Source organism: Sphingomonas arabinosi, from assembly GCF_036663715.1.
Classification (GTDB): Bacteria; Pseudomonadota; Alphaproteobacteria; order Sphingomonadales; family Sphingomonadaceae; genus Sphingomonas.
The window spans coordinates 227,984-310,158 of the sequence record NZ_JAXOJN010000005.1; the positions used below are offsets into that span (position 1 = coordinate 227,984).

Here is an 82,175-nt window from a genome sequence, read left to right on the forward strand (position 1 = left end):
GATGGTCGACAATGGGCTCGGCATCACGATGCTGCCCGAAATGGCGATCAAGGCGGGGATCCTGGACAACACCAATATCACCGCGCGACCGCTCGATGAAAAGAACGCGGTGCGGCGGATCGCGCTGGTGTGGCGCCGTGCGAGCCCGAGGGAGAAGGATTTCCGGCTGATGGCGAAGGCACTGGCGGACGTGCAGTAAGCGGGGTTCTTCGACGCCATGCCGCGCCTTCTCGCTTTCTGTGTCTTCTGCGCCCCTCCCTGAAAGGGAGGGGTTGGGGGTGGGTCGGCTTCCATAGGTCTAGACGGTCGCGACACGAGCAGGCCTACCCACCCCCCGCCCCTCCCTTTCAGGGATGGGAGCCTGTTTCGCTTTAGGCCCGACCTGTTTGGCTTTGAACGTCAAAGCGTGTTGCGTCATCACCTCGGCCCGAGATTGGCACGGGTGCGCAACCAACTCGGGCCTCGATCGTATGTTTCGCAGTTCCCGCTGGAGATCGAACGATGTCGAAGCCCCTTCCACTGCTGCTGATGACCAGCGCGCTGGCGCTCGCCGCGTGCAGCGGCAAATCGAAGGACGACGTGGCAAGTGCCTCGACCACGCCCCCGGATTCTGCGCTGGCGGTGCCGAACGGTCCGCCTGCGGTCGCCAACCCCACCGTCGGCGGCGTGCCGATGATGGCGACCCGCACGATCGTCGACAACGCATCCGCCGCGCCGAACCTGTCGACGCTGGTAGCTGCGGTGAATGCCGCGGGGCTGGCCCCCACCCTATCGGGTCCCGGCCCATTCACGGTGTTTGCACCCACTAACGATGCCTTCGGGCGGCTCGCGCCGGGTATGGTCGACACGTTGCTCAAGCCCGAGAACAAGGCCTCGCTGACGAAGGTACTGACATATCACGTCGTGCCCGGCACCATCACAGCCGAGGATCTGCGCCAGCGCATCGCGGCCGGCGGCGGTACCGCGACGTTGACCACCGTCGAGGGCGACCCGATCACTGCGACGCTCGTGGGCGCCGTGATCGCGCTGACCGACGTCAACGGCAACAAGAGTTACGTCGAGACCGCGGATGTTCGTCAGTCGAACGGCGTCGTGCATGTCGTCAACGGCGTGATCGTCCCCAAACTGAGCTGATCGACGTATGGAAAGGCTCGGTTCATCGTGCCTATGCTACGGCCTATCAGCGAAATCGTTGAGATCGGCCGAAATCTACCCAAGTTCCATCGTTCGAGTTTCATTCGTCCCTTTCACAATCTCTGGAGTTGCAGATGACTGTTAAGACAAACCTTATGATTGCCGCAGCATCGAGCCTGCTTCTCGCGACCGGTGCCACGGCTCAGACCGCCGCGCCTACCGCACCGCCGACGGCTGTTCCCGCTGCGCCGCAGACGACGGCCCCGACCACCGCGACCGCGCCTGGCGTAGCGACTGCCCCGCAGGCGGCCGGTGCACCGGCTGCATCGACGGCCGCCGCGACGACGACGATCGCGGCCGCGCTGCCGACCTTGCAGAACCGTGCGACGCTCGCGAAGCTGGTGACCGCGGCCAAGTTGCAGACGACGCTCGCAGGGCCGGGGCCGTACACGCTGTTCGCGCCCAGCGACGAGGCGTTCACGCGACTTCCGGCTGGCGCACTCGACACGCTGCAGAAGCCTGAGTCGGCGCCGACGCTGGCGAAGATCATCAAGTATCACGTCGTGGCGGGCGCACTGACCGCGGATCAGCTTAAGGCGCAGATCACTGCTGGCGGAGGCAAGGCAACGCTGACCACGCTCGCAGGGCAGCCGCTCATCGCGTCGCTCGGCCCGAACGGGAACATCGAGCTGACCGATACGGCGGGCATCAAGGCCTATGTCGATACGGCGGACATCAAGGAGACGAACGGTGTCGTTCATCTCACCAACGGCATGAGCGTTCCGAAGCTCGACTAAAGGATTACGGGCCGCGGTTCCTTCGGGAAGCGCGGCCCGCATGTTGTTTCCCCGCGAAGGCGGGGATCCAGTCTGGGCTCCCGCGTTCGCGGGAGAACAAGTATTGGTTCAGCCCCTCGACGTATCCCACCGAGCAGCAGCGGCGTGATCGCCATCGCGCGCTTCAACCCAGCTAGCTTCGACACCGCGCGTTTCGCGCTTCCAGAATGGCGCATCCGTTTTCAACCGGTCGATCAAATACGCGCAGGCCTCCAGCGCCGCGCCACGGTGTGCCGCGGTCGCCGCGACGAACACGATCCGCTCGCTAGGATACATCGGCCCGACCCGATGCACGATGATCGCGGCGCTCAAAGACCATCGTTCGACCGCACCCTCCGCAACCTTGAGCAACGCAGCCTCGGTAGCGCCGGGATAATGTTCGAGTTCGAGCGTGCCCACCCCGTCGTCCGCGCGAACCAGCCCCGTGAAGGTCGCAACCGCACCCGCTCCTGCCGCCTCCGCGCGGGTCATTTCGGCACCGATATCGATCGGCGACTGCTGGACGGAGATATGGATCATCCGCCGGTCACCGGGGGGAAGATCGCAATCTCGCGCGCCGTCCCGATCGGCGTATCGAGCGGGACGAAATCCTGATCGACCGCCGCGCGCAACCGCGAGCGGTTCTCGAATGCTTCCGCATGCGGCGGACTCGTTTCGGCCAGCCAGTCGACCAAATCCGCCACCGTCACGACGCTAGCGGGAGGCTCGACCGATTCCTCGCCCGTGCCGATTCTCTCCCGCACCCAGGCGAAATACACCATCCGTATCGTCATCTTCAGTCCATGTGCTTCAGGCCGACGCGGAGGTAATCCCATCCGGTCAGCAAGGTCAGGACGGCGGCACCCCACAAGGCGACGATGCCGACGGTATGAACCCAGACCATGTCGGGCACCGCGCCGCCGAGGATGATCCCGCCGAGCGACACGAGTTGCAGCGTCGTCTTCCACTTCGCCAGCTGCGACACGGGCACGGAGACCTGCACCTGCGCCAGGAACTCGCGCAGCCCCGACACCGCGATCTCGCGCAGCAGGATCACCAACGCGGCGATGACGTGGACACCGGGAATATCGCGCGTGCCGACCAGGATCAGGATCACCGCGGCGACCATGATCTTGTCCGCGATCGGATCGAGGAAGATGCCCAGCCGCGACACCGCGCCGCTCGACCGCGCGAGATAGCCGTCGAAGTAATCGGTGATGCCCATCAGGCAATACAGCACGAAGGCGATGCCATAGCCTGCCTCCCAGTCGGGCCACCACAGGAACCAGACCAGCAGGGGCACCGCGACGATCCGCGACAATGTCAGGAGGTTAGGCAAGCTCAGCACCCACCACCTCTATACCGGTCGGTCGCGGGGCGAAACCGGTTTAAACGTTGGCGTCGGCAGGGTGCTGGGCTAAGGGTTTGCCATATCTTCGCAACGATCAGGGCTATTTCCCGTCATGCTCAATGCCCTTGGGTTGCTGAAGCAACGTCGCTTCCTACCCCTGTTCACGACGCAATTTCTCGGTGCGTTCAACGATAACCTGTTCAAGACCTCGATGGTCCTGTTCGCCACCTATGCCGTCTTCAACGATCCGAAGATGGAGGCGAACTTCAACGCGTTGGCGACGGGACTCGGCATCCTTCCGTTCTTCCTGCTGTCCGCGCTCGCGGGGCAATTGGCGGACAGCCACGACAAGGCGCGGATCATCCGGATCGTGAAGACGGTCGAGATCGGCATCATGCTGCTCGGCGCGACCGGGCTTATGGTGGCGCGCGCCGGGCATCCGTCGCTGGGGATCGGGCTGATGCTCGGCGCTGTGCTGTGTCTCGGCGTGCATTCGACGTTCTTCGGACCGATAAAGTACGCGATCCTGCCGCAGCATCTGAAACCATGCGACGTGCTCGGCGGCACCGGGCTGGTCGAGGCGGGGACGTATCTCGCGATCCTGCTCGGCACGGTGACAGCGGGCTGGATCCCGATCGAGGGTGCCGCCGCCAGCGTGCTGATCGTCGCTGTGATCGGCTGGTTCTCCGGCCGTCAGGTGCCCCCCGCACCACGCGAGGGGCCCCCGCTGAAGCTCGACTACAACCCGTTCACCGCGTCGTGGCGATTGATCAGCGCGACGCTGCACATCCCGCGCCTGTTCCTGGCGATCGTCGCGATCAGCTTCTTCTGGACGATCGGCGCGGTGCTGATCATCGTCTTCCCGCCACTGGTGAAGAACGTGCTGACCGCCGACGAACGCGTGGCCAGCTTCGTGATCGCGGTGTTCTCGGTCGGCGTGGCGATCGGATCGGTGGTCATCAACACGATGCTGAAGGGCCGGATTTCCGCGAAATTCTCGCCGGCTTCGGTGGTCGCGATGGGCGGGTTCGTCGTGCTGTTCTCGTTCCTCGCGCGCAACTGGACCGCCGCACCGGCGGGACATTATTATGACTGGGCGGGGTTCATTCGTCAGCCGGGTGCGATCCCCGTACTGGGGACGTTGCTGGCGATCGCAATCACCGGCGGGATGTTCGTGGTGCCGCTCTATGCGTTCCTGACGACGACCGTCGAGAAGGACCAGACCGCGCGCACCGTGGCGGCGAACAACGTCGTCAATTCGGGTGCGATGACGATCGGCTCGATCCTCGTCATCGGCATTACCGCAATGGGGGTATCGCCGGAGGACATGCTGTTCCTCGTGGCGGCGATGTGCCTCGTCTCGGCGTGGCTGGCCCAGAAGCTGCACCGGGCTTGCGACGACGATGTCGGCGGCTGCGTGCCAACGCTGAGGGGGTAGCCTCGCACCTAAACCCGTTCGCCCCGAGCGAAGTCGAAGGGTGAGTAGCAAAAGCAGGTGCTTCGACTGCGCTCAGCACGAACGGAAAAAAGGGGCCGCAGGCCTCAGAAAATGAAGCTGTAGAAGCAGGTGAAGAACGCGGCGAAGCTGAGGAGAAACAGCTTGATGTCGTGATCGTCGTCCACGGCCCGAGCGGTCACTGGCGGCGGCAAGGACCGGCGCAGCGGATGGCGAGCGGCTTCGTTGGTGAGCACTAGGCGTCTGGTCATGGTGCAAACGTTAACGCCGCGTTTACCTATTCGACCAGAACCAAAAGTCGCTGAGCAGGCGACGTCCGGCAATGGGACACAAATAGGCTACCTGTAACGGTTCGCCGAGCCTCCGCCGAACCACTGTCCTTGCGCAGGAACCGCGTATAAGCTGCGGTCATCGCCCGCGATTCTGCGGTGCCAGAGGACCCTGACAATCCAGCAGATCGGCGCGCTTCCCTATGTGATCGACGAATCCGGCCATGCGAAAGTGATGCTGATCACCTCGCGCGATACCGGGCGCTGGGTGATCCCCAAGGGCAATCCGATCGTCGGGCTCGCCAGCCACGAGGCCGCTGCTCAGGAGGCGTATGAGGAGGCCGGCATCCGCGGCATTCCCTGCCCTTCGCCGGTCGGGCAGTTCGCCTATCGCAAGCGCCGCCGCACCGGCCGGTACCGCGACATGATCGTGACGGTGTTTCCGCTCGCGTTCGTTGAGCAGTTGGACGACTGGCCCGAGCGGCATCAGCGCGACACACGCTGGTTTACGCTTGATCGCGCCGCAGACGCTGTCAATGAGCCCGGCCTGAAGGCGCTGATCGCTGCTTTCCGCGAGCCGCCGATCCCGGCGTCGTTCGCGCAACGTATCTTACCCGTCGTACGCACGAGTGCGAAAAGGAGAATTCCGATGCTGGGCTGGTTCCAGTCGCTGATGCCGAAGCAGGGACGGTTCTTCGAACTGTTCGACGCGCATGCCGCGACCCTGGTCGCCGGCGCCGATGCGCTCGCACGGCTGCTCCACGGCGAAGGCTCGATCGAAGGTCAGATCGCCGAGATCGTCAAGCGCGAGCACGAGGCCGACGATATCACGCGCGAGGTCCTCCAGGACGTCCGCCGCGTGTTCGTGACGCCGTTCGACCGCAGCGCGATCACCGACCTGATCGGCGTGATGGACGATGCGATCGACCAGATGAACGGCACCGCCAACGCGATCGCGCTGTACGAGGTGACCGAGTTCTCGGCCGAGATGCGCGACATGGCCGGCATCATCGTGGAGGCTGCACGGATCACCGCGGAGGCGATTCCGCTGCTCCGTTCGCTCGGTACCAATTCGGGCCGGCTGCACGACCTGACCGCGCGCCTGATCCAGATCGAGGGGCATGCCGACGACATCCACGACACCGGCCTTCGCGCGTTGTTCCAGGCGTCGAAGATCAGCGCGGACCCGATGACCTTCATCATCAACCGTGAAATCTACAGCAGCCTCGAGAAGATCGTCGACCGCTTCGAGGATGTGGCGAACGAGATCCAGGGGCTGGTCATCGACCATGCTTGATGTCTCGCTTGAGTCCGCGACCTCCGACGGCGCTCCCCCCCGGCGAAGGCCGGGGCCCAATTGGGGGACGGAAATAACCGAGCGCCGCGCGCCGTTACTGCGACCTCTCCACTTGGGCCCCGGCCTTCGCCTGGGTGGTGCCTATGGGCGGGCGACCGCACTTGCTCCCCTCCCTGGAAGGGAGGGGTTGGGGGTGGGTCGGCCCCAGATAGAGCGCGACACCCGCCCCAAACCAACCCAACCCCTGCCCCTCCCTTCCAGGGAGGGGAGCCCGACAGCCTCCGGAGCGGCGGCATGATCCTTTCCCTACCGCTCCTCATCGGCCTAATCGGCATAGCGTTGCTGTTCGACTTCCTGAACGGCCTCCACGACGCGGCAAACTCGATCGCCACCGTCGTCTCCACGCGCGTCCTGAAGCCCCAATACGCCGTGCTCTGGGCCGCGTTCTTCAACTTCATCGCGTTTGCGGTGTTCGGGCTCCACGTCGCGCAGACCGTTGGCACCGGGATCGTCCAGGCGAACGTCATCGACGCACAGGTGATCTTCGCCGCGCTGATGGGTGCGATCGCGTGGAACGTCATCACCTGGGTGCTCGGCATCCCGTCGAGCAGCAGCCATGCGCTGATCGGCGGGCTACTTGGCGCGGGCATAGCCAAGATCGGCTTCGGCGCGATCGTCTGGAGCGGCGTGATCAAGACCGTCGTCGCGATCTTCGCCTCGCCCGCGATCGGCCTGATGCTCGCGCTGGTACTGGTCCTCGCGGTCGCCTGGACCAGCTTAAAGCTGACCCCGCTCGGCGTCGACAAGCGCTTCCGCAAACTCCAGCTGATCTCCGCCGCGCTCTACTCGCTCGGACACGGCGGCAACGACGCGCAGAAGACGATGGGGATCATCGCCGTTCTGCTTTATTCGCAAGGCCTGCTCGGCGGCGAATTCCATGTTCCGCTCTGGGTCGTGCTGTCCTGTCAGGCGGCAATGGCGCTCGGCACGTTGTCGGGCGGCTGGCGGATCGTCCACACGATGGGCTCGAAGATCACGCGCCTCACCCCGGCACAAGGCTTCTGCGCGGAGACCGGCGGCGCGATCACGCTGTTCGCCGCCACCTTCTGGGGCATACCGGTGTCGTCGACGCATACCATCACCGGCTCGATCGTCGGCGTCGGCGCCGCGCGGCGCCTGTCCGCGGTCCGCTGGAACGTCGCCAGCAACATCGTCGTCGCCTGGACGCTTACCCTGCCCGCAGCGGGACTGATCGGTGCAGGCACGTATCTGCTCGTCGGACTGTTCGTCTAACCCACGAAACCCTCAAGGCTGCCCGCCGCCGTCTCCGTCATATCGACGGAGCGGCGGCGTTCTTGCTCGTCCGTACGCCGCTCCACCCCGGTTGCAACGTCCCGCTTACTTCGGGCCTTCGCCGCGCAACGGCGCGACCGCATCCTTGCCGAACTTCATGATCATCTCGCCGATCTCGCGCGCCTGGCTCATGCTGCGCTGGCTTTGCTCGCGCAGGTAATCGCCCTGGATCTTCATCACCTGCGTGAGGTCCTTCGCGCTGGCCGCCTCGCGCATCGCCGCGAACGCCTCGCGCGCATTCTCTTCGGCCTGGTCGATCATCGCCTTGCCGATCGTCGCGCCGCCCTCGGCGATCTTGCCACCGGACTCCTTCATCGCCTCGCCCGCGCGCCGCGCCGGATCGACGACCTTCTCGGAGAACGCATCGCGCGCCTTCTCTGCATTCTCGCGCATCGTGTCCGCGGCGCCCTTGGCCGCGTCTGCCGCGCGGTCGGTTGCCGCCTTGCTCGCATTCGCGCCGTCATCGACCGCCTGTTTGAAGTCGTCCGCCATCGTCTCGCTCCTGTGTTGCGTTGCCCTTTGGTCGAAGTTTCAACCGGTATGCTCCGCTTTGGTTGCGCCCGCCAGCTTGCACCCAGCCGCTTTAGTCTCGATAGGTCGCGCGGGTTTTACGGGGAACGTCCATGCGCATCACGATGATCGGTTCTGGCTATGTCGGCCTGGTATCCGGCGCCTGTTTCTCGGATTTCGGGCACGACGTGATCTGCGTCGACAAGGACCAGTCGAAGATCGACGCGCTGCATGCCGGCCGCATGCCGATCTTCGAGCCCGGTCTCGATCAGCTCGTCGCGTCCAACGTCGCCGCAGGCCGGCTGACCTTCACCACCGATCTCGCCAGCGCAGTCGCCGGCGCCGATGCGATCTTCATCGCGGTCGGTACGCCGTCGAGGCGCGGCGACGGCCATGCCGATCTCAGCTATGTGTTTGCCGCAACCGAGGAAATCGCCGCCGCCGTCACTGGCCCGACCGTCGTCGTGACCAAGTCGACCGTCCCCGTCGGCACCGGCGACCGCGTCGAGGCGATCCTCCGAGAGAAGCGCCCGGACGTCGACGTCGCGGTCGTCTCCAACCCCGAATTCCTGCGCGAAGGCGCCGCGATCGGCGACTTCAAGCGCCCCGACCGGATCGTCATCGGCACCGAGGACGACCGCGCCAAGCAGGTGATGCGCGACGTCTATCGTCCGCTTTACCTCAACGAATCGCCGATCCTGTTCGTAAGCCGCCGCACGTCGGAGCTGATCAAATACGCGGCGAACGCGTTCCTCGCGACCAAGATCACCTTCATCAACGAGATCGCCGACCTGTGCGAAGCGGTCGGCGCCGACGTGCAGGACGTGTCGCGCGGGATCGGGCTCGACAACCGGATCGGCAAGAAATTCCTCCATGCCGGGCCCGGTTACGGCGGCTCGTGCTTCCCCAAGGACACGCTCGCCCTGCTGAAGACCGCCGAGGATTACCAGACGCCGGTCCACATCGTCGAAGCCGTCGTGAAGGTGAACGACAGCCGCAAGCGCGCGATGGGGCGCAAAGTCCTGCACGCGCTCGGCGACAACCCACGCGGCAAGACGGTCGCGATGCTCGGCCTGACGTTCAAGCCTAACACCGACGACATGCGCGACGCCCCCAGCCTCGCGATCGCGACCGCGCTCGCCGACGCAGGCGTGACGGTCCGCACGCACGATCCCGAAGGCATGGCACCGGCCAAGGCGATGATGCCCGACCTCGTCTATTGCACCGACGCCTACGACGCCGCAGAGGGCGCCGACGCGGTCGTGATCGTGACCGAATGGGATGCGTACCGCGCGCTCGACCTCGCGCGATTGAAGCGCGTGATGGCCGGGCCGGTGATGGTCGACCTGCGCAACGTCTACCAGCGCACCGACGTCGAACAGGCCGGGTTCGCCTATACGGCGGTCGGTCGGTGAGTGTGCCGAGCAACATATTCCAGTCACTGGACCTTTTGCGCATTCTCACTATATACCGAACGGTATGAATAGGCTTTGCACGCTCACCGCCCCCAAGGGCCGCCCCCGCGAGTTCGATCTCGACGAAGCGCTCGCGGGTGCGTTGCGCGTGTTCTGGCGCAACGGCTACGAAGGCGCGTCGATGGCCGAACTGACCGCGGAGATGGGGATCACCAAGCCCAGCCTGTACGCGGCGTTCGGTAACAAGGAGGCGCTGTTCCACAAGGCGCTCGACCTCTACGAGCGCGAAAAGCTGGCCTACATGACCTCCGCACTCGATGCACCGACCGCGCGCGCCGTAGCGGAAAGGCTGCTGCGCGGGGCTCTCCAGATGCAGATGAGCACCTGCGATCCCAAGGGATGCCTCAGCGTCATCAGCAGCGTCGCGTGCAGCGCCGAAGCCGAGCCCATCAAGGCCGAGGTCGCCAAGCGCCGCGCGTCGTCCGAAGCCGCGTTGATGAAGCGCTTCGACGAGGCCAAGGCCGCGGGCGAGTTCCCCGATGGTCTCGAGTCGCACGCACTGATGCGGTATCTGTTCGCCATCATGCAGGGCCTGTCGATCCAGGCCGGCTCGGGCGCGACCTGCACCGAGCTCAATCAGCTCGTCGAGACCAGCCTGTCGGTATGGCCGACCAAGTAAATCCCTTGGCACTGCCAACATAAAAGTCACGCTTCGTTACGGTCGCGATAAAAAATACCGGCCGGTACAAAAGTCTGTTGACTAGATGAACCCCAGGTTTATATACCGACTGGTATCGAAGCTTCCTCCTACTTCGGAGGGGGCAACCGGGGACACAAACCCATGACCACGGTTCAAACCTAACACCGGATGGCTTCGGCCTACCGGACTCTCGAAAATTCAAGCGGGCAAGCGCGGCACGAGGATGTGCCGGCAACGACCGCGCACGCCTTGCGACCAGCTGACGTCGGTGGACCGTCCACCGACGAAGGCCAGCGCTTGCCCAATAATCAAAGGGGGACAATCCCATGGCTTATCTCGACCTCGACAACATGTTCGCTTCGCCCGTTACCAGCCGCACCCAATCGGTAACGGCTGCTGCCCCGGCCGGCTTTTCCGCGCTCGAATGGAGCGTCATCGCTCTTGCCAAGCGTGACACGTTGCGCAGCCTGTCCGGCCCCAGCCGCATGTCGCGGGCGATGGGCAGCCTGTTCGGGCTCAGCACCGCATCGCGGCTCGCCGACCCCCGGCTCGAAGCGTTGCGGCGGATGGCGGTGTACGCCTGGCGCCGCGGCTTCGCGTTGCCGATGGCCGAGATCCAGAACTTCCTCGCCGCCGGCTTTGCCGAGGCTCAGATCGAAACGCTCGTCGAGAGCGTGACCGGCATGCGCGTCGGCGCCCAGCAGAAGCGGAGCATTGCAGCGTGAACCAACTTACCACGATCACGGCCGCGAACGACGCCGACCTCGCGTCGTCGCCGCCCACGGACCGTCATCGACGGCCGGCATGGCAGCGCGGCGCGATGGTGCTCGTGCCGATCGCGCTGCTTGGTGCGGTAGGCGTGAAGATGTTCGATCATCCCGACGCGGCGATGGCGGCGCCACCGCCCGCCTCGGTCACGGTCGCGTCGCCGCTGGTGCGGCAGGTCAGCGAGTGGGACGATTATGTCGGCCGCTTCGCACCGAGCCGTACGGTAGAGATCCGTCCGCGCGTTGCCGGCGAAGTCACGGGCATCCACTTCCGCGACGGCGAGATCGTCAGCAAGGGCCAGTTGCTCTTCACGATCGATTCCAGGCCGTTCGCCGCTGCGCTTGCCGAAGCGCATGCCAACGTCGCGAGCGCGAGGAGCGCCTTGTCGCTCGCCCGTACGGATCTTGGCCGTGCGCAACGGCTGGTCGCCGATGAAGCGGTCTCGGCAGGCGAAGTCGATGCCCTTCGCGGCCGCCTGGAGGCTGCGCAAGCATCACTCGCCGCGGCACAGGCCCGCGAACGCGCCCGTGCGCTCGATGTCGGTTTCACCCAGGTTCGCGCACCGATCGGCGGTCGCATCTCCGATCGCCGCGTCGATGCGGGCAACCAGGTCGCGGGCGGCGAAGGCACCGGCGGCACCGTGCTGACGACGATCAACGCGCTCGATCCGATCTACTTCACATTCGACGGGTCGGAGGCGCTCTACCTCAAGACGCAGCGCGCCCGGCAGCCGGGTGCGGCCCCTGCGGCGGTCGAGATCCAGTTGCAGGACGAGACCGAGCATCGCTGGAAGGGCAAGCTCGACTTCACCGACAACGGGCTCGACCAGCGTTCGGGCACGATCCGCGGCCGCGCGGTGCTCGCCAACCCGGGGTATTTCCTGACGCCGGGCATGTTCGGCAACATGCGCCTCGCGAGTGCGGGGACGCGGCAGGCTCTGCTGGTGCCCGACGATGCGGTGCAGACCGATCAGGCGCGGAAGGTCCTGCTGACCATCGATGCGAAGAACGTCGTGAGCCAGAAGCCGGTCGAGCTTGGGCCGGTAGTCGATGGCCTGCGGATCGTGCGCTCGGGGATCGGACCGAACGACCGGGTCATCATCCAGGGCACGCAGATGGCGATGCCAGGTGCGACGGTCGCGCCGAAGGCCGGCCGGATCTTGGTTGCCTCGGGTGCGACAGCGCCGGCGTCCGTCCAGCCCATCTCGGGTGAAGCCACCCTCGCGCAATAGGCGTCCACCCCGGCGAAGGCCGGGGCCCAAATGGGATAGCGTTTCGACTTCATCACTGCGGTTCGCCCAATTGGGCCCCGGCCTCCGCCGGGGTGGTGTTGGTGCGCGTCCGTCGCTCTTCTTTCGAGGACACAAACCATGCGCTTCTCGCGCTTCTTCATCACCCGGCCGATCTTCGCGGGCGTGATCGCGGTGATCATCACGATCGTCGGCGCGATCGCCTATATGACGCTGCCGGTGTCGCAATATCCCGACATCGTCCCCCCCACCGTCACCGTCAGCGCGACCTATCCCGGCGCCTCCGCCGAGACGGTCGCAGAGACAGTCGCCGCGCCGATCGAGCAGGAGATCAACGGCGTCGACAACATGCTGTACCAGTCGTCGCAATCGACCGGCGACGGCAAGGTCACGATCACCGTCACCTTCAAGATCGGCACCGACCTCGACGCAGCCCAGGTGCTCGTCCAGAACCGCGTCGCGGTTGCCGTCCCGCGCCTTCCCGAGGATGTCCAGCGTCTCGGCGTGGTGACGCGGAAGACGTCGCCCGACTTCCTGATGGTGGTGAACCTCGTCTCGCCCGACAACTCGCTCGATCGCGGCTACATCTCCAACTACGCGCTGACTCAGGTCCGCGATCGCCTCAGCCGCATCGACGGCGTCGGCGACGTGCAGCTGTTCGGTGCGCGCGATTATTCGATGCGCGTCTGGATCGACCCCGGTCGCGCCGCCGCGCTCGACCTCACCGCCGGCGAGATCGTCGCCGCCCTGCGCGCGCAGAACGTCCAGGTCGCTGCCGGCACGCTCGGCCAGCCGCCCTACGGCAAGGGCAACAGCGCGTTCCAGCTCAACGTCGAGACGCAGGGCCGCCTGACCGATCCCAAGCAGTTCGCCGACGTCGTCATCCGCACCGACGCGCAAGGCCGCCAGGTCCGCGTCTCGGACGTCGCTCGCGTCGAGCTCGGCGCGCAGGATTACGGCGCCAACACATATCTCAGCGGCAAGCCCACGGTCATCGCCGCGGTCTTCCAGCGTCCCGGCTCCAACGCGCTCGGCGCGGCACAGGCCGTCACCGCCGAGATGGAGTCAATGTCGAAGCGCTTCCCCAAGGGCCTCGAATACAAGGTCATCTACAACCCGACCGAGTTCATCGCGCAGTCGATCGACGCGGTGAAGCACACCCTGTTCGAGGCGATGATCCTCGTGGTGCTCGTCATTCTCGTCTTCCTGCAGAAATGGCGCGCGGCGATCATCCCGATCGTGGCGATCCCGGTCTCGCTGATCGGCACCTTCGCGGTGCTGGCGGCAGCGGGCTATTCGCTCAACAACCTCTCGCTGTTCGGCCTCGTCCTCGCGATCGGCATCGTCGTCGATGACGCGATCGTCGTGGTCGAGAATGTCGAGCGCAACCTCGAACACGGGCTCTCCCCATTGGAGGCGGCGCGCACGTCGATGGACGAAGTGTCGGGTGCGCTGGTCGCGATCGTGCTCGTGCTCTGCGCGGTGTTCATCCCGACCGTGTTCCTCACCGGTCTGTCCGGCGCGTTCTACCGCCAGTTCGCGGTGACGATCTCGACCGCGACGATCATCTCGCTCCTCATTTCGCTGACGCTGTCGCCGGCGCTCGCCGCGATGCTGCTCAAGCCGACCGCGCCTGCGGACTCCGGCAACCGCGTGACCCGCACGCTGCGACGCGCCGGCGATGCCTTCAACCGCGGGTTCGAGCGGATGAGCGACAGCTATGCCCGCCTCACCGCGCGCCTGGTCACCGCGCCGCGCCGGATGATGGTCGCCTATGCCGCACTGATCGCGGTCACGGTCGGCGTGTTCATGGTCACCCCGTCGGGCTTCGTCCCCGCGCAGGATCAGGGCTATTTCCTGACCGTCATCCAGCTTCCGCCCGGCTCGTCGGTCGAGCGCACCGATGCCGTCATGCAGAAGGTCGCGAAACGCATCCTGCCGCTCGCCGGCGTCAAGGGCGCGGTCATGCTGGCCGGTTTCGATGGCCCGTCGCAGACGCTCGCCCCCAACTCGGCCGCCGCCTACATCCCGCTGAAGAGCTTCGAGGAACGCAAGAAGCTCGGCGTCACGCTCGCGAGCATCATGGCGGAATCGCAGAAGGCGACCGGCGACATCACCGAAGCGCGCCTGCTGATCGTCCCGCCGCCCCTGATCCAGGGCATCGGCTCGGCCGGCGGCTATCGCCTGATGGTGCAGGACCAGGGCGGCCACGGTTACGCCGACCTCGGCAAGACGAGCTACGCGCTGATCGGCCAGGCGAACCAGACCAAGGGTCTCGCCCAGGTCTACACGTTCTTCGACACCGCCACGCCGCGCATCTTCGCCGATGTCGACCGCGCCAAGGCCAACCTCCTCGGCGTCCCCCCAGAGCGCGTTTTCGAGGCGTTGCAGGTCTATCTCGGCTCGGCGTTCGTCAACGACTTCAACCTGCTGGGGCGCACGTTCCGCGTCACAGCCCAGGCCGACGCGCCGTTCCGCAACACCACCGCGGACATCGCCAACCTCAAGACGCGCTCCGACTCGGGCCAGATGGTCCCGGTCGGCTCGGTCTCGACGTTCAAGGACAAGACCGGCCCGTACCGCGTCGTCCGCTACAACCTCTTCCCCGCGGTCGAGGTCGATGGCGACACCGCCAAGGGCTATTCGTCCGGCCAGTCGCTGGTCGCGATGGAGAAGCTCGCCGATGCGTCGCTCCCGGCAGGCTACGCGCATGAATGGACCGGCATCGCCTACCAGCAGAAAGCAGCCGGCAGCACCGCCGCGCTCGTCTTCGGCATGGCGGTGGTGTTCGTCTTCCTCGTGCTCGCCGCGCAATATGAGAGCCTGACGTTGCCGCTCGCGATCATCCTGATCGTGCCGATGTGCCTTTTGGCCGCGATGACCGGCGTGAACCTGCGGGGCATGGACAACAACGTCCTCACGCAGATCGGCCTGGTCGTGCTGATTGCCTTGGCCGCGAAGAACGCGATCCTCGTGGTCGAGTTCGCCAAGCAGGCCGAGGAACAGGACGGCCTCACCCCGGTCGAGGCCGCGGTGCGCGCCGCGAAGGACCGGTTGCGGCCGATCCTGATGACGAGCTTCGCGTTCATTCTCGGCGCAGTGCCGCTGGTGATCGCGACCGGTGCCGGTGCGGAACTCCGCCAGGCGCTCGGCACCGCGGTGTTCTTCGGGATGATCGGCGTGACCGGGTTCGGACTGCTTTTCACCCCCACCTTCTATGTCGTCGCACGGGCGCTGGCGCTGCGGTTCGAACGCCGCCGGCCTGCCCCCGCCGCGACCCTTCAGCCAGCCGAATAGGACCAGCATCATGAAGTCCGCCCTCCTCGCGAGCCTCTCGGCGCTGACGCTCGCCGCGTGCGCCGCCGGCCCCGACTATGTCGCGCCGATCACCCCACCCAAGGCAGCGGCAGCGTTCGTCACCGCCAACGCAGCCACCGTCACGACAGCGCCGGATAACGACTGGTGGCGGATGTATCGCGACCCGGTCCTCGACGGCCTCGTCGTGGACGCACTCGCGGCAAACACTGATCTCCGCGTCGCTGTCGCCCGTCTCGACAGCGCCCGCGCCTCGCTGCGCGGCGCCAAGACCGACCGCGAACCGCAGGTGAACGCCGGCGCGAGCGGCAATTACTCCCGCACGTCGCAACTCCAGAACCTCCCCGGTTTCGACCGCCAGCGCGCCACCTATGACGTCGGCCTCGACGTCAGCTACGAGGTCGATCTCGCCGGCCGAGTCCGCCGCAACGTCGAAGCCGCCCGCGGTGACGTCGGTGCGGCACAGGCCGATGCGGACGCCGTCCGCGTCTCGATCGTCGCCGCCACCACGCGCGCCTATGTCGACGCGGCCTCGTCCGCCGAACGCCTCGCAGTCGCCAGGCGGATCGTCGACCTGCTCGACAAGTCGAACACGCTGACCGGCAAGCGCGTCGACGCCGGTCGTGCCGCCCGCCTCGATCAGGTCCGGATCGCGGCCCTGCGTGATCAGCGCGCCGCCAACATCCCGCAGATCGAAGCCGAGCGCCAAACGGCACTGTTCCGCTTGGCCACGCTCACCGGCCGCACCCCGCAGGACCTGCCCGCCACGGCCGGCGCTCGCACTACGACGCCGCGCCTCGACCAACCGATCCCGATCGGTGACGGCGCCACGCTGCTCGCCCGCCGCCCCGACGTTCACGCCGCCGAACGCCGGCTGGCCGCGGCGACCGCCCGGATCGGCGTCCAGACCTCGCAGCTGTACCCGCAGATCTCGCTCGGCGGTTCGATCGGCTCGACCGCGCTCAGCGTCGGTGACATCTTCACCGGCGGCCCGATCCGCTGGCTGCTCGGCCCCCTCCTAAACTGGTCGCTCAACCAGTCCGCCGCCCGCGCGCGCATCGCCGGCGCCGAGGCGGACACCCGCGGTGCACTCGCCAATTTCGACGGCAGCGTCCTCACCGCGCTCGAAGAAACCGAAACCGCGCTGTCCAACTACGCCCGCGAACTCGATCGCCGCACGCAGTTGCAGTCCGCGCACGACAACGCCGCCACCGCCGCCCGCATCACCCGCGCCCGCCAACGCGAAGGCCAGATCGACTTCCTCGACGTCCTCGACGCCGAACGGACGCTGGCGGACACCGACACCGACCTCGCCGCCGCCGACGCGCGCATCGCGGGTGCGCAAGTCGACCTGTTCCGTGCGCTTGGCGGTGGCTGGCAGGCGCCAAGTCGCCCTGCCGCATGAGGTAGCTACGTCCAGACCCGATGCGTTAACTAACTTGATACTGTATGAAGCGATTAAAGCAGATCAAGTCTGACGACGAACGGACCGCGATATGACCGACGACAGCGAGCAGACGGATACGAACGCCGCAGCGTGGCGTGATCGGGCCACGTATCACGAGGATCGGGCTGCGCAGGAACGGGTACTTGCCGTTTCAGCGCGCTCGGACGCGGCCTATATCGCGCATCGGGTATTGGGCGAACGCCATCTTCAACTCGCGGCGACGGCCGGACTGGTCGCGGGAATGCCGGATGCCGAACCATCGCAAAGCTCGTCGCTCGAACAGGCCGGCGAACTGATCCGCAAGAGTTACGGCGACATCGAATAGTGGCCCATCCGACCGGGGAATGTCAGGCGATGTCGGCCTTGCCGAGATTGATCTCGTCGTAGAGCGCGAGCAACGCGGTCACTTCCTCGACCACGGTCTCCTGCTCGGCACGCCAGCGCGCGGTGGCATCGTGCGACGGCACGCCGTCCTGACCATCATGCAGGGTAAACCCTTGATCGATCAGCCAGATCGCGTCGCTCGCCCGCGACCGTTGCCGTCGCAGGTGATAGACCCATTGCTCGATGATCCCCGAAGGTACCAGTCTATCCAGATCGCCCATGACGCCGCGGTACGGCAACGCCGACGCCAATACCAGCCTCTGGAAACTTTGCCGAAACACCGGCACGTCGGGGCGGATATCGACGCCAACCATATCGTGAAATCCAGCGGCGCTATCGTCGGCGCAGCATTGTAGTGAAGGGTTTCCGCCTCCTTCCGTGATCGAACGCTGACCTGAATTGGGATGCGACGGGGGGCCGACTGCGGCTAGAAGCCATCGCATGACGCTTCCCGACCCCCACCCCGACGCCGAAACCGCGCAAGCCCTCTGGATCGGCACCTATGCCGGCGGCGGCGGTGCGGGCGTCTATCCGCTAAGCGCGACCGGCATGCTTGGCGAGGCCGACGCCGACGCCGACGCACGCAACGCATCGTTCGGTACATATTCGTCGCGGTTCGACCTCCATTACCTGGTCGACGAGCAGGACGACGGCGCACTCGGCGTGCATCGTCGCACGGACTCGGGTTGGGTTCGGCTGGCACATGTCACGGTTGACGGAGCCGCCCCATGTCACGTCGCGCTGGACCGCACCCAGTCCTGCATCGCGACCGCGAACTACGCGAGCGGCAGCGTCTCGCTGTTCCGCTTGGACCCTGTGAGCGGACTGCCGATCGGCCAGCCGATGGTGCACGCCAATGACGGCGGCGGCCCCGATCCCGAACGCCAGCAATCGCCGCACGCGCACTGGGTCGGCTTCGGACTCGACAACCGGTTCCTGTATGTCGCGGATCTGGGGACCGACGAGGTACTCGCCTTTGCGGTCGATACGGAACGGGGTGCGTTCGGCGAACCACACACCGCGTTCAAGGCCGCTCCCGGATCGGGACCGCGCCACCTGCTGTTCCACGCGAGGCATCCGCAATCGGCGTATCTGGCCTGCGAACTCGCCAGCACACTCGTCGCGCTGGACGTCGACGGCGCCGATCTGAAGCGTCGTGCGTCACTATCGACCCTGCCCGCGGACTGGCACGGCGCGAACATCCTCGCGCATATCGGCGCCAACGCCGCGGGCGATCGCCTGTACGTCTCCAACCGCGGCCACGACAGCATCGCCGTGTTCGCTCTCGACGACGGCGGCGACCCGACCCTCCTCCAGCATATCGCCAGCGGAGGCGCATCGCCGCGCTTCTTTATAATCTTGGAAGAGGAACATCGGATGATCGTCGTCCACGAACGCGATCAGCGCGTGACGATGCTCGATATCCTGCCCGATGGGACGCTCGCCCCGACCGATTTCGCGGTGCACGTACCCGGCGCCGCGTTCGCCTTCGTCGCCTAGCTCACGCTGGCGATCGGCAGCGTGAGCTGGAGCCGATCAATCCGCCGCGATCGGTCCTTGTGGAGGGCTGGCACGCCGCGTGAACCAGACGATGATCACCATCGCGAGGCACAACCAAGCCGAGATACGGAACAGGTCGGTCGACGCCAGCAGATACGCCTGCGCCACCATCTGCCGCGTGATCGCGCCCGCCGCCTGCACGTCGGTCAGCCCCATCCGCGTCAGCGCACCCTGCGCCATCTGGTAGGGCGAACCGGTACCGATCGCCTCCGACAACCGGCTCTGGTGCAGCGTCTCGCGACGATCCCAGGCGGTCGTGATGATCGACGCCGCGAAGCTGCCCGAGGTGATGCGCGCGAAGTTCGAGATGCCCGTCGCCGAGGGCAGTCGCTCGGCCGGGATACGGTCGAGCGAGATCGTCAGCATCGCGAGGAAGAACGTGCTCATCGCGATCCCCTGCACCATCAACGGCAACATCAGGTCGTAGAAGCTCGCCCCCGTCGTGTAGCCCGAGCGCAGGTAATAGGAGTAGCCGAACGACGCGAACGCCACGGTGGCGAGGATACGCGCGTCGATCTTGCCGCTCAGCCGCGCCACGAACGGCGTCAGGATCACTGCCACTGCGCCCGACGGTGCGGCGACCAGCCCCGCCCAGGTCGCGGTATAGCCGAGCTGCGTCTGCAACCACAGCGGCAGCAACAGCGTGTTGGCGAAGAACACCGCATAGCCGAGACAGAACGCGATCGTCCCGATCGTGAAGTTGCGGCTCTTGAACAGCGACAGGTTCACCGCGGGGTTGGCGTCGGTCAGCTCCCAGATGATCCAGCCGACAAAGCCGATCGCGGCGACGACCGCGGCGATGACGATCCGGTCGGCGGCGAACCAGTCGTCGTTCTTGCCGAGATCGAGCACGATCTGCAGCGCACCGACCCACACCACCAGCAGGATCAGCCCGACCTGGTCGATCGGCAATTTCCGCGTCGGCGTGTCGCGCTTGCCGAGCTTGTTCCAGCACACGAACGCGCAAAACATCCCGAACGGCACGTTGATCAGGAAAATCCAGCTCCAATGGTAATTGTCGGAGATATAGCCGCCGAGGATCGGCCCCATGATCGGCGCGACCAGAGTCGTCATCGACCAGATGCCGAGCGCAGTGGAGCGTTTATGGACGGGGAAGATTGCGATCAGCAGCGCCTGGCTGCCCGGAATCATCGGCCCCGACACCGCGCCCTGGAGGATGCGGAAGCCGATCAGCGACGGCAGGTCCCATGCGATCCCGCAGAGGAACGATGCGATCGTGAACAGGAAGACGGACACGCAGAACGTCCGCACCACGCCGAACCGGCCCATCAGCCACCCGGTCAGCGGCACCGCGACACCGTTGGCGACGGCGAACGCGGTCACGATCCAAGTGGAGTTGTCACTGGAAACGCCGAGATTGCCCGCGATGGTGGGGAGCGAGACGTTGGCGATCGTGGTGTCGAGCACCTGCATGAACGTGCCGAGCGCAAGCGCGAATGCGGTTAGCGCGAGCGAGCCGCCTACCAGGGGAGCGGGACCGGCGCCGGAGGGGGCTGCCATCAGGTTGCACTCCTCTGAGAGAGAATGACCCTCCCAAAGCCACCACCCCGGCGAAGGCCGGGGCCCAATTGGGGAACGTTGCTGACGAAAGACGGCACGCCGTTACGACCACCTTTCCAATTGGGCCCCGGCCTCCGCCGGGGAGGTGCGGTATGCATGTAGGCGGTCAGCAAAAAGCTAGTTTCCCCGCGAAGGCGGGAGCCCAGTCTGGGCTCCCGCCTTCGCGGGAGAACAAGAAGGGGCATGCCGAATTCAGTCAGGCACGCCACACCCTCTTTGCTCACCACACCCCAATCGCGCGCAATCATCACCGGTTAGCCGCAATGATCTGGCGGATCTTCGCATCGACCGCAGCATCCCCCTGCCCGGTCGCCAGCCCCTTATACGCCGCCGCCGCCGGCCGACCGACCATCGTCCCAGACTTGTCCGCCGTATCGACGATCGCGTTCACCGACAGCCCGACGCGCAACGGGTTCCGCCGCAGCTCACCCTTGTCGAGCGCGATCCGAACCGGCACGCGCTGGGTGATCTTGATCCAGTTGCCGCTGGCGTTCTGCGGCGGCAACAGCGCGAACGCATTGCCGCTACCCGCGCCGAGCCCGACGATACGCCCGTGATAGACCAGGTCATCGCCATACATATCGGCCGTCACCGTGGCCGCCTGCCCGATCCGCAGATCGCGCAACTGCGTCTCGCGGAAGTTCGCGTCGACCCACACCCGGTCGAGCGGCACCACCGCCATCAGCGGCATCCCCGCCGAAACCTGCTGCCCGAGCTGCACGGTCCGCTGCGCCACCACGCCGTCGATCGGCGCAACGACGTGCATGTGGCTCCGCGTGATCGCCGCACGACGATACGCCGCGATCGCCGCCAGCACCGCCGGGTTGTTCGAAACCGTGGTGCCGACCACGCCGTTGCGCGACTGCGCCTGTTGGCTGCGCGCGAGTTGCAGCGTCGCGCTCGCGACCTTCACCTGATCCGCGGCATGGCTCAGTTCCTCGCCAGAGATCGCACCTTCCGCCGCCGCCCCGCGACGACGCGCGAGATCGTTCCGCGCGCGCGCCAGTTCGGCCTCCGCCTGCACGACCGCGGCTCCGGTTTCGTTCACCTTCGAGAAGTCCGACCGCGTCGCACGTACGGCGCGCGCCAACTCAGCTTCCGCCGAGGCGAGGCCGACATCGGCGGTCGCGGCGTCTAGGTCGATCAGCGGCTGCCCCGCCTTCACCACCTGCGTATTGTCGGCATGGATCGCCGTCACCTGCCCCGGATCGCGCGCGGTGATCGCAACCACGTCGCCCGCGACATAGGCGTCGTCGGTCTCCTGCTCGGGTGCGGCGAGCAGGAAGTGGAACACCGCCCACACGATCGCGCCGATCACGACGACGACGCCCAGGATCGTGAGCGCGCGCTTGCGTGCACGCGGGTTGCCGGCCGGAGCAGCGGCGGGCGCCGGCGTTTGCGTATCGGTCATCGCGTCATCCCCTGAAAATCGTAACCACCACCCAGCGCCAGCACGAGCTGCACACGCTGTTGCGCGGCATCGGCGGCTAGGTCGGCATCGGCCTGTTCGGCGGCCAGCGTGCGGACGTCGTTGTCGACCAGATCGAGCCGGCTATCGAGACCGCTCGACACGCGGATCGCGTTCAGCCGCCCGGTCTCGGCATAGCCGCGCACCACCTCGCGCTGTCGCTGCCGATCCGCGTCGAGCGCCCCGATCCGCGCGACTGCATCGCCCGCCTCGCGCACCGCGCCGATCACCCGGTCGTTGTAATCCGCGGTCGCCAGATCGAGCAGGGCGGTCGCACCCGCCAGATCCGCCTTCAACCGGCCATTGTCGAAGACCGGCAGGTGGACCGCCGGCCCGACGCCGACCGTGCCCGCATCGAGCGAGAACAGATTGCCCAGCCCGACCGCCTGGAAGCCGGCAAGCGTCGCCAGATTGACGTTCGGATAGAACGCCTTCCGCGCGACCTGACGCCCAGCCGCCGCAGCCTCGATCCGCGCCTGAGCCGCCGCGATATCGGCACGTCTAGCAAGCAGGTCGGCAGGGACGGTCTTCGGCAACGGCAACGCCGCATCGAGCCGCAACGCCGTCGCGCCGATCGTCGCCGGATAATCCGCGCCGCGCCCCGCGAGCGCCGCCAGCGCATTCTTCGCCAGCACCTGCGCCGCCTGCGCGCGCAGCAACGCCTGTCGCGCCTGCGCCAGCAGAGTCGTCGCGGCCTGCGCGTCGAGCTTGCTCGCCAGGTTGTTGCGAATACGCACGTTCACCAGCCGCAGCGAATTCTGCCGCGTGGCGATCGTCCGCTGCGCGATACCCGCCTGCGCCTCGGCACGTTCGAGGTCGATATAGGTCTGCACCACCGCCCCCGACAGCGCCATCCGCGCCGCCGCCACGTCGAGCGAAGCCGCGCGCACCGACGCCCGCGCACCCTCGATGGCCGCTTTCTGGCGCCCGAACAGATCGAGGTTCCAGTTGAGGTTTGCCGCGGTCGACCCGACGAACCGCGTCGTCCCGGCATAGGGCGGCGGGATCGTGTAGCGACCGCTCAATCGCGCGAGCTGCTCCTGCGCGTCGAGCGTCACGTCCGGGCCATTGTCCGCGCGGCGCGTCGACAGCACCGCCTGCGCCTGCGCGACCCGTGCCAGCGCCGCATCGAGCGACGGGCTGCCCGCCACCGAATCGCGTACCAGCCGATCGAGCTGAGGATCGCCGAACGAGCGCCACCAGTCGGCGGCGATCACCGGCGCCGCGTCCGGAGCCAGCCCGAGAGCCGTAGCCGATACCGGCTCTACGACCGTCTTCGACTCCGGGATCGCGCACCCCGCCAGCAACCCCGCCACCGTGATCGAGGCAAGGGTAAAGCCCGTCTTCATGCTCGTCGTCCTTCGGTCAGAGCATCGTCCAGCGTCGTGCGGAGTTTCTGCATCAGTTCGATCAGCGTCTCGATCTCGGCCCGGTCCCAGCCCGTCAGCAGGGTATTCCAGTATTCGATGATCCTGTCGCGACACCGGATCGCGACCGCCTCGCCGTCGGGCGTCAGTTCGAGATTGAGCACCCGCCGATCGTCGCTCGCCCGCGACCGCGTGACCCACCCGTTCTGCTCCATCGCATCGACCAGCCGCGTGGTCGCTCCCTTGTCGTGCGACAGATCGCGCGCGAGGTCGGCACACGTCGCCGCGCGGCCCGCCATCATCGACATGAGCGCGGACCACTGCGTGCCCGACAAGCCTTCCGCGACGAAGACCGGCTCGATCAGGCTCTGCCCGATCTGATGGATCCGCCGCGCGAGGTAGCCGAGCGAACAGTCCGGGCCGAACCCTGTCTTGGTATAAAACGCCATTTCGTTGCCTTGGCAACCATTGCCCAGGCAGTCAATTGCACGTTTTGCATGCTGAGGTGACGAAGACGCGCAGTCCCGGGACGCTCCCCCACACCCTCCGTCATCCTGACGAAAGTCAGGACCCAGGGTAACCAAGGGCCGCCCTTCACGGCTCTGGATCTTTACCTTCGTCAGGATGACGGCGGGGCAACCCACGAATTCACGCAGGCTCGCCCGAGGATACGAAAAAGGGCCACCCGCACGAGCGGATGACCCTTTCGGCATTCCAACGATCGGGAACGTCCCCGCTCAGAAGCGGATCGTTATCGACCCCTTGTACGCCTGGTTCGAGACGTCCTTGCGCTCGACGGTGGTGTCCGCACCGACCGAGATGTCGACGCTGTCGCCGACCAGAGTCAGCCCGGCGCTGATCTCGCCCCAGTTCTTGTCCTGCCCGGCGAGCGCGAACAACGCATTCGGGCCGATCCCGCCGACGAAGTTCGCACCGAACACGCCCGGCGTCGACTGGAAGTCGTGGACGTAGTTCGCCGCGGCATATGGCCGGATCGACGCGCCGCCGCTGAGCGTGAGCCCGGCGCGACCCTGCAGGCTGTCGAAGCTGTTGCGATCGACGAACAGGGCCGGTCCGCCGCCATTCTCGATCGACTTGCCGAAGCCGATATGGCTGGCGCGCATCGACACGCGCGGGCCGACCTTGAGCATCGACAGGTCGAACGCCTTGCCGAGCCCGACCTCGCTGACGACGGTCAACGCATTGTCCGTGCCGCGCAGGCGATAGCTGGTGCCGACGAAGCCGATATTGCGATCGGTCTTCGCGACGAACGCACCCGCGCTGAATTGCGTATCGAGGATGATCCCCGATGCGGTCTCCAGCTTGCCGTACAGCGTGCCCTGGAACAGTTCGCCCGTGGCGCGCTGCGCGATCCCGGCGGTGGTGCCGTCGGTGTTGGTGTACGAGAACGAGAAGCCGATCACGCCACCCTCGCCCGCCTGCTTCTCCAGGCCGGCAGCCGCGAAATAACCATCGAACTTGTCACGCCCACCAAACGGGTTCGTCCCCGGCATCGACCGGCTCTTGCCGTCGATATACCCGCCCGCGATAAAGCCGCTCATGTCGTCGGGCAGACGCCCCGGCTGCAACACGGTGCCGCTCGAGTCGCTCATCATATCCTGCCCGCCCGGCAAGTCGCTTGCCATCAGCGAGGCGACCTGGACCGGCTTGCCGATCAGCGCGAGCGTGCCGCCGAGCGTGCCACGCGTATCGATCTGCGCGATGCGATCGCGGTAGAAGCGCGACATCGTGTCGATCGACGCGATGCCGAGGCTCGACTTGAGCGTTTCGGCGCGCGGGGCGAGGCCCTCCAGCGTCGAGCGGATCGTTGCCGCATCCTGCAGGTCGAGCGAGCCGTAAACGTTGCTCAACGCCGCATAGTTCGAGCGGTTCTGGTCGAGCAGGCCGGCATAGGCGGACTGCACCGGCGTTCCCGCAACGACGTTGCGATACTGCCCCGCGAGGATCCGCACCTGAACCGCGTTGGCGCTATAGACATAGCTCGGCGTCAGGATCGCGCTGAGCGGCGTCGCGGCGGCGAACGAGCCGGAGATCCCACCCTGCGCGGTGACGATCGTATAGAGGTCGTTGTACCGGATCGTCTGGCCGGCGACCGGCGCGAAGCCCACCCGACCGCCAAGGTTGGCGATGCCGTTGGTCGCCACGCCCGTCGCGTTGAACGTCGTCGCGGCAAAGGCAAGCTTGTCGGACGTGCCGTTCGGCCCGAGGTCGATCAACAGGTTGGTGCCCGAGGCGAGCACGCCGTTGCCGCCGATCGTCATCGTGCCGATCGTTCCCGTCGTGCCGGGCGCGATCATCCCCGCGACGCTGGTGAAGAACGGCGTGTTGATACGGCCCGATCCGGTCAGCAGCCCGGCCAGCATGAAGTAATCACCCGGCGTCGAGATGACGCCGTCGTTCTGGACGGTGCCCGTGACCTGGTTGATGGTCATCAGGCTGGTGAGCGACCCTGCCGACGTCACCGCGAGCTTCGCCGTGCTGCCCGCGACGGTGAACTTGTCGACCGTCACCGCCGAGCCGAGCGTGGTCGTGCCCGCCGCCGACAGCGTGACGTCGTAATAGCGTGCGCTACGCTGGGTCGTGCGATCGGGATCGATGTTGTTCGGCACGAAGTTGGTCGCACCCGGCAGGCCGTTGGCGAGCGACGGCGACAGCACCGCCAACGCCGACGCATCGCCGACCGCCGCGATCGTCCCCGCCTGGGCGACGTCCTCTGCGCCTGCCAACATAGCCGTGCTGGCCTTGCCCGAATGCGCGACGGTTTCGAGGATCAGGCCCTCGCCAACCGCACCCGGCGCGGCGACCTTGGTGACGACGGCGGCTGCCGCAGGGGTATCGACGGTCGTCGTTACCGGAACGCCGTTGATCGACTGGACGCCCGTCTTGACGTCGACGCACTCGCTCTGGAAACAGACCTGCCCGAACTTGTTGCCGTCCCCGGCGATGCCGGCGCCGGTCGTCGTGGGCATGCCGTTCACCAGCTGGCCGTCGACGATGATCTGGTAGTTCGGGTCGAGCGCGGTGGTCCAGTGCGACGCATCGGTCCACAGCCCGTCGCCGGCCTTGGCCTGCGCGTAACGATACGGGTTGTTCGCGGCGATATAGTCAGAGAACAGGTACAGCGGCTGGTAGAAGCTCGCCGTGCCATAGGCGCTGAACGGCTGTGCGCCATAGAAGCGGTTGCCGCCCGAAAGGACGCCGATCACGACCTGCTTGGCAAAGGTGCGATCGAGGATCAGCGGACCACCCGAATCGCCGCCTGCGGTCGTACCTTCGTTCGGGAGCGCGTTGTCCTTGAACAGGTTGAAGTCGTACGGGCTCGCCGCTGCGGTACCGCGACGGGGATCGTCGAAATCGAGCTGATACAGGTTCTGCGGAAGGCCGTCGGTCGATCCGAACAGGAAGGCGTCGCGGTCGTCGAACGAGCCGAGAATGCCGATCGTGTTCTCGGCGATGCGGCGGCGGTAATCGATTCCGTTGGTATCGCCGGTCAGCGTCCCGCCCTGCCCGTTGCGGCCATAGCCGGTGAGCGTCACGTGATAGCCGGTGCCGGTCGTCTCGCTGATCGCAGCCGGAGCCGGCAATGCCGACAGCAGCAACGCCCAGGTCGGCACGTTCGCGGCGGGCGTATCCAGCGTCGCGATCGCGACGTCGGCCTGGATGAAGTTCTGCGCCAATCCGAGCTTCAGCGAGTCGGCGTTATAGACGACCTGGTTGACGTTATAGAGGAAATTGGCGGTGTTGGTCTTGTACTGCTGCGTGTTGACCGCACCCGTCGCGGTGGTCGGCAGGAACCAGTCGAGCAGGGCCGGACGATTATTCTGCGCGAACCCGAACGCGATCGGAATACCGCCGCCCTGTGCGCCGTATTCCCATGGGTTCTGCGCACCGGTGCCGGCGCTGTTCTCGTTCACGCAATGCGCGGCGAAGATCACCGTACGCGGATTGATCAGCGTTCCCGTGCACAGGCCGATGCTGCCGCCACCCGACGACACCGTCATCTGGCCGACGCCATTGACTCCGCCCGCAACGTCTTGCGCACTGGTCGGCGTTCCCGGCGCCGAGATCACGATGTTCGGTTCGGAGACGACATCGACGGGGTTCAGCGAACTCCCATACGCGATCGATTCGGCGCGAGGCAGGCGGTCCTGCGCGGCGGCGATGGACGGCAGCGCCGCTGCGACAAGCAATGCCGTCGAAGTCAGCAGGGCTGCGCGTGCGTGACCCGAACCGGAACGTGCGCCGCGCAAGCGCGAGGTGGCGATAGTCGTCAACATTGATCCCCTTGTTCGCGCCGCCTGCTTTGGGACGTACGCCGATCGCAAGAGGGTATGCAGGCCATTTAGCGAACGCAATCAATGACTACGCAGGAATTACTTCGCTGTAACATTCTGTCATAATTGTTGCAAAATTGTCACCGAGCGGCTCTCGGGCGTCAGTGCCATGCTCCCCGGCCATCATCGCCAGAACCATGACGACGGCCAAAACTCATGCGTCGCGTGGTGACCCATCGGGCAGTTCGTCGAGGCAATGCGCCAACAAGGCCGCGGTAAGATAGCGCTGCTGTTCGTCGGCAATTGCCAACGCGCGTTCGATGGCGGCGCGCAGCAGATCGATATCGTCATTCTCGGTCGGCATGGCCCCTGTTCGGCGCTACCACGACCCCCCGCAATAAGTCAGGTTATGGCAAACCATCCTGATACATGTTGGCTTTGGACGCCAGATTTCGACTGGAGCGCTACGGTAAAGTACGCGTATATTGAGGCATGGCAATCGATCCAGAATCGGCACGCACTGCCGAGAACCTTCTGAAGGTCCGCGGCATGCGCGGCGACATCTTCCCGAGCGAAATATTCGACGAGCATGCCTGGAACATGATGCTTCGGCTGTACGTCGTCGAGGCTCGCGACGAACAAGTGTCGGCGACCGACCTGATAACGCTGACCGAGACGCCGCCGGCCGTAGGGCAGCGCTGGCTCGCGCACCTCGTCGCGGATGCGCAGATCGAGCCCTATGCCGATGACGGTGCGATCTCGCTGACGCGCCCCGCGGTCGATCGCCTGAATGCGTTCCTGCGACGCGCGGCCGGCGTGCATCGGAGCGACGATCCGGCCTGACGCGTCCGTCTCCGCGGTTCTTCATATGCGCGGTTCACCCGGGGGCGCCTGACAAGGTTTGCGAGTTTACGGAATAACGGCCTGCGGCATCACCGCGCCCTTCCCCGATCCACTCACCCTTGCTAAGGCCCTCCCGGTAACAGCATTTTTGCTCGGTCCCCGACGCGCCCGCGTGGCCTATAAGGCTGCTTTCCCCTCGGCGCCCGGCGGCCCGACGCCCACGGGAAGGACCCCTATGACTGCCATTGGCCAGGATACCCTCAAGACCCGCACCAGCCTGTCGACCGGCGGCAAGTCGTACGACTATTACAGCCTTGCCAAGGCGTCCGAACAGCTCGGCGATATCAGCCGCCTGCCGTTCTCGATGAAGGTCCTTCTGGAGAATCTGCTCCGCTTCGAGGACGGCGTGACGGTCACGCGCGAGGATATCCAGGCGATCGTCGACTGGCAGAAGGAGCGCCGCAGCGACCGCGAGATCCAGTATCGCCCCGCGCGCGTACTGATGCAGGACTTCACCGGCGTGCCTTGCGTGGTTGACCTCGCCGCGATGCGCGATGCGATGACCAAGCTCGGCGGCAACCCCGAGAAGATCAACCCGCAGGTCCCCGTCCACCTCGTCATCGATCACTCGGTAATGGTCGACGAATTCGGTACTCCGCAGGCGTTCCACGACAACGTCGACCTCGAATATGAGCGCAACATCGAGCGCTACGAGTTCCTGAAGTGGGGCAGCAAGGCGCTCGACAATTTCCAGGTCGTCCCCCCCGGCACCGGCATCTGTCACCAGGTGAACCTCGAATATATCGGCCAGGCCGTCTGGTCGTCGGCATCGTCCGGTGACCACGGCGACGGCACGATGATCGCGTATCCGGATACGCTGGTCGGTACCGACAGCCACACGACGATGATCAACGGTCTCGGCGTGCTCGGCTGGGGCGTCGGCGGGATCGAGGCCGAAGCCGCGATGCTCGGACAGCCCGTCTCGATGCTGATTCCCGAAGTCGTCGGTTTCAAGCTGACCGGCGCGCTGAACGAGGGCATCACCGCCACCGATCTCGTGCTCACCGTCACGCAGATGCTGCGCGCCAAGGGCGTGGTCGGCCGCTTCGTCGAGTTCTTCGGCCCCGGCCTGTCGTCGATGACGCTCGCCGATCGCGCGACGATCGCCAACATGGCGCCTGAGTATGGCGCGACCTGCGGCTTCTTCCCGATCGACGACAAGACGCTCGATTACATGCGCCTCACCGCACGTTCGGACGAGAATGTCGAGCTGGTTGAGGCCTATGCCAAGGCCAACGGCTTCTGGCGCGACGAGAACGCCGAGGATCCCGTCTTCACCGACACGCTCGAGCTGGACATGGGCACCGTCGTCGCATCGCTCGCAGGCCCGAAGCGCCCGCAGGACCGCGTCAGCCTCAACAAGGTCGACGAGGTGTTCAACAGCGACCTCCACAAGCTGTACCACAAGGAGCAGCCCTCGCGCGTCGCGGTCGAGGGTCGCGAGCATGACATCGGCGACGGCGACGTCGTAATTGCCGCGATCACCAGCTGCACCAACACCTCGAACCCGTCGGTGCTGGTCGCCGCCGGTCTCGTCGCCCGCAAGGCGAATGCACTCGGCCTCAAGTCGAAGCCGTGGGTCAAGACCTCGCTCGCCCCCGGTTCGCAGGTGGTCACCGACTATCTCGACAAGGCCGGTCTCACCGCCGACCTGAACGCGCTCGGCTTCAACCTCGTCGGCTATGGCTGCACCACCTGCATCGGCAACTCGGGACCGCTGGCTCCGGCGATCTCGGCCGCGATCAACGAGAACGACCTCGTCGCCGCGTCGGTGCTCTCGGGCAACCGCAACTTCGAGGGCCGCGTGTCGCCAGACGTCCGCGCCAACTTCCTGGCATCGCCCCCGCTCGTCGTCGCCTATGCGATCAAGGGCACCGTCACGACCGACATGATCGAGACGCCGCTGGGTCAGGGCTCCGACGGTCAGGACGTGTATCTGCGCGACATCTGGCCGACCAACGAGGAAGTCCGCACGACGATGGACGCCAATATCGACGCCGGCATGTTCGGTGCGCGCTATGGCGACGTCTATGCGGGCGATGCGAAGTGGCGCGAGATCGACGTCACCGGCTCGGACACCTACGCATGGCGCGCAGGCTCGACCTACGTCGCCAACCCGCCCTATTTCGAGGGCCTCAGCATGACGCCGTCGCCAGTGCAGGACATCATCGACGCCAAGCCGCTCGCGATCCTCGGCGATTCGATCACCACCGATCACATCTCGCCGGCCGGTTCGATCAAGGCCGACTCGCCTGCTGGCCGCTTCCTGCAGGAGCATCAGGTCAGCAAGGCGGACTTCAACAGCTATGGCGCCCGTCGCGGCAACCATGACGTGATGATGCGCGGCACCTTCGCCAACATCCGCATCAAGAACGAGATGGTCCCCGGCGTCGAAGGCGGCATGTCGAAGTACGACGGCGAAGTCATGGCGATCTACGACGCCGCGATGCGTTTCAAGCAGGACGGCACCCCGCTCGTCATCGTCGCCGGCAAGGAATACGGCACCGGCTCGTCGCGCGACTGGGCGGCGAAGGGCACCAACCTGCTCGGCGTCCGCGCCGTGATCACCGAGAGCTTCGAGCGCATCCACCGCTCGAACCTGGTCGGCATGGGCGTGCTGCCGTTGCAGTTCGCCGAAGGGATCGATCGCAAGACGCTCGGCCTCGACGGCTCGGAGACGTTCACGATCCTCGACGTCGCGAGCATCCGCCCGCGCCAGGATGTGACCGTCAAGATGACCCGCGCCGACGGGTCGAGCGAGACGTTCCAGACCAAGTGCCGGATCGATACCGTCAACGAGCTGGAATACTTCCTCAACGGCGGCATCCTCCACTACGTCCTGCGCAAGCTGGCCGCGTAAGACTTACTGCCGTCATCCCGGAGCGTTCCGGGGTGGCGGTACCGCTCGAAACACCGTCGCCTCGGCTAACACCGAGGGGCGGTTTTTTTGTGCGGGATTATTTGTGCGGGATTAAGAGCCGCGGCAGCCTGCAAACCAGCGCTGCCGGATAAAAAGGCGGGGCGATCGCAAGGACCGCCCCGTAGTTCAGGGAGAGGACCGGGACAGGGGAGACCCGGTCAAGTCGCCGTCCACAGGGGGAGAGGGAGCGGCGACGCACCCTCCTTCGTCCCGATATGTTGCAGTGATGTGTCGAACGCGACGAATGACGAACTTTTCACCAAACGCTGCCCACCTCGTTCTCCCGCGAAAGCCGGAGCCCAGGGTTCCAAGCACCGACACGGCCGTCCCCTGCCGTTATCCTAGACGCCAGCTTTTGCCGGAGGGAAGCGTAAGGGCAAGACCAAGCCTCAGCGTCTTGAAAGCGCCCGTCCCGCCACCGCATCCAGCTTCGCCAATAACGCCGGATCCCGCGCCTCCCGCGCGGTAATGATCGCGCTATCCAGGCACGTATCGATCGGTGAAGCATCCCGCTCCACCGGCAACGCGCGCAGCAACGCCATCACCATCGCCCGCGCCTTGGCTGCATTCGCACCAAGCTGCGCCACGACCTGCGCCACATCGACGCCAGCCTCGTCCTCACGCCAGCAATCGTAATCCGTCACCATGCCGACCAGCGCGTAGGGAAGCTCCGCCTCGCGCGCGAGCTTGGCCTCGGGCATCGCCGTCATCCCGATCACGTCGCAACCCCATTCGCGGTAGAGACGACTTTCCGCGCGCGTCGAGAATTGCGGGCCTTCCATCGCCAGATAGGTCCCACGATCATCCACCTGCGCCCCCGCCTCCCGCGCGGCGTCGACCGCATAGCGCGACAATCGCGGACAAACCGGGTCCGCCATGGATACATGCGCAACCAGGCCAGTGCCGAAGAAGCTCGACGGGCGCCCCTTGGTCCGATCGATGAATTGGTCGACGACAGTGAAACTCCCCGGCGGCCGCTGCTCGACCAGCGACCCAACGGACGACACCGCCAACACGTCCGTCACGCCTAGCCGCTTCAACGCGTCGATATTCGCGCGCGCATTCAACTCCGATGGCGAGATGCGATGCCCCCGCCCATGCCGCGGCAGGAACGCCACCCCGACATGCCCGACCCGCCCGGTATAGATCACATCCGACGGTTCGCCCCAGGGCGTCTCCGCCGTCTGCCAACGCCCATCCTCGATCCCGTCGACCGCGTACAGTCCCGAACCGCCGATGATGCCGATCGTCCAGCCGGTCACTCTGCACCCCTCACTCTGCAAGCGCCCTCGGCCGCGCGTAAACGAAGTAGATCACCAGCCCGAGCAGGTTCCAAAGCCCGAAATACAGCTGCGTCTTCGAGGGCAGGCTGAAGAACAGATACAGGCACCCAAGAATCCCGATCGTACCTACCAACGTCGCAGCCGGAGCGCGGAACGTCCGGATCGCGTCGGGCGCACGACGGCGCATCACCAGCATGCACGCACAGACCGCGACGAACGCCGCAAGCGTGCCAGCGTTGGCCAATGCAGCGATCTCGGCGAGCGGCAACAGGCCTGCGATCACCGCGACGATCGCCGCCGTAATCCACGTGATGCGGACGGGCGCGCCCCGCTTCGAGACCTTGGCGAGGCTCAACGGGAGCAACCCGTCGCGCGCCATCGTGAAGAAGATCCGGCTCTGCCCGAACAGGAACGCGAGCAGCACCGTCGGCAACGCTATCACCGCCGACGCGCCGAGGAACGTAGCGAACCCCGGTCGGCCGATCTCGCGCAGGATCAGCGCGAGCGGCTCTGCACTGCCTGCAAACCGGGTGTAGGACAGCGCCCCCACCGCAGCGACCGCGACCAGGATGTAGATCGCGATGCAGACGACCATCGACCCGACGATACCTATCGCCAGATCGCGTCCCGGGTTCTTCGTTTCCTCCGCCGCGGTCGAGATCGCATCGAAGCCATAAAACGCGAAGAAGATGATTGCCGCCGCAGCCATGACGCCGCGCTCGGCGCCATCGGGCTGGACCGCCTTGGGGAAGCCGTAGGGCATGAACGGATGCAGGTTGGCAGCGTTGAAATACTTAAGCGCGATGAACACGAACACCGCGAGCGCGATCATCTTAACGCCAACCAGCACAGCGTTCAGCGTGGCGCTCTCGCGCGTACCGAACGATAGCACGCCCGCCACGACCGCGATGATGAAGATCGCCGGCACGTTGAGGATGCCGCCAAGTTCGGGGCTGAGCGTCAGCGCCTCCGGAAATCCGAACGCACCGCGCAGCAATGGCGCCGCGTACCCCGACCAGCCGACCGCGACCGTCGACACGACAAGCGAATATTCGAGGATCAGCGACCAGCCGATCACCCACGCGATCAACTCGCCGAGCACCACATAGCTATACGTGTACGCGCTGCCCGAGGCGGGGATCATCGTCGCCATCTCGGCATAGGCGAGCGCCGCGCAGGCACAGATGCCGCCGGCGATGATAAACGAGAGGATAACGGCAGGCCCCGCGAGCCCTGCCCCTACGCCGATCAGCGTGAGAATGCCGGTCCCGACGATCCCACCGACGCCCATCGCGACGAGGTGCGGCCAAGACAAGGTCCGCGCGAGCTGATGCTCGGGCGGCTGCTCGGTGACGATTTTTCGGCGAAACAGACTGGCCACGGATATCCCCTCTTGTTGGCGCGGGGAGTGGCACAGGAGGGGCGGGACGGGCAAGGCCAGCGGCTTTTCCGGCTCTTGCTCCCCTCCCTGAAAGGGAGGGGCTGGGGGTGGGTCGGCTCGCTTATGCCGCCAACGTTCGATGATACGGAACCCGACCCACCCCCGCCCCCTCCCTTTCAGGGAGGGGAGAAAAATCGGTCTGCCTTACCGTGAGTTCGAAGGCGTCTTAAACGGTGAAGCTTTCCCCACACCCGCACGCACCCTTGGCGTTGGGGTTCTGGAAGACGAAGCCGGCGGTGAAGTCGTCCTCGACCCAATCCATTGTCGACCCGATCAGATACAGGATCGACCCGCCATCAACGAACAAGGTCCCCCCCGGCGTATCGATCCGCTCGTCAAACGGCTTCGCCTCGGTGACGTAATCCACAGAGTAAGCCAGCCCCGAACACCCGCGCTTGGGCGTCGACAGCTTCACGCCAATAGCGTCAGCCGGCGCGCACGCCATCAAATCCGCAATCCGCGCATGCGCCGTCGCCGTGAGGTTCAGCGCCGCCGGCCGTGCTCGCAATGTCGTCGCCATCTCTTCTTCCTTCCCCCCTCCCGTAAGCGGGAGGGGCCGGGGGTGGGCTCCCGGCCAGCCACTCAAAACCATCGTTCGCGAGGTGAGCGCGAGCCCACCCCCTGCCCCTCCCGCATGCGGGAGGGGCAAAACTCAGAGCATACCCAGCTCTAACTTCGCCTCGTCCGACATCTTCTGCGGATCCCAGGGCGGATCCCAGACCAGGTTCACTTCCGCGAACCCGACCCCAGGCACCGACCCGACCCGCATCTCGACCTCAGCCGGCATCGACTCCGCGACCGGGCAGTTCGGCGTCGTCAGCGTCATCGCCACCACCGCATGCCCGTCCTCGGTCACCTCGACGCCGTAGATCAGCCCCAGATCATAGATGTTCACCGGCATCTCGGGATCGTAAATCTCCTTCAGCGCATCGATGATCGCATCGTACACCGCGCCACCGGGCTCGCCGGGCGAATCCACCTGCGGCTTCTGGGCGAGAAAACCGGCAAGATAATCCCGCTTACGCTCCGCGTCGGAGTCCGTCTCCATGAGGACGCGCGCCTTGGGCGGCGATGCGACCGCATCCACTTCCTCGATCTCGAACCGATCGCTCATCCAAAAATCCTCGTTACTCGCTCGATACCGCGCACCAGCGCCTCGACGTCCGCCGGCCCGTTATACACGCCGAAGCTCGCGCGGGCCGTCGCCTCGACGCCCAGCGCCTCCATCAGCGGCTGTGCGCAATGATGGCCGGCGCGGATCGCGACGCGCTCTTCGTCCAATATGGTGCCGATGTCGTGCGGATGAACCCCCTCGATCGTGAAGCTCACGATCCCCGCCGAGTCCGCCGGGCCATACAGGCGTACGGAGTTGATCGACGACAACGCTTCACGCGTGGCGGTCACCAGCGCCGTCTCATGCGCGTGGATCGCGCCCAGACCGATGCTCTCAACATACTCGATCGCGGCATGCAGCCCGAGCGCACCGACGATATGCGGCGTCCCCGCCTCGAACCGGCCTGGCGGCGGCGCGTAGGTGGTCTTGGCGAACGACACCTTGTCTATCATCGAACCGCCACCCTGATACGGCGGCATCGCGTCGAGCAGTTCGGGCTTGGCCCAGAGCACACCGATCCCGGTCGGCCCGTAGAGCTTGTGCCCGGAGAACACATAGAAATCGCAGCCGATCGCCTTCACGTCGACCGCGATCCGCGGCACCGACTGGCAGCCGTCGAGCAGGATCTTGGCCCCGACCGAATGCGCGATCTCCGTGGCGCGCTTCGCATCGAGCACCGACCCAAGCACGTTCGAGACATGCCCAAGCGCAACCAGCTTGTGCGCCGGCGTGATCATCCGCTCCATCGCGTCGAGATCGATGCGGTGGTCCGGCGTCAGCGGCAGAACGTCGATCGCAACCCCGAGGCGCTCGGCGATCATTTGCCAAGGCACGATGTTCGAATGATGCTCCAGCATCGACAGCATGATGCGGTCACCCGCCTTCAACTGCTCGCCGGCCCAGCATTGCGCGACCAGATTGATCGCTTCGGTAGCCCCGCGCACGAACACGATCTCATCCGCCGAACCCGCACCGATAAACCGCGCGACGGCTTTCCGCGCGGCCTCATAGGCGACCGTCATGTCCGCCGAACGCTGGTACACGCCGCGGTGCACGGTCGCGTAAGTCTCGCCATAGGCGCGCGTGATCGCGTCGACCACGACCTGCGGCTTCTGCGCGGTGGCGGCGGTATCGAGATACGCCCACCCCTCGGGAATTGCCGGAAAGTCCGACAGACGATCCAACGGGCGTGTTTCGGTCATCAAGGTCATCTTCCCCCCTCCCTGGAAGGGAGGGGTCGGGGGTGGGTCGGCCGCTGAGACTCGGTCACGCCAGCCAACGGGTCAACCCACCCCCAGCCCCTCCCTTCCAGGGAGGGGAGCGCGTTGCGCCCGCTCACAACGCGCGCTCCAGCCACGCATCCGCATCCGCCACGAAAGCCTCTCGCACCGTCTCGTCCGCGATCTGCACGAACGCATCGCCGACGAACGCCCGCGTGAGCAGCGCCTGCGCCTTGGCATGCGGGATCCCGCGGCTCTGCATGTAGAACAGCGCACGCTGATCGAGTTCGCCGACCGTCGCGCCATGCGCGCACTTCACGTCGTCCGCGAAGATCTCCAGTTCGGGCTTCAGGTTCACCGTCGCGGTCCGCTGCAACAGCAGCCCGCGCAACGACTGCACCCCGTCGGTCTTCTGCGCATCGCGCGCCACCTCGACCCGCGCGGCAAGGCTCGCCGTCGACTTGTCCGCCGCGACCGCGCGCCAGATCTGCTTGCTCTGCCCGTTCAGCGCCGCATGCCGCACCGATACCGCGCACTCCTGCCGCTGATCGTTCCGCGTCAGCAACACGCCGCCATATTCGGCGAACGCATCGTCGCCCGAGACGATGATTGCCCCGTCGATCCGCGTGCCCGCATCGCCGGCGCCGAGCACCGTCACGATCAGGCTGGCACCCGCGTGGATGTCCACTTCGTCGCGCAGCGACACGAAGCCATCGCCCTGCAACAACCGCACCGCGCGCGTCAGCTTGGCGCCCTGGCCGAGCGTCATCCGCGTCGACCGGTTCGACCAGCCGGCCCCGACATACGTCTCGACCACCGACGCGCTCGCACCGTCGGCAAGCAGAAGCTCGGCCGGAAGCTGGTTCTCGCCGCCGGTCGCGATGTGGACGACCTGGAGAAGCTCTGCCGCAGCGTTCGCCTCGACCCGGATCGACCAGCCGGTCCCGGTCGTACGGCGCCCGAGCACATGCGCGCCACCATCGACGTGCGCGATCGCGACATGCCGCAGATCGCTCCGAGCCTCGTCGAGCACCCCATCGACGAACACCGCCCGCGCACCCGGCAAATCGAGAAACCACTCGCCAGCATCTGACGCAACGCCGCGTGGCAGTTCAGCCGCCGCCAAAATCGCCGCCGGATCACCCCAGCGCCATGATTCCTCGCGCGTCGAGGGAAGTTCGGCCTTCAAATCCTCCCCGGCACGGGGAGGGGGACCGCGACGCGTAGCGGCGGGGTGGAGGGGGGCTTCCACGGACGCTACGTCCAGTGGAGAACCCCCTCCACCAGCTTCGCTGGTCCCCCTCCCCGTACCGGGGAGGATTTGCGACAGAACGCTCATGCGGCGATCCCCACATAGCCTTCGCTCTCGAGCTGCTGCGCGAGTTCCTTGCCGCCCGAACGAACGATCCGCCCGTCCGCCAGCACATGCACGAAGTCCGGCTCCACGTAATCGAGCAACCGCTGGTAATGCGTGATCAGCAGCACAGCCTTGTCGGGCGCGCGCATGATGCGGTTGATGCCGTCGCCGACGACGCGCAACGCATCGATGTCGAGCCCCGAATCGGTCTCGTCGAGGATCGCGAACTTTGGGTTGACGATGCCCATCTGGACCATCTCGTTGCGCTTCTTCTCGCCGCCCGAAAAGCCGACGTTCACCGGCCGCTTGAGCATGTCGTAGTCCATGCCGAGCAGATCCGCCTGCCCGCGCGCGAGCTTCAGGAACTCGCCCCCCGACAGCGGCTTCTCGTCGCGCGTCGCACGCTGGGCGTTGAGCGCCTCGCGCAGGAACTGGACGTTCGACACGCCGGGGATCTCGACCGGATACTGGAAACCGAGGAACACGCCCGCCGCGGCGCGCTCATGCGCCTCCAGTTCGAGCAGGTCGACGCCGTCGAACGTCACCGAGCCCGCCGTAACCTCATAGCCGGGCCGTCCGCCGAGCACATAGCCCAGCGTCGACTTGCCCGCACCGTTAGGCCCCATGATCGCGTGCACCTCGCCCGCGTTTACGGTCAGGGACAGGCCCTTGAGGATTTCCTTGCCGTCGATCTCGGCGTGGAGGTTTTCAATTTTCAGCATCGAATGTAGCCCAATTCCAAATCTCTAAAATGCGAGGCGCTGACTGTGCCAACCCCACCCTGTCACTCCTGCGAAAGCGGGAATGACGGGGGAAGGGATCACCCCACGGAGCCTTCCAGCGAAATCCCCAGCAGCTTCTGCGCTTCGACCGCGAACTCCATCGGCAGCTGCTGCAACACTTCCCGCGCGAAGCCGTTGACGATCAGCGCCACCGCAGCCTCCGCATCCAGCCCGCGCGACATCGCGTAGAACAGCTGGTCCTCGGAGATTTTCGACGTGGTCGCCTCATGCTCGATCTGCGCGGACGGGTTGCGGACCTCGATATACGGCACGGTATGCGCACCGCACTGGTCGCCGAGCAGCAGGCTGTCGCACTGCGTGAAGTTCCGCACGCCCTCCGCGGTAGGCGCGACGCGCACCAGCCCGCGATACGTGTTGTCCGAACGCCCCGCCGAAATCCCCTTCGACACGATCGTCGAGCGCGTGTTCTTGCCGAGGTGGATCATCTTCGTGCCGGTATCGGCCTGCTGGCGATTGTTCGTCACCGCGACCGAATAGAACTCGCCGACCGAGCCATCGCCGAGCAGCACGCACGAGGGATATTTCCACGTGATCGCGCTGCCGGTCTCGACCTGAGTCCAGCTGACCTTCGAGTTCTTGCCCTGGCACAATGCGCGCTTGGTGACGAAATTGTAGATCCCGCCGACGCCGTTCTCGTCGCCCGGATACCAGTTCTGCACGGTCGAATATTTGATCTCGGCATCGTCGAGCACGACCAGTTCGACCACGGCGGCGTGGAGCTGGTTCTCGTCGCGCATCGGCGCGGTGCAGCCTTCGAGATACGAAACGTACGAACCCTTGTCCGCCACGATCAGCGTGCGCTCAAACTGCCCGGTATTCTCTGCGTTGATGCGGAAGTACGTCGACAGCTCCATCGGGCAGCGCACGCCCTCCGGGATGTAGACGAACGTGCCGTCCGAGAAGACCGCCGAGTTCAGCGTCGCGAAGTAATTGTCACGTTGCGGCACGACCTTGCCGAGCCACTTCCGGACGAGATCGGGATATTCCTTGATCGCCTCGGAGATCGAGCGGAAGATCACGCCCGCGGCCTCCAGCTCCTTGCGGAACGTCGTCGCGACCGAGACGCTGTCGAACACCGCATCGACCGCGACGCGGCGCTTCGGCGTGCCGTCCTCGTTCAGCGGATCCTCGACCACGCCCGCCAGCATCTTCTGCTCGCCGATCGGAATGCCGAGCTTCTCGTAGACGCGCAGAATCTCCGGATCGACCTCGTCAAGCGACCCGAGCTTCGGCTTGGCCTTGGGCTCCGCGTAGTAATAGGCGTCCTGGTAATCGATCGGCGGCACGTTGAGCTTCGACCAGTCGGGCGCCTCCATCGTCTGCCAAAGCGCGAATGCCTTCAGCCGCCAGTCGAGCATCCACTGCGGCTCGCCCTTCTTGGCGGAAATGAAGCGCACCGTGTCTTCCGACAGACCCTTCGGCGCGAATTCCTGTTCGATGTCCGAGGAGAAACCCCACTCGTACGTCTTGTTCGCGGCGGCATACGCCTCTGCGTTCCGGGTAGCCATTATCTGTCCTCGGCCGCAAAGCGGCTCTCTAAAATCTCCGCGTCTCCGCGTCTCCGCGTGAACAAAATTAATTCACGCGGAGACGCGGAGACGCGGAGGAAGGGGTAAAGCGCTGCGCGCAATGTGTTCTTCATGCGGGCACCTGCGAAACAGGGGTTTGCGAGAGGCTGGCGAGCGACACACCGGCGAGCGCACCGCGAACCGCGCCGTTTACCGCGTTCCAGTGCGGCTTCACGCGGCAACTCTGGTCGATGCAGCAATCCTGCGATGCGCCGTCGACGCATGCGGTCAGCGCGATCGGCCCCTCGACCGCTTCGATGATGTCGGCGAGCGAGATCATCGCCGGCGGCCGCGACAGGCGAAACCCGCCGCCGGTCCCGCGCGTGCTCTCGATCAGCCCCGCGGCGGACAGCCGGCTCACCAGCTTCTGCACGGTCGGCAACGGCACGCCGGTCTCCTCGCTGAGCAGCGTCGCGTTCAGCCGCGCGATACCGCCGCAATGACGCGCCGCGGCGCTCATCATCACGACCGCATAGTCGGCTAGGCTGGAAAGACGCATGGTGGCTTCGAAGTCCAATCGGACCGATATGATCCGATTGATCAAATGGGCCTTGTGCAGTGCATCGTCAACCCGCAGGGCCGTGCTAACGACTCGCAACTGGAGGCGGGTTTTCTGTATCGCGCACGACCCGAAAGCTTGACTTCCCCCCTCCCTGGAAGGGAGGGGTCGGGGGTGGGTCGGCTGCTGATGCGAGGGCACGCTAACCAACGGACCAACCCACCCCAGCCCCTCGCTTCCAGGGAGGGGAGCAAGGATGAGCAATGGCCTTCTACCACCCGATCCTGTTCCGCCTCGACGCCGAGCGCGCGCATAGCCTGACCATCGCTGCGCTTGCCGCATGGGGGAAGGCCGGCACGCCCCTAGCCCCGAACGTACCGCGCCTCGCAACCACGGTAGCGGGGATCGCCTTCCCCAACCCCGTCGGCCTAGCAGCAGGCGTCGACAAAGACGGGAGCGCGATCGACGGCTTCTTCGGGCTCGGGCTCGGCAGCGTCGAGATCGGCACGCTCACCCCGCTCGCGCAGCCGGGCAACCCGAAGCCCCGCATCTTCCGCCTCCCCGAAGACCGCGCCGTCATCAACCGCCTGGGCTTCAACAACGGCGGCCTCGATGGCGCGCTTCCCCGTGCCCAGAGCGCAAAGCGCAACGGCATCCTCGGCATCAACGTCGGCGCGAACAAGGACACGACCGACCGCACCGCCGACTATGTCCACGGCGTCACCCGCGCCGCGCCGCACGCCGACTACATCACGATCAACATCAGCTCCCCCAACACCCCCGGCCTGCGCGACCTCCAGCACGGCGCAGCGCTCCGCGATCTGCTCGCCGCCTGCACCGCAGCCAAGGGCAACACGCCGATCTTCCTCAAGGTCGCGCCCGATCTCGACCCCGCCGACATCGACGACATCGCCCGAGCAGCCCTCGACAACCGCATCGACGCGCTGATCGTCAACAACACGACGATCTCCCGCCCCGGCCTGCGCTCGGCCAGCGCCAAGGAAACCGGCGGCCTCTCCGGAGCCCCCCTCGCCCCCCTGGCCCGCCAACGCCTCACCGACTTCCGCAAGGCCACCGGCGCAGCAATCCCGCTGATCTCCGTCGGCGGCATCGACAGCGGCGCCGAAGCCTATGCCCGCCTCCGCGCCGGCGCGAGCCTCGTCCAGCTGTACACCGCTTTGGTGTACGAAGGCCCCGGCCTCCCCGCCCGCATCCTCCGCGAACTGGACGCGCTGCTCAAGCGCGACGGGTTTGCGAAGGTCCCCGACGCGGTGGGGGTCGACGCCCGCTGATCCTCCCCCGCCAGGGGGAGGTGGCGCCGAAGGCGACGGAGGGGGAGGACACGGAACCGCGGTCATCACTTACCGCCCCCTCCGACTGGCAAGCGCCAGCCACCTCCCCCTGGCGGGGGAGGATCGCGAGTTCGGACGGCGAGACGACTTGCCTCATACCCGAACCGCACTAGGCTTGCGCTCGATGAAGACCTCCCTCCTCGCGCTCGCCCTCCTAGTCCCCGCCGCCACCGTAGAGGCGCGCCAACCTGCCCCAGCCAAAGACCAAGGCATGGTCAGCGCCGCCGACCCCCGCGCAGCCGCAGCCGGCGTCGAGATCCTCCGCGCCGGCGGCAGCGCCACCGACGCCGCGATCGCCACGATGCTCGCGCTCAACGTCGTCGAACCACAAAGCTCCGGCATCGGCGGCGGCAGCTTCTGGGTCTCCCACGCCGCCGGCGGCGCACTCAGCACGATCGACGCGCGCGAAGAGGCTCCAGCCGCCGCCGACGCACGCTGGTTCTACGCCCCCGACGGCACGCCGCTAAGCCACAGGGACGCGGTTCCCGGCGGCCGCAGCGTCGGCATCCCCGGCGCACTGCGCGGCATGGCGCTCGCACACCGCGCCTCGGGGAAACTTCCCTGGGCGCAGCTCTTCGCCCCCGCGATCCGGCTCGCCACCAACGGCTTCCAGGCCACCCCCCGCCTCGTCAACGGCATGAAGTCCTACGGCGACCACGTCACGCCCGAGACCCGCGCGCTCTTCTCCGCCCCCGACGGCTCGCCGGTCGCGATCGGCGCGACGATCAGCAACCCGCGGCAAGCTGCCCTCCTCCAGCGCATCGCCACCCAAGGCCCCGACAGCTTCTACGTCGGCCCCCAGGCGCAAAAGATCGTCACCGCGGTCAACACCGCCGCGCGCAATCCGTCGAAGATGACGCTCGGCGACCTCGCCAGCTACGACGCCAAGAACCGCCCGCCGGTCTGCGTCAAATACCGCGTCTACCGCGTCTGCGGCATGGGCCCGCCCTCGTCCGGCGGGGTCACCGTGCTGATGATCCTGAAGCAGCTCGAACGCTTCGACATGGCAAAGCTCGGCAAGGACAGCGCGCAGGCTTGGCACCTGTTCGCCGAATCCTCGCGACTCGCCTATGCCGATCGCGACTTCTACGTCGGCGATCCCGATTTCGTCCGCGTGCCGGTGCAAGGCATGCTCGATACCAAGTATCTCGCGTCGCGCTCGACACTGATCTCTCCCACCACCACGATGGCGACCGTCGCACCAGGCACGCCCCCAGGCGCCCCCGCCCGCACCCGCGCACCGGTCAGCGAAGTCGCCGGCACGACCGACATCGCAACGGCCGACGCGCGCGGTAACGTCGTCCAGGTGACCACCACCGTCGAGGGCTATTTCGGCTCCGGCATCACGGTCGACGGCACCGTCCTCAACAACCAGCTCACCGACTTCGACATCGTGCCCGAGAAGGACGGCGCGCTCGTCGCCAACCGCGTCGAGGGCGGCAAGCGTCCGCGCAGCTCGATGTCGCCGACGATCGTCTATGGCCCCGACGGCAAGGTCCGCCTCGCAGTCGGCGCGGCGGGCGGCTCGACGATCATCGCGCAGGTAGCCAAGGCGATCATCGGCGTGGTCGACTGGAAACTGTCCGCGCAGGACTCGATCGCGCTCGGGCTGCTCTACGCCCCCGGCCACGTCGCCGCTGCCGAAAAGGGTACCGCCCGCGAGGCAATGGTCCCCGCGTTGCAGGCGCTCGGCGAGACGGTCCAGGTTACCTCACTCGGCCTGAAGGCAAACGCGATCGAACGCGTAGGCGGCAAATGGGTCGGCGCCGCGGACCCCCGCAGCGAAGGCGTCGCGATGAGCCAGGACGGCACCGTCACCCGGATTCAGCGCGTCGGCGCCCTCCAGCGCGCGCCCGAATGACACCCACCTAACCCTTCGTCATCCTGGGCTCGACCCAGGATCCAGAGCCAGGAGCGATACCGTATATGGCTCTGGATCCCAGCTTTCGCTGGGATGACGAGTGTTGCTATACTGCCCTTGCACTGAAGCAAGCCGACCCATCAAAACATCGAGCTGCAAGAGCACGTCAGGAGAGACAATGGCCCGCCAGCTCGAACGATTCCCGAACCTCGTCACGATGTTCTTTACGCGCGCCGCGGAGAGAGGCGATGCGCCGTTCCTCTGGACCAAGACGACCGGCACGTGGGTAGCCACCAGCTGGGCCGAAGCCGCGCGGCAAGTCGCAAGCCTAGCCACCGCGCTTACCGCGATCGGCCTGAAACGCGGCGACCGCGTCATGCTGGTCAGCGAGAACCGCCCCGAATGGTGCCTGAGCGACCTCGCGATCATGGCGGCGGGCTGCGTCACGGTGCCGACCTATGTCACCAACACCGAGCGCGATCACCTCCACATCATCGAGAATGCGGGCGCCTGCGCGATCATCGTCTCGACCGCGAAGCTCGCCAAGACGCTGCTCCCCGCGGTGATCCGGTCGAACCAGGCGCAGACCGTCATCGGGCTCGAGGACATGAAGGTCCCCGCGTCGATCGACTTCCACAACTGGCACGCGCTGATCGCCGCGCATCAGACCGCCCCAGAAACCGCCGCCGCCCGCGCCGACTTCGCCCGCGAAGACCTCGCCTGCATCATCTACACCTCGGGCACCGGCGGCGCCCCGCGCGGCGTGATGCAGCACCACGGCGCGATCCTCCACAATTGCGCAGGGTGCGCGAACGTGATTTCGGAGGATTTCGGCTGGGACGACGAGGTCTTCCTGTCGTTCCTGCCGCTCAGCCACGCCTACGAACACACCGGCGGCCAGCATTTCCCGATCTCGCTCGGCGGCCAGATCTACTACGCGGAGGGCCTGGAGAAGCTCGCCGCCAACATCGAGGAAACCCGCCCGACGATCATGTTCGTGGTCCCCCGCCTGTTCGAAGTCCTCCGCACGCGCATTTCGAAGACGATCGAGAAACAGGGCGGCGCCTCCGCCTACCTATTGCGTCAGGCCCTCGACATCGGCGGCAAGCGCTACGCCGGTCGCCTCCGCCTGATCGACCGCCCCATGCAGGCGGCCGTCGCCACGCTCTTCAAACCCAAGATTTCGAAGAAGTTCGGTGGCCGGTTGAAGGCGATGATCTCCGGCGGCGCCCCCCTAAACCCCGAAGTCGGCCTGTTCTTCGAATCGCTCGGGCTCACCTTCCTGCAAGGCTATGGCCAGACCGAAGCCGCCCCCGTCATATCCTGCAACCGCCCCCAGGCCGGCGTCCGCATGGACTCGGTCGGCCCCGCGCTCAAGGACACCGAGGTCCGCATCGCCGAGGACGGCGAGATCCTGGTCCGCGGCGAACTCGTCATGCACGGCTATTGGCGCAACGACGCCGAGACCGCCAAGGTGCTCAAGGACGGCTGGCTCCACACCGGCGACATCGGCGAGATCGACGACCGCGGCCGCATCCGCATCACCGACCGCAAGAAGGACCTGATCATCAACGACAAGGGCGAGAACGTCGCCCCGCAAAAGGTCGAGGGCATGCTCACGCTCCAGCCCGAGATCGCGCAGGCGATGATCGCCGGCGACAAGCGCCCGTACATGGTCGCGCTGGTGGTGCCCGATCCCGAATGGACGCAGGAATGGTGCGCGGCCAACGGCGACGCCTGCAGCTTTTCGCGACTGGCGGAGAACAGCGAGTTCCGCACCGCGATCGGTCACGCGATCGAGCGAGTGAACAAGGAGCTGACGGTCACCGAACGCATCCGGCGTTTCGTACTCGCGGATGGCCCGTTCACGATCGAGAACGAACAACTGACGCCTAGCCTGAAGATCCGCCGGCATGTGCTGAAGCAGGCGTACGGCGAGCGGCTGGACGGGTTGTACAAGCCCTAAAAACCCCTCTCCCTCCGGGGAGAGGGAGGGGCCCGCACGCGCTTGCGGGTGGGAGGGTGAGGGGCGTGAGGCTCAGGACGCCTCCGCCAAAGCCCCTCACCCTTCCGTCGCCAAGCGGCTCCTCCCTCCCTCTCCCCAACGTGGAGAGGGACTGGTGCGGGTCACGCCCTCGGCTCAATCTCGACTTAATTTTCAACAACCGCACGACGAACGAGCAACAAGCCCCTCTCCCCCCGGGGAGAGGGAGGGGCCCGCACGCCCTTGCGTGTGGGAGGGTGAGGGCACGCCAGCCAAAGCACGTGCCCTCACCCTCCCGTCGCCAAGCGGCTCCTCCGTCCCTCTCCCCTTCAGGGAGAGGGAGCAAACCTCACTTCTTCGCCGCAGCCGGCACCACGGCCATCGTCCAATCCTTTTCCGGTCGCAGATACTTCGCCGCGGTCGCCTGCAACTCCACCGGCGTGGTCGCCACCAGATCGCTCGCAATCCGCTGCGTCGCCGCGATCCGCCTTGGATCGAACGTCGCCCCGCCAAGCTGCTGCAACCAGAACTGGTTCCCGGTCGAGGCGCGCAGGATATACTGCCCCATCGGCTTCTTGATCCGGTCCAGCTCGTCCGCCGCGATCGGCGTCGACACGAGTTCGGCCGCAATCTGCCGCGCGATCTGGAAGAAGAACGACACCTTGTCCGGCGCCACCTGCCCGATCGCGACCATCCGCCCGCCGGTGTTCATGCCCACCGGCCACTGGCTCGACACGTTGGGGCTGTAGCTCGCGCCCGCCGCCTGCCGCAGCCGCTCGAACAGCCGGTCGCTGAACACCTGCGCCAGCACGTCGAGACGCCGCGCCTCGACGATATTGCCGATCCCGCCACCCGTCGGCCAGGCGATCACCGCCGCCGCCTGGTTCTCAGGCCCGGTATGCGCACGCATCACCGGGGTCGCGTTGTGCGCAGGGAAACCGACCGGTGCGCCGACCTTCGATACCGCCGTTCGCGGCTTCATCGCCCCGAACGACTTGGCGACCGCGGCGATCGCATCCTCGGTCTTCACGTCGCCGAAGATCGAGACCTCGATCGGCCCGGTCTTCAGGATCGGCTCCCAGAACGCGCGGAAGTCCTTCGCATTGAGCGCCTCGACGGTCGCCTTCGACGGCGTCCCCCAGCGCGGATCGCCCGCGCGGAGCAGACCCTCGAGATCGCGCGACAACACGCCGTCGGGCGACGAATCATACCCCGCGAACCCGGCCAGCGCCGCGACCCGGGCACGGGCCACCGGCGCCGGATCCCAGGCCGGGAACGCCAGCTTCGACGCCATCAACCGCAACTGATCCGAATAATCCGCCGGCGAGGTGATCGCGCCGAGCGTGAAAGCATCGTCGTCGATTCCGAAGTCGAGCCCGATCCTGCGCCCCGCGGTCAGCTGGTCGAGATCGCCCTGGTCGAGCTTGCCGATACCCCCTGCGACCAGCGCGAGATCGCCTGCCCAGGCCGGCGTAGGCCGGTTCGACGGGATCGCGGTATAGCCGCCGCCAAAGCGCACGCGCACATACACGCGCCCGGTCTCACCCGCGTTCGGGAACAGCAGCACGCGCGTCCCGTTGGCGAAGTTCACCTGCTCCATGTCGAACGCAGCGATCTTTTCGCGGCTGGTCACGACGCCCGGCTTACCCAGCGACGGCAGTTTCGAGAAATCGACCGCACCTTGCGTGCGACGCTTCCCCGCCAGCCCCGACACATCCGCCTTCAACGCGGTCTCCAGCTTCGCCGCAGCGCCGGCGTCGGGCGTCTGCGTATTGACGAGAGCCCGCGTCGTCCCCTCGAAGATCGCCTTGCTCGACGCGAGCAGCGTGGCGGGCGTGAACATGCCCTTCGCCTTGGCGTCCTGTAAAATCTTGTACGACGTCTCGGGCCCCGCGACGGTCTCGCGAATGTCGAGCGCGCCGACCATGTCGTCCGCCTGCTTCGATCCCGCCTCGACCCGCGCGGTTTCGACGCTGGTCCGCATGATCGTATCGAAATCGGCATATTCCCGGTCGACTTCGGCCTGGCTCGGCGCGTTGGTCTGCGCATCGGCGATCACCGCGCGCACGTCCTTCAACGCCGCTTCCCAGTCGGTGCCGATCGGCACGATGTTGACACTGGTCAGGTTCGCAGAGCGCGACACGTCGTCGATCGACACGCCCGCCTGGAGGAAACTACCGCCTGCCCGCGCGCGCGTCTCCAGACGCCGACTGATAAGCCGCGTCGCGAGCACGTCGACAAGCCGCTTCTGGTTCATGATCGCGGTGTCGTCCTTATACTCCCAAGGCCGCACCACGCCGAGCGTCACCACCGCCGGTATCGCCGGCTCGGCGATCGTCGCGGAGACCGGCGCTTTCGGATCGGGCTTGCCGAAATCGGGCGCGGGCGTGACCGGGCCGATGCCCTTCCAGTCGGCGAAGTTCTTGACGATCAACCGCCCGAACAGCGCCGGATCCATATCGCCCGAGATGATGACGACGGTGTTCTCCGGCCGATACCAGCGATCGTGGAACGCCTTCACCGTGGCGCCGGTGGCGGCCTCCAGCGTCTTGATGTTGCCGATCGGCGAGCGATCCGCGAGCGGCTGCCCGGCGAAGAACGTCGCGCGGATCGCATCGCCGAACCGCACCTGCGGTCCCGGCTGCTCGCGCTGTTCGGCCAGCACGATCGGGCGCTCGGCGGCGACCGACGCGTCGGTGATCGTCGGCTTTTCCATCATCCCGGCCATGATCTTCAGGCTCTCGTCGAGCCCGGCCTGGGTGGCCGAGGGAAGATCGAGCTTGAAGGTGGTCGAGGTCGGCGTGGTCTGCGCGTTGGTATCCGACCCGAAGGTCGCCCCGAACCGCTGCCACACGCGCTTCGCCTCGCCGTCCGGCACGTATTCGGACCCGCGGAACGAAAGATGCTCGATGAAATGCGCAAAGCCGCGTTCGCTGTCGGTTTCGTTCAGCGAGCCCGCATCGATCCGCACGCGCACAGACACCTGGCCCGGCGGCACGCCGTTCTTGCGCACCGCGAACCGCATGCCGTTGGGCAGCGTCCCGAACTTCCACTCCGGGTCCCGCGTAAGATCGCTGCCCTTGTAGAGCCACGCGGTCGTGTCGATACCCGGCAGTTCGGGAAGCGTCGGCGCTTCCTTAGCAGGCGTGGAAGCGGCCTGCTGCGTCGCCATCTGGCCGCTCGCCGGGATAGCAAGGCCAAGGATGACGGGGAGCAGGACGGGAGCGCGATACAGGCGCGATAAGAATACCATAGCGCATCTGTAGCGTCCCCGCGCGCGCATCGCCAGCGCCGCACCATGGAAGGTGGTCCCGCCTGCCATCATTTCGTCCAACACCGGCGGTATATCGTGTTCAAACAAGGGGATCGGCGCCGTGGCGCGCCGGGATACAGGGTAGAGATGACGGTCGAAGCCGAACTGGGGCACGAACTGGGCCACGAACTGGGGCAGTCTTCATTGTGGCGGGAATCGGGCGGGCCGGCGGTACGCCGCAGCGCCCGCGTGCCCGATCTGAACGTGATCTCGGGCGCACCCAAACCCGGCGCTCCCATGGTCGCCGAAGCCAACCGCCCGCTGATCATCCGCGTCGGCAAGCACCTCCGCGGCGTGTTCGACCGCATGATCGCCTCATCCTCGCTGGTCGCCAACGACCCGGTGCTCGACGTCCGCGATTTTGCCTGGACCGCGGGCCTGCGCGAGAACTGGGCCGCGATCCGCGACGAGGCGGTCCACGTCGCGCTGCAAGGCGAGGCGTCCCCCAGCCTCGCGACGATCTCGCCCGATCACCGCTCGATCGCCGAGATCGACAAATGGCGGTCCTTCTTCCTCTACGGCTATGGCTATCCGATCGAGGAAAGCCTCGCGCGCTGCCCCCACACCGCGGCCGCCGTCGCGCGCATCCCCGGCCTCAACAGCGCGTTCTTCTCGATCCTCGCGCCCGGCACGCACATCCCCGAGCACCGCGGCGTGACCAAGGGCCTCATCACCTGCCACCTCGGCCTGATCGTGCCGCGCGACGGCGACGTCCGCATGCGAGTCCACGACCGTGTGGTGCGCTGGGCGGAAGGCGAGACGCTCGTGTTCGACGACACCTACAACCACGAAGTCTGGAACGACACGAACGGCACGCGCGTCGTCCTGCTGATCCAGTTCGAACGCCCCCTGCGCAATCCCGGCAAGTGGATCGCCGACCTGTTCCTCGGCATCGTCCGCCGCTCCGCCTTCGTCCAGGAGGCGGTCCGCAACATCGGCAGCTGGAACGCCGCGGTGAAGGCGATGGACGTCTGACACTTCTTGCTCCCCTCCCTGGAAGGGAGGGGCTGGGGGTGGGTCGGCCGCTTGACGAGCGTGACGCCAATCACGAACCCACCCACCCCCAACCCCTCCCTTCACGAGGGAGGGGAGCAGGAGCAGGAGCAAGAATGGCTCGCCCCCTCACCCCCCGAAAGAAACCGTTTCCCGTTCCCCGCTTGATCCCTCGCCCCCGCCGGGCCACATGCGGTGCATGCTGATCGAAACGGAATCCACCCCGAACCCCTCGACGTTGAAGTTCCTGCCGGGACGCGCCGTCATGGACGCCGGCACCCGCGACTTCGCCACCCCCGAGGAGGCCGAGACCAGTCCGCTGGCCGAGGCGATCTTCAATCTCGGCGACGTGACCGGCGTTTTCTTCGGCCGCGATTTCGTGTCGGTGACCGCCGCGCCGGGCGTCGCCTGGTCGGACCTGAAGCCCGACGTGCTCGCAATCCTGCTCGATCATTTCTCCGCCGCGATGCCGCTGTTCAAGCCCGCCCGCGCCGGTTTCTCGGTCCCGTCGGACGAGCCCGCGCTGTCGGACGATCCCGCCGATGCCGACATCGTCGCGCAGATCCGCGAACTGATCGACACGCGCGTCCGCCCCGCGGTGGCGAACGACGGCGGCGACATCGTCTATCGCGGCTTCGACAAGGGCAAGGTGTTCCTCCAGCTCCAGGGCGCCTGCGCCGGCTGCCCGTCGTCGAGCGCGACGTTGAAGAACGGCATCGAGCAGCTCCTCAAATACTACGTCCCCGAAGTCACCGAAGTGCGAGCCGTCTGATGCGCCAGAAACTCGACGATAGCGTCCTCAGCACCGTCTTCCGCGACGCGCGCACCTATAATGGCTACACCGACGAGCCCGTCGCCGAGAGCGAGTTGCACGCGATCTGGGACCTCATGAAGTGGGGCCCGACGTCCGCCAATCAGCTTCCCGCGCGGCTGATCTGGTGCGTCAGCGACGAATCGAAGCAGAAGCTGGCGGATGCGTGCAGCGCGCAGAACAGGCCCAAGATCCTGAACGCCCCGGTGTCGGTCATCATTGGCATGGACACGAATTTCCACGAACACCTCCCCGAGCTGTTCCCGCACGCCGATGCGAAGTCGTGGTTCGACGGCAACGCCGAACTGCGCGAGGCCTCGGCGTTCCGCAACTCGTCGTTGCAGGGTGCGTATTTCATCATCGCCGCGCGGATGCTCGGGCTCGATACCGGGCCGATGTCGGGCTTCGACGCGGGGAAAGTCGACGCGGCGTTCTTCCACGACACGCCGGCGGTGCGGACGAACTTCATCTCGACGCTCGGCCACGGCGATCCCGCGACGATCTACGCCCGCTCGCCCCGCCCCGACTTCGCGAAGTTCAACAGTATCGCTTGATAATTAGCCCTCTCCCCCTCGGGGAGAGGGTTGGGTGAGGGGCTGTTCCAGGCGATGCACTGCTTGGCTACCCCTCACCCTAGCCCTCTCCCCGAGGGGGAGAGGGAATAAGAAGTGCGCACTTTAGTCATCGAAACATCCACCACCGCCTGCTCGGTCGCCCTCATCGAGGACGGCGCCATCATCGCCCGCGCGCACGACGTCGTCGGCCGCGGCCATGCCGAGCGCCTCATCCCGATGATCGCCGAGCTCCCCAACGGCGGCCGCGCCGACCGCATCATCGTCGACTGCGGCCCCGGCAGCTTCACCGGCGTCCGCGTCGGCATCGCCGCCGCCCGCGGCCTCGCGCTCGGCTGGGGCGCGGAGATCGCCGGTTTCTCCTCCCTCCCCCTCGTCGCCGCCGCCGGTTTCGCCGACCGCTTAACCGACGATATTGCAGTGATCATGGAAGGGGGCCATGGCGAAGTCTTCATGCAAGCCTTCGCCACCGATCTGTCGCCGCGATCCGACATGGTATCGCTGAAGCCCGCCGCCGCGCTCGACGCGCTGGCAGGACGGCGCGCAGTCGGTAACGGCGTCCGCTGGCTCGCCGCGCTCGACGACACGATCGACCTGACCGAAGCGCTCCCCGACGCAGCCTCCGCGATCCTGCTCCCCGAGGCGCTGACCGCACTCGCGCCAAGCCCGATCTACGGCCGCGCGCCCGACGCCAAACCCTCGGTCCCGAAATAATGGCCACCCGCCAAGTCGCGACCCGCGCGGTCACCCTCCGCACCGGCGACGCGCGCGATCTCGCGGTCGTCGACACCCTGATGACCGACGCGTTCGACCCGCGCTACGGCGAGGCGTGGACGCGCAGCCAGTGCCTCGGCGTCCTCGCGCTCACCGGCGTCCACCTCACCCTCGCCTTCGTCGACGATGTCCCCGCCGGTTTCACGATGACCCGCACAGTCGCCGACGAAGCCGAACTGCTGCTGATCGCGGTCGCACCCGACTATCGCCGCCGCGGCGTCGGCACGGCCCTTATCCGCGCGGCGATCGCCGAATGCTCGGTCGGCGCCATCGCGAAACTCCACCTCGAAGTTCGTGCCGGCAACGATGCGGTCAAGATGTACGACGCGCACGGCTTCACCAAGGTCGGCGAGCGCCGCGCCTATTACCGCGGCAAGACCGGCGTCGCATACGACGCACATACATATTCGCGAGTTATCAACGGTTAAGGCTTATTGCGAGTCACTATCCCTTTTCGCAACAGCGCGAACGCCCTACATGGCACTGAACGAGGGAATGACACATGCCGCGCAAGATCGATCTGGAAGCACTCTGCAACGAGAAGGGCCTGCGCATCACCGAGCAGCGCCGCGTCATCGCACGCGTGCTGTCCGAGGCGGACGACCATCCCGACGTCGAGAAGGTCTATGAACGCGCCTCGCAGATCGACCCGGGCATCTCGATCGCGACGGTCTACCGCACCGTCCGCCTGTTCGAGGAAGCCGGCATTCTCGACCGCCACGATTTCGGCGACGGCCGCGCGCGCTACGAACCCGCGCCCGAAGCGCATCACGATCACCTGATCGACGTCGAGAGCGGCAAGGTCATAGAATTCGTCGATCCCGAACTCGAGCAGTTGCAGAAGGCGATCGCGGAGAAACTCGGCTTCCGCCTGGTCGATCACCGCATGGAACTCTACGGCGTCGCCCTCACCCGCAAGGACTGACGCGATCGGCCGGATACGCCTCGGCGCGCGCCTGGCTGCGCTAGTGCTGGCTCTGGTTCTGGCGCTGCCGTTGCATGGAGCGTGGCGACTGTTCGGGCGGAGGTCGCCATGGCCACCACGCTTCCTGGGGCTGGTCGCGCGGATCGTCGGCGCCAGAGCCCGCGTCGAGGGCACGCCGCTCCGCCACGACGTCGTCTTCGTCTCGAATCATCTGAGCTGGATCGACATCCTGCTCCTGTCCGGCGCGACCGGCAGCGCGTTCGTCGCAAAATCCGAACTTCGCAGCGCCCCGCTGGTCGGCTGGCTCTGCACGCTAAACCACACCATCTTCGTCAGCCGCGCCGACCGCATGGCCGTAACCGCCCAGATCGCCCAGATCCGCGACGCGCTGGCGGCAGACTGGCCCGTCACCCTCTTCCCCGAAGGCACGACGGGAGACGGCGTTACCCTGCTTCCCTTCAAGGCCGCGCTGCTGGCCGCGCTCGACCCGCCCCCGCCGGGCGTGAAAGTCCAACCCGTCCGCATCGACTATGGCACCGCGACGAGCGAACTCGCCTGGGTCGGCGACGAACCCGGCCAACACCACGCCGCCCGCGTCCTGAAGCGCAAAGGCAGCTTCGTAGCAACGCTGCACTTCGCCGAACCCTTCGACCCAGCGGAATACGGCGACCGAAAAGCCATAGCCGCCGAAGCAAGGCGCCGCATGGAAGCGCTGGCCTAACTTGTTTCCCCGCGAAGGCGGGGATCCAGACTGGACTCCCGCCTTCGCGGGAGAACAAGAGCGCGCACCGCCTCCCAAACAGAGGAACACTACCCCGGCGAAAACACCACCCCGGCGAAGGCCGGGGCCCAATTGGGGGACGATGCTGGTGAAGGCATGCGCTCCGTTACTACTACCTTTCCAATTGGGCCCCGGCCTTCGCCGGGGTGGTGTATGATGCCGCGATAGTGCCTGATGCCGAGAAGGTGCCTGATACTGGTGAGGACACCCTAACAACGCCCCCTCCCCCCACGCGCCGAAATTTGGTACGCCCCCCCCATGTCCCCTCCCAAAACCTTCCACGTAAAATCCTTCGGCTGCCAGATGAACGTCTACGACGGCGAGCGCATGGCCGAACTGATGGCCGCCCAGGGCCTCACGCAAGCCGACGCGGTCGACGCCGACGTCGTCGTCCTCAACACCTGCCACATCCGCGAACGCGCCACCGAAAAGGTCTATTCGGACATCGGTCGCCTGCGGAAGGACCAGCGCCGCAAGTCCGGCAAGACGCCGATGATCGCCGTCGCCGGCTGCGTCGCGCAGGCGGAGGGCGAGGAGATCTTCACCCGCGCCAAGGTCGACATCGTCGTCGGCCCGCAAGCCTATCACAACCTCCCCGACCTCGTCGCAAAGGCGGCCGCCGGCACGCCCTCGCTCGACACCGACATGCCGCTATTGTCGAAGTTCGGCGCACTCCCCGCCCGCCGGAAGGTCGCACCGTCGGCGTTCCTGACCGTGCAGGAAGGCTGCGACAAGTTCTGCACCTACTGCGTCGTCCCTTACACGCGCGGCGCCGAGATCAGCCGCCCGTTCGCAGCGATCGTCGACGAAGCGAAGGCGCTGGTGGACGCCGGCGCGCGCGAAATCACGCTGCTTGGCCAGAACGTCAACGCCTGGTCCGAGAATGAGCGCGGCCTCCACGACCTCATCCGCGACCTCGACCGCATCCCCGGCCTCGCGCGCATCCGCTACACCACCAGCCACCCCAACGACATGACGCAGGGCCTGATCGACGCGCACCGCGACATCGAGAGCCTGATGCCGTTCCTCCACCTCCCCGTGCAGTCCGGCAGCGACCGAGTCCTGAAGGCGATGAACCGCAGCCACACCCGCGACTCCTACCTCCGCCTGCTCGACCGCGTCCGCGAAGTCCGCCCAGACATCGCGCTGTCGGGCGACTTCATCGTCGGCTTCCCCGGCGAGACTGATGCCGAGTTCGAGGACACGCTGAGCCTCGTCGACGCGGTCGGCTATGCGCAGGCCTACAGCTTCAAATACAGCCCCCGCCCCGGCACGCCTGCGGCATCGATCGTCGAGCAGGTCCCGGAATCGGTCATGGACGAACGCCTCCAGCGCCTCCAGGCAGCGCTCAACCGCGACCAGCACGCCTTCAACGCCGCCACCGTCGGCCGCACCTGCACGGTCCTGCTCGAACGCGCGGGAAAACTCCCCGGCCAGCTGATCGGCAAGTCCCCCTGGCTGCAATCGGTCCACCTGCTCGGCAACCACGCGATCGGCGACCTGGTAGAGGTGACGCTGGCCGCCGCTGGCCCCAATTCGCTGACCGGCGTGGAGCGCGTCCGCGAGGCGGCTTAGTTCGCCACTTCCCCGCCCCCTACCACCCCGGCGAAGGCCGGGGCCCGATTGGGGGACGGAAATAACGACGGACGGTCCCTGATTACATCGACCTTTCCAATTGGGCCCCGGCCTTCGCCGGGGTGGCACAGGTTTTGGTTCAATTACCGCGCCTACTCGACATTTCGCTGATTTACGTGCGCCCACGTGAGGCTTTCAGGCAATGCCTCCCGGCCTTCCCGCAAACCCCAAAAGATTACCCTATCCCCCACCCCAATCCCCTGCCACACTCGCCGGCGATGCAGTTGCGCCCGCGCGATCCGATGCTCTTCCGACCCGCCGTCGCGACGCGGGTTGAACGTCGCCGCCCCGCTCCTCATCTTCCTTCCAAAGGTTACGGTTCGACGCTTCCAGGCGTAACCTTTGACACCTCGAAAGGACCGTATGAGCCGTAAACCCGTTCCCGCCCAGTCCGGTGACCGCGCCCGAGTCGAACTGCTGTTCGACAAGCCCCAATTGCTCGTCCGGCTGTTCGGCCAGTACGACCAGAACCTGGTAGCGCTCGAGAATCGCCTCGGCGTCTACATCACCGCACGAGGGAACAAGATCGGCCTGGAGGGCACCGCCGAACAGGTCGCCAAGGCCCGCGACGTGCTCCACGATCTCTACGCCCGCATCCAGCGCGGAGAGGACGTCGACACCGGCTTGGTGGACGCCTCGATCGCGATGGCCGACGAGCCCGTGCTGGAGGGCATCATCCGCGCCGATGCCGGCGGCGGTGGCGCACCCCCGATCATGATCCGTACGCGCAAGAAGACGATCGTCCCGCGCACCCCGGCGCAGGCGCACTACATGCGCGAGCTCGCCAACAACGACATGATCTTCGCGCTCGGGCCGGCAGGGACGGGCAAGACCTATGTCGCCGTCGCGCAGGCGGTGCAGCAGCTCATCACCGGCAGCGTCCAGCGCCTCATCCTGTCACGCCCTGCAGTCGAGGCGGGCGAACGTCTCGGCTTCCTCCCCGGCGACATGAAGGAGAAGGTCGATCCCTACCTCCGCCCGCTCTACGACGCGCTCTACGACTGCCTCCCCGCCGAGCAGGTCGAACGCCGCATCGCATCGGGCGAGATCGAGGTCGCCCCGATCGCCTTCATGCGCGGCCGCACGCTCGCCGACGCGTTCGTGATCCTCGACGAGGCACAGAATACCACCCCCGCGCAGATGAAGATGTTCCTCACCCGCTTCGGCCAGAACAGCCGCATGGTGATCTGCGGCGACCCGAAGCAGGTCGACATCCCCGGCGGTGTCGCAGCCTCTGGTCTCGCGGATGCCGTCACCCGGCTGGAGGGGGTGGAGAGCATCTCGATGTGCCGCTTCACCGTCGGCGACGTCGTCCGCCATCCGATCGTCGGCCGCGTCGTCGCGGCCTACGAAGGTACCGATGCTTGATGCTCGGGATTTGACGCGGCAATAAGCGATCATCCCCGAGATCGGTAACGCGCACGTGGTCCTTCTAGATCGCGTGCGCGTTACCAATTCGGTCCACATATGCCCGAGGCGAACTATGATTGTAGTCGAGCTTTCCCAAGAATCGCCCTGGCCCGACCATGACTGGGACGCGCTCGCCCTGCGCGCCGCGACGGCAGCGATCGAGCGGACGCCCCACGGTGAACTGCTGACCGGTGCTGCGACCGTCGAGATCTCGATCCGGCTCGCGTCTGACGACGAGGTCCACACGCTCAACAACCAGTATCGCCAGAAGGACAAGCCGACCAACGTCCTGTCCTTCCCGATGGTCCAGTCCGACCTGCTCGCCACGATCAGCCAGAATTCGGACGATGGCGAAGTCCTGCTCGGCGACATCATCCTCGCGCACGGCGTCTGCGTGGCCGAGGCTGCCGAACGCAATATCTCGGTCGAGGATCACGCGATGCATCTGATGGTGCACGGTACGCTGCATCTGCTAGGCTATGATCACATCGACGACGACGAGGCCGATGGCATGGAGCAGATCGAACGCGACGCGCTCGCTGCACTCGGCCTACACGACCCCTATTTGATAACAGAGGACTGACGACCACGATGGCCGATGGCCCCAATGCCGGAAACGGCGATAGTACCGACAGTATCTGGCGCGGGCTGAAAGGCCTGATCTTCGGTACCCCCGACGAATCGCTGCGGGATCAGTTGGAGGACGCGATCGACCGGCACGAGGGCGATCCCGCTCCCGATGCGGTCGGCGATCTCACCCCGCTCGAACGCCAGATGGTGCGCAACCTGCTGCATTTCGGCGAACGCGATGCCGGCGACGTCGGTGTGCCGCGCGCCGATATCGTCGCGGTCGAGGAAGACACCAGCTTCGCCAACTTGGTCCAGCTCTTCGCGGAGGCCGGTCACAGCCGCCTGCCGGTGTACCGCGAAAAGCTCGATACGATCATCGGCATGGTCCACATCAAGGATGTCTTCAACATCCTCGCCACGGGTGCGGAACACCCTGCGTCGATCGCAGACCTGATCCGCGAGCCACTTTACGTCCCCATGTCGCGAGGCGCGCTCGATCTGCTGGCCGACATGCGTCAGAAGCGAGTCCATCTCGCGGTCGTCCTCGACGAATATTTCGGTACCGAAGGGCTCGTCACGATCGAGGACCTGATCGAGGAAATCGTCGGCGATATCGAGGACGAGCATGACGACGCACCGGAAGCGTTGCTCGTCCCGATCGACGGCGGCGCATGGGACGCCGACGCGCGCGCGGAATTGGAAGACGTCGCGGAACTGATCGACGCGCGTCTCGCGGAAGCGGACGGCGATGTCGACACGCTCGGTGGGCTCGCGGCGTTGCTCGCCGGGCACGTGCCGCAGATCGGCGAATGCGTCGATCACCCCAGCGGCTGGAGGTTCGAGATCACCGAGGCCGACGAACGGCGCATCAACCGCCTTCGCCTGCACCCTCCGGTTGTTCCGATCGAGGAGGACGACTGACGCCGCCCCGGTGATGGCTGGGTAATGGCCGGGAAATGGCTCGCTAATGGATCGTCGGGCTCTGAACGATGATCCATTTCCATTGCCCCGGCCCGACCTCCGCTCTAACTTCGCGTCATGCGCAAACACATCCTTATCGTCCTCGGACTGATCCTGCTCGTGATCGCGGCGGGCGTCACCTATGTCGCGTGGCCCGACACCGCCGAATTGTCGGTCGAGCAGGTCGCGGGCAAGCTGCCCAAGATCACCGATCCCCGCATCCAGACGATCCCGACCGTCAAGGTCGCAAAGGTCGTCGGATGGCAGAACGGCGCGATGCCGACCCCTGCCGCCGGGCTGAAGGTCCAGCCGTTCGCGACCGGGCTCGACCACCCGCGCTGGATGTACCGCCTGCCCAATGGCGACGTGCTGGTTGCCGAGACCAATTCGCCCCCGCGCGAGGGTGGCGGGATTACCGGCTGGGTGATGAAGGTGCTGATGGGTCGCGCCGGGGCGGGCGTGCCCTCGGCGAACCGCATCACGCTGCTGCGCGACGCGAACGGCGACGGCGTGGCGGAGACGAAGTCGGTGTTCATGACCGGGCTCAACTCGCCCTTCGGCATGACCCTGCTCGACGGCCAGCTCTACATCGGCAACACCGACGCGCTCGTCCGCGTCCCCTACACCGACGGCGCAACCAAGATCGCCGCCAAGCCCGAACTTGTCATTAAACTCAACCCCGCCGGCAACCACTGGGCCCGCAACGTCATCACCGCAGCGGACGGCAAGACGCTGTACGTAAGCGTCGGATCGTCGTCGAACATCGCCGAGAACGGCATGGACGCGGAGAAATACCGCGCCAATATCCTGCAGGTTTGGCCGAAGGACAAGAACTGGCGGATCTACGCCGCCGGTCTGCGCAACCCCAACGGCATGGCGATCAACCCCAGTTCGGGCGGCCTGTGGACGGTCGTGAACGAGCGCGACCAGCTCGGCTCCGATCTCGCACCCGACTACCTGACCCAGGTCGAGTTCGGCGATCACTTCGGCTGGCCTTGGTATTATTGGGGCGGCTATCCCGACACGCGAGTCGAGCCGAAGAACCCGGCGTTGCAGCAATATTCGAAGCGTCCGGACTACGCGCTTGGACCGCATGTCGCGGCACTGGGCCTGACTTTCTCGGCCGACGCCAAGCTCGGCGATCGCTTCGCCAATGGCGCGTTCGTTGGCGAGCACGGCTCGTGGAACCGCAAGCCGGTATCGGGCTACAAGGTCGTCTACATACCCTTTGGCGACACTGGCTTCCCGACGGCGAACGTGAAGCCGGTCGACGTGCTGGGCGGGTTCCTCAACAGGGACGGCGACGCGCAGGGCCGCCCGGTCGGCGTCATCACCGACAAGACCGGCGGTCTGCTGGTCGCCGACGACGTCGGCAACGCGATCTGGCGGGTCAGCGCGGGGGGCTGATTTGGCGGGGCGGGGTGTTGGCCCTCCCCCTTCTAAATCTGCGCGACGGGCATCCAGTTCCTCGTCATTCCCGCGCAGGCAGGGATTCCATATACTCAAGCGCTAGCGACCAAGTCGGGAGCTTTGCCAATATGGGTTCCCGCCTGCGCGGGAATGACATTGCGGGCGTAGCGCGACGCATTCTTACGAACGCCCAACGCACTCGCTCACCCAGCCAAAATTCCCCGCGCCTCGTCGAGATCATCCTCGTCAACCATGACGCGCACGGGGATCAGCAGCCAGCTCCCCTCCATGATCGACATCCCGCCGTCGAACGCGATCGCCGGAATGCCTTCGCTCTCGAGCCGCCCGACGATGATATGCGCTTCGTTCCGACCGTATCGCCCCAGTTCGACCAGGCTCATGCGCCGGCCCGGTCCGGCAGGACGGTCGCGAGCCGCACCGGCAACCCGTCGATGCTCGCGGTCGGCCCCGCCAGTTCCTCGATCCGTTCGGCCTCGGTCTGTTTCGCGTGATATTTCGACAGCGTCTGCCGCTCGCGATCGAGCGTCATGAACGGCACGCCCCACCCGCAACTCGTCTGCACCTCGTCGACATCGATCACGAAGATCTGCCGCGTACCCGGCAACGGCGTGAACCGCGCATACAACTCGGCCCAACCCTCGTCCTGCGGCAGCACGGCACGACCCTTGCCATAGATCCGGAAGATCAGCGCGGGCTGGTCGAACGCGCAGAACATGATCGTGATGCGTCCGTCCGCGCCCAGATGCGCGTTCGTCTCGTTGCCCGACCCACCGACGTCGAGATACGCGACCGTCTTCGCATCGAGCACGCGGAAACTGTCCATACCCTTGGGACTAAGGTTGATCCGCGCATCCTCAGCGGCCGTCGCGACGAAGAACACCGGCTGCCGGGCAACGAACGCACGATGCTCGTCGGTGAGCGCGGGAAAGAAGTCCATCGTTCGGCTCCGAATTGACGCGCGACATGTACGCGCATACTCTGTGCGCATGAGACATGATCCTATCGCCACCGGCAAGCGCAAATCCGTGAATCTGTCGCTCGATACCGGTATCGTTGCAGCAGCGCGCGAAGCGGGGATTAATCTGTCGCAGGTCAGCGAAGTCGCGATCCGCGCCGCGGCGAAGCGCGTGCAGGAAGAGAAATGGCGCAGCGAGCATCGGGACTGGATCGCGGCGAACAACGCCTGGATCGAGGAGAATGGCCTGCCGCTCGATCGATATCGATTGGCTTGATGGCGCGCTTCGACGTCTACGCTGCCCCCGAAGGAGGGTATTGGCTCGACTGCCAGTCCAACTTGCTGTCGGACCTGAACAGTCGTTTCATCGTGCCTCTCCGATTGTATGCCGAGGCACCTGGTGGAGATCGACGGTTAAACCCGGTCTTCGCAATTCACGGCACCGAATACGTCATGCAGACGCACCTAGCAGCTGCGATTTCGGTAAAACTGCTGTCAAAGCCAACCACGTCACTGGTCGACCATGAATACCGTATCGGCAGCGCGATCGACATGCTCACAGGAAGTTACTGAAGGCTAAGCCGCCGTCCCGCCGACCGTGAGTCCATCGACCAGCAACGTCGGTTGCCCAACGCCGGCCGGGACCGACTGTCCGCCCTTGCCACACATCCCGATTCCCTCGTCGAGCGCGAAGTCGTTGCCGATCCCGCGCACCCTGGTCAGCGAGCTCGGACCATCGCCGATCAGCGTTGCGCCCTTGATCGGCGCACCGAGCTTGCCGTCCTCGATCAGATACGCCTCGGTGCAACTGAAAACGAACTTGCCCGACACGATGTCGACCTGACCGCCGCCGAACGCCTTGGCGAAGATACCCTTCTTGACGCGCGACAGTAGCTCGGCGGGATCGTCGTTGCCGGCCTTCATGAAGGTGTTCGTCATCCGCGGCATCGGCGCATGCGCGTAACTCTCGCGACGACCGTTGCCGGTCGCCTCGACACCCATCAGCCGCGCGTTCAGCCGGTCCTGCATATAGCCCTTCAGGATGCCATCCTCAATCAACACGGTCTCGCGCGTCGGCGTGCCCTCGTCGTCGATCGTCAGCGATCCGCGGCGATCCTGCAGCGAGCCGTCGTCGACCACGGTGACGCCCTCCGCTGCAACGCGCTCGCCGATCCGCCCCGAGAACGCCGACGTCCCCTTGCGGTTGAAATCGCCCTCGAGCCCGTGACCGATCGCCTCGTGCAGCAGGATCCCGGGCCAGCCATTGCCGAGCAGCACGGTCATCTCGCCCGCCGGCGCGGCGATCGATTCCAGGTTCACCAACGCCTGCGATAGAGCCTCGTCGATCGCGCGGTTGTACGTCGCGGGCTCGAACAGGTCGTTATAGAGATAGCGACCGCCGATCCCATAACTGCCCGTCTCGCGGCGGCCGTTCTGCTCGGCGACGATCGAGACGTTGAGGCGGACCAATGGGCGCACGTCGGTGGCGACGAAACCATCGGCGCGGACGACCTCGACCACCGACCACGTCCCCGACAGGCTGACCGACACCTGCGCGACGCGCGGATCGCGGGCGCGGGCGGCGGCGTCGATCGTCTGGCACAGGTTCACCTTGTCGGCGAACGGGACCAAGTCGAGCGGGTCGGCGGCGGTGTAGCGGTGGCGGTTGGTGCCCTGCGGCGGACCGGCCTTCGCGGCGATGCCGGGCTCGATCAGCGCCATCGTCTCGGCGGCGCGACGGATTGCGGCGGGTGTCATCTCGTTCGAATGCGCGAACGCGGTCATCTCGCCCGAGACCGCGCGCAGGCCGAAACCCGAACTCGTATCGTAGGAGGCTGTCTTCAGCCGGCCATCGTCGAACCCGAACGCCTCGGCCTTGCGATATTGCAGGTAAAGCTCGCCGTCATCGGCCTTGTCGAGCGCCTTGGCGGTCAGCGCCTGCGCCTGTTCGGGGTCCAGGGTATCGCGGTAGAGGAACGAACGGGGGTCTGCTGCTATCGTCATCCGATAGATATAAGGGGCTTAGCGCCCTGCGCCATCCCCGTGATCGCGCAATGTCGACTGGTCCGCGCCATCGGCCGGTCCGCCGGCGAGGACGAAGCGCCGGTCGCAATAGCCGCAATCGACATAGCCGGTCTCGTCGATCTGCAACCAGACGCGTGGGTGGCCGAGTGCCGCACCGCCGGGAATGTCGGTGGCGCCATCGCAGGCGACGCGGGCGTGGGTGACGCGGGTGGTTTCGAGCGGCGGATGCATGCGCGGTCGATAGCAAGGGCGCGCGGGCCGGGCAATTGGTTCTTCGGCGCGATCAAGAAGGAAGAATGGGTTCACGCGGAGGCGCGGAGACGCGGAGGTGTTACGCTTGTCGCAAAGCGACTTTTCCAACCACCTTTGGCGAAGCAGAAGTAATGTCTCCCGACCGACGGGCTGGATGCGACACCTCCGCGTCTCCGCGCCTCCGCGTGAACAAAACTTCTTTGCAACGCCGGAGGGGATGACCAGCCCCGCCCGCCCCGCTATGCCGCAGCCATGACCGAAGCTGCGATCGCCATCTCGAATCTCTGCAAGACCTACGCCGGCGGCAAGCGCGCGCTGGACGGCGTCACGTTCGACGTCCCCCGTGGCCAGATCTTCGGGCTACTCGGCCCCAACGGCGCGGGAAAGTCGACGCTGATCAACATCCTCGCGGGCCTCGTCAACAAGACCGACGGCAGCGCCGCGATCTGGGGATTCGACATCGACGAGCACCCGCGGAACGCCAAGGCGTCGATCGGGATCGTCAACCAGGAGATCCTGTTCGATCCCTTCTTCTCGCCGTTCGAGACGCTGGAGATCCAGGCCGGGCTCTACGGCGTGCCCAAGGCGAAGCGCCGCACGATGGAACTGCTCCGCGCGGTGCATCTGGAGGACAAGGCGCACGCCTATGCCCGTACGCTGTCGGGCGGCATGAAGCGTCGCCTGATGGTGGCGAAGGCGATGGTCCACTCGCCCCCCGTCCTCGTCCTCGACGAGCCCACCGCGGGCGTCGACATCGAGCTTCGCCAGCAGCTCTGGACCTATGTCCGCAGCCTCAACCAAGCCGGTGTGACCGTGGTACTCACCACGCATTATCTCGAGGAAGCCGAAGAACTCTGCGACCGGATCGCGATCATCAACAACGGCCGCCTGATCGCCAACGAGCCGACGCGCGAACTGGTCGGCAAGGCGCAAGAAAAGATTGTCGCCGTCACCGTCGACCGCGACGTGACCGATGTCCCCGCCAACGCCTGCTTCCAGAAGATCGCGCTCAAGGGCAATCGCACGCTGGAAATCACCTACAAGAAGGACCGGGTGAACGCCGGCGAAGTCCTGGCCGCGATCCAGTCCGGCGGCTTCGGCATCGTCGACGTCTCGACCAAGGAGCCCGACCTGGAAGACGTCTTCCTCAGCCTGACCCGCGCTGCCAACGCATGACGAGCGACATCCTGATCGTCGGCTCGGGCGCTGCAGGGCTGACCGCGGCGCTCAACCTCGCCGACCGCTTCAAGGTCACGGTGTTAGCGAAGGGCGCGCTCAACGAAGGCTCGACCGCCTGGGCGCAGGGCGGGATCGCCGCCGTGCTGGAGCCCGGTGACACGTTCGAGAACCATGTCGAGGACACGATGGTCGCCGGCGCAGGCCTCAACGACCGCGCGGTCGTCGAGATGGTCGTCGAAGGTGCCCCCGCCGCGATCGAGCGCCTGACGCATCTCGGCGTGCCGTTCGAAACCGAAGGCAACGCCCTGCACCTGACCCGCGAAGGCGGGCACAGTCATCGCCGCATCGTCCACGTCGCCGACGCGACCGGCTGGGCGGTGCAGGAGGCGTTGCAGAAGGCCGCGGAAGCGCATCCGAACATCACCCTCGTCCCCGACCAGATCGCGATCGACCTCGCCACCGGCCGTCACGAGGAACGCTATTCGGGCTCGGGCAACGTCTGGGGCGTCTACGCGGTCGACCGCAAGACCGAGCGCGTGGCCCTCTACACCGCGCGCGCGACGATCCTCGCGACCGGCGGCGCCGGCCGCACCTATCTGTTTTCGACCGCTCCCCGCGGCGCGACCGGAGACGGCATCGCGATGGCGTGGCGCGCCGGTGCGCGTGTCTCCAACATGGAGATGATGCAGTTCCACCCAACCTGCCTCTACAATCTCGAGGTCAAGAATTTCCTGATCACCGAGGCGGTGCGCGGCGAGGGCGGGCGGCTGATCAATCCATCGACCGGCAAGCGCTTCATGACCTATTACGACCCCGCACGGATGGAACTCGCGCCGCGCGATATCGTCGCGCGCGCGATCGATGCCGAGATCAAGCGCTATGGCCTGGACTATGTCCATCTCGACATCAGCCACATGCCCGCCGACTTCATCCGCCACCATTTCCCGAATATCCACGAGAAGCTCCTGACGGTCGGTATCGACATGACCACGCAGCCGATCCCGGTCGTCCCCGCGCAGCATTACACGTGCGGCGGCATCGTCATCGACGAACACGGCAAGACCGACCTCCCCGGCCTGTACGCGGCGGGCGAGTGCACCGAGTCCGGCCTGCACGGCGCCAATCGCCTCGCGTCCAATTCGCTGCTCGAATGCTTCGTGTTCGGCGAGGCTGCAGCGGACAACATCGCCGCGAGTTGGGACAAGCTTCCCCCACCCCCACCGATCCGCCCCTGGGACGAAAGCCGCGTCACCGATTCGGACGAGGAAGTCGTGATTAAGCAGACCTGGACCGAAATCCGCCGCTTCATGTGGAATTACGTCGGCATCGTCCGCACCACCAAGCGGCTCGAACGCGCCAAGCACCGCATCGAGCTGCTCAACGACGAAGTCGCGGAGTATTACCAGCATTTCCGCGTCACGCCCGACCTGATCGAGCTCCGCAACCTGCTCCAGACCGCCGAGCTGATCGTCCGGTCCGCGTTGCACCGGCATGAAAGCCGAGGACTGCATTTCACGCTCGACTACCCCGATACGCTGCCCGACGCGGTCGATACGGTTCTCGTTCCCTGAAGCCACCGCGACTCGGCGCACCCTCAGCGCGCTTCGTCGCAGTAGGCCGCGCATGCTGTTTCGCCGGGCCGATCAACGGATAAGGGTCGGTGCTCCAGTGCAGGGCATCAATCCATCATGACATCGGCGAGTGCGTTCAAGCGACTTCTGGCAACTACGCTGTTCGGCGTGGTGCTTGCCGGTTGCGGATCGGCGTCGCGACCGAGCCCGCCTGCGGTCGTTCCGATGCATCAGGCCGAAGGTTTCCTCTCAATCCCGGTACCGCCGCCGTTACCGCGGACGCCTCGACCCGCGCCGGCCAGCCTGGTCAACGCGATCTCCGAATTGCAGAGCGGGTTCCAGGGCAAGGCGGGCATCGCGGTACGCGCGGTCGACGATGGCTGGACGGTCGAGGCCGGTGGGCGTCAGTTGCTTCCGCAACAGTCGGTCAGCAAGCTCTGGGTCGCGCTTACGGTGATGGACCTGCGCGATCAGGGCAAGATCCGCCTCGACGAACCGATCGTCGTGCGTCCTCAGGATCTGACGCTGTTTCATCAGCCGATCGCGATGCTGGTCAAGGGCGACGGGTATCGCACTACCGTCGGTGAATTGCTGACCCGCGCGCTGACGCATAGCGACAATACCGCGAACGACCGGCTGCTAACGCGTGTCGGCGGGCCGTCCGCGGTACGGTCGATGATCACGCGCAAGCAGTTGGGCGCGATCCGGTTCGGGCCAGGCGAGCGGATGTTGCAGAGCGGCACCGCGGGGCTGGTCTGGCAGCCGTCCTATGCCGTCAATGGCGGATTCATGACGGCTCGCAATCGACTGTCGCCGGCCGTGCGCGAGGCTGCTCTGAACGCGTATGTCCGCAATCCGCCCGACGGCGCGGCGCCGATCGCGATCGCCGACGCAATTTCGCGGCTGGCGAAGGGCGATCTCTTGTCGGAAACCTCGACCAAGATCCTGCTCGATACGATGGGCCGTTCGGTTACCGGCCGCGCCCGCCTGCGCGCCTCGCTCCCCGGCGGCTGGCAGATCGCGCACAAGACCGGCACCGGCCAGGACCTCGGCCGCCGCAACGCCGGCTTCAACGACGTGGGCCTCCTCACCGCACCGGACGGTCGCCGCTACGCGATCGCGGTGATGATCGGGGATACCATCCGCCCCATGCCCGAACGCCAGCGGCTGATCCAAGCGGCAGCGGCGGCGGTCGCGAACTACGCGGGCAAAACGCGGCCGATAAGCTGAGATCCGTTCCTGCTCCCCTCCCTGAAAGGGAGGGGTTGGGGGTGGGTCGGCCAGTTTGGTCCACCGCCGTTTGAAATATACGGAGGCCGACCCACCCCCTGCCCCTCCCTTCCAGGGAGGGGTGAGAAGACGCCCTCAGTCGAACCCGTTCGCCAGAAACCGCTCCGCCACCGCACAGTGCATCGCGATACCGTGCGCCATCACGCGCTCGTCGATCGTCATCTTCGTATTGTGGAGCGCCGGATTGGTGCGCGGATCGCTACCCTCGGGCGCCGCGCCGATAAAGGCCATCGCGCCCGGCAGCTTCTGAAGCACGTACGAGAAGTCCTCCGCGCCCATCATCGGCGGCATCACCTGATAGGCACCTTCGCCACCGATCGCGGTCGCGCACGCCTTCATCAGGTCGGTGGCACGCTCGTCGTTGACCGTCACCGGATAGCCCTCCTCGATCGTCGGCGTACCGACCGCACCGTGCGCCGCGGCGATACCCTCGACCATGCGAATGAACGCCGCACGGACTTGCTCCCGCGTGCGCTCCGACAACGTCCGCATCGTGCCGAGCATCTCGACGGTCGACGGAATGACGTTGTGCGCCGACCCTGCGTTGAGCTTCGTGATCGACAGCACCGCAGGGTCGGTCACCGCCACCTGCCGAGCGACATAGGTCTGCAAGGCCGTGACGATCTCGCAGGCGATCGGCAACGGATCGAGGCAGTCGTGTGGCATCGCGGCATGGCCACCGCGCCCGGTGATCGTCGCGCGCAACGTGTCGGTCGAAGCCATCAGCGTGCCCGCACGGCTGACGACATGACCCATCGGCATGTTGGGCGAGATGTGAAGCGCGAACCCAGCCTCGGGCAGCGGCGAGTCGAGCAGGCCGTCGGCGATCATGTGGCGCGCGCCGTGATGCCCCTCCTCGCCGGGCTGGAACATGAAGACGACCGTGCCGGGGAGCTCGTCGCGGCGCGCGCACAGTGCCTTGGCCGCGCCGACCAGCATCGCCGTGTGCGAGTCGTGCCCGCAGGCGTGCATCGCGCCGTCGATCTTCGAGGCGAACGGCAGGCCGGTTTCCTCCTGCATCGGCAGCGCGTCCATGTCGCCGCGCAACAATACCGTCCGCCCGTTACCCCCAGCAGTGCCGCCGCGCCCGCCACGTAGGATCGCGACGAAGCCGGTGGTGGAGGTGCCCTCGCGGATCTCCAGCGGAAGGCCGGCAAGCGCAGCCTTCACCTTGTCCGACGTGCGCGGGCAGTGGAGGCCGACTTCGGGGTCGGCGTGGATCGCACGACGGAGCGTAATCGCGTCGTCGAGGCCTTCCCCGCCGATGGCGGTCCAGTCGGTCGGGGCCCAGTCGGTGGTGGATTCGAAATCGAGGGACATGATGTGGTTCCTTGAATGACTTGACCGCCACCCCGGCGAAGGCCGGGGCCCAATTGGGAAGGTCGATGTAACGAAGCGCCGTCCGACGTTACCTCCGTCCCCCAACTGGGCCCCGGCCTTCGCCGGGGTGGTGTTTGTGTAGAGGGCAGCTCGCCCCCGATCATGGAGGCAGTCTACCCCCGGAACAGCCCGCCTAACACCCCGCGCAGGACCGTGCCGACCAAACCACCGCTCGACGACGACCGCCGCGACTTGGTGCCGAACACCTGCTTGCCGATCTCGTTCGCCACCTGACGACCGATCGAAGAACTCGCCGCGCGTGTCGCGGAGGTCGCCATCTTGGTCCAGGGCGAGTTCGCCGCCTCGCGGTCGGCTTCGCGTTGTTGGCGATCCGCCTCGCGCCGATCCGCAACCCGAGCGCGTTCCGCCTCTTTCGCCGCCTTCGCATCCGCCTTAGCCTGCGCCGCCGCAACCTTCTCCGCCTCGGTCGTCGCCTTCGCCTCGGCCGCAGCCGCGCTGGCCTCCAACGTCTTGGCGGCAAGCAGTTCCTCGGCCGACTCGCGATCGATCAGCGTGTCGTATTTCGCGCCGATCGCATCGGTCTCGATAATCACCTTCCGCTCGGCCGGCGTGATCGGCCCCACGCGCGAGGCTGGCGGCTTGATCAGCGTGCGCTCAACCGGGGTCGGCGCCCCGTCAGGCTGCAACAACGACACCAGCGCCTCGCCGACCTTCAGCTCGGTGATGATCGTCGCGACGTCGACGCCGGGGTTCGCGCGAAACGTCTCCGCCGCAGATCGCACCGCCGCCTGATCACGCGGCGTGAACGCGCGCAACGCATGCTGGACGCGGTTGCCGAGCTGCCCCGCCACCGTGTCGGGAACGTCGATCGGGTTCTGCGTGATGAAATACACGCCCACCCCCTTCGAGCGGATCAGCCGGACGACCTGTTCGATCTTCTCCAGCAGCGCCTTCGGGGCCTCGTCGAACAGCAGATGCGCCTCGTCGAAGAAGAAGCACAGTACCGGCTTGTCGGGATCGCCGACCTCGGGGAGGTGCTCGAACAGCTCGCTCATCAGCCACAGCAGGAACGTCGCGTACAGCTTCGGCGAGGCCATCAGCTTATCCGCGGCGAGAATGTTGACGATCCCCCGCCCCCTATCGTCGACGCCGATGAAGTCGTTCATCTCCAGCGCCGGCTCGCCGAAGAAATTCTCCGCACCCTGCGTGCGCAGCTGGAGCAGCGAGCGCTGGATCGCGCCGATCGACTGCTTCGAGACGTTGCCGTACGTCACCGTCAGCTCGTCCGCACGGCCGGCGCATTCGGTCAGCATCGCCTGGAGATCGTCGAGGTCGATCAGCAGCAGCCCGTCCTTGTCGGCGACGTGGAAGGCGATCGTCAGCACGCCCTCCTGCACCTCGTTCAGGTCCATCAGCCGCGACAGCAGCAACGGGCCCATCTCGCTGATCGTGGTGCGGATCGGATGCCCCTGCTCGCCGAACAGATCCCAGAACTGCACGGGATTGTCGGCATAGGCCCAGCTATCGTCACCGATCGCCTTGGCCCGCTCGGCAAACGTCGCATGCGTCTTCGCGGTCGGCGAGCCAGCCATTGCGAGCCCCGACAGGTCGCCCTTCACGTCGGCGACGAAACACGGCACGCCGTTCGCGGAGAAGCCCTCGATGATCCCCTGCAACGTCACCGTCTTGCCGGTGCCGGTCGCCCCCGCGATCAGGCCGTGGCGGTTGGCGCGCTTCAGTTCCAGCGTCTGCGGCTTCCCGTCCACGCTCGCGCCGATGAAGATGCCGTCGCTCATGTTCTCGTCCTCTGTATCCGGAGCGGACCCTAACCTCGCGCCCCGCAAAGAAAAAGGACCGCCGCTCGGGTGAGCGACGGTCCTTTTTATCGATCGTGTCGGTCGTGAATTACTTGATCTTGACCGGCAGGAATTGCGCCGGGCCACGTCCACGCTTGACCTGCAACAGGACCTGCGGGCGACCGGCGGCCTTGGCGACATTGACCGCATTCTGAACGTCGACCGCAGTACGAACGGGCGTGCCGTTGACCGAGATGATGACGTCGCCACGCTTCAGCTTACCGAACGCATCGCTAGTCTGCGCGACCACGGCAATAACCACGCCCTGCGTGGTAGGCTCGACGCCGACCGCCTGCGCGATCGCCGGGGTCAGCGGCTGTACGCCGATCCCGAGCGCTGCGCCTGCCGTCGGTGCGGCCGGCGTTGCGGAATCATCACCGTCATCGCCGTCGTCGGTACCGAATCCCTGCGCATCGCCACCCAGCGTCGCGGCCAGCTTGTCGGCGCTCGGGCGCGGTACGACGACCACGTTGGCGACGACAGGCTTGCCGTTGCGCAGGATGTCGAGACGCGCCGTCTGACCGGGCTTCACGTTCGAGACGAGGTAGGACAGCGACTGGTCGACGGTCACGACCTGGCCGTTGACCTTGGTCACCACGTCGCCCGCCCGAACGCCGGCCTTTGCCGCCGGGCCACCGGCCGTCACGTCGTTGATCAGTTCGCCCTGGTTCTTGGCGATGCCGAGTGCCGCAGCGGTATCCTCGTTGATCGTGCCGCCCGGCTGCAGCTGGACGCCGATATAGCCGCGCTCGATCGTGCCACCCTTCATGAAGGTAGCGATGATCGGCTTGGCGACGGCTGCGGGGATCGCAAAGCCGATGCCGATATTGCCGCCCGACTGACTGAAGATCTGCGAGTTCACGCCGATCACGTTGCCGTTCAGATCAAACATCGGACCACCCGAGTTGCCCTGGTTGATCGAAGCATCGGTCTGGATGAAGCGGTCATACGCACCGCCCTGGCCGGTAACCCGGTTGATCGCCGAGACGATGCCCGCGGTCACGGTGCCGCCGAGGCCGAACGGCTCGCCGATCGCGACGACCCAGTCGCCGACACGCGCGCCGTTCGAATCGCCGAACTTCACGAACGGCAGGTTCGCCGCATCGATCTTCAGCAATGCGAGATCGGATTCCTGATCCTTGCCGATGACCTTGGCGACATATTCCTTCTTGTCGCTGAGCGTCACGGTGATCGAATCGACCGTCGCACCCTGCGCGCCCGGCGAGATCACGTGGTTGTTCGTGACGACATAGCCGTCCGGCGAAATCAGAAAGCCCGAGCCGAGCGAGGCGCCTTCGCGCTTCACCGGGGGGGCGCCCGGAGCACCGCCGCCCATGCCGCCGAACAGGTCGCCGAACGGCGTGCCCGCGAACGGATTGGCCTGCTGCTTCTGGACGATCGTCTGCTTGGTCGAGATGTTGACGACCGCAGGCTGGAGCCGCGCGACCATGTCCGCGAAGCTCATCGGCGCGCCGGGTTTCGGCGAGACGGCCTGGATCGCACCGGGTTCGTTCTGAGCGACCTGCGCGCCGCTGGGCTGGAGCGCGAGCGTCGCGGTCGCGCCGCCGAGGAGAAGAGCACTGGTAATGGCGTAGGCGTAACGCACTAGATGTTGTCCTCTCGTTTCATCAATCGAAACAGGTATCCCGTAGGGACGCCGTTCTGAACAATGCTTGAATATGAACGGGGTTCAAAGGTTCCGCAGGCTCAACGCCCGCGGCCTTCGAATTCCCTCAGATAACTGTTGTTCGGCGAAAGAATGATCGAGGTCGATCCTTCGGGTGCCGGACCGCCATCCGCGCCGAACGTGTGCCGATACGACTGCATCGCACGGTAGAAGTCGTAGAAATCGGCGTCCTTGCCGAAGCTCTCGGCATAGATCTTCGCTGAATCCGCATCGGCCTGCGCACGAACAATCTGCGCCTGCTTCTGGCCCTCGGCACGGATCGTGATCGCCTCCTGCTGACGCGCGCTCGACATGCGCTTGAGCGCGCTTTCGAGCGGCAGGCCGACGGGGAGGTTCGCCTGCTTGATCCGGACGTCTACGATCTCGACGCCATACTGGCTGGCGACGCGCTGGAGGCCCTTCTGGATGTTGTCCATCAGTTCGGACCGCTCCGGGCTCAGCAGTTCGACGAAGCGCCGCTTGCCGAGTTCGTTGCGCAGCGCCGAACCGAGGATCGGACGAAGCTGATCTGGGATCCGGTCCTCGCTGCCGACCGCGTTACGCATTTTCCGCGGATCGACGATCCGGTAGCGGGCGTACGCATCGACCTCAAGCCGCAGCTGGTCGGTCGACAGCACCAACGTGTTGTCGAGCTCCAGATCCTGCACGCGCTTGTCGATCCAGACGATCCGGTCGACGAACGGGATGCGGGCGATCAGGCCGGCACCGGTCTGGCCGAACGCGGTGTTGGGCTGCCAGGCGTTGACCGTACGGATCGGCTGGCCAAAGCGCAGGATCACCGCCTGCTTCGTCTCGGGCACGATCGAGAACGTCGCTGCGGCCAAGATCACCAGCAGCAGCGCGACAATCCCGGCCACGATCGGGTTGCGGAAACTCACGGCGTTCACTGGGCAGCTCCAGACTGGGGGGCAGCCGATGCCGCAGCAGGCGCTGGCGTCGACTGGACAGCCTCCGGGTTCGGCAAGCGCTTGGCGTTCGACAACGGCAGGTACGGCACCACCCCGCCCGGCGTCTCGACGATCGTCTTGTCGCTCTTGGCGAGCACCGCCTCCATCGTCTCGTAATACATCCGTCGGCGAGTCACTTCGGGCGCGAGCCGATACTGCTCGTAGACCTTGTCGAACGACGCGGCCTCACCCTGCGCACGGGCCACGACCTGCTGCGCGTAGGAGCGCGACTGGTTGAGGTTGGCAATCGCCTCCTGCTGCGCGGCGGTCACGGCGTTGAAGTCCTCGACGATCCGCGCGGGTGCCGCGGCCTGCTTGATCGCGACGCCCTGGATGCGGACGCCCGACTTATAGTCGTTGAGGATCTGCTGCGTCATCTCCGCGACGCGCTGTTCGATCACCGTACGACCCGTACCGATCGCCTGATCCAGCGTAGTCGTCGCAACCACCGCACGCATCGCGCTCTCGGCAGCGGCGCGGACGGTCGCGTTCGGCTCGGCAAGCTGGAACACGTAATCGCGCGGATCGGCGATGTCCCAGCGGACCGAATACGCGAGGTCGATGATGTTCTGGTCGCCGGTCAGCGTCAGGTTCTCGCCATCGCCGACGGGAAAGTTGTCGGTGCGGATCTTCTGCACGTCGACCACCGTCACGTCGGCGATCGGCGCAGGCATCGTCAGGCGAACGCCCGGATCGAGCGTACCGGCATATTTGCCGAAATAGGTAACGACGCCGCGTTGCTGCGGGCCGATCTGGTGGATCGAGGTGAACAGGATCCAGACGACCAGAATGATCGCGACGCCGATCGCCCAGAGCGCGCGGGCATTGGCGCCCGACGGCAGCCCGCCGAAGCCGCCATTGCCGCCGCCCCCGCCACCCGAGCCACGAGCCTTGCGCAGGAACTCGTCGAGCGCGGTCGGCTTGGCCGCAGGTTTGCGACCACCGGGCGGCAGTGCCCAGGGGTTGCGCGGGCCAGGGTTACCGTCGTCGCCCGAACCGCCCCAAGGGCCTTTCGGAGTTTCGGTGGCGAGGATATCGGGGCGCCGGAACCAGCGCGAGAAGATCGTCATACCAACCTTTATAGGTGTGCGGCGGCGGAAAAACAGTGCCAAGCGCCCTTAGCGGCCCTATCTGGCCACGATGATCGATATCGAAGCGGTAAAGGCGGCGGTTGCCGCAGTGGCGGGCAAGCGGGCGACCGTCCGGCTGGAGGGAACACGGGCCGGCATCATCATCGATGCGACCGGGCTCGATCCGCAGGCGCGCGATGCGCTGGAGGCAACCGTGCGGATGGCCGCGACGCAGCCCGGCGTGACCGAAGTGCGGATCGCGGTGACCGCCGAACGCTCGACCCGCCGGCTGATCGCGGTCGCCAGCGGCAAGGGCGGCGTCGGCAAATCGACGCTCGCCGCCAATCTCGCCATCGCCATGTCGCGCGCCGGTCGCCGCGTCGGGCTGGTCGACGCCGACATTTATGGGCCGTCACAGCCACGCCTGATGAACGTCGAGGGCACGCGTCCGACCGCGAAGGACAAGGTGCTCGATCCGGTCCCGACCCCGTACGGCGTACCGCTTCTGTCGATGGGCCAGCTCGTCGAGCCGGGCAAGGCGATCGCCTGGCGCGGGCCGATGGCGGCGGGCGCGCTCGGCCAGCTGGTCGAGGCGGACTGGGGCCTGACCGATACGCTCGTGCTCGACCTGCCGCCCGGGACCGGCGACGTCCAACTGACGATGGTCCAGAAATATCGCCCGGCGGGCGCGGTGATCGTCTCCACCCCGCAGGATCTCGCGCTGATCGACGCACGCCGCGCGATCGACCTGTTCGAGAAGGCCGGCATCCCGATCATCGGGCTGGTCGAGAACATGGCCGGCTATATCTGTCCGCATTGCGGCGAGGCGTCGGACCCGTTCGGCAATGGCGGCGCTGAGGCGGCGGCGCGCGAACTCGGCATCCCGTTCCTCGGTCGCGTACCGCTGACGATCTCGATCCGCACCGCGTCCGATGCGGGTACGCCGCCGGCTTCGAACCCCGACGATACTGTGTTCATGCCGATTGCGGCTCAGGTCGTCGCATGGCTCGGAAAACTGTGAAACCCGCGAGCCTGATCTACGTTGTCTGATTACCGGTCGTACCCGACGCGTAGAGTTGCGGTACGAGCGGACCAGGTTTCCCCCGACAGGAGGCATCGATGCCGTTGACCGCCGATGCCGACATCAAGGCCTTGCTCGAAGGCGCACGGACGATCGCGATGATTGGTGCGTCCGATCGCCCGGACCGTCCCTCCTACGGCGTGATGGCCAAGCTCCAGGCACACGGCTACCGCGTGATCCCGGTCAACCCGCAGATCACCGGCGAGCATATCCACGGCGAGTTCGTCTTCCGCGAGCTATCGCAGCTCGGCGACCCGATCGACATCGTCGACATCTTCCGCAACTCGGCTGCGGCCGGCGAGGCGGTCGATCAGGCGATCGCAGCGAGCGCGAAAGCTGTTTGGATGCAACTCGGCGTCATCAACGAAGACGCGGCAGCGCGCGCCGAGGCCGCAGGGCTGCAAGTCGTGATGGATCGCTGCCCCGCGATCGACATTCCCAGGCTCGGAGTCGCCAAGATCGAGCAATGACGCTTGCCCCGGCGTGCGATCGCGGTCAGTCTGAATGTCTGTCCGGGAGGCGCCGATGCTCGCGATGCTGCTGTCGATACTGATCGAGGACCCCCTGATGGCCACCGCGAAGGCGCGGATGGCCGCCGAGCAACCCTGTATCCAGAGCGCGGACGAAACCGACATCACCGTCTGCGGCATGCGTACCGCGGACCGGTTTCGTGTGCCGTTCGTCGTCCATGACGCTGGCGATCCCAAGCATGAGAGCGTCCGCAACGAACGGACCCGCTTGCTCCGCCGCACGTCGCCGCTCGCCGATCTCGGTCCGTTCCAGGTCGGTGGCGGGATGGCGGGCGTAAGCATGACGATGGGCGGCGAAGGCGGCACGTCGTTCCGCAAGCCCGCGCCGTAAAGGGGTTATCCGATGTTCGCCGCCATCCTGTCCGTGCTGATGCAGGTCGCCACACCGTCTCCGAACGCGGCGCCGGAGCGATTTTCGATCCTGGTCGATCCGTGCGCGGCCACCTCGAAGGATGGCAACGAGATCATCGTCTGCGGTGGCCCCGCAGCGAACAGCCCGCGCCTGCCACTGCCCGACGAGCGCGGCCCGCCCGACCACGCGGTTGCCTCCAACCCCAACCTCAGCGCCGTCCGCGCGCTGCAACTGGAGGCTACGCCGTGTGCGGCCAGCCAGCGCGGGTGTCAGGTCGGCTTTGGTCCACCGATAGCCCCGATCGCCAAGGCGGCAGTCGGGCTGATCAAGAGCGCGCTGGCGAAGAAACCCGACAAGCGAGGCCGCGTGCCGATCGACCTCGATGGTCCCGTCGGTACCGTCAACTAGGACTTTGGAGGCGCTGTGATCCTGCTGTCGATCCTGTTGCAAGCCACCGCGCCGACGACGCCGATCGTCGCACCGCCGCCGCAGAGCTGGTCGATCCTGAATCCCCCCGCCTGCCCCGGTTCGAGCCCGACCGAGATCGTGGTCTGCGGCAGCAACGGGTCGTCGGAGCAGCGCCTGCCCCTGCCCGGCGAACGCCCGCCGCAGGACCGCCCACGCCAGCCGACCGGCGATCCGCGCGCTGCGCTCGACAATGCCGGGCGGCCCTGCCCGCCGGGTGGCTGCACCGGGGTGAATTTGCTGACGGTCCCGGTCGTGCTGATCCGCGGCATCGGCGCGCTGATCGATCCGCATAGCTGCTGCGAAAATGGCGAAGGGAAGGATCCGATGGCGCTGGTACGAGACGTGGCCGGCAAGTTCCGGAAGAAGCCGGACACGTCGAACCGCGTGCCGATCGTGCTGGATGATCCGGTGAAATAGGATCCGGCAGGTCTTCCACCGGACCAACCAAAGTGTTTCCTCGCAAAGGCGGGGACCCAGACTGGGCTCCCGCCTTCGCGGGAGAACAAGAGAGAGAGAGAGAGAGAGAGATGATCGAGCAGCAATCGGTACGAACGACGGCCTCTACGTAAGTTTTCTCCCCTCCCTGGAAGGGAGGGGTCGGGGGTGGGTAGGCTGCTTGGCGAGCGTCTCGGCAGTTACAAGCCAACCCACCCCCAGCCCCTCCCTTCCAGGGAGGGGAGCAGAACACCCTCAATCCAGACGATCGCCGCCACCCCGGCGAGCGTCACTACGCCGGCAAGCCCCCCCGGCGAAGGCCGGGGCCCAATTGGGGAACGGGACTAACGAAGGGCGCGCAGCGTTACTGCGACCTCTCCAATTGGGCCCCGGCCTTCGCCGAGGTGGTTGACACCAAGGTTGCCCCCTCAATCCAGAATATGCATCCACATCGGCTGGCCCACGAGGCTCTGCGACCCCCGCAGCTTCTCCAGAGCCTGCGCGATCGACCGCTCCGGGCTCTCATGCGTCACGATCGCCACCAGCACGCTGCCATCCGCAATCGCCCCCCGCTGGATCAGGCTCTCGATCGACACCCCGGCGTCGCGCATCGCCGCCGCGATCTCCGCCAGCACCCCGACCCGGTCCGCAACGGTAAAGCGCAAATACGCACGACCACGCCGCTCGCCGCTGTCCGCCTTCGGCGCCGCCGTGAGCGACACCACCGGCATTGCGAATGGCGGGCCGAACTCGCCCCGCGCGATGTCGATCAGGTCGGCCACCACGGCGCTTGCCGTCGGGCCATCGCCGGCACCAGCACCCTGGAACAGCAGGCGGCCGACGAAATTGCCCTCTGCCACGACCGCGTTGAGCGATCCGGTGACGTGCGCCAGAGGATGGTCGATCGGCACGAGATGCGGATGCACGCGCTGGAACAGCCCATTCGCCCCCGCTTCCGCCAACCCGAGCAGCCGCACGCGATACCCCAGCGCCGCCGCTTCGGCGATGTCCGCGCCCAGCAAATGGCGAATACCGCCGATCGCGACATCGCCGAACGCCGGCTGCGTCCCGAACGCGACCGCGGCCAGGATCGACAACTTGTGCGCCGCATCGACGCCGTCGATGTCGAAGCTCGGATCGGATTCCGCAAACCCGAGCGCCTGCGCCTCGGCCAGCACCTCGGCAAAGTCGCGACCTTCCGATTCCATCTTCGACAGGATGAAATTGCAGGTCCCGTTGAGGATGCCGTAGACGCGCGCGATCTCGTTCGCGGCGGCGCCTTCGCGAAGCCCCTTGATGACCGGGATGCCCCCCGCAACCGCCGCCTCGAACTTCAGCGCGACCCCGGCCGACTCCGCCGCCTGCGCGAGTTCCAACCCGTGATGCGCGATCATCGCCTTGTTCGCGGTGACGAAACTCCGCCCCGCGCCCAGCGTGCTGCGCGCCAGCGTCAACGCCGGACCATCGGAACCACCGATCAGTTCGACAACGACATCCGCGCCCGGCTGCTTCGCCAGTGCGGTCGTGTCGTCGACCCACGCGAACCGCGACAGATCGACGCCGCGATCCTTGCCCCGATCACGCGCCGAAACCGCAACGATCTCGATCTCGCGCCCGGCCCGCCGCGCAATCAACTCGCGGTTCGCATCGAGCAGCCGGATCACCCCGCCGCCTACAGTCCCCAGCCCGGCCAGGGCTACGCGCAATGGTTCGCTCATTTTCGTCCTCCACTCGCGCGTCCGGTTACGTTTCACAGACGTTTTGCGCAATCCTGATGACGCACGCGCCCGGTGCCCCTATCTGGGCGTCATGTCCGGCCGCTTCGATCACCTCCCCAACCGTCGCACGATCATCGATCGCCGCGCCGTCGCCGAAACCATCGCAGAGTTGGAAGGCCTCGACCCGACCGCGCTTCGCCGCGACGCGACCGCGTTGCTGAAAGCCGCGCTGGAGAAGGGCCGGATCGAGGTCGAACGTCGCCTCATCGAACATCCGTCGCGGGGGTTGGAAGCGTCGAGCGCGCAGGCCTATCTGATCGACGCGCTGCTCCGCATCCTGTTCGATTTCACGACGCAGCGGCTCTATCCCCTGCCCAACCCGACGATCGGCGAGCGCCTGACGGTGATCGCCGTCGGCGGTTACGGCCGCGCGGAAATGGCCCCGCATTCGGACGTCGATATCGGCTTTCTCACGCCCGGCAAGCAGACGCCCTGGGCCGAGCGCGTGATCGAATCGATGCTGTACGCATTGTGGGATCTCGGGCTGAAGCTCGGCCAGTCCAGTCGCTCGCTCGACGAGATGGTCCGCCAGGCCAAGAGCGACGTCACCGTCCGCACCGCACTGCTCGAGGCGCGCTACGTCTGCGGCGACACCGAGTTGTACGAACAGGCGTCGCACCGCTTCAAGACAGAGGTCCAGGCGGACACCGCGCGCACCTTCATCGCCGACAAGCTCGCCGAACGCGACGCGCGGCACCGGAAGATGGGCGATACGCGCTACGTCGTCGAACCCAACATCAAGGAGGGCAAGGGCGGCCTGCGCGATCTTCACGCATTGTTTTGGATCGGCAAATACATCTACGACGTCCAGCGCGCCGCCGAGCTTGTAGGCGTCGGGCTGTTCACGAAGGCGGAATACCGCCTGTTCCACCGCGCCGACAATTTCTTCCAAGCGGTGCGCTGCCATCTGCACAGCATCACTGGCCGCGCCGAGGATCGGCTGACGTTCGACCTGCAACGCGAGATCGCCGACCGGATGCGGTTCTCCGACCGACCGGGCAAGTCGAAGGTCGAGCGGTTCATGCAGTTTTATTTCCTACAAGCGAAGACCGTCGGCACGCTCAGCGGCGTGTTCCTCGCGCATCTCGACGAGAAGTTCGCGGCGCGTGGCCGGCGCTTCGGATTGCCGACGATCCGCCGCTCACCGCGGAAGCTCAACGGCTTCGTGCTCGATCGCGGTCGGCTAGCATTGCCGAGCGACGACTTTTTCCAGGCCGATCCCGAGCGCCTGGTTGAGATCTTCCAGCTCGCCGATAAGCACGGCGTCGAGATCCACCCCCTGGCCATGCGAGCCGCCGCAAGAGATGCGAAGTTGGTCGACGATGTCCGAACCAGCCCAACCGCGAACGCACTGTTCCTAGACGTGCTGACCTCGCCGCGCGATCCCGAACTGGTGCTGCGCTGGATGAACGAGGCGGGCGTGTTCGGCCGCTTCGTGCCCGATTTCGCACGCGTCGTCGCGCAGATGCAGTTCGACATGTACCACCACTATACCGTCGACGAGCACACCATCCGCGCGATCGGCCTGCTCGCGCGGATCGAGAGCGGCGTGTTAAAAGAGGATCATCCGCTCGCCAGCGCGATCTTCGAACAGATCGTATCGCGGCGCGCGCTGTACGTTGCGGTGTTGCTTCACGACATCGCCAAGGGGCGCGGCGGCGACCATTCGATCCTCGGCGCGGAGGTGGCGCAGCGCTTATGCCCACGCTTCGGTTTAACACCGGCCGAGACCGAGACTGTCGCCTGGCTGGTGCGATGGCACCTGCTGATGTCGGCAACCGCGTTCAAGCGCGATCTCAGCGACTTCAAGACGATCCTCGACTTCTGCGACGTGGTGCAGAGCCCGGAGCGGTTACGCCTGTTGCTGACGCTGACGATCGTCGACATTCGCGCCGTCGGTCCAGGTGTTTGGAACGGCTGGAAACGCCAGTTGCTTGGCGATCTGTACGAGGCGGCAGAGGAGGTCCTTCGGCTCGGCCACAAGCAGAAGGGGCGTGCGGAGCGAATTGCTGCCAAGCAGCAGCATCTGCGCGACGCCCTCGGTTGGGACGAGAAGACGTTCGCGACGCTCGTCCACCGTCTGCCCGAAGCTTATTGGATTGCCGAACCCGAGGACGTGCTGGCGCACAACGCGCGCTTCCTCGCGAATACGGGCGATGCGCAGCTCGCGATCGACGCGCATGTCTATCCGGGACGCGGCGCAACGCTGGTGACGATCTACGCGGCCGATCATCCGGGGCTGTTCTACCGCATCGCCGGAGCGATCCACGTCGCTGGTGGCAACATCATCGACGCACGGATTCACACCACGCGCGACGGCATGGCAGTGGACAATTTTCTCGTCCAAGATCCGTTCGGACGGCCTTTCGATGAGTCGGGCCAACTGTTGCGGCTAAAGACCGCGATTGAGGATGCCTTGGCAAACCGTGGCAAACTTGCCGATCGGCTGGTCGCAAAACCCCTGCCCCGGACGCGGGCGGAGGCATTCGACATTGTCCCGAATGTGTTGGTCGACAACAAGGCATCGAACCGGTTCACGGTGGTCGAGGTCAACGCGCGCGATCGGCCGGCGCTGCTTAACCAGCTCGCCAACGCGCTGTTCCAGTCGAAGGTGACGATCCATTCCGCGCATGTCGCGACCTATGGCGAGCGCGCGGTGGACACGTTCTACATTACCGACCTCACGGGGGACCGGATCACCCAGCCTGCGCGGTTGAAGACGCTGGAACGAAGGTTGCTGGCAGCGGCGGCAGGGGAAGAGATCGATCTGGCGGCTTAGAGCTGCCGTTACGCCGATGACGGACCTAGTGAACGCCCACTCCTCGTCCATCCTCGCGAAGGCGAATTCCATATCTTTCAAGCGTTCGCGAGCCTGTCGCAGGGTCAGCCCGTATGGGTTCTCGCCTCCGCGGGAATGATGAAGGCGGACAATAAAAAGCCGGCCGCACCTGGGTGCGGACCGGCTTTTTTTACCATGACGCCTCTATCAGAAGCGCGAACGCAGCGTCAGGCCGTAGGTGCGTGGTTAGAGGTGGCCCCGGTTGTCTGAACAGGCTCGCGGTCTGGATAAGTGGATCGCCGCTGGTTGATCATGCCGCTGCGAGAAGCGGCTGGTCGAAGTATACCTGGTCCGGTGTCCTGGTA

At 66.1% G+C, this 82,175-nt stretch carries 74 protein-coding genes (1 of these 74 cut by a window edge); 42 read left to right on the top strand and 32 right to left on the bottom strand.

The annotated features are described in order from the left end of the window. From U1708_RS10995 to U1708_RS11005, 3 genes are all read left to right on the top strand, one after another. Nucleotides 1-199: the 3' portion of a hydrogen peroxide-inducible genes activator gene (locus tag U1708_RS10995; RefSeq protein WP_307086111.1), read on the top strand. The gene continues 704 nt to the left of window position 1, outside the view; 199 of the gene's 903 nt are visible here — the last part of the coding sequence; its start codon lies beyond the left edge, outside the window; it ends in the stop codon at nt 197-199. A gap of 302 nt (nt 200-501) precedes the next feature. Further along, nucleotides 502-1,134, top strand: a complete 633-nt coding sequence (locus U1708_RS11000; RefSeq protein WP_332745568.1) for a fasciclin domain-containing protein — start codon at nt 502-504, stop codon at nt 1,132-1,134. Nucleotides 1,135-1,268: 134 nt separating this feature from the next. Next, nucleotides 1,269-1,931, top strand: coding sequence for a fasciclin domain-containing protein (locus tag U1708_RS11005; protein ID WP_332745570.1), 663 nt, complete (start codon nt 1,269-1,271; stop codon nt 1,929-1,931). Nucleotides 1,932-2,039: 108 nt separating this feature from the next. Here U1708_RS11005 and U1708_RS11010 read toward each other — a convergent pair whose 3' ends face one another. Genes U1708_RS11010 through pgsA form a run of 3 tightly spaced genes read right to left on the bottom strand, consistent with a single transcriptional unit; the run spans nt 2,040 to nt 3,297 of the window. Next, on the bottom strand, nt 2,040-2,489 hold the full coding sequence (locus U1708_RS11010; protein ID WP_332745572.1) for a molybdenum cofactor biosynthesis protein MoaE: 450 nt from the start codon (nt 2,487-2,489) through the stop codon (nt 2,040-2,042). Then, nucleotides 2,486-2,743 (bottom strand): molybdopterin converting factor subunit 1, encoded by a 258-nt coding sequence (gene moaD / locus U1708_RS11015; RefSeq protein ID WP_332745574.1) that lies wholly within the window; start codon nt 2,741-2,743, stop codon nt 2,486-2,488. Before moaD ends, U1708_RS11010 begins: the two co-directional genes overlap by 4 nt. 2 nt (nt 2,744-2,745) lie before the next feature. Continuing rightward, nucleotides 2,746-3,297 carry a CDP-diacylglycerol--glycerol-3-phosphate 3-phosphatidyltransferase gene (gene pgsA, locus U1708_RS11020; RefSeq protein WP_332745576.1) on the bottom strand — a complete coding sequence of 184 codons (552 nt, stop codon included), beginning with the start codon at nt 3,295-3,297 and terminating at the stop codon, nt 2,746-2,748. A 115-nt stretch (nt 3,298-3,412) separates the two neighbouring features. Between pgsA and U1708_RS11025 the strand changes: the two genes are divergently transcribed. Next, nucleotides 3,413-4,738, top strand: coding sequence for an MFS transporter (locus U1708_RS11025; RefSeq protein ID WP_332745578.1), 1,326 nt, complete (start codon nt 3,413-3,415; stop codon nt 4,736-4,738). A 104-nt stretch (nt 4,739-4,842) separates the two neighbouring features. On the opposite strand, the gene U1708_RS11030 is transcribed toward U1708_RS11025, so the two are convergent. After that, the gene (locus U1708_RS11030; protein ID WP_332745580.1) at nt 4,843-5,007 is read right to left on the bottom strand and encodes a hypothetical protein; all 165 of its coding nucleotides are present in this window, start codon (nt 5,005-5,007) and stop codon (nt 4,843-4,845) included. A gap of 196 nt (nt 5,008-5,203) precedes the next feature. Between U1708_RS11030 and U1708_RS11035 the strand changes: the two genes are divergently transcribed. Both U1708_RS11035 and U1708_RS11040 read left to right on the top strand, forming a co-directional pair. Further along, the gene (locus U1708_RS11035; protein WP_332745741.1) at nt 5,204-6,322 is read left to right on the top strand and encodes a DUF47 family protein; all 1,119 of its coding nucleotides are present in this window, start codon (nt 5,204-5,206) and stop codon (nt 6,320-6,322) included. A gap of 294 nt (nt 6,323-6,616) precedes the next feature. Further along, nucleotides 6,617-7,615 carry an inorganic phosphate transporter gene (locus U1708_RS11040; protein WP_187505147.1) on the top strand — a complete coding sequence of 333 codons (999 nt, stop codon included), beginning with the start codon at nt 6,617-6,619 and terminating at the stop codon, nt 7,613-7,615. A 105-nt stretch (nt 7,616-7,720) separates the two neighbouring features. On the opposite strand, the gene U1708_RS11045 is transcribed toward U1708_RS11040, so the two are convergent. Next, on the bottom strand, nt 7,721-8,167 hold the full coding sequence (locus U1708_RS11045) for a phasin family protein (protein ID WP_332745585.1): 447 nt from the start codon (nt 8,165-8,167) through the stop codon (nt 7,721-7,723). 131 nt (nt 8,168-8,298) lie between these two features. On the opposite strand from U1708_RS11045, the gene U1708_RS11050 reads away from it, so the two are divergent. The 7 genes from U1708_RS11050 to U1708_RS11080 all read left to right on the top strand — a co-directional run bounded on the left by U1708_RS11050 (nt 8,299) and on the right by U1708_RS11080 (nt 17,404). Beyond that, entirely contained in the window at nt 8,299-9,600 is a 1,302-nt protein-coding gene (locus tag U1708_RS11050; protein ID WP_332745587.1) for a UDP-glucose dehydrogenase family protein, read from the top strand. Between the two features lie 64 nt (nt 9,601-9,664). Then, nucleotides 9,665-10,279, top strand: coding sequence for a TetR/AcrR family transcriptional regulator (locus tag U1708_RS11055; RefSeq protein WP_254686778.1), 615 nt, complete (start codon nt 9,665-9,667; stop codon nt 10,277-10,279). Nucleotides 10,280-10,626: 347 nt separating this feature from the next. Then, nucleotides 10,627-11,025: a hypothetical protein gene (locus U1708_RS11060; RefSeq protein ID WP_332745592.1), complete on the top strand. Its 399-nt coding sequence runs from the start codon at nt 10,627-10,629 to the stop codon at nt 11,023-11,025. Further along, nucleotides 11,022-12,299 carry an efflux RND transporter periplasmic adaptor subunit gene (locus U1708_RS11065; protein ID WP_443030037.1) on the top strand — a complete coding sequence of 426 codons (1,278 nt, stop codon included), beginning with the start codon at nt 11,022-11,024 and terminating at the stop codon, nt 12,297-12,299. Before U1708_RS11060 ends, U1708_RS11065 begins: the two co-directional genes overlap by 4 nt. Before the next feature lie 138 nt (nt 12,300-12,437). After that, entirely contained in the window at nt 12,438-15,614 is a 3,177-nt protein-coding gene (locus tag U1708_RS11070) for an efflux RND transporter permease subunit (protein WP_332745594.1), read from the top strand. 10 nt (nt 15,615-15,624) lie between these two features. Beyond that, nucleotides 15,625-17,037, top strand: coding sequence for an efflux transporter outer membrane subunit (locus U1708_RS11075; protein WP_332745596.1), 1,413 nt, complete (start codon nt 15,625-15,627; stop codon nt 17,035-17,037). Between the two features lie 91 nt (nt 17,038-17,128). Then, nucleotides 17,129-17,404, top strand: a complete 276-nt coding sequence (locus U1708_RS11080) for a hypothetical protein (RefSeq protein ID WP_332745598.1) — start codon at nt 17,129-17,131, stop codon at nt 17,402-17,404. 22 nt (nt 17,405-17,426) lie between these two features. On the opposite strand, the gene U1708_RS11085 is transcribed toward U1708_RS11080, so the two are convergent. Beyond that, a complete protein-coding gene (locus U1708_RS11085; RefSeq protein WP_332745600.1) occupies nt 17,427-17,777 on the bottom strand; it encodes a hypothetical protein in 351 nt (116 codons plus the stop codon). 127 nt (nt 17,778-17,904) lie between these two features. Here U1708_RS11085 and U1708_RS11090 point away from each other — a divergent pair, with 127 nt between their 5' ends. After that, the gene (locus U1708_RS11090; RefSeq protein WP_332745602.1) at nt 17,905-18,963 is read left to right on the top strand and encodes a lactonase family protein; all 1,059 of its coding nucleotides are present in this window, start codon (nt 17,905-17,907) and stop codon (nt 18,961-18,963) included. Nucleotides 18,964-18,999: 36 nt separating this feature from the next. Here the strand turns inward: U1708_RS11090 and U1708_RS11095 are convergent, their stop codons facing one another. From U1708_RS11095 to U1708_RS11120, 6 genes are all read right to left on the bottom strand, one after another. Further along, nucleotides 19,000-20,544 carry a DHA2 family efflux MFS transporter permease subunit gene (locus U1708_RS11095; protein WP_332745603.1) on the bottom strand — a complete coding sequence of 515 codons (1,545 nt, stop codon included), beginning with the start codon at nt 20,542-20,544 and terminating at the stop codon, nt 19,000-19,002. Between the two features lie 307 nt (nt 20,545-20,851). Next, a complete protein-coding gene (locus U1708_RS11100) occupies nt 20,852-22,015 on the bottom strand; it encodes an HlyD family secretion protein (protein ID WP_332745606.1) in 1,164 nt (387 codons plus the stop codon). After that, nucleotides 22,012-23,421, bottom strand: a complete 1,410-nt coding sequence (locus U1708_RS11105) for an efflux transporter outer membrane subunit (protein WP_332745608.1) — start codon at nt 23,419-23,421, stop codon at nt 22,012-22,014. Before U1708_RS11105 ends, U1708_RS11100 begins: the two co-directional genes overlap by 4 nt. Further along, nucleotides 23,418-23,888 (bottom strand): MarR family winged helix-turn-helix transcriptional regulator, encoded by a 471-nt coding sequence (locus U1708_RS11110; RefSeq protein ID WP_332745610.1) that lies wholly within the window; start codon nt 23,886-23,888, stop codon nt 23,418-23,420. The genes U1708_RS11105 and U1708_RS11110 overlap by 4 nt, the downstream gene beginning before the upstream one ends. Before the next feature lie 288 nt (nt 23,889-24,176). Then, on the bottom strand, nt 24,177-27,734 hold the full coding sequence (locus tag U1708_RS11115; RefSeq protein WP_332745611.1) for an autotransporter domain-containing protein: 3,558 nt from the start codon (nt 27,732-27,734) through the stop codon (nt 24,177-24,179). A gap of 214 nt (nt 27,735-27,948) precedes the next feature. Then, nucleotides 27,949-28,098, bottom strand: coding sequence for a hypothetical protein (locus U1708_RS11120; protein ID WP_332745613.1), 150 nt, complete (start codon nt 28,096-28,098; stop codon nt 27,949-27,951). 128 nt (nt 28,099-28,226) lie between these two features. Between U1708_RS11120 and U1708_RS11125 the strand changes: the two genes are divergently transcribed. Then, the gene (locus U1708_RS11125; RefSeq protein WP_332745616.1) at nt 28,227-28,577 is read left to right on the top strand and encodes a hypothetical protein; all 351 of its coding nucleotides are present in this window, start codon (nt 28,227-28,229) and stop codon (nt 28,575-28,577) included. A gap of 235 nt (nt 28,578-28,812) precedes the next feature. Next, the gene (gene acnA, locus U1708_RS11130) at nt 28,813-31,497 is read left to right on the top strand and encodes an aconitate hydratase AcnA (protein WP_332745618.1); all 2,685 of its coding nucleotides are present in this window, start codon (nt 28,813-28,815) and stop codon (nt 31,495-31,497) included. Between the two features lie 449 nt (nt 31,498-31,946). Here acnA and mtnP read toward each other — a convergent pair whose 3' ends face one another. The 9 genes from mtnP to U1708_RS11175 all read right to left on the bottom strand — a co-directional run bounded on the left by mtnP (nt 31,947) and on the right by U1708_RS11175 (nt 40,842). After that, nucleotides 31,947-32,819 carry an S-methyl-5'-thioadenosine phosphorylase gene (gene mtnP / locus U1708_RS11135; protein WP_332745620.1) on the bottom strand — a complete coding sequence of 291 codons (873 nt, stop codon included), beginning with the start codon at nt 32,817-32,819 and terminating at the stop codon, nt 31,947-31,949. A gap of 10 nt (nt 32,820-32,829) precedes the next feature. Continuing rightward, nucleotides 32,830-34,221: an amino acid permease gene (locus U1708_RS11140; RefSeq protein WP_332745622.1), complete on the bottom strand. Its 1,392-nt coding sequence runs from the start codon at nt 34,219-34,221 to the stop codon at nt 32,830-32,832. 226 nt (nt 34,222-34,447) lie between these two features. Next, nucleotides 34,448-34,801, bottom strand: a complete 354-nt coding sequence (locus tag U1708_RS11145) for a HesB/IscA family protein (RefSeq protein ID WP_332745624.1) — start codon at nt 34,799-34,801, stop codon at nt 34,448-34,450. A 132-nt stretch (nt 34,802-34,933) separates the two neighbouring features. Further along, nucleotides 34,934-35,395, bottom strand: a complete 462-nt coding sequence (locus U1708_RS11150; protein WP_332745626.1) for an SUF system Fe-S cluster assembly protein — start codon at nt 35,393-35,395, stop codon at nt 34,934-34,936. Further along, entirely contained in the window at nt 35,392-36,606 is a 1,215-nt protein-coding gene (locus U1708_RS11155) for a cysteine desulfurase (protein ID WP_332745628.1), read from the bottom strand. The genes U1708_RS11150 and U1708_RS11155 overlap by 4 nt, the downstream gene beginning before the upstream one ends. 124 nt (nt 36,607-36,730) lie before the next feature. Continuing rightward, the gene (locus U1708_RS11160) at nt 36,731-37,804 is read right to left on the bottom strand and encodes a SufB/SufD family protein (RefSeq protein WP_332745630.1); all 1,074 of its coding nucleotides are present in this window, start codon (nt 37,802-37,804) and stop codon (nt 36,731-36,733) included. 146 nt (nt 37,805-37,950) lie between these two features. Then, nucleotides 37,951-38,694, bottom strand: coding sequence for a Fe-S cluster assembly ATPase SufC (sufC, locus tag U1708_RS11165; RefSeq protein WP_254687880.1), 744 nt, complete (start codon nt 38,692-38,694; stop codon nt 37,951-37,953). A gap of 98 nt (nt 38,695-38,792) precedes the next feature. After that, nucleotides 38,793-40,283, bottom strand: a complete 1,491-nt coding sequence (sufB, locus tag U1708_RS11170; RefSeq protein ID WP_131586250.1) for a Fe-S cluster assembly protein SufB — start codon at nt 40,281-40,283, stop codon at nt 38,793-38,795. Between the two features lie 130 nt (nt 40,284-40,413). Next, nucleotides 40,414-40,842, bottom strand: a complete 429-nt coding sequence (locus U1708_RS11175; protein ID WP_332745638.1) for an SUF system Fe-S cluster assembly regulator — start codon at nt 40,840-40,842, stop codon at nt 40,414-40,416. A 263-nt stretch (nt 40,843-41,105) separates the two neighbouring features. On the opposite strand from U1708_RS11175, the gene U1708_RS11180 reads away from it, so the two are divergent. The 3 genes from U1708_RS11180 to U1708_RS11190 all read left to right on the top strand — a co-directional run bounded on the left by U1708_RS11180 (nt 41,106) and on the right by U1708_RS11190 (nt 46,021). Next, nucleotides 41,106-42,134 (top strand): quinone-dependent dihydroorotate dehydrogenase, encoded by a 1,029-nt coding sequence (locus U1708_RS11180; protein WP_332745640.1) that lies wholly within the window; start codon nt 41,106-41,108, stop codon nt 42,132-42,134. Between the two features lie 184 nt (nt 42,135-42,318). Beyond that, nucleotides 42,319-44,055, top strand: a complete 1,737-nt coding sequence (gene ggt, locus U1708_RS11185; protein WP_332745642.1) for a gamma-glutamyltransferase — start codon at nt 42,319-42,321, stop codon at nt 44,053-44,055. 178 nt (nt 44,056-44,233) lie between these two features. Further along, nucleotides 44,234-46,021, top strand: a complete 1,788-nt coding sequence (locus U1708_RS11190; RefSeq protein ID WP_332745644.1) for an AMP-dependent synthetase/ligase — start codon at nt 44,234-44,236, stop codon at nt 46,019-46,021. A gap of 367 nt (nt 46,022-46,388) precedes the next feature. On the opposite strand, the gene U1708_RS11195 is transcribed toward U1708_RS11190, so the two are convergent. Then, entirely contained in the window at nt 46,389-49,292 is a 2,904-nt protein-coding gene (locus U1708_RS11195; RefSeq protein WP_332745646.1) for a M16 family metallopeptidase, read from the bottom strand. 297 nt (nt 49,293-49,589) lie between these two features. Between U1708_RS11195 and U1708_RS11200 the strand changes: the two genes are divergently transcribed. From U1708_RS11200 to U1708_RS11255, 12 genes are all read left to right on the top strand, one after another. Then, on the top strand, nt 49,590-50,327 hold the full coding sequence (locus U1708_RS11200; protein WP_443030042.1) for an aspartyl/asparaginyl beta-hydroxylase domain-containing protein: 738 nt from the start codon (nt 49,590-49,592) through the stop codon (nt 50,325-50,327). A gap of 217 nt (nt 50,328-50,544) precedes the next feature. Continuing rightward, nucleotides 50,545-51,117: a NifU family protein gene (locus U1708_RS11205; protein WP_187504735.1), complete on the top strand. Its 573-nt coding sequence runs from the start codon at nt 50,545-50,547 to the stop codon at nt 51,115-51,117. After that, entirely contained in the window at nt 51,117-51,710 is a 594-nt protein-coding gene (locus U1708_RS11210; RefSeq protein ID WP_332745652.1) for a malonic semialdehyde reductase, read from the top strand. Before U1708_RS11205 ends, U1708_RS11210 begins: the two co-directional genes overlap by 1 nt. A gap of 114 nt (nt 51,711-51,824) precedes the next feature. Then, nucleotides 51,825-52,442: a tRNA (adenosine(37)-N6)-threonylcarbamoyltransferase complex dimerization subunit type 1 TsaB gene (gene tsaB / locus U1708_RS11215; protein WP_332745654.1), complete on the top strand. Its 618-nt coding sequence runs from the start codon at nt 51,825-51,827 to the stop codon at nt 52,440-52,442. Beyond that, a complete protein-coding gene (locus tag U1708_RS11220; RefSeq protein ID WP_332745656.1) occupies nt 52,442-52,930 on the top strand; it encodes a GNAT family N-acetyltransferase in 489 nt (162 codons plus the stop codon). Before tsaB ends, U1708_RS11220 begins: the two co-directional genes overlap by 1 nt. Before the next feature lie 74 nt (nt 52,931-53,004). Continuing rightward, a complete protein-coding gene (locus tag U1708_RS11225; protein ID WP_056047123.1) occupies nt 53,005-53,427 on the top strand; it encodes a Fur family transcriptional regulator in 423 nt (140 codons plus the stop codon). Between the two features lie 43 nt (nt 53,428-53,470). Continuing rightward, complete coding sequence (locus U1708_RS11230; protein WP_332745661.1) at nt 53,471-54,148, top strand: lysophospholipid acyltransferase family protein; 678 nt, start codon at nt 53,471-53,473, stop codon at nt 54,146-54,148. Nucleotides 54,149-54,466: 318 nt separating this feature from the next. Further along, nucleotides 54,467-55,783 (top strand): tRNA (N6-isopentenyl adenosine(37)-C2)-methylthiotransferase MiaB, encoded by a 1,317-nt coding sequence (miaB, locus tag U1708_RS11235; RefSeq protein ID WP_332745663.1) that lies wholly within the window; start codon nt 54,467-54,469, stop codon nt 55,781-55,783. Nucleotides 55,784-56,206: 423 nt separating this feature from the next. Further along, nucleotides 56,207-57,211 carry a PhoH family protein gene (locus U1708_RS11240; RefSeq protein ID WP_132737677.1) on the top strand — a complete coding sequence of 335 codons (1,005 nt, stop codon included), beginning with the start codon at nt 56,207-56,209 and terminating at the stop codon, nt 57,209-57,211. Nucleotides 57,212-57,326: 115 nt separating this feature from the next. Further along, nucleotides 57,327-57,836, top strand: coding sequence for an rRNA maturation RNase YbeY (gene ybeY, locus U1708_RS11245; RefSeq protein ID WP_332745668.1), 510 nt, complete (start codon nt 57,327-57,329; stop codon nt 57,834-57,836). An 8-nt stretch (nt 57,837-57,844) separates the two neighbouring features. Next, nucleotides 57,845-58,744 (top strand): hemolysin family protein, encoded by a 900-nt coding sequence (locus U1708_RS11250; protein WP_332745670.1) that lies wholly within the window; start codon nt 57,845-57,847, stop codon nt 58,742-58,744. A gap of 117 nt (nt 58,745-58,861) precedes the next feature. After that, nucleotides 58,862-60,190 (top strand): PQQ-dependent sugar dehydrogenase, encoded by a 1,329-nt coding sequence (locus tag U1708_RS11255; protein WP_332745672.1) that lies wholly within the window; start codon nt 58,862-58,864, stop codon nt 60,188-60,190. 206 nt (nt 60,191-60,396) lie between these two features. Here the strand turns inward: U1708_RS11255 and U1708_RS11260 are convergent, their stop codons facing one another. Both U1708_RS11260 and U1708_RS11265 read right to left on the bottom strand, forming a co-directional pair. Further along, nucleotides 60,397-60,594, bottom strand: coding sequence for a putative signal transducing protein (locus U1708_RS11260; protein WP_056057596.1), 198 nt, complete (start codon nt 60,592-60,594; stop codon nt 60,397-60,399). Beyond that, a complete protein-coding gene (locus tag U1708_RS11265) occupies nt 60,591-61,151 on the bottom strand; it encodes a pyridoxamine 5'-phosphate oxidase family protein (RefSeq protein ID WP_332745675.1) in 561 nt (186 codons plus the stop codon). The genes U1708_RS11260 and U1708_RS11265 overlap by 4 nt, the downstream gene beginning before the upstream one ends. Nucleotides 61,152-61,200: 49 nt before the next feature. Here U1708_RS11265 and U1708_RS11270 point away from each other — a divergent pair, with 49 nt between their 5' ends. Both U1708_RS11270 and U1708_RS11275 read left to right on the top strand, forming a co-directional pair. After that, on the top strand, nt 61,201-61,446 hold the full coding sequence (locus tag U1708_RS11270) for a type II toxin-antitoxin system CcdA family antitoxin (protein ID WP_332745677.1): 246 nt from the start codon (nt 61,201-61,203) through the stop codon (nt 61,444-61,446). Next, nucleotides 61,446-61,742, top strand: coding sequence for a CcdB family protein (locus U1708_RS11275; RefSeq protein WP_332745679.1), 297 nt, complete (start codon nt 61,446-61,448; stop codon nt 61,740-61,742). The genes U1708_RS11270 and U1708_RS11275 overlap by 1 nt, the downstream gene beginning before the upstream one ends. A 3-nt stretch (nt 61,743-61,745) precedes the next feature. Here the strand turns inward: U1708_RS11275 and tldD are convergent, their stop codons facing one another. Together tldD and U1708_RS11285 are read right to left on the bottom strand one after the other, a co-directional pair. Then, nucleotides 61,746-63,173, bottom strand: coding sequence for a metalloprotease TldD (tldD, locus tag U1708_RS11280; RefSeq protein ID WP_332745681.1), 1,428 nt, complete (start codon nt 63,171-63,173; stop codon nt 61,746-61,748). Between the two features lie 18 nt (nt 63,174-63,191). Beyond that, complete coding sequence (locus U1708_RS11285) at nt 63,192-63,425, bottom strand: zinc-finger domain-containing protein (RefSeq protein WP_332745684.1); 234 nt, start codon at nt 63,423-63,425, stop codon at nt 63,192-63,194. 273 nt (nt 63,426-63,698) lie between these two features. Here U1708_RS11285 and U1708_RS11290 point away from each other — a divergent pair, with 273 nt between their 5' ends. The 3 genes from U1708_RS11290 (at nt 63,699) to U1708_RS11300 (ending at nt 67,426) form a co-directional block, all read left to right on the top strand. Next, complete coding sequence (locus tag U1708_RS11290; protein ID WP_332745685.1) at nt 63,699-64,622, top strand: ABC transporter ATP-binding protein; 924 nt, start codon at nt 63,699-63,701, stop codon at nt 64,620-64,622. After that, the gene (gene nadB / locus U1708_RS11295) at nt 64,619-66,196 is read left to right on the top strand and encodes an L-aspartate oxidase (protein WP_332745687.1); all 1,578 of its coding nucleotides are present in this window, start codon (nt 64,619-64,621) and stop codon (nt 66,194-66,196) included. Before U1708_RS11290 ends, nadB begins: the two co-directional genes overlap by 4 nt. A gap of 117 nt (nt 66,197-66,313) precedes the next feature. Then, nucleotides 66,314-67,426 (top strand): serine hydrolase, encoded by a 1,113-nt coding sequence (locus tag U1708_RS11300; RefSeq protein ID WP_332745689.1) that lies wholly within the window; start codon nt 66,314-66,316, stop codon nt 67,424-67,426. 135 nt (nt 67,427-67,561) lie between these two features. On the opposite strand, the gene U1708_RS11305 is transcribed toward U1708_RS11300, so the two are convergent. From U1708_RS11305 to hflK, 5 genes are all read right to left on the bottom strand, one after another. After that, a complete protein-coding gene (locus U1708_RS11305; protein WP_332745691.1) occupies nt 67,562-68,806 on the bottom strand; it encodes a M20 metallopeptidase family protein in 1,245 nt (414 codons plus the stop codon). Nucleotides 68,807-68,979: 173 nt separating this feature from the next. Then, entirely contained in the window at nt 68,980-70,623 is a 1,644-nt protein-coding gene (locus U1708_RS11310) for a helicase HerA-like domain-containing protein (protein WP_332745693.1), read from the bottom strand. Between the two features lie 109 nt (nt 70,624-70,732). Continuing rightward, nucleotides 70,733-72,289 carry a Do family serine endopeptidase gene (locus tag U1708_RS11315; protein WP_332745695.1) on the bottom strand — a complete coding sequence of 519 codons (1,557 nt, stop codon included), beginning with the start codon at nt 72,287-72,289 and terminating at the stop codon, nt 70,733-70,735. Between the two features lie 101 nt (nt 72,290-72,390). Continuing rightward, on the bottom strand, nt 72,391-73,257 hold the full coding sequence (gene hflC, locus U1708_RS11320; protein WP_332745697.1) for a protease modulator HflC: 867 nt from the start codon (nt 73,255-73,257) through the stop codon (nt 72,391-72,393). After that, the gene (gene hflK, locus U1708_RS11325) at nt 73,254-74,387 is read right to left on the bottom strand and encodes a protease modulator HflK (RefSeq protein WP_332745699.1); all 1,134 of its coding nucleotides are present in this window, start codon (nt 74,385-74,387) and stop codon (nt 73,254-73,256) included. The genes hflC and hflK overlap by 4 nt, the downstream gene beginning before the upstream one ends. Before the next feature lie 70 nt (nt 74,388-74,457). Between hflK and U1708_RS11330 the strand changes: the two genes are divergently transcribed. The 5 genes from U1708_RS11330 (at nt 74,458) to U1708_RS11350 (ending at nt 77,235) form a co-directional block, all read left to right on the top strand. Next, on the top strand, nt 74,458-75,408 hold the full coding sequence (locus U1708_RS11330) for an Mrp/NBP35 family ATP-binding protein (RefSeq protein WP_187504017.1): 951 nt from the start codon (nt 74,458-74,460) through the stop codon (nt 75,406-75,408). A gap of 98 nt (nt 75,409-75,506) precedes the next feature. Next, a complete protein-coding gene (locus U1708_RS11335) occupies nt 75,507-75,938 on the top strand; it encodes a CoA-binding protein (RefSeq protein ID WP_332745703.1) in 432 nt (143 codons plus the stop codon). A 55-nt stretch (nt 75,939-75,993) separates the two neighbouring features. Beyond that, nucleotides 75,994-76,329 carry a hypothetical protein gene (locus tag U1708_RS11340; RefSeq protein ID WP_187504038.1) on the top strand — a complete coding sequence of 112 codons (336 nt, stop codon included), beginning with the start codon at nt 75,994-75,996 and terminating at the stop codon, nt 76,327-76,329. 12 nt (nt 76,330-76,341) lie between these two features. After that, nucleotides 76,342-76,758: a hypothetical protein gene (locus U1708_RS11345; RefSeq protein ID WP_332745706.1), complete on the top strand. Its 417-nt coding sequence runs from the start codon at nt 76,342-76,344 to the stop codon at nt 76,756-76,758. A gap of 15 nt (nt 76,759-76,773) precedes the next feature. Continuing rightward, nucleotides 76,774-77,235 (top strand): hypothetical protein, encoded by a 462-nt coding sequence (locus tag U1708_RS11350; protein ID WP_332745708.1) that lies wholly within the window; start codon nt 76,774-76,776, stop codon nt 77,233-77,235. Nucleotides 77,236-77,681: 446 nt separating this feature from the next. Here the strand turns inward: U1708_RS11350 and U1708_RS11355 are convergent, their stop codons facing one another. After that, nucleotides 77,682-78,971 (bottom strand): homoserine dehydrogenase, encoded by a 1,290-nt coding sequence (locus U1708_RS11355; protein WP_332745711.1) that lies wholly within the window; start codon nt 78,969-78,971, stop codon nt 77,682-77,684. 91 nt (nt 78,972-79,062) lie between these two features. Between U1708_RS11355 and U1708_RS11360 the strand changes: the two genes are divergently transcribed. Continuing rightward, complete coding sequence (locus tag U1708_RS11360) at nt 79,063-81,810, top strand: [protein-PII] uridylyltransferase (protein WP_332745713.1); 2,748 nt, start codon at nt 79,063-79,065, stop codon at nt 81,808-81,810. Nucleotides 81,811-82,175 lie beyond the last annotated feature (365 nt).

Coding starts and splice junctions, on each gene's coding strand:
- ybeY (WP_332745668.1), top strand. CDS start 57,327: ATGATTGTAGTCGAGCTTTCCCAAGAATCGCCCTGGCCCGACCATGAC.
- U1708_RS11175 (WP_332745638.1), bottom strand. CDS start 40,842: ATGCGTCTTTCCAGCCTAGCCGACTATGCGGTCGTGATGATGAGCGCC.
- U1708_RS11090 (WP_332745602.1), top strand. CDS start 17,905: ATGACGCTTCCCGACCCCCACCCCGACGCCGAAACCGCGCAAGCCCTC.
- U1708_RS11340 (WP_187504038.1), top strand. CDS start 75,994: ATGCTCGCGATGCTGCTGTCGATACTGATCGAGGACCCCCTGATGGCC.
- U1708_RS11095 (WP_332745603.1), bottom strand. CDS start 20,544: ATGGCAGCCCCCTCCGGCGCCGGTCCCGCTCCCCTGGTAGGCGGCTCG.
- U1708_RS11265 (WP_332745675.1), bottom strand. CDS start 61,151: ATGGACTTCTTTCCCGCGCTCACCGACGAGCATCGTGCGTTCGTTGCC.
- U1708_RS11025 (WP_332745578.1), top strand. CDS start 3,413: ATGCTCAATGCCCTTGGGTTGCTGAAGCAACGTCGCTTCCTACCCCTG.
- U1708_RS11145 (WP_332745624.1), bottom strand. CDS start 34,801: ATGGCGACGACATTGCGAGCACGGCCGGCGGCGCTGAACCTCACGGCG.
- U1708_RS11290 (WP_332745685.1), top strand. CDS start 63,699: ATGACCGAAGCTGCGATCGCCATCTCGAATCTCTGCAAGACCTACGCC.
- U1708_RS11075 (WP_332745596.1), top strand. CDS start 15,625: ATGAAGTCCGCCCTCCTCGCGAGCCTCTCGGCGCTGACGCTCGCCGCG.
- U1708_RS11010 (WP_332745572.1), bottom strand. CDS start 2,489: ATGATCCATATCTCCGTCCAGCAGTCGCCGATCGATATCGGTGCCGAA.
- U1708_RS11055 (WP_254686778.1), top strand. CDS start 9,665: ATGAATAGGCTTTGCACGCTCACCGCCCCCAAGGGCCGCCCCCGCGAG.
- U1708_RS11220 (WP_332745656.1), top strand. CDS start 52,442: ATGGCCACCCGCCAAGTCGCGACCCGCGCGGTCACCCTCCGCACCGGC.
- U1708_RS11070 (WP_332745594.1), top strand. CDS start 12,438: ATGCGCTTCTCGCGCTTCTTCATCACCCGGCCGATCTTCGCGGGCGTG.
- U1708_RS11210 (WP_332745652.1), top strand. CDS start 51,117: ATGCGCCAGAAACTCGACGATAGCGTCCTCAGCACCGTCTTCCGCGAC.
- U1708_RS11190 (WP_332745644.1), top strand. CDS start 44,234: ATGGCCCGCCAGCTCGAACGATTCCCGAACCTCGTCACGATGTTCTTT.
- U1708_RS11040 (WP_187505147.1), top strand. CDS start 6,617: ATGATCCTTTCCCTACCGCTCCTCATCGGCCTAATCGGCATAGCGTTG.
- U1708_RS11195 (WP_332745646.1), bottom strand. CDS start 49,292: ATGGTATTCTTATCGCGCCTGTATCGCGCTCCCGTCCTGCTCCCCGTC.
- U1708_RS11205 (WP_187504735.1), top strand. CDS start 50,545: ATGCTGATCGAAACGGAATCCACCCCGAACCCCTCGACGTTGAAGTTC.
- U1708_RS11045 (WP_332745585.1), bottom strand. CDS start 8,167: ATGGCGGACGACTTCAAACAGGCGGTCGATGACGGCGCGAATGCGAGC.
- U1708_RS11275 (WP_332745679.1), top strand. CDS start 61,446: ATGGCGCGCTTCGACGTCTACGCTGCCCCCGAAGGAGGGTATTGGCTC.
- U1708_RS11030 (WP_332745580.1), bottom strand. CDS start 5,007: ATGACCAGACGCCTAGTGCTCACCAACGAAGCCGCTCGCCATCCGCTG.
- U1708_RS11155 (WP_332745628.1), bottom strand. CDS start 36,606: ATGACCTTGATGACCGAAACACGCCCGTTGGATCGTCTGTCGGACTTT.
- U1708_RS11255 (WP_332745672.1), top strand. CDS start 58,862: ATGCGCAAACACATCCTTATCGTCCTCGGACTGATCCTGCTCGTGATC.
- U1708_RS11270 (WP_332745677.1), top strand. CDS start 61,201: ATGAGACATGATCCTATCGCCACCGGCAAGCGCAAATCCGTGAATCTG.
- U1708_RS11085 (WP_332745600.1), bottom strand. CDS start 17,777: ATGGTTGGCGTCGATATCCGCCCCGACGTGCCGGTGTTTCGGCAAAGT.
- hflK (WP_332745699.1), bottom strand. CDS start 74,387: ATGACGATCTTCTCGCGCTGGTTCCGGCGCCCCGATATCCTCGCCACC.
- U1708_RS11310 (WP_332745693.1), bottom strand. CDS start 70,623: ATGAGCGACGGCATCTTCATCGGCGCGAGCGTGGACGGGAAGCCGCAG.
- nadB (WP_332745687.1), top strand. CDS start 64,619: ATGACGAGCGACATCCTGATCGTCGGCTCGGGCGCTGCAGGGCTGACC.
- U1708_RS11305 (WP_332745691.1), bottom strand. CDS start 68,806: ATGTCCCTCGATTTCGAATCCACCACCGACTGGGCCCCGACCGACTGG.
- U1708_RS11110 (WP_332745610.1), bottom strand. CDS start 23,888: ATGGCGTTTTATACCAAGACAGGGTTCGGCCCGGACTGTTCGCTCGGC.
- U1708_RS11005 (WP_332745570.1), top strand. CDS start 1,269: ATGACTGTTAAGACAAACCTTATGATTGCCGCAGCATCGAGCCTGCTT.
- U1708_RS11105 (WP_332745608.1), bottom strand. CDS start 23,421: ATGAAGACGGGCTTTACCCTTGCCTCGATCACGGTGGCGGGGTTGCTG.
- U1708_RS11120 (WP_332745613.1), bottom strand. CDS start 28,098: ATGCCGACCGAGAATGACGATATCGATCTGCTGCGCGCCGCCATCGAA.
- U1708_RS11100 (WP_332745606.1), bottom strand. CDS start 22,015: ATGACCGATACGCAAACGCCGGCGCCCGCCGCTGCTCCGGCCGGCAAC.
- sufB (WP_131586250.1), bottom strand. CDS start 40,283: ATGGCTACCCGGAACGCAGAGGCGTATGCCGCCGCGAACAAGACGTAC.
- sufC (WP_254687880.1), bottom strand. CDS start 38,694: ATGCTGAAAATTGAAAACCTCCACGCCGAGATCGACGGCAAGGAAATC.
- U1708_RS11125 (WP_332745616.1), top strand. CDS start 28,227: ATGGCAATCGATCCAGAATCGGCACGCACTGCCGAGAACCTTCTGAAG.
- U1708_RS11285 (WP_332745684.1), bottom strand. CDS start 63,425: ATGCATCCGCCGCTCGAAACCACCCGCGTCACCCACGCCCGCGTCGCC.
- miaB (WP_332745663.1), top strand. CDS start 54,467: ATGTCCCCTCCCAAAACCTTCCACGTAAAATCCTTCGGCTGCCAGATG.
- tldD (WP_332745681.1), bottom strand. CDS start 63,173: ATGACGATAGCAGCAGACCCCCGTTCGTTCCTCTACCGCGATACCCTG.
- U1708_RS11240 (WP_132737677.1), top strand. CDS start 56,207: ATGAGCCGTAAACCCGTTCCCGCCCAGTCCGGTGACCGCGCCCGAGTC.
- U1708_RS11260 (WP_056057596.1), bottom strand. CDS start 60,594: ATGAGCCTGGTCGAACTGGGGCGATACGGTCGGAACGAAGCGCATATC.
- U1708_RS11050 (WP_332745587.1), top strand. CDS start 8,299: ATGCGCATCACGATGATCGGTTCTGGCTATGTCGGCCTGGTATCCGGC.
- U1708_RS11300 (WP_332745689.1), top strand. CDS start 66,314: ATGACATCGGCGAGTGCGTTCAAGCGACTTCTGGCAACTACGCTGTTC.
- U1708_RS11225 (WP_056047123.1), top strand. CDS start 53,005: ATGCCGCGCAAGATCGATCTGGAAGCACTCTGCAACGAGAAGGGCCTG.
- U1708_RS11180 (WP_332745640.1), top strand. CDS start 41,106: ATGGCCTTCTACCACCCGATCCTGTTCCGCCTCGACGCCGAGCGCGCG.
- U1708_RS11250 (WP_332745670.1), top strand. CDS start 57,845: ATGGCCGATGGCCCCAATGCCGGAAACGGCGATAGTACCGACAGTATC.
- U1708_RS11355 (WP_332745711.1), bottom strand. CDS start 78,971: ATGAGCGAACCATTGCGCGTAGCCCTGGCCGGGCTGGGGACTGTAGGC.
- acnA (WP_332745618.1), top strand. CDS start 28,813: ATGACTGCCATTGGCCAGGATACCCTCAAGACCCGCACCAGCCTGTCG.
- U1708_RS11150 (WP_332745626.1), bottom strand. CDS start 35,395: ATGAGCGATCGGTTCGAGATCGAGGAAGTGGATGCGGTCGCATCGCCG.
- U1708_RS11335 (WP_332745703.1), top strand. CDS start 75,507: ATGCCGTTGACCGCCGATGCCGACATCAAGGCCTTGCTCGAAGGCGCA.
- moaD (WP_332745574.1), bottom strand. CDS start 2,743: ATGACGATACGGATGGTGTATTTCGCCTGGGTGCGGGAGAGAATCGGC.
- ggt (WP_332745642.1), top strand. CDS start 42,319: ATGAAGACCTCCCTCCTCGCGCTCGCCCTCCTAGTCCCCGCCGCCACC.
- U1708_RS11000 (WP_332745568.1), top strand. CDS start 502: ATGTCGAAGCCCCTTCCACTGCTGCTGATGACCAGCGCGCTGGCGCTC.
- U1708_RS11360 (WP_332745713.1), top strand. CDS start 79,063: ATGTCCGGCCGCTTCGATCACCTCCCCAACCGTCGCACGATCATCGAT.
- U1708_RS11080 (WP_332745598.1), top strand. CDS start 17,129: ATGACCGACGACAGCGAGCAGACGGATACGAACGCCGCAGCGTGGCGT.
- U1708_RS11200 (WP_443030042.1), top strand. CDS start 49,590: ATGGTCGCCGAAGCCAACCGCCCGCTGATCATCCGCGTCGGCAAGCAC.
- U1708_RS11060 (WP_332745592.1), top strand. CDS start 10,627: ATGGCTTATCTCGACCTCGACAACATGTTCGCTTCGCCCGTTACCAGC.
- U1708_RS11345 (WP_332745706.1), top strand. CDS start 76,342: ATGTTCGCCGCCATCCTGTCCGTGCTGATGCAGGTCGCCACACCGTCT.
- U1708_RS11330 (WP_187504017.1), top strand. CDS start 74,458: ATGATCGATATCGAAGCGGTAAAGGCGGCGGTTGCCGCAGTGGCGGGC.